Origin of the sequence: Micromonospora sp. WMMD714 (assembly GCF_029581315.1) — a bacterium.
Lineage (GTDB): Bacteria > Actinomycetota > Actinomycetes > Mycobacteriales > Micromonosporaceae > Micromonospora > Micromonospora rifamycinica.
The window spans coordinates 460,363-574,347 of sequence record NZ_CP120744.1 but is presented as its reverse complement, the minus strand read 5'-3'; the positions used below and the strand labels follow the sequence as shown (position 1 = coordinate 574,347).

105 protein-coding genes, 2 tRNA genes and 3 pseudogenes (2 of these 110 cut by a window edge) are annotated in these 113,985 nt (G+C 73.7%); 60 read left to right on the top strand and 50 right to left on the bottom strand.

Features of this window, described 5'->3' with window-relative positions; genetic code table 11:
• The 6 genes and pseudogenes from O7625_RS02590 to O7625_RS02565 form a co-directional block, all read right to left on the bottom strand.
• A pseudogene (locus tag O7625_RS02590) lies at positions 1–298 on the bottom strand (ABC transporter ATP-binding protein); its annotated part reaches 1,529 nt to the left of the window's first position; the annotation flags it as partial.
• 143 nt (positions 299–441) lie between these two features.
• Positions 442–2,247, bottom strand: coding sequence for an ABC transporter ATP-binding protein (locus tag O7625_RS02585; protein WP_282344034.1), 1,806 nt, complete (start codon positions 2,245–2,247; stop codon positions 442–444).
• Positions 2,248–2,284: 37 nt separating this feature from the next.
• Positions 2,285–2,797 carry a methylated-DNA--[protein]-cysteine S-methyltransferase gene (locus O7625_RS02580; RefSeq protein ID WP_282344032.1) on the bottom strand — a complete coding sequence of 171 codons (513 nt, stop codon included), beginning with the start codon at positions 2,795–2,797 and terminating at the stop codon, positions 2,285–2,287.
• On the bottom strand, positions 2,794–4,407 hold the full coding sequence (locus O7625_RS02575; RefSeq protein ID WP_282344031.1) for an AlkA N-terminal domain-containing protein: 1,614 nt from the start codon (positions 4,405–4,407) through the stop codon (positions 2,794–2,796). The genes O7625_RS02580 and O7625_RS02575 overlap by 4 nt, the downstream gene beginning before the upstream one ends.
• Before the next feature lie 112 nt (positions 4,408–4,519).
• Positions 4,520–5,107 (bottom strand): hypothetical protein, encoded by a 588-nt coding sequence (locus tag O7625_RS02570; protein WP_282344030.1) that lies wholly within the window; start codon positions 5,105–5,107, stop codon positions 4,520–4,522.
• Entirely contained in the window at positions 5,104–5,613 is a 510-nt protein-coding gene (locus tag O7625_RS02565) for a SigE family RNA polymerase sigma factor (protein WP_067313699.1), read from the bottom strand. Before O7625_RS02565 ends, O7625_RS02570 begins: the two co-directional genes overlap by 4 nt.
• A 227-nt stretch (positions 5,614–5,840) precedes the next feature.
• Between O7625_RS02565 and O7625_RS02560 the strand changes: the two genes are divergently transcribed.
• The 5 genes from O7625_RS02560 (at position 5,841) to O7625_RS02540 (ending at position 8,905) form a co-directional block, all read left to right on the top strand.
• Positions 5,841–6,308: a hypothetical protein gene (locus tag O7625_RS02560; protein WP_282346785.1), complete on the top strand. Its 468-nt coding sequence runs from the start codon at positions 5,841–5,843 to the stop codon at positions 6,306–6,308.
• Between the two features lie 59 nt (positions 6,309–6,367).
• Complete coding sequence (gene ychF / locus O7625_RS02555; protein ID WP_282344026.1) at positions 6,368–7,453, top strand: redox-regulated ATPase YchF; 1,086 nt, start codon at positions 6,368–6,370, stop codon at positions 7,451–7,453.
• A 70-nt stretch (positions 7,454–7,523) separates the two neighbouring features.
• Positions 7,524–7,808, top strand: a complete 285-nt coding sequence (locus O7625_RS02550; RefSeq protein WP_282344024.1) for a hypothetical protein — start codon at positions 7,524–7,526, stop codon at positions 7,806–7,808.
• Positions 7,790–8,203 carry a hypothetical protein gene (locus O7625_RS02545; RefSeq protein WP_282344022.1) on the top strand — a complete coding sequence of 138 codons (414 nt, stop codon included), beginning with the start codon at positions 7,790–7,792 and terminating at the stop codon, positions 8,201–8,203. The genes O7625_RS02550 and O7625_RS02545 overlap by 19 nt, the downstream gene beginning before the upstream one ends.
• A gap of 189 nt (positions 8,204–8,392) precedes the next feature.
• Positions 8,393–8,905 carry a GNAT family N-acetyltransferase gene (locus O7625_RS02540; protein ID WP_282344021.1) on the top strand — a complete coding sequence of 171 codons (513 nt, stop codon included), beginning with the start codon at positions 8,393–8,395 and terminating at the stop codon, positions 8,903–8,905.
• Between the two features lie 45 nt (positions 8,906–8,950).
• Here O7625_RS02540 and O7625_RS02535 read toward each other — a convergent pair whose 3' ends face one another.
• Complete coding sequence (locus O7625_RS02535) at positions 8,951–9,532, bottom strand: Uma2 family endonuclease (protein WP_282344019.1); 582 nt, start codon at positions 9,530–9,532, stop codon at positions 8,951–8,953.
• A gap of 125 nt (positions 9,533–9,657) precedes the next feature.
• Between O7625_RS02535 and O7625_RS02530 the strand changes: the two genes are divergently transcribed.
• Entirely contained in the window at positions 9,658–10,230 is a 573-nt protein-coding gene (locus O7625_RS02530) for a hypothetical protein (protein ID WP_282344018.1), read from the top strand.
• Positions 10,231–10,321: 91 nt separating this feature from the next.
• A complete protein-coding gene (locus tag O7625_RS02525) occupies positions 10,322–10,789 on the top strand; it encodes a GNAT family N-acetyltransferase (protein ID WP_282344017.1) in 468 nt (155 codons plus the stop codon).
• Positions 10,790–10,864: 75 nt separating this feature from the next.
• On the opposite strand, the gene O7625_RS02520 is transcribed toward O7625_RS02525, so the two are convergent.
• Positions 10,865–11,584 carry an ElyC/SanA/YdcF family protein gene (locus tag O7625_RS02520; protein ID WP_282344015.1) on the bottom strand — a complete coding sequence of 240 codons (720 nt, stop codon included), beginning with the start codon at positions 11,582–11,584 and terminating at the stop codon, positions 10,865–10,867.
• A gap of 81 nt (positions 11,585–11,665) precedes the next feature.
• A complete protein-coding gene (locus O7625_RS02515) occupies positions 11,666–12,559 on the bottom strand; it encodes an NAD(P)-binding domain-containing protein (protein ID WP_282344014.1) in 894 nt (297 codons plus the stop codon).
• Between the two features lie 59 nt (positions 12,560–12,618).
• On the opposite strand from O7625_RS02515, the gene O7625_RS02510 reads away from it, so the two are divergent.
• A complete protein-coding gene (locus O7625_RS02510) occupies positions 12,619–13,044 on the top strand; it encodes a MerR family transcriptional regulator (protein ID WP_282344012.1) in 426 nt (141 codons plus the stop codon).
• Here O7625_RS02510 and O7625_RS02505 read toward each other — a convergent pair.
• Entirely contained in the window at positions 13,032–13,394 is a 363-nt protein-coding gene (locus O7625_RS02505) for a PH domain-containing protein (protein ID WP_067313722.1), read from the bottom strand. The genes O7625_RS02510 and O7625_RS02505 overlap by 13 nt on opposite strands.
• A gap of 111 nt (positions 13,395–13,505) precedes the next feature.
• Between O7625_RS02505 and O7625_RS02500 the strand changes: the two genes are divergently transcribed.
• Positions 13,506–14,678, top strand: a complete 1,173-nt coding sequence (locus tag O7625_RS02500; RefSeq protein ID WP_282344011.1) for a DUF4190 domain-containing protein — start codon at positions 13,506–13,508, stop codon at positions 14,676–14,678.
• 106 nt (positions 14,679–14,784) lie between these two features.
• Here the strand turns inward: O7625_RS02500 and O7625_RS02495 are convergent, their stop codons facing one another.
• On the bottom strand, positions 14,785–15,093 hold the full coding sequence (locus O7625_RS02495; protein WP_282268061.1) for a 4a-hydroxytetrahydrobiopterin dehydratase: 309 nt from the start codon (positions 15,091–15,093) through the stop codon (positions 14,785–14,787).
• Between the two features lie 182 nt (positions 15,094–15,275).
• On the opposite strand from O7625_RS02495, the gene O7625_RS02490 reads away from it, so the two are divergent.
• On the top strand, positions 15,276–15,716 hold the full coding sequence (locus O7625_RS02490) for a (deoxy)nucleoside triphosphate pyrophosphohydrolase (protein ID WP_282344009.1): 441 nt from the start codon (positions 15,276–15,278) through the stop codon (positions 15,714–15,716).
• 144 nt (positions 15,717–15,860) lie between these two features.
• Here O7625_RS02490 and O7625_RS02485 read toward each other — a convergent pair whose 3' ends face one another.
• The 6 genes from O7625_RS02485 to O7625_RS02460 all read right to left on the bottom strand — a co-directional run bounded on the left by O7625_RS02485 (position 15,861) and on the right by O7625_RS02460 (position 23,397).
• On the bottom strand, positions 15,861–16,949 hold the full coding sequence (locus tag O7625_RS02485) for a succinate dehydrogenase/fumarate reductase iron-sulfur subunit (protein WP_282344008.1): 1,089 nt from the start codon (positions 16,947–16,949) through the stop codon (positions 15,861–15,863).
• Positions 16,949–18,862, bottom strand: coding sequence for a fumarate reductase/succinate dehydrogenase flavoprotein subunit (locus O7625_RS02480; protein ID WP_282344007.1), 1,914 nt, complete (start codon positions 18,860–18,862; stop codon positions 16,949–16,951). The genes O7625_RS02485 and O7625_RS02480 overlap by 1 nt, the downstream gene beginning before the upstream one ends.
• Before the next feature lie 12 nt (positions 18,863–18,874).
• On the bottom strand, positions 18,875–19,681 hold the full coding sequence (locus O7625_RS02475) for a hypothetical protein (RefSeq protein WP_282344006.1): 807 nt from the start codon (positions 19,679–19,681) through the stop codon (positions 18,875–18,877).
• A 286-nt stretch (positions 19,682–19,967) separates the two neighbouring features.
• On the bottom strand, positions 19,968–21,383 hold the full coding sequence (locus tag O7625_RS02470) for a metallopeptidase TldD-related protein (protein WP_282344005.1): 1,416 nt from the start codon (positions 21,381–21,383) through the stop codon (positions 19,968–19,970).
• Positions 21,380–22,816, bottom strand: coding sequence for a TldD/PmbA family protein (locus O7625_RS02465; RefSeq protein ID WP_282344003.1), 1,437 nt, complete (start codon positions 22,814–22,816; stop codon positions 21,380–21,382). The genes O7625_RS02470 and O7625_RS02465 overlap by 4 nt, the downstream gene beginning before the upstream one ends.
• 32 nt (positions 22,817–22,848) lie before the next feature.
• Positions 22,849–23,397: a Uma2 family endonuclease gene (locus tag O7625_RS02460; RefSeq protein WP_282344001.1), complete on the bottom strand. Its 549-nt coding sequence runs from the start codon at positions 23,395–23,397 to the stop codon at positions 22,849–22,851.
• 278 nt (positions 23,398–23,675) lie between these two features.
• Here O7625_RS02460 and O7625_RS02455 point away from each other — a divergent pair, with 278 nt between their 5' ends.
• The 5 genes from O7625_RS02455 to O7625_RS02435 all read left to right on the top strand — a co-directional run bounded on the left by O7625_RS02455 (position 23,676) and on the right by O7625_RS02435 (position 29,787).
• The gene (locus tag O7625_RS02455; protein WP_282346784.1) at positions 23,676–24,719 is read left to right on the top strand and encodes an ABC transporter ATP-binding protein; all 1,044 of its coding nucleotides are present in this window, start codon (positions 23,676–23,678) and stop codon (positions 24,717–24,719) included.
• Between the two features lie 114 nt (positions 24,720–24,833).
• The gene (locus O7625_RS02450; protein WP_282343999.1) at positions 24,834–25,892 is read left to right on the top strand and encodes a dipeptide ABC transporter ATP-binding protein; all 1,059 of its coding nucleotides are present in this window, start codon (positions 24,834–24,836) and stop codon (positions 25,890–25,892) included.
• Entirely contained in the window at positions 25,889–26,926 is a 1,038-nt protein-coding gene (locus O7625_RS02445) for an ABC transporter permease (protein WP_282343997.1), read from the top strand. Before O7625_RS02450 ends, O7625_RS02445 begins: the two co-directional genes overlap by 4 nt.
• 11 nt (positions 26,927–26,937) lie before the next feature.
• Positions 26,938–27,924, top strand: a complete 987-nt coding sequence (locus O7625_RS02440) for an ABC transporter permease (protein WP_282343995.1) — start codon at positions 26,938–26,940, stop codon at positions 27,922–27,924.
• A 120-nt stretch (positions 27,925–28,044) separates the two neighbouring features.
• On the top strand, positions 28,045–29,787 hold the full coding sequence (locus O7625_RS02435; RefSeq protein ID WP_282343991.1) for an ABC transporter substrate-binding protein: 1,743 nt from the start codon (positions 28,045–28,047) through the stop codon (positions 29,785–29,787).
• Positions 29,788–30,355: 568 nt separating this feature from the next.
• On the opposite strand, the gene O7625_RS02430 is transcribed toward O7625_RS02435, so the two are convergent.
• Positions 30,356–30,787: a DUF5980 family protein gene (locus O7625_RS02430; RefSeq protein ID WP_282343989.1), complete on the bottom strand. Its 432-nt coding sequence runs from the start codon at positions 30,785–30,787 to the stop codon at positions 30,356–30,358.
• Positions 30,788–30,998: 211 nt separating this feature from the next.
• Here O7625_RS02430 and O7625_RS02425 point away from each other — a divergent pair, with 211 nt between their 5' ends.
• Positions 30,999–31,763 carry a class I SAM-dependent methyltransferase gene (locus O7625_RS02425; RefSeq protein ID WP_282343987.1) on the top strand — a complete coding sequence of 255 codons (765 nt, stop codon included), beginning with the start codon at positions 30,999–31,001 and terminating at the stop codon, positions 31,761–31,763.
• 11 nt (positions 31,764–31,774) lie between these two features.
• Here the strand turns inward: O7625_RS02425 and O7625_RS02420 are convergent, their stop codons facing one another.
• A complete protein-coding gene (locus O7625_RS02420; protein ID WP_282343986.1) occupies positions 31,775–33,919 on the bottom strand; it encodes a prolyl oligopeptidase family serine peptidase in 2,145 nt (714 codons plus the stop codon).
• An 86-nt stretch (positions 33,920–34,005) separates the two neighbouring features.
• Between O7625_RS02420 and mshB the strand changes: the two genes are divergently transcribed.
• The 3 genes from mshB to O7625_RS02405 all read left to right on the top strand — a co-directional run bounded on the left by mshB (position 34,006) and on the right by O7625_RS02405 (position 36,005).
• Positions 34,006–34,998 (top strand): N-acetyl-1-D-myo-inositol-2-amino-2-deoxy-alpha-D-glucopyranoside deacetylase, encoded by a 993-nt coding sequence (gene mshB / locus O7625_RS02415; protein WP_282343984.1) that lies wholly within the window; start codon positions 34,006–34,008, stop codon positions 34,996–34,998.
• 17 nt (positions 34,999–35,015) lie between these two features.
• Positions 35,016–35,459, top strand: a complete 444-nt coding sequence (locus O7625_RS02410) for a hypothetical protein (protein WP_282346783.1) — start codon at positions 35,016–35,018, stop codon at positions 35,457–35,459.
• An 81-nt stretch (positions 35,460–35,540) separates the two neighbouring features.
• Positions 35,541–36,005, top strand: a complete 465-nt coding sequence (locus O7625_RS02405) for a hypothetical protein (protein ID WP_282343982.1) — start codon at positions 35,541–35,543, stop codon at positions 36,003–36,005.
• 25 nt (positions 36,006–36,030) lie between these two features.
• Here O7625_RS02405 and O7625_RS02400 read toward each other — a convergent pair whose 3' ends face one another.
• Positions 36,031–36,993 carry a GNAT family N-acetyltransferase gene (locus O7625_RS02400; protein ID WP_282343980.1) on the bottom strand — a complete coding sequence of 321 codons (963 nt, stop codon included), beginning with the start codon at positions 36,991–36,993 and terminating at the stop codon, positions 36,031–36,033.
• A gap of 79 nt (positions 36,994–37,072) precedes the next feature.
• Between O7625_RS02400 and fdxA the strand changes: the two genes are divergently transcribed.
• The 5 genes from fdxA (at position 37,073) to O7625_RS02375 (ending at position 40,915) form a co-directional block, all read left to right on the top strand.
• Positions 37,073–37,399: a ferredoxin gene (fdxA, locus tag O7625_RS02395; RefSeq protein ID WP_067310795.1), complete on the top strand. Its 327-nt coding sequence runs from the start codon at positions 37,073–37,075 to the stop codon at positions 37,397–37,399.
• 65 nt (positions 37,400–37,464) lie between these two features.
• Entirely contained in the window at positions 37,465–38,562 is a 1,098-nt protein-coding gene (gene dapC / locus O7625_RS02390; RefSeq protein WP_282343976.1) for a succinyldiaminopimelate transaminase, read from the top strand.
• Positions 38,563–38,571: 9 nt separating this feature from the next.
• Positions 38,572–39,588: a prephenate dehydrogenase/arogenate dehydrogenase family protein gene (locus O7625_RS02385; protein ID WP_282343974.1), complete on the top strand. Its 1,017-nt coding sequence runs from the start codon at positions 38,572–38,574 to the stop codon at positions 39,586–39,588.
• Between the two features lie 47 nt (positions 39,589–39,635).
• Positions 39,636–40,274 carry an SIMPL domain-containing protein gene (locus O7625_RS02380; RefSeq protein WP_282343972.1) on the top strand — a complete coding sequence of 213 codons (639 nt, stop codon included), beginning with the start codon at positions 39,636–39,638 and terminating at the stop codon, positions 40,272–40,274.
• Entirely contained in the window at positions 40,274–40,915 is a 642-nt protein-coding gene (locus O7625_RS02375) for a nucleoside/nucleotide kinase family protein (RefSeq protein ID WP_282343970.1), read from the top strand. The genes O7625_RS02380 and O7625_RS02375 overlap by 1 nt, the downstream gene beginning before the upstream one ends.
• On the opposite strand, the gene O7625_RS02370 is transcribed toward O7625_RS02375, so the two are convergent.
• Both O7625_RS02370 and O7625_RS02365 read right to left on the bottom strand, forming a co-directional pair.
• Positions 40,898–43,468 (bottom strand): hypothetical protein, encoded by a 2,571-nt coding sequence (locus O7625_RS02370; protein WP_282343967.1) that lies wholly within the window; start codon positions 43,466–43,468, stop codon positions 40,898–40,900. The two genes, O7625_RS02375 and O7625_RS02370, sit on opposite strands and share 18 nt — an antisense overlap.
• Before the next feature lie 92 nt (positions 43,469–43,560).
• Positions 43,561–44,118 carry a sugar O-acetyltransferase gene (locus tag O7625_RS02365; RefSeq protein ID WP_282343965.1) on the bottom strand — a complete coding sequence of 186 codons (558 nt, stop codon included), beginning with the start codon at positions 44,116–44,118 and terminating at the stop codon, positions 43,561–43,563.
• A gap of 166 nt (positions 44,119–44,284) precedes the next feature.
• Between O7625_RS02365 and O7625_RS02360 the strand changes: the two genes are divergently transcribed.
• Positions 44,285–47,626 (top strand): S8 family serine peptidase, encoded by a 3,342-nt coding sequence (locus O7625_RS02360; RefSeq protein WP_282343963.1) that lies wholly within the window; start codon positions 44,285–44,287, stop codon positions 47,624–47,626.
• Between the two features lie 119 nt (positions 47,627–47,745).
• On the opposite strand, the gene dapD is transcribed toward O7625_RS02360, so the two are convergent.
• Positions 47,746–48,702: a 2,3,4,5-tetrahydropyridine-2,6-dicarboxylate N-succinyltransferase gene (gene dapD, locus O7625_RS02355; RefSeq protein WP_282343961.1), complete on the bottom strand. Its 957-nt coding sequence runs from the start codon at positions 48,700–48,702 to the stop codon at positions 47,746–47,748.
• A 72-nt stretch (positions 48,703–48,774) separates the two neighbouring features.
• On the opposite strand from dapD, the gene dapE reads away from it, so the two are divergent.
• Positions 48,775–49,848: a succinyl-diaminopimelate desuccinylase gene (dapE, locus tag O7625_RS02350; protein ID WP_089004161.1), complete on the top strand. Its 1,074-nt coding sequence runs from the start codon at positions 48,775–48,777 to the stop codon at positions 49,846–49,848.
• A 183-nt stretch (positions 49,849–50,031) separates the two neighbouring features.
• Here the strand turns inward: dapE and O7625_RS02345 are convergent, their stop codons facing one another.
• Positions 50,032–50,202 carry a hypothetical protein gene (locus O7625_RS02345; protein ID WP_157517574.1) on the bottom strand — a complete coding sequence of 57 codons (171 nt, stop codon included), beginning with the start codon at positions 50,200–50,202 and terminating at the stop codon, positions 50,032–50,034.
• 155 nt (positions 50,203–50,357) lie between these two features.
• Between O7625_RS02345 and O7625_RS02340 the strand changes: the two are divergent.
• The 7 genes and pseudogenes from O7625_RS02340 to O7625_RS02310 all read left to right on the top strand — a co-directional run.
• A pseudogene (locus O7625_RS02340) lies at positions 50,358–51,173 on the top strand (TIGR00730 family Rossman fold protein); the annotation flags it as partial.
• Positions 51,174–51,318: 145 nt separating this feature from the next.
• Entirely contained in the window at positions 51,319–51,864 is a 546-nt protein-coding gene (locus O7625_RS02335) for a TIGR00730 family Rossman fold protein (protein ID WP_282343958.1), read from the top strand.
• 259 nt (positions 51,865–52,123) lie between these two features.
• Positions 52,124–55,699 (top strand): ATP-dependent DNA helicase, encoded by a 3,576-nt coding sequence (locus tag O7625_RS02330; RefSeq protein ID WP_282346782.1) that lies wholly within the window; start codon positions 52,124–52,126, stop codon positions 55,697–55,699.
• Between the two features lie 64 nt (positions 55,700–55,763).
• Positions 55,764–59,210, top strand: coding sequence for an ATP-dependent DNA helicase (locus tag O7625_RS02325; protein ID WP_282346781.1), 3,447 nt, complete (start codon positions 55,764–55,766; stop codon positions 59,208–59,210).
• A gap of 198 nt (positions 59,211–59,408) precedes the next feature.
• Positions 59,409–59,612: a cold-shock protein gene (locus O7625_RS02320; RefSeq protein ID WP_007464836.1), complete on the top strand. Its 204-nt coding sequence runs from the start codon at positions 59,409–59,411 to the stop codon at positions 59,610–59,612.
• A gap of 219 nt (positions 59,613–59,831) precedes the next feature.
• The gene (locus tag O7625_RS02315) at positions 59,832–61,142 is read left to right on the top strand and encodes a DEAD/DEAH box helicase (RefSeq protein WP_282343956.1); all 1,311 of its coding nucleotides are present in this window, start codon (positions 59,832–59,834) and stop codon (positions 61,140–61,142) included.
• A gap of 364 nt (positions 61,143–61,506) precedes the next feature.
• Positions 61,507–61,707, top strand: a complete 201-nt coding sequence (locus O7625_RS02310) for a hypothetical protein (RefSeq protein ID WP_067308522.1) — start codon at positions 61,507–61,509, stop codon at positions 61,705–61,707.
• 89 nt (positions 61,708–61,796) lie between these two features.
• Here O7625_RS02310 and O7625_RS02305 read toward each other — a convergent pair whose 3' ends face one another.
• The 4 genes from O7625_RS02305 to O7625_RS02290 are packed head-to-tail and all read right to left on the bottom strand — an operon-like array spanning position 61,797 to position 64,986.
• Positions 61,797–62,270, bottom strand: a complete 474-nt coding sequence (locus O7625_RS02305; protein ID WP_067308516.1) for an Rrf2 family transcriptional regulator — start codon at positions 62,268–62,270, stop codon at positions 61,797–61,799.
• A 1-nt stretch (position 62,271) separates the two neighbouring features.
• Positions 62,272–63,156: an ABC transporter permease gene (locus tag O7625_RS02300; RefSeq protein ID WP_067308513.1), complete on the bottom strand. Its 885-nt coding sequence runs from the start codon at positions 63,154–63,156 to the stop codon at positions 62,272–62,274.
• On the bottom strand, positions 63,146–63,925 hold the full coding sequence (locus O7625_RS02295; protein ID WP_282343953.1) for an ABC transporter ATP-binding protein: 780 nt from the start codon (positions 63,923–63,925) through the stop codon (positions 63,146–63,148). Before O7625_RS02295 ends, O7625_RS02300 begins: the two co-directional genes overlap by 11 nt.
• A complete protein-coding gene (locus O7625_RS02290; protein WP_282343951.1) occupies positions 63,922–64,986 on the bottom strand; it encodes an ABC transporter substrate-binding protein in 1,065 nt (354 codons plus the stop codon). The genes O7625_RS02295 and O7625_RS02290 overlap by 4 nt, the downstream gene beginning before the upstream one ends.
• Before the next feature lie 252 nt (positions 64,987–65,238).
• Between O7625_RS02290 and O7625_RS02285 the strand changes: the two genes are divergently transcribed.
• The 3 genes from O7625_RS02285 to nudC all read left to right on the top strand — a co-directional run bounded on the left by O7625_RS02285 (position 65,239) and on the right by nudC (position 68,978).
• The gene (locus O7625_RS02285) at positions 65,239–66,549 is read left to right on the top strand and encodes a pitrilysin family protein (protein WP_067308503.1); all 1,311 of its coding nucleotides are present in this window, start codon (positions 65,239–65,241) and stop codon (positions 66,547–66,549) included.
• Positions 66,550–66,663: 114 nt separating this feature from the next.
• Positions 66,664–67,998, top strand: coding sequence for a pitrilysin family protein (locus O7625_RS02280; RefSeq protein ID WP_282343948.1), 1,335 nt, complete (start codon positions 66,664–66,666; stop codon positions 67,996–67,998).
• Positions 67,995–68,978, top strand: a complete 984-nt coding sequence (gene nudC / locus O7625_RS02275; RefSeq protein WP_282343946.1) for an NAD(+) diphosphatase — start codon at positions 67,995–67,997, stop codon at positions 68,976–68,978. Before O7625_RS02280 ends, nudC begins: the two co-directional genes overlap by 4 nt.
• Positions 68,979–69,095: 117 nt before the next feature.
• On the opposite strand, the gene O7625_RS02270 is transcribed toward nudC, so the two are convergent.
• Together O7625_RS02270 and O7625_RS02265 are read right to left on the bottom strand one after the other, a co-directional pair.
• On the bottom strand, positions 69,096–69,317 hold the full coding sequence (locus O7625_RS02270; protein WP_282343944.1) for a DUF397 domain-containing protein: 222 nt from the start codon (positions 69,315–69,317) through the stop codon (positions 69,096–69,098).
• Between the two features lie 74 nt (positions 69,318–69,391).
• On the bottom strand, positions 69,392–70,369 hold the full coding sequence (locus tag O7625_RS02265) for a helix-turn-helix transcriptional regulator (protein ID WP_282343942.1): 978 nt from the start codon (positions 70,367–70,369) through the stop codon (positions 69,392–69,394).
• Positions 70,370–70,604: 235 nt separating this feature from the next.
• Between O7625_RS02265 and O7625_RS02260 the strand changes: the two genes are divergently transcribed.
• Entirely contained in the window at positions 70,605–71,921 is a 1,317-nt protein-coding gene (locus O7625_RS02260) for an MFS transporter (protein WP_282343941.1), read from the top strand.
• A gap of 63 nt (positions 71,922–71,984) precedes the next feature.
• Here the strand turns inward: O7625_RS02260 and O7625_RS02255 are convergent, their stop codons facing one another.
• Entirely contained in the window at positions 71,985–72,227 is a 243-nt protein-coding gene (locus O7625_RS02255) for a mycoredoxin (RefSeq protein ID WP_067308489.1), read from the bottom strand.
• Between the two features lie 87 nt (positions 72,228–72,314).
• On the opposite strand from O7625_RS02255, the gene O7625_RS02250 reads away from it, so the two are divergent.
• From O7625_RS02250 to O7625_RS02240, 3 genes are all read left to right on the top strand, one after another.
• On the top strand, positions 72,315–74,495 hold the full coding sequence (locus O7625_RS02250; protein WP_282343940.1) for an ATP-dependent DNA helicase UvrD2: 2,181 nt from the start codon (positions 72,315–72,317) through the stop codon (positions 74,493–74,495).
• Between the two features lie 123 nt (positions 74,496–74,618).
• Positions 74,619–74,876: a hypothetical protein gene (locus O7625_RS02245; protein ID WP_084261306.1), complete on the top strand. Its 258-nt coding sequence runs from the start codon at positions 74,619–74,621 to the stop codon at positions 74,874–74,876.
• A 130-nt stretch (positions 74,877–75,006) separates the two neighbouring features.
• Complete coding sequence (locus O7625_RS02240) at positions 75,007–75,372, top strand: WhiB family transcriptional regulator (RefSeq protein WP_067308483.1); 366 nt, start codon at positions 75,007–75,009, stop codon at positions 75,370–75,372.
• Between the two features lie 303 nt (positions 75,373–75,675).
• On the opposite strand, the gene O7625_RS02235 is transcribed toward O7625_RS02240, so the two are convergent.
• From O7625_RS02235 to O7625_RS02225, 3 genes are all read right to left on the bottom strand, one after another.
• Positions 75,676–77,007, bottom strand: coding sequence for an AarF/ABC1/UbiB kinase family protein (locus tag O7625_RS02235; protein ID WP_067308480.1), 1,332 nt, complete (start codon positions 77,005–77,007; stop codon positions 75,676–75,678).
• Between the two features lie 109 nt (positions 77,008–77,116).
• A complete protein-coding gene (locus O7625_RS02230; RefSeq protein WP_282343936.1) occupies positions 77,117–78,199 on the bottom strand; it encodes a hypothetical protein in 1,083 nt (360 codons plus the stop codon).
• A 378-nt stretch (positions 78,200–78,577) separates the two neighbouring features.
• Positions 78,578–78,745 (bottom strand): DUF5679 domain-containing protein, encoded by a 168-nt coding sequence (locus O7625_RS02225; RefSeq protein WP_007464795.1) that lies wholly within the window; start codon positions 78,743–78,745, stop codon positions 78,578–78,580.
• Positions 78,746–79,256: 511 nt separating this feature from the next.
• On the opposite strand from O7625_RS02225, the gene O7625_RS02220 reads away from it, so the two are divergent.
• The gene (locus tag O7625_RS02220; RefSeq protein WP_282343935.1) at positions 79,257–79,787 is read left to right on the top strand and encodes a M48 family metallopeptidase; all 531 of its coding nucleotides are present in this window, start codon (positions 79,257–79,259) and stop codon (positions 79,785–79,787) included.
• A gap of 137 nt (positions 79,788–79,924) precedes the next feature.
• The gene (locus O7625_RS02215; RefSeq protein ID WP_282343933.1) at positions 79,925–80,524 is read left to right on the top strand and encodes a hypothetical protein; all 600 of its coding nucleotides are present in this window, start codon (positions 79,925–79,927) and stop codon (positions 80,522–80,524) included.
• A gap of 182 nt (positions 80,525–80,706) precedes the next feature.
• Here O7625_RS02215 and O7625_RS02210 read toward each other — a convergent pair whose 3' ends face one another.
• On the bottom strand, positions 80,707–82,005 hold the full coding sequence (locus tag O7625_RS02210) for a zinc-dependent metalloprotease (RefSeq protein WP_282343932.1): 1,299 nt from the start codon (positions 82,003–82,005) through the stop codon (positions 80,707–80,709).
• 113 nt (positions 82,006–82,118) lie between these two features.
• Between O7625_RS02210 and O7625_RS02205 the strand changes: the two genes are divergently transcribed.
• From O7625_RS02205 to O7625_RS02185, 5 genes are all read left to right on the top strand, one after another.
• Positions 82,119–83,132 (top strand): PDZ domain-containing protein, encoded by a 1,014-nt coding sequence (locus O7625_RS02205; RefSeq protein ID WP_282343930.1) that lies wholly within the window; start codon positions 82,119–82,121, stop codon positions 83,130–83,132.
• A gap of 117 nt (positions 83,133–83,249) precedes the next feature.
• A complete protein-coding gene (locus O7625_RS02200) occupies positions 83,250–86,237 on the top strand; it encodes a UPF0182 family protein (protein WP_282343928.1) in 2,988 nt (995 codons plus the stop codon).
• A gap of 114 nt (positions 86,238–86,351) precedes the next feature.
• Positions 86,352–86,425, top strand: a tRNA-Met gene (locus O7625_RS02195).
• A 245-nt stretch (positions 86,426–86,670) separates the two neighbouring features.
• Positions 86,671–86,744: transfer RNA gene (locus tag O7625_RS02190), tRNA-Met, on the top strand.
• A gap of 159 nt (positions 86,745–86,903) precedes the next feature.
• Complete coding sequence (locus O7625_RS02185; RefSeq protein WP_067314130.1) at positions 86,904–87,155, top strand: hypothetical protein; 252 nt, start codon at positions 86,904–86,906, stop codon at positions 87,153–87,155.
• Positions 87,156–87,232: 77 nt separating this feature from the next.
• Here O7625_RS02185 and O7625_RS02180 read toward each other — a convergent pair whose 3' ends face one another.
• Positions 87,233–88,564 carry an extracellular solute-binding protein gene (locus O7625_RS02180; protein ID WP_282343927.1) on the bottom strand — a complete coding sequence of 444 codons (1,332 nt, stop codon included), beginning with the start codon at positions 88,562–88,564 and terminating at the stop codon, positions 87,233–87,235.
• Positions 88,565–88,709: 145 nt separating this feature from the next.
• Between O7625_RS02180 and O7625_RS02175 the strand changes: the two genes are divergently transcribed.
• Positions 88,710–89,543, top strand: a complete 834-nt coding sequence (locus O7625_RS02175; RefSeq protein WP_282343925.1) for a phosphoribosylaminoimidazolesuccinocarboxamide synthase — start codon at positions 88,710–88,712, stop codon at positions 89,541–89,543.
• A gap of 75 nt (positions 89,544–89,618) precedes the next feature.
• Positions 89,619–90,404 carry a hypothetical protein gene (locus tag O7625_RS02170; RefSeq protein ID WP_282343923.1) on the top strand — a complete coding sequence of 262 codons (786 nt, stop codon included), beginning with the start codon at positions 89,619–89,621 and terminating at the stop codon, positions 90,402–90,404.
• Here the strand turns inward: O7625_RS02170 and O7625_RS02165 are convergent.
• The 5 genes from O7625_RS02165 to glpK form a co-directional block, all read right to left on the bottom strand.
• Positions 90,353–91,351 (bottom strand): glycosyl hydrolase, encoded by a 999-nt coding sequence (locus tag O7625_RS02165; protein WP_282343920.1) that lies wholly within the window; start codon positions 91,349–91,351, stop codon positions 90,353–90,355. The genes O7625_RS02170 and O7625_RS02165 overlap by 52 nt on opposite strands.
• On the bottom strand, positions 91,348–92,916 hold the full coding sequence (locus tag O7625_RS02160; RefSeq protein ID WP_282343918.1) for a glycosyltransferase: 1,569 nt from the start codon (positions 92,914–92,916) through the stop codon (positions 91,348–91,350). Before O7625_RS02160 ends, O7625_RS02165 begins: the two co-directional genes overlap by 4 nt.
• 254 nt (positions 92,917–93,170) lie before the next feature.
• A complete protein-coding gene (locus tag O7625_RS02155) occupies positions 93,171–94,742 on the bottom strand; it encodes a glycosyltransferase family 39 protein (protein WP_282343916.1) in 1,572 nt (523 codons plus the stop codon).
• A gap of 207 nt (positions 94,743–94,949) precedes the next feature.
• Positions 94,950–96,347 carry a hypothetical protein gene (locus O7625_RS02150; RefSeq protein ID WP_282343914.1) on the bottom strand — a complete coding sequence of 466 codons (1,398 nt, stop codon included), beginning with the start codon at positions 96,345–96,347 and terminating at the stop codon, positions 94,950–94,952.
• Between the two features lie 70 nt (positions 96,348–96,417).
• On the bottom strand, positions 96,418–97,902 hold the full coding sequence (gene glpK, locus O7625_RS02145; protein WP_282343912.1) for a glycerol kinase GlpK: 1,485 nt from the start codon (positions 97,900–97,902) through the stop codon (positions 96,418–96,420).
• A 63-nt stretch (positions 97,903–97,965) separates the two neighbouring features.
• Between glpK and O7625_RS02140 the strand changes: the two genes are divergently transcribed.
• Positions 97,966–98,904: a ribose-phosphate pyrophosphokinase gene (locus O7625_RS02140; protein WP_067314118.1), complete on the top strand. Its 939-nt coding sequence runs from the start codon at positions 97,966–97,968 to the stop codon at positions 98,902–98,904.
• Positions 98,905–99,001: 97 nt separating this feature from the next.
• Here O7625_RS02140 and O7625_RS02135 read toward each other — a convergent pair whose 3' ends face one another.
• A complete protein-coding gene (locus O7625_RS02135) occupies positions 99,002–99,439 on the bottom strand; it encodes an ATP-binding protein (protein WP_067315119.1) in 438 nt (145 codons plus the stop codon).
• A 119-nt stretch (positions 99,440–99,558) separates the two neighbouring features.
• Between O7625_RS02135 and O7625_RS02130 the strand changes: the two genes are divergently transcribed.
• Both O7625_RS02130 and O7625_RS02125 read left to right on the top strand, forming a co-directional pair.
• Positions 99,559–100,689: a DUF5931 domain-containing protein gene (locus O7625_RS02130; protein WP_282343909.1), complete on the top strand. Its 1,131-nt coding sequence runs from the start codon at positions 99,559–99,561 to the stop codon at positions 100,687–100,689.
• Positions 100,686–101,369 carry a response regulator transcription factor gene (locus O7625_RS02125; protein WP_282343907.1) on the top strand — a complete coding sequence of 228 codons (684 nt, stop codon included), beginning with the start codon at positions 100,686–100,688 and terminating at the stop codon, positions 101,367–101,369. The genes O7625_RS02130 and O7625_RS02125 overlap by 4 nt, the downstream gene beginning before the upstream one ends.
• A 31-nt stretch (positions 101,370–101,400) precedes the next feature.
• Here the strand turns inward: O7625_RS02125 and O7625_RS02120 are convergent, their stop codons facing one another.
• Both O7625_RS02120 and O7625_RS02115 read right to left on the bottom strand, forming a co-directional pair.
• Positions 101,401–101,973, bottom strand: coding sequence for a DUF5709 domain-containing protein (locus tag O7625_RS02120; protein WP_067315111.1), 573 nt, complete (start codon positions 101,971–101,973; stop codon positions 101,401–101,403).
• Between the two features lie 73 nt (positions 101,974–102,046).
• Positions 102,047–102,841 carry an ATP-binding protein gene (locus O7625_RS02115; RefSeq protein WP_282343905.1) on the bottom strand — a complete coding sequence of 265 codons (795 nt, stop codon included), beginning with the start codon at positions 102,839–102,841 and terminating at the stop codon, positions 102,047–102,049.
• A gap of 330 nt (positions 102,842–103,171) precedes the next feature.
• Between O7625_RS02115 and O7625_RS02110 the strand changes: the two genes are divergently transcribed.
• Positions 103,172–104,449, top strand: a complete 1,278-nt coding sequence (locus O7625_RS02110; protein WP_282343903.1) for a glycosyltransferase — start codon at positions 103,172–103,174, stop codon at positions 104,447–104,449.
• A 110-nt stretch (positions 104,450–104,559) separates the two neighbouring features.
• Here O7625_RS02110 and O7625_RS02105 read toward each other — a convergent pair whose 3' ends face one another.
• From O7625_RS02105 to aroA, 4 genes are all read right to left on the bottom strand, one after another.
• On the bottom strand, positions 104,560–105,471 hold the full coding sequence (locus tag O7625_RS02105; protein ID WP_282346780.1) for a hypothetical protein: 912 nt from the start codon (positions 105,469–105,471) through the stop codon (positions 104,560–104,562).
• A gap of 60 nt (positions 105,472–105,531) precedes the next feature.
• A complete protein-coding gene (gene hisN / locus O7625_RS02100) occupies positions 105,532–106,350 on the bottom strand; it encodes a histidinol-phosphatase (RefSeq protein ID WP_282343901.1) in 819 nt (272 codons plus the stop codon).
• 355 nt (positions 106,351–106,705) lie between these two features.
• Positions 106,706–107,833, bottom strand: a complete 1,128-nt coding sequence (rsgA, locus tag O7625_RS02095; protein ID WP_282343899.1) for a ribosome small subunit-dependent GTPase A — start codon at positions 107,831–107,833, stop codon at positions 106,706–106,708.
• Entirely contained in the window at positions 107,803–109,104 is a 1,302-nt protein-coding gene (gene aroA, locus O7625_RS02090; protein ID WP_282343897.1) for a 3-phosphoshikimate 1-carboxyvinyltransferase, read from the bottom strand. Before aroA ends, rsgA begins: the two co-directional genes overlap by 31 nt.
• 101 nt (positions 109,105–109,205) lie before the next feature.
• Here aroA and O7625_RS02085 point away from each other — a divergent pair, with 101 nt between their 5' ends.
• The 5 genes from O7625_RS02085 (at position 109,206) to rsrA (ending at position 112,594) form a co-directional block, all read left to right on the top strand.
• The gene (locus O7625_RS02085) at positions 109,206–109,901 is read left to right on the top strand and encodes an SOS response-associated peptidase (protein WP_067312068.1); all 696 of its coding nucleotides are present in this window, start codon (positions 109,206–109,208) and stop codon (positions 109,899–109,901) included.
• 200 nt (positions 109,902–110,101) lie between these two features.
• The gene (locus O7625_RS02080; protein WP_067312072.1) at positions 110,102–110,494 is read left to right on the top strand and encodes a WhiB family transcriptional regulator; all 393 of its coding nucleotides are present in this window, start codon (positions 110,102–110,104) and stop codon (positions 110,492–110,494) included.
• A 32-nt stretch (positions 110,495–110,526) separates the two neighbouring features.
• Positions 110,527–111,138: an alpha/beta family hydrolase gene (locus O7625_RS02075; RefSeq protein ID WP_282343894.1), complete on the top strand. Its 612-nt coding sequence runs from the start codon at positions 110,527–110,529 to the stop codon at positions 111,136–111,138.
• Between the two features lie 348 nt (positions 111,139–111,486).
• Entirely contained in the window at positions 111,487–112,305 is an 819-nt protein-coding gene (locus O7625_RS02070) for a sigma-70 family RNA polymerase sigma factor (RefSeq protein ID WP_089004164.1), read from the top strand.
• 1 nt (position 112,306) lies between these two features.
• Positions 112,307–112,594 (top strand): mycothiol system anti-sigma-R factor, encoded by a 288-nt coding sequence (gene rsrA / locus O7625_RS02065; RefSeq protein ID WP_067312082.1) that lies wholly within the window; start codon positions 112,307–112,309, stop codon positions 112,592–112,594.
• A 99-nt stretch (positions 112,595–112,693) separates the two neighbouring features.
• On the opposite strand, the gene O7625_RS02060 is transcribed toward rsrA, so the two are convergent.
• Positions 112,694–112,930 carry a hypothetical protein gene (locus O7625_RS02060; protein WP_157517588.1) on the bottom strand — a complete coding sequence of 79 codons (237 nt, stop codon included), beginning with the start codon at positions 112,928–112,930 and terminating at the stop codon, positions 112,694–112,696.
• Between the two features lie 126 nt (positions 112,931–113,056).
• Between O7625_RS02060 and O7625_RS02055 the strand changes: the two genes are divergently transcribed.
• Together O7625_RS02055 and O7625_RS02050 are read left to right on the top strand one after the other, a co-directional pair.
• Entirely contained in the window at positions 113,057–113,272 is a 216-nt protein-coding gene (locus O7625_RS02055; protein ID WP_067312089.1) for a biotin/lipoyl-binding carrier protein, read from the top strand.
• Positions 113,272–113,802, top strand: a complete 531-nt coding sequence (locus tag O7625_RS02050) for a GNAT family N-acetyltransferase (RefSeq protein WP_282346779.1) — start codon at positions 113,272–113,274, stop codon at positions 113,800–113,802. The genes O7625_RS02055 and O7625_RS02050 overlap by 1 nt, the downstream gene beginning before the upstream one ends.
• Here O7625_RS02050 and O7625_RS02045 read toward each other — a convergent pair.
• A pseudogene (locus O7625_RS02045) lies at positions 113,756–113,985 on the bottom strand (TetR/AcrR family transcriptional regulator); its annotated part runs 420 nt beyond the window's last position; the annotation flags it as partial. The gene O7625_RS02050 and the pseudogene O7625_RS02045 overlap by 47 nt on opposite strands.

Genomic DNA, 113,985 nt, shown 5'->3' with positions numbered 1-113,985 from the left:
CGGTGACGGCCGCGACGGTGAACGCGCCGGCGACGGCGGCCAGCGGACCCGGGTCGCCGGCCCGCAGCGGCGGCACCGCCCGGTCGATACCGAGCATGACCAGGTACGGCCCGGCCATCGCGGCGGTGTTCTGGGCGAGCAGCAGGGCCACCGCCACCCCGAGCGGTCGGCGGTGCGGGCGGAGCAGGTCCCGCAGCAGCGCCCGACTGCGCCGACGCAGGCGGGCCACCGCCTCGGGCGAGTCGTCCTCGGCGTGGCTGCGGTCGGCGTCCGGATCGGTGGCCAGCCCCCGCCAGTGGGACAGCGCGGCAGCGGTCCGTTCGTCGCCCCCGGCGGTGCCGTGCTGCCAGGGCGTGCGGTCGCCGTCCCCGGCCGGGGGGTGCTGCCGGTGCGGGTGGTCGCCGCCTCCGGCCGGGAGGTGCCGCCGGGGCGGGTGGGGGCTCACGAGCGCACCAGGCCCGGCGTCGTCGACGGGTCGGCGGCGAGCACCGCCCGGTACGCCGGGACCGTGGCCAGCAGCTCGGAGTGCCGGCCGACGGCGGTGATCCGACCACCGTCGAGCAGCGCCACCCGGTCGGCCAGCGCCACGGTCGACGGCCGGTGCACCACCAGCAGCGCGGTGGTGTCCCGGAGCACCCGGCGCAGCGCCGCCTCGACCAGCGCCTCGGTCTGCACGTCCAGCGCGGAGAGCGGGTCGTCCAGGACCAGCAGCGCCGGTCGGCCGAGCACCGCCCGGGCCAGCGCCAGCCGCTGCCGCTGCCCGCCGGAGAGCGACAGGCCCTGCTCGCCCACCCGGGTCGCCAACCCCCACGGCAGGTCGTACGCGAAATCGGCCTGGGCCAGCGTCAACGCGGCCCGGACCTCGTCGGCGTCGGCGTCCGGCCGGCCCAGGGTGAGGTTCTCCCACACCGACATGGAGAACAGGGTGGGCTCCTCGAAGGCCACCCCGACCAGTCGGCGCAGCGAGTCCAGGCGTACCGCCCGCAGGTCGTGCCCGTCCAGGGTGATCCGGCCGTCGGTCACGTCGTGCAGCCGGGGCACCAGGGAGAGCAGGGTGCTCTTGCCGCAGCCGGTCGCCCCGACCAGGGCCAGCGTCTCGCCCGGCTCGACGGTCAGCTCGATCTCCCGCAGCACCGGCTCGACGCTGCCCGGGTAGCCGAAGGACACCCGCTCGAAGCGGAGCCGCCCGTGGACCTGCGTCCGGGCCAGCGGTACGGCGTCCGGAGCGTCCACAATCGACGGCGGGGTGTCCAGCACCTCCTGGATCCGGTCCGCCGCGGTCGCCGCCTCCTGCCCGTTGGCGATGATCCAGCCGAGCGACTGCACCGGCCAGATGAGCATGAGCTGGAGGCTGACGAAGGCGACCAGCTCGCCGATGGTGAGCGCGTCCCGGGCGACCAGCGTCGCACCGCCGACCAGCACCGCGCCCAGGGTCAGGTTGGGCACCAGGTCGAACAGCGCCGAGGCGCGCGACTGGAGGACGCCCTTGCCGACCCCGGTGTCGTGCAGCGTGCGGGTCCGCCGGGCGAACCGGTCGGCCAGCTCCGGCCCCCGCCCGTAGGCCTTCACGGTGCGCAACCCCTGCGCGGTCTCCTCGACCAGGGTGGCCACGTCGCCCTGCTGGTCCTGCATCCGCCGGGAGGCCGCGTGGTAGCGCCGCCCGAACCGGCGGCTGATCACGAACAGCGGCACCGCGCTGGCCGCCACCAGCAGGCCCAGCGGCCCGTGCAACCGGACCAGCAGGATCACCACGGCGACGTAGGTGACCAGGTTGAGCACCAGGAAGAGCAAGCCGAAGGAGAGGAACCGGCGGAGCACCGACAGGTCGCTGGTGGCCCGGGACAGCAGCTGCCCGGACTGCCAACGGTCGTGGAAACCGACCGGCAGCCGTTGCAGGTGGGCGTAGAGGTCGGCGCGGATGGTGGCCTCCATGCCGACCGAGGAGGAGGACTGGCTCCACCGGCGGATGAAGATCAGCACCGCCTCGACCAGCCCGAGCAGCAGGGCCAGCCCGCCGAGCCGCACCAGCCCGGCCGGGTCGTGCCGGGCGACCGGCCCGTCCACCACCCGCTGCACCACCAGCGGTACGGCGAGACCCGCGCCGGTGGCGGCCAACGCGGCCAGCAGGAGCAGGGCGTACGCGGGGACGTACGGGCGGAGGTAGCGGCGCAGCCGCCAGAGGTTGCGCAGCGGCCGGACCCGGCCGTCCGCCCTCGGGGCCGGGTCGCCGTCACGCTGCGCAGGCACTACCCGACGGTAGCGTCGATCCGCGTCGATGCGGCTGTCAGGTTGCCGTCAGCCGGCGCTCGTGACCGAGCAACCACGTCTTCACCGCCAGCCCGTACCGGTAGCCGCCCAGGGTGCCGTCGGTGCGCAGCACCCGGTGACAGGGGACGAAGAGGGCGGCGGCGTTGCGGGCGCAGGCCGCGGCGGCCGCCCGGACCGCGGCGGGTCGACCGGCCAGCGCGGCGTAGGCGGTGTAGGTGATCGGCTCGCCGGGGCCGACGTCGCGCAACACGTCCCAGGCGTGGGTCAGGAACACCCCACCGCTGTGCTGCGTCACCGGCATCTTGTCGATCGCGGTCAGCTCCCCGTCGAGATAGGCGTGCACGGCGGCGGTCACCGGGCCGAGGTCGGCGTGCGGTCGCAGCGGGCCGCGCAGGGTCGGGTGCACCAGCGGCAGCAGGCTCTCCGGCGCGGCGGTGAAACCGGCGGCCCGGACCGCGCCGTCCGGGTCGACCAGCACGCTGAGCGGGCCGGTCGGGGTGTCGATGGTGGTGGTGTCGATGGTCGTCATGCCGCTCTCCAGAGTCTGATCACCGCGTACGACCGCCAGGGTCGCCAGCGGTCCGCGTACGTGTCGAGGAGGGTGGGGGAGTCGGGCAGGCCGAGGGCGGCGGCACCCCGGCGTACCGCCAGGTCGGTGGGGAGCAGCACATCGGGGTCGCCGAGCGCCCGCATGGCCAGGTAGCCGGCCGTCCACGGGCCGATCCCGGGCAGCGCGGTCAACCGTCGTACGGTCTCCGCCCGGTCCCCGCCCGGATCCAGGTCCAGCTCACCGGCGGCGACCGCCCGGGCCAGCGTCCGGATCGTCTCCCGCCGCGCGACCGGCATCCCGAACGCCGCGTCCGGCAACCCCAGCACCTCCTCCGCCCCCGGGAACCCCCGCAACCCCCCGCCCGGCTCGCCCGCTCTGCCCGCCCCGCCCGCTTTGCCGGCCCCGCTCGGCTTGCCCGGCTCGCCCCGGTGATCAAGAGGTTTGCGTCGTGCGGGAGCGCTCTCCGTGACCGAATCCTCTTGATCACCGGGGTCAGCGGCGGGGCCGGGGGTGGGGGTGGAGGTGGAGGTGGGAGCAGGGAGGTGGGTGAGGAGGGTGGTGAGGGTGGTGGTGGCGGCGCGGAGGGAGATCTGTTGGCCGATGACGGCACGTAGGGCCATCTCGAAACCGTCCACCGCCCGGGGGAGCCGGATGCCGGGCTCGGCGGCGACGGCCCGGGCGAGGGTCGGATCGGCGGCCAGCGTCTGGTCGGCCGCCGAGGGGTCGGCGTCCAGGTCGAACAGGCGACGGCAGCGGGCCACCGCCGGAGCCAGGTCACGCAGGTCGGCCAGCCTCAGCGTCGCCGCGACGTACCCGGTGGTCGGGGTCAGCGCGACCTCCGCCGGGCCGTGCGGCAACCGCAACCCCCGGCGGTACGTCCCGTCGCGTACCTCCTCCACGCCGGGCAGCGCCCGGTCGCCCAGGAACTCCAGCAGCGCGGCGGCGTGCAGCGGCGGCCGGTACGCCAGCCGGAGCGTGATCGTGCCCGGCCCGCCCTGTCGGCCCGGCCCGCCCGGCGTCGGCCGGCTGCCCCGGGCGGCGCGCAGCTGCGACGGCACGGTGCCGTACACCTCGCGGACGGTCTCGTTGAACTGCCGCACGCTGCCGAACCCGGCCGCGAACGCCACCTCCGCCAGGCCCAGCCCGGTGGTCTCGATCAGCGTCCGGGCGGTCTGGGCGCGCTGCGCGCGGGCCAGCGCCAACGGCCCGGCACCCAACTCCGCCCGGAGCATCCGGTGCAGGTGCCGTTCGGTGTAGCCCAGCCGGGCGGCCAGCCCCGGCACGCCCTCCCGGTCGACCACCCCGTCGGCGATCAGCCGCATGGCCCGGCCCACCACGTCGGCCCGGACGTCCCACAGCGGTGAGCCGGGTGCGGCGTCCGGCCGGCACCGGCGGCAGGCCCGCAGCCCGGCCCCCTGCGCGGCGGCCGCCGACGGGAAGAACCGGACGTTGGGCCGCTTCGGCGTCATCGCCGGGCAGGACGGCCGGCAGTAGATCCCGGTCGAGGTGACGCCGGTGTAGAACCAGCCGTCGAAGCGCTGGTCGCGGCTGTCCACGGCGCGGTAGCACCGTTCGAAGTCCAACTCCACGCCACCGATCATGCCCGCAGCTCACCGGCGGTGGCTCGCGGGAATCGGACCTGAGCGTGCGGGTGGCGGGGCCTCCCCACCCCGGACGGTCCCGGGGTGGGGAGGCCGTGGGTCAGCGCGCGGGTACCGGGGCTGCCGCGGCCGTCCGGCCGGTCGCGGGGGCCTGGTCGACGGGCGATGCGGTGCGGCCGGGGGCCGGTGCGGTGACCGGGCCGGTCCGCGGCCCGTCGACGCGCGGCGCGGGCGAGGCGGGGATGGGCGATGCCGGGATGGGTGAGGCGGGGATGGGCGACGCCGGGATGGGCGAGGCGGGGATGGCGGTCGAGGCCGGCTTGCCCGGCGATCCGGGGACGGTGCTCCGGGCCGGTACGGGTGGCGGCGGGGCGCTGTGGCGGCCGGTCCGGGCGTCCTGGTCGACGGGGGGTGCGGTCACCCCTGCCGGGGCGGGTGCGGCGGGCGGCCCGCTCGGCGTCGAGGCCGGTGCGGCCGGCGGGGCGTCCCCGCTGCTGGTGGCGGCCATCGCGAGCGGGGTGGCGATCAGCATGGCGGCGAGGACCCCCGCCGCGCTCATCGTGATCGTGGCGCGGCGGCGGGACCGGGCCCGGCGTTCCGCACGGTTCAACTGGTCGTGCACTGTCGGTGCCTCCTCGGCGAGGTCGGAGAGGGTGGCGCGGATGAGGTTCTCGAGGGGCGTGGTCACCGCCGTACCTCCAGCAGTTCGATGTCCGGCAGGAGTTGCCGCAGCCGGGCCACGGCCCGGTGGGTGCGGCTGCGCACGGTCCCGACCGAGCAGCCGAGCGCGGCGGCCACCTGGGTCTCGGTCAGGTCCTCGTAGTAGCGCAGGACCACGACCGTGCGCTGGGCCGCCGGCAGGGCGCGCAGCGCGGCCCGCATCGCCAGCCGTACGTCGGTGCCGCCGAACAGGTCCGGCCCGGCCCGGTCGTCGCCGCCAGTGAGCAACGTCTCCCGGTACCGGCGCAGCCGCCGCCACCAGCTGACCTGCTCCCGGTACATGACCGTGCGCAGGTATCCTTCCGGATCGGTGTGGCGCAGATCACGCCAGCGCGGAATGGTCTTGGCCAGCGCCGACTGGAACAGGTCCTCGGCGGCGTGCCGGTCCCCGGTGAGCAGGTACGCGACCCGCATCAGGGCCGGTGCCCGGCTGGCCACGAACTCGGCCAGCCGGGCTCGATCGTCCTCGTCCACCCACCCTCCCCGTCGTTTGTCTGTCACCGATACAGACGCCCCGGGCCACCCCGCCTATCCCGGCAGCCGGGGACGTTTCCGGTTCGGAAAGTGTCGGTAGTGGTCGGTAGCGTCCCGGCACCAACTCCAGAAAGGGTGCGGCGATGGCGAGCATGACCGGGCGGGGTGACCCTCGGTCAGGGCGGGGGCAGCTGGACGACGCCGCCGCGCAGGGCCTCTACGACCGGATGCGGGTGGTCGCGCCGGCCGCCTTCGGCGCGATCGAGCGGGACCGGGCCGACGATCCGGCGCGGCCGTTCGCCGACACCGCCTGCGGCCGGCTGGCCGGCTCGCTCGACGGGGCCGGCCTGCGGGCGCTGGGCATGTGGGCGCACCACTGGTGCATGCGGTTCTACGACGACGACACCCGGGTCGGTCGACGGCTGGTCCGGGAGATCGCCGGCCGGCGCGGGCTGGGCTGGACGCCTGACGAGGTGCGGTGGATGCTCGGCGAGTCCGAGCGGGCCGGGCCGGCGGCGCGGGAACGACTCACCCTGCCGCTCGCGGCGGCCGGCGAGCTGCCCGGCGCGGTGGACGGCAGGGCGGCGGACACCGAAGCGCTCGACGGCGGCACGGTGGACGGCAGAGCGGCGGACGGCGCGGTGCCCGACGACGGCGCGGCGGACAGCGGGGCGGGCTGGCGGCTCGCCGGCTGAGCTGTCCCGACGGGGCTGCCTGCCGGGTGCCGGTGGCCGACGGCGTAAGCTGGCCCGTCGTGAGTCTCACCATCGGCATCGTCGGCCTGCCCAACGTCGGCAAGAGCACCCTGTTCAACGCGCTGACCAAGAACGACGTGCTCGCGGCGAACTACCCGTTCGCCACCATCGAGCCCAACGTCGGGGTGGTGGGGCTGCCGGACGCGCGGCTCGACAGGCTCGCCGAGATCTTCTCGTCGCAGAAGGTGCTGCCCGCGCCGGTGTCGTTCGTCGACATCGCCGGTCTGGTGCGGGGCGCGTCGAAGGGACAGGGCCGGGGCAATGCGTTCCTGGCGAACATCCGGGACGCCTCGGCCATCTGTCAGGTGGTGCGGGCCTTCTCCGACCCGAACGTGGTGCACGTCGACGGCAAGGTCTCGCCCGCCGACGACATCGAGACGATCAACACCGAGCTGATCCTGGCCGACCTGCAGACCCTGGAGAAGGCGCTGCCCCGGCTGGAGAAGGAGGCCAAGCTCCGCAAGGACCGGGCCGCCGCGGTGGCCGCCGCGAAGCAGGCCGTCGAGGTGCTCGACGGCGGCACCACCCTGTACGCCGGGGCCGCCGCCGCCAAGATCGAGCTGGAGCACCTGCGGGAGCTGCACCTGCTCACCACCAAGCCGTTCCTGTACGTCTTCAACGTCGACGAGGCCGAGCTGGGCAACGCCGGGTTCCTCGACGAGCTGCGCGCCCTGGTGGCTCCTGCCGAGGCCGTCTTCATGGACGCCAAGATCGAATCCGAGCTGGTCGACCTGCCCGAGGACGAGGCCCGTGAGCTGCTGGAGTCGATCGGGCAGTCCGAGCCGGGGCTGGACCAGCTCGTCCGGGTCGGCTTCCGCACGCTCGGGCTCCAGACGTACCTGACGGCGGGGCCGAAGGAGGCGCGGGCCTGGACCGTGCCGGTCGGCGCGACCGCCCCGGAGGCCGCCGGGGTGATCCACAGCGACTTCCAGCGCGGCTTCATCAAGGCCGAGGTGGTCTCCTACGACGACCTGGTCACGGCCGGTTCGATGGCGGCGGCGAAGGCCGCCGGCAAGGTCCGGATCGAGGGCAAGGAGTACGTCATGCAGGACGGCGACGTGGTGGAATTCAGGTTCAATGTCTGATTTCGGTCCACCGTCTGCCGTCCAGCTCGATCCCGTGGCGCTTTTCCTACTCGTTTGACACACTGGGTTGATGAGTGAAGCGGTGTACCGGATCGGTGAGGGGCCGGCGACGCGGGTGAGTCTGTCCCTGCCCGAGGGGACAGCGGAGGCGATCCGGGCGCGGGTCGGCAAGCGGGAGTTCTCCGCGTTCATTGCCGAGGCAGTCGAGCGTGAGCTGCGCGGGCAGGTGCTCGACGAGTACCTGGCCGACTATGAGGTTCGCAAGGGGCCGGTCTCCGAGGGGGCTCGTCAGCGAGCGCGGCAGGTCTTCGACGAGGCGTTCGCCGAGGAGGGCGAGTGGCCCGCCGCAAGCTGATCCACGAAGGAACGCTGGTCCTCGACAGCGAAGGACTCGCAAAGCTGCTCGCCGATGACGAGCAAGTGGTGGCGATGACGGCCGAGGCGCGCTCGCGCGGCATGGAGGCCGTGATCAGCGCACTCACCATCATCGAGGCCGTCCATGCCCGCACGCATAAGGCACGCCTGAACTGGGTGCTTTCTGGGCTGCGAGTGATTCCGGTTGGCGACGAGGAAGCGCGGGGGGCCTCGGAGCTGCTGATGAACGCTGGTCTGCACGGGCACAAGTACGCGATTGATGCGGCAGTCGCCGAGGCTGCGCTGCGCCAGCATCGCCCGGTGGTAATGCTGACTTCCGACATCGACGACATGGCCAAGCTCTGCGGCGATCGTGTCCGGCTTGTGGCGGTGTGAGTCCCGGCTTCGGCGTCGTCGACCGCGCGCCAGGTGATGTTGTTCGGCGGCGCAACCCGGTCGAGTTCCGCTTCAACGTCCGGGCGCGGTCCACCGTGTCGCGGACGGCTCCCGGCTGGGAGCCGCGTCGGGCGGCCCCGGCGCCCGAACCGCGTTGTCAGGTCGGTTGACCGGATCTACGGTGGTCCGATGCTGATCCGAGACGCCGAGGACGGCGACTGGCCCGCGATCTACCCCTTCTTCAGCGAGATCGTGGCGCAGGGGCGCACGTACGCGTTCCCCGAGAACCTGTCGCTGGAGCAGGGTCGCGGGTGGTGGATGGAGTCCCCGCCGGGGCGCACCGTCGTCGCGGTGGAGGGGTCGACCGTTCTCGGAAGCGCGAAGATGGGTCCGAACCGGCCCGGTCGGGGCGCGCACGTGGCGACGGCCAGTTTCATGGTCGATCCACGGTATGCCGGCCGTGGTGTCGGTCGTGCTCTCGCTGAGCACGTCGTCGACCGGGCGCGGGCCACCGGTTACCGGAGCATCCAGTTCAACGCGGTCGTCGAGACGAACGAGGTCGCGGTGCGGCTGTGGCGTTCGCTGGGCTTCGAGGTGCTCGCCACCGTCCCGGAGGCCTTCGACCACCCCGAGCACGGCCTGGTGGGGCTGCACGTGATGTTCCTGGATCTGGGGTCGACCGGCCGCGCCGTCGAGCGGTGACGGAACGCGGTGGGGTTCCGCGTCGACGTCTGGTGGCCGCCGGGCTCAGTTCCTGCGGCCCGGCACCAGCCCGTCCAGATCGAGCGTGATCGTGAACGGCGTCGTGGTGCGCAGCTCGCGTCGATGGATCGCGGTCGGCACGTACGACCGGGTGGGCTCGTCGAGTTCGTAGGCGTGGACCACGGGTGCCCCGGCCTCCTCCTCGATGCGCCAATAGTTGGCGATGCCGGCTTCCGCGTACTTCCGTAGCTTGACGGTGCGGTCACGGTGGGCCGACTCCGGCGACACCACCTCCACCACCAGGAGGGTCTCCTCGGGGACGTAGAAGGTCCGAGACGGATCGTACGGTGCTGCCGCTGCCACGAGGTCGGGCTCGGGACGGTTCCATCTGTCGAGCCGGACCGTGATCTCCCGGTCGACCTCGACGCCTGGCGGTGCCTGACTGGTCAGGACGTTCACCAGCGCGGTGACCATCCGTGTGTGCCAGACCCGCTGGGGGGACATCATGAAGACGAGTGCTCCGTCGATCAGTTCGGTATGACGGGGTGCCCCGGTCAGCGTGTCGAGGTCGTCTGCGTACCACCCCTCCGGGCGGGGCGGCCGCATCCAGTCGGGCACCGCAGTCATGCCGTCACCGTAGCATTCGGTAGTCGCGGTCCCGGCCTCCTGCGCTCGCCCGCCCTGGCTCTGCGCCGTGACGGAACGCGGTGGGGTTCCGCGTCGACGTCCGACCCTCCCGGTACGGTCGCGCCATGGTCACGACGTTGACGCCCGCGCTCCCGGACGGCCGCAGCGGCGGGCGGATCGGCGGCGCACCGCCGGTGGCGATCGAGTCCGATCCGGTGCTGGCGACGCACCGCTACCTCCTGACGCTCCCGGCGGACTGCGCGTCCTGGACGGGCGGTCGTGAGGTGTCGGTGCTGCTGCGCGAAGGGTTCGAGATCACCGACGACGACCTCGAATATCCGGGCATGGCGATGCGGGCCGTCCTGCACCGGCCGTCGCCACGGGGCTCGCGTACGGAGCTCGGCTGGCCCGGGCTGCGCTGTGCCGCGTTGACGGAGTGCGACGGCGACGTCGTTCCGTTCGTGCGCCTCGGCACCGAACCGGTGCTCATCCAGAACGAACCGGGTTACGCGGACGCGGTGCTCGCCGACGGGCACACCTTCCTCTTCCAGATCGACGAGGAAGGGTGGCCGGTGGCCGGCGAACTGGCGGACATGGTCGACTCGTACCTCTGGGGATACGGCTCGGTGTACTTCTACGGCACGCCGCGCGACGACGGCACGGTGGACGAGGTGGTAGCCGGGTTCATCGACTTCTGAGCACCACACCGGTGACCTGCCGGGCCGGGTGGACGGCGCACCGCCCGACCTCGGGCAGCGGGCCGGGGCGGTGCTGGCCTACCGTGGCGGCGTGACCCTGCGACTGGAACCGATGACCGACGAGCAGTACCTCCGTTACCGGGAGCGCGCCGAGGAAGAGTACGCGCGGAACATCGCGGCCTCCGGGGCGATGCCGCTGCCGGACGCGCAGGAGAAGGCCCGGCAGGACTACCGGAACCTGCTACCCGACGGGTTGGCCACCGAGGGCCACCGGCTGTGGACGGCGTACGCCGACGCCGACGAGGTCGGCATGCTCTGGCTGCACCTGGAGCAGAAGTCCGACGGCCTGCACGCCTTCGGCTACGACTTCGAGGTACGCGAGGAGCTGCGCCGCCGGGGCTACGGCCGGGCGATGATCGAGGCCGCCGAGCGGGTGTGCCGGGAGTTGGGCGTGGTCGCCATCGGGCTGAGCGTGTTCGGGTTCAACACCGGCGCGCGGGCGCTCTACGAGCAGATGGGGTTCGAGGTCACCGCCATCCGGATGACCAAGCGGTTGTAGCGCGGGCGGCCCGGGTCACGGCACCGCGCGGGGGCTCCGGCGCTCGCGGCACCGCGCTGGTCGGGGGCGGGCCGGTCAGCCGGCGCGCAGCGCGTCGTCCACGCCGGTCTCCCGGCGGCCGAGGTGCACCGGGTCACGCCCGGACAGCAGGTCGAGCGCGGCCTTGACGCACGCGCCGTACTCGCGGGTGGAGCTGATCCACCACGTCCGGTCGTCCGCGCGGGCGGTCTCGTCGCCCACCCCGCTGGCGTCGATGCCGAGCCGCCGGCACACCGCGACGGCGCGGGGCAGGTGGAAGGACTGGGTCACGACGGTGGCCCGGTCCACCCCGAAGATCCGCTTGGCCCGGGCGCAGGAGTCGTAGGTGTCGAAGCCGGCGTAGTCGAGCACCACCCGTTCCGCCGGCACGCCGTGGGCGACCAACCAGCGCCGCATCGCGGTCGGCTCGTCGTAGCCCGGGTGCATGTTGTCGCCGGAGAGCAGGATGGCGTGCACCCGGCCGGCGGCGAGCAGCCGGCGTGCGATCTCCAGCCGGGCGGTGAGGAACGGCGACGGTGTGCCGTCGGACTCCACCATGGTGCCCAGCACCAGGGCGACCGGTGTCTCGGGGACGTCCTGCTCGGCGAAGAGGTGCCCGTCGGCGTCGCTGCGGATCCAGGCCACGCTCGCCACGGTGGCACCGGTCAGCAGCACCGTGCCGACGAGGGCCGTCACGACGGCGCGGCGGAGCCAGCGGGCTCGCCGGCCGTCGGGACGGCGCAGTCGTCGGACCACAGTGGAGAGGCTGCTCCGCATGCGGACGAGTATCGCAGGGCCGCCGGTCGCCGGGGTCGGGCGGCCGTGCGGACGAGTGTCGCGGGCCGCCGGTCGCCGAGCTCAGCCGGAGCGGACCGGCGTGAGGAATCGGGCCAGTCGGGCGAGTCCGTCCTCGCCGTGGCCGGCGGTGACGGCCCGCGCGATGACCGACCGGGCGGCGCGCAGCACCGCGGAGTCGATCCCGTGGGTGTCGGCGGTCTCGATGACGTGGGTGATGCCCGAGTGGGCCGAGGCGACGGTGGACCGGTCGCCGGGGAACCGCTCCTCGGTGAGCTGGTCGGCGAAGCGGGTCGTCATCTCGCCGAGCATCGGGGCGATGCCGGCGGCGTACCGGGCGAACGACCGGGGGTCGATGCCCTCGGCCGAGGCCAGGGCGAAGGCGTGGGTGAGTCCGCTGACCGCGGTGCCGAACAGGTCGAGCAGCGCCATGTCGTACGCCGCCGCCGCGCCCGGGTCGGCGCCGAGGTGGGCGGGGGTGCCGCCGAAGGTCGCCAGGGCGGGCAGGGCGGCGTCGAAGGCGGGCCGGCTGCCGCACCACAGGGCGATGGCGGCCGGTGTGCCGATCGTCGGGGTCGGGGTCAGGATGGCGCCCTTCACCAGGTTGACGCGGTGGCCGTCGGCCCAGTCCGACAGCCTGCGGGCCTCGTCCGGCCGGCTGGTGGTGACGTCGACGACCGTCCGTCCGGCCCAGTCGTCGTGGCCGGCCAGCACGCTGTCGACGGCCGCCGGGTTCCGCAGGCAGGTGATCACGAGGGTGGCGGCCCGGACCGCCCCGGTGACGGTCGGCGCGGCCGTCGCGCCGCGCGCGACCAGGGCTTCGGCCCGGTCCGGGGTACGGTTCCAGACGGTCGTCGGAACCCCGGCGGAGATCAGGGTGGCGGCGAGCGCCCGGCCCATCGGACCCAGGCCGAGCACCGCCACCGGGTCACGGTACGTGAGTTGTGGATCGCTCATGCCGAGGACGCTAGACCTTCACGTTGACGTGAAAGTCAAGTCCGCGGTCTGCTGTCCGCATGCGAATCGGTGAACTGGCCCGGCGGGCCGGGGTGAGCACCCGCGCCCTGCGCTACTACGAGGAACAGGGACTGCTGCGGCCCGACCGGCGGCCGAGCGGCTACCGCGACTACGGCGAGCAGGCCGTGACCACCGTGCGGCACATCCGGTTGCTGCTCTCGGCCGGGCTCGGCACGGCGGTGATCGCCGAGATCCTGCCCTGCGTGCCGGACGACACCACGGTGCTCGCCCCGACCTGTCCCGAACTCCTCGACGGCCTGGCCGAGGAGCGGGCGCGGATCACCGCGTCGATGCAGCGGCTCGCCGCGGCCCGGGACATCCTCGACGCCCTGATCGCCACCGGGGCTCCTTCCGCCGACCGGGAGCCGGCCGCCACGGCCACCACGGCCGGTGCTGCCGGGCGGGGCGCGGGTCAGGAGATGTAGTGCAGGATCACGTTGTGCACGTGGTGGCTCTTCTGCGCGCCCCGGAACTCCACCTCGTAGGTGTGGGTGCCGACGTGCACCGCGATCGAGCCGGTGGAGAAGAACTCCCCGCCCCATGACTTGTTGCTCACCACGCTCACGCTGGTGATCTTCGAGTACGGGATGCTGGTGATCGCGTACCGCTTGCCCACGAAGGAGCGGTCCTGGATGATCACGCGCCGGTCGGTCAGGCCGATGAACCCGGTGCCGGTGCCGACGGCGTCGTAGACGGCGATGATCTGTTCCCCGTCGAGCAGTCCACTCTGGATCTGCTGGAACTGCTCCTTGCGGTCGTACGTCACATTTGCCATGGATCCCACGGTAGGAGGTGCCCGCCAGCCTCCGCCGTTCCCCGTCGGTTGGTCCGGTCGACTAGTCTCGCCATGCCTGGCCGGACGCGGGCGACGGGGGAGGGCGGCGGCGTGACCAGCGAACATTCCAAGACACAACCCGGCGACGAGCCGCAGGGGCAGTCGACGTCGACCGGTGCCGGAGCCGGAGAGGCGGCCCCGACCGGTGACGGGCAGGCGGCCCCGACCGGTGACGGGGAGGCGGCACCGACCCCTCCCGCACGCCCCGCCGCCGTCGGGGACTGGGAGCCGTGGCCGCAGCGGTCGGCCGACCGGGGCCGGCTGAACCGGCTGGCCGTCGTCACCCTCGTCCTCGGCCTGCTCGGCGGCGTGCTCGCCCTGGTCACCGCCGGGTTCGCGCTGCGCCGGATCCGGCGCGACGGCGAGCGGGGGAAGGGCCTGGTGGTCGCCGGGCTGGTGTTGTGCGGTGGGTGGCTGCTGGCCGGGCTGGTGGCGTGGGGCGTCACCTGGACGGGCTCCGCGCCGGACACCGGGCTGCGCGCCCTGCGGGTGGGCGACTGCTTCCGGGTTCCCACCGGGGCCACCGCCAGCCGGACCGCGCCCGAGCAGGTCACCCGGGTGCCGTGTGACACCCCGCACCAGGCCGAGTACGTCGACGACTTCCCCGCGTACGAACGGTCCGCCGACGAGCGGTACCCCGGTGCGGCGGTGCTCTCCCAGCGGGCGGAGGCGCTGTGCCGGCAGCGGCAGCGCAGCTACGTCGTGGATCCGCTGGGGCTGCCCGCCGAGGTGCGGTTGAGCTGGTACCTGCCGACCCGGGTCGACTGGTCCACCGATCCCACGATCACCTGTTACCTGACCGCGCCGGAGGCCCTGTCCCGGCCGCTGCGGATGGACGGCACGGTGCTCGACCCGGCCCAGCTCGGCTACCTGCTGGCCACCCGGGACTGGGTCGAGACCCGGGCCGCGCTGGTGGCACAGGCGCCGGCGGCTCCCCCGGCCACCCTGCGGGACGCGGTCCGGCGGGCCGAGACGACGCACACGGACATGTGGTTCCGGCTGCGCCGGGAGCCCTGGCCGGAGCCGGTGCGGCCGGCGATGGAACGGATGCTCACCGAGATGGAGCAGGCCGAGCCGGCCTGGCGGAACGCCGACGGGGAACCCGATCGGGGCAAGCTTCTCCAGATCGTGGCGCAGGCCGGGCAGCACCCCGACCCGGCCACCGAGCTGGCGGTACGCCAGGCGCTGGGACTGCCCACCGCGCAGGGCGAGCCGATGCGGTGACGAAGCCCGCTCAGCCGATACGGTGACCGGTGCGCTCAGCCGACGCGGTGACGAGCGCGCTCGGCGGGCACGGTGACCGGTGCGACAGCCGGCGCGACGACCGGGTTCAGTCCTCCGTCACCGCGCGGTACGCGTCCTCGATCCGGGCGGCGAGGAGCACCTCACCCTCGGTGAGCGGCTCGCCGTCGCCGTGGCCGACCCGGATGCGCGTCTCGGTGTCCCGCCGGCTGATGTCCGGCCGCAGCCGCAGCGCGTCGGCGACCACCTTGATCCGTTCGGTCAGCGCCGCGTGCTGGGAGTCGTCCATGACCAGGGTGCGGCGGATCTGCTCACCCTCGCGGGTCCACCCGTGCAGGAGCGTGAGGGCGTCAGTGAGATAATCGTGCTTGGCTCGGCTGGTGAACAGCACGCGCATCACCGCACCTCCCAGGCGCCGTTGCCGGCTTGTGGCCAAATCGTCGCCGTCCCGTGTCCTCGTGGTGCTAACAGTCTGTCGACCCGATGGCGGTGTGTCCACGCCCACACTTCCGTCTCTTATTGGCCTACCGGTCGGCCACGGTACCCAAACCGACGATTGATCTGGCACGCTGGATGCCCGTGCAGACCGAACGGCGTAGCGGTAACGGACAGACCGACCGGCGCGAGCCGCGGGTGGTCGTGGGCGCGGCGATCATCTCCGCCGGGCGGGTGCTGGCCTGTGCCCGCACCGCACCGCCCGAGGTCGCCGGCATGTTCGAGTTCCCCGGCGGCAAGGTCGAGCCCGGGGAGAGCGAGACGGCTGCGCTGATCCGCGAGTGCGCCGAGGAGCTGGCCGTCCGGGTCGAGATCGGCGAGCGGGTCGGCCGGGACGTCCGGATGGCCCACGGCCGATCGGTGCTCAAGGTGTACGCCGCCCGCCTGCTGCACGGTGACCAGCCCCGCGCGCTGGAGCACTCCGCGATGCGCTGGCTCACCGCCGGTGAGCTGCACAGCGTCACCTGGCTCCCGGCCGATGCCCCCATCGTCGCCGCCCTCGGCCCGCTGCTGGCCACCGACTGACCGGTATCGGACACCCGGCTGGGAAACGCCGACGGGGGCCGACGGCTCTCGCCGTGGCCCCCGTCGCGTGTCGTGCCGCCCGACGCCGGTCGCGCTGCGTCAGTGCCGTGCTACCTCGGTGCCCGACCCCCGTCGTGCTCTACCTCAGTGCCCGTCGCCGTGGATCGTGGGCTTGTCGTCCTGGCTCGGGTGGGCGAAGTTGAGGTGCTCCGGCGGCAACGGGAAGGTCACGTCGTCACCGAACGGCGACGGGGCCGCCGCCCGGTCGAAGGTCAACTCGGTCAGCGGGAGCCGCCCCCGGTCGTCGACCGCCGGCATGGTCGGGTGCGGGACCTCACGGTGCCAGTTCACACCCTGCTGCGCCTGGGCCTCCGCAGCCGGGTCGCCGGAGCCTCCGGCGTGCGAGTGGACTCCGGTCTGACGAGTTCCGCTGTGCACCACGGACCCCTTTCCCGCGCTGTTCGCGGTGCTCTGGGGCGTCTCACCCCGACGGAAGATCTTGCTACCGAGCCATACCAGGGGATCGTACCTGCGGTCGACGACCCGCTCCTTCATGGGGATGATCCCGTTGTCAGTGATCTTGATGTGCTCGGGGCAGACCTCGGTGCAGCACTTGGTGATGTTGCAGAAGCCGAGCCCCTGCTCCTGCTGCGCGTACTGCTTGCGGTCGGTCTTCGCGTCCAGCGGGTGCATGTCCAGCTCGGCGGCCCGGATGAAGAACCGGGGGCCGGAGAAGGCCGGCTTGTTCTCCTCGTGGTCGCGGATCACGTGGCAGACGTTCTGGCACAGGAAGCACTCGATGCACTTGCGGAACTCCTGCGAGCGCTCCACGTCGACCTGCTGCATCCGGTACTCGCCCGGGGCCAGGTCGGCCGGCGGGGCGAAGGCCGGCGTCTCCCGGGCCTTCTCGTAGTTGAACGAGACGTCCGTGACCAGGTCCCGGATCACCGGGAAGGTGCGCAACGGGGTGACCGTGACCGTCTCGGACTCCTCGAACGTCGACATCCGGGTCATGCAGCTCAGCCGGGGCTTTCCGTTGATCTCCATCGAGCAGGAGCCGCACTTGCCGGCCTTGCAGTTCCACCGGCAGGCCAGGTCCGGCGCGTCGGTGGCCTGGAGTCGGTGGATGACGTCGAGGACGACCTCACCCTCGTTCACCTCGACCGAGTAGTCCTGGAGGTCACCGCCGGTCTCGTCGCCCCGCCAGATGCGGAACTCCCTCTTGCTTCCCATCAGTTCGCCTCCTCGCCGACGACGTCGAGGTCGGCCAGCTCCTCGTCGGTCAGATACTTGGCCAGCTCGGTCCGGTCGAAGAGGCCGATCAGCTCGGCCCGCATCGTCGGCAGCGGCTTGTGCTCCAGCCGGACGGTGTCGCCGTCCAGGGAGCAGACCAGGTTGACCCGACGCCAGGCCGGGTCCATGGTCGGGAAGTCCTCCCGGGTGTGCCCGCCGCGCGACTCCTGGCGCTCCAGCGCCGCCTTCGCGGTGCACTCCGAGACGACCAGCATGTTGCGCAGGTCCAACGCCAGGTGCCAGCCCGGGTTGTAGCGCCGGCCACCGACCGCGCTCACCTTCGCCACCCGCTCCCGCAGCTCGGTCAGCCTGCGCAGGGCGTCGACCAGCTCGCCCTCCCGGCGGATGATCCCGACCAGATCCCCCATCACCGCCTGGAGGTCCTGCTGGAGGGTGTACGGGCTCTCCCCGGTGTCCCGCTGCAACGGCGCCAACGCCGTCTCCACGGCGGTCTCCACCGCACCCACCGGCACCTTCGGCCGCGCGGTCAGCTGATCGGTGTACGAGGCCGCGTGCCCGCCGGCCCGCTTGCCGAAGACCAGCAGGTCGGACAGCGAGTTGCCACCCAACCGGTTGGAGCCGTGCATGCCACCGGAGACCTCACCGGCGGCGAACAGCCCCTGCACGGTGCCGTACGCCGCGCCGGAGTCCGGGTCCACCTCGACGCCGCCCATCACGTAGTGACAGGTCGGCCCGACCTCCATCGGCTCGGCCGTGATGTCGACGTCGGCCAGCTCCTTGAACTGGTGGTACATCGACGGCAGTCGGCGACGGATCTCCTCGGCCGAACGCCGGGAGGCGATGTCCAGGTAGACGCCGCCGGCCGGCGTACCCCGACCGGCCTTGACCTCGCTGTTGATCGCGCGGGCGACCTCGTCGCGGGGGAGCAGCTCCGGCGGACGCCGGTTGTTGTCCGGGTCGGTGTACCAGCGGTCCGCCTCCTCCTCGGTCTCCGCGTACTGCTTGCGGAAGACGTCGGGGACGTAGTCGAACATGAACCGCTTGCCGTCGGAGTTCTTCAGCACGCCGCCGTCGCCGCGCACCGACTCGGTGACCAGGATGCCCTTCACCGAGGGCGGCCAGACCATGCCGGTCGGGTGGAACTGGAGGAACTCCATGTTGATCAGCGTGGCCCCGGCCCGCAGGGCCAGCGCGTGACCGTCCCCGGTGTACTCCCACGAGTTCGAGGTGACCTTGTAGGACCGGCCGACGCCACCGGTGGCCAGCACCACCGCCGGGGCCTCGAACAGGATGAACTCGCCGGACTCCCGGTAGTAGCCGAACGCCCCGGCCACCCGGTCGCCGTCGAGCAGCAGCTCGGTGACGGTGGTCTCGGAGAACACCTTGATCCGCGCCTCGTAGTCGCCGAGGTCGCGCTTGTCCTCCTGCTGGAGGGAGACGATCTTCTGCTGGAGGGTGCGGATCAGCTCCAGACCGGTGCGGTCACCGACGTGCGCCAGCCGGGGGTACTCGTGACCGCCGAAGTTGCGCTGGGAGATCTTCCCGTCCTTCGTCCGGTCGAAGAGCGCGCCGTACGTCTCCAGCTCCCAGATCCGCTGCGGCGACTCCTTCGCGTGCAGCTCGGCCATCCGGAAGTTGTTGAGGAACTTGCCGCCGCGCATGGTGTCGCGGAAGTGCACCTGCCAGTTGTCCCGGCTGTTCACGTTCCCCATCGCGGCCGCCGCGCCGCCCTCGGCCATCACGGTGTGCGCCTTGCCGAAGAGCGACTTGGAGATGATCGCGGTCTTCTTGCCGGCGAGCCGGGCCTCGATCGCCGCGCGCAGGCCGGCGCCGCCGGCCCCGATCACGACGACGTCGTAGTGGTGTCGCTCGATGCGAGTGGTAGTGGTCATGTCGCGCGCCCTCTAGTTGATGAACCGCAGGTCGTCGAACCATCCGGCGGCGACGGCCATCACGTAGAAGTCGGTGAGGGCCAGCGTGCCGAGGGTGATCCAGGCGAGCTGCATGTGCCGGGTGTTGAGCTTGGACACGAACGTCCAGGCCCGGTAACGCACCGGGTGCGCGGAGAAGTGCTTCAGCCGGCCGCCGATGATGTGCCGACAGGAGTGGCAGGAGATGGTGTACGCCCAGAGCATCACCACGTTGAGCAGCAGGATGACGTTGCCCAGCCCGAAGCCGAAGCCCTCCGGCGAGTGGAAGGCCAGCACCGCGTCCCAGGTGTTGATCAGCGAGATGATCGCGGCGGCGTAGAAGAAGTAGCGGTGGAGGTTCTGCCCGAGCAGCGGGAACCGGGTCTCCCCGGAGTAGGACTTGTGCCCGTCCGGCACCGCGCAGGCCGGCGGCGACAACCAGAACGACCGGTAGTACGCCTTGCGGTAGTAGTAGCAGGTGAGCCGGAACAGCAGCAGGAACGGCAGGGTCAGCGCCGCGTCCGGGATGATCCACCAGCCGGGCAGGAAGCTGCCGAAGTGCGACGATCCCTCGACGCACCGGTCGGTCACACAGGGGGAGTAGAACGGCGTCAGGTAGTGGTACTGCTCCACCCAGTACCACTTGTGCATGAACACCCGGACGGTCGCGTACGCCACCCAGGCGGTGAGCCCGACGACGGTGATCAGGGGGGCGAACCACCAGCGGTCGGTTCGCAACGTCTTCGCCGTGATGGCGGCGCGCGCCCGCGCCCCCCGCGGCTTCGTTGCCGTTGATGTCATTCGAGTTGTCTTCCTGACGGGACGGGCCCTCGCGGGCGGCGGTTCACGTTCCGTGCGGTCAGCGGACCGGCCGGACCGTGTCCACTGCCACGTCTTGCGGCACGCAGGCGACCGCGCCGGGGCATCGGCGCAGCTAAGTGACACACGTTACGCCGATCTCCACGGTCGGGCCGCGCAACGCAGTGTCCCGTGTGTCCCGCACCTTGGAAAGCCCCGCGCCACGATCGGTTCCGGCCGGCACCCCGGGGCGGCCGGACCGGCGCCCCGACGGACCGGCGGCGACCGCTCAGCCCGAGGCGCCGCCGGTGAAGTTCCACGAGGCCAGCCGCAGCGGCGGCGCCTCCCACCAGCCGCCGTCGGTCCGGTCCGGCTGGCGGACCGGCGACCGGCCGAGCCCCAGCACCGCGCCCGGCCCCAACGCCCGCGGGTACGCCTCGGTGAACCGCAGGTTCCGCACCGCCCGGGTCGGCACGCCGTCCTCCACCAGCCACACCCCGTTACGGGTCAACCCGGTGATCACCAGACTCTTCGGGTCGAGCACCCGGGTGTACCAGAAGTCGCTGACCAGCAGCCCCCGGGCCATCGGCGCGACCAGCGCGGCGGTGTCCGCATCGGCCACCGCCCCGGTGCCGTCGCCGGTCGGGGCGGGACCGGGGTCGCCGTCGCCGGCCCGGCCGAGCAGGCGCACGGTACGCGGGACCGGGCCGAAGGTGGACCCGCCCGGGGCCCCGTGGCCGGTCGACGTGGCGCCCGCCCCGGCGGCGCTGCGCCGGTCGTGGGCCACCGCCAGGGTGGTGCCCGCCTCGACCAGGGTGAGCGCCCGGCAGGGGGTGCCCTCCAGGTCGAACGGCATCGCGCCGCCGTACGTCGGGTCGTCGACCAGGGTCACCGCCGGATCGAACTGGGCGGTGCCGGGGCGGGCGAACGACTGGCCTTCGGCGTGCCGCTTGCCGTTGAAGCCGTACCAGGCGAGGTTCTGCAACAGGTCGGCCACGGCGGCCGGTTCGAGGACCACCTCGTACCGGCCCGGTGGCAGCTCGACCGGGTCGGCGGCGGCCCGCGCCTTGGCCGCCGCCCGCCGGCCGAGGGCCGCGCCGTCGAGCCCGTCGAGGCGGCCGGCGCAGATCCGGGCCACCCCGTCCGCGCCGTCCGCCCGGGCGATGCCGTCCATCGCGGCCTCGGTGGTCCGCCCCTGCGCCGACTGTCCGAGCGAGTTGGCGAACGCCCCCGACCGGTACGAGGTGCGGCAGTAGCCGGCCGCCTCCAGCCCGCCCACCGCGTCGACGAAGGCCCGGACCCGCTCGGCGCGGGCCGCCGGCTCGGCGGTGGCGGTGGCCTCGTCGAGCAGGCCGTTGGAGTGCACCGCCGACGGTGGGGTCAACCCCGGCCAGGCCGGGTCGGGTGGGCAGAGCCGGGCCGCGGCGAGGGTGCGCCCGACCAGGGCGCGCAGCCCGTCCGCGTCGACCAGGCTGCCGCCCCCGGCGGCCGTCCGGCCGTCGACGTGCACCCGCAGCCGGACCCGCACCCCGGACTCGGCGACGTTCTGGTGGATGAACGAGTTGGCGAACCGGGTCAGCGCCAGCTCGTGCCGGACGACGGTCACCTCGGCCTGGGCCGACGGACCGGCGACCTGGTGGACCAGCTCCACCACCCGGGCGGCGACGTCCAGCTCGGTCGCGCCGGTGTCCCCCGGGCCGGTCATGCGCGTACCCCCACCCGGACGCCCCGGAAGCGGGCCGGCGCGGCCGGATGGCCGGTGTGCCCGATCTGGCCGGGCTGGCCCTTTCCGCAGTTCGGGGTGCCCCACGGAACGATCTCGGAGGAGAGCATGTCCATCGACCGCCAGAACAGCGGCCCGATGCCGGTGTAGGTGGGGTTGCGCAGCATCCGGCCCCGCCGGCCGTTGCGCACCTCCCAGGCGATCTCACAGCCGAACTGGAAGTTGAGCCGCCGGTCGTCGATCGACCAGGACCGGTTGACGTCCATCAGCACCCCGTCGTCGGTGGCCGCGATGATCTCGTCGAGGGTGTGCGGGCCGGGCTCCAGGCCCACGTTGGTCATCCGCACCATCGGCAGCCGGGCCCACCCGTCGGCCCGGACGCTGCCGCCGTGGTCCAGGCCGGCGACGGCGGCCGAGTCCCGGCCGGCGAGCACCCCGACCCAGCGGCCCTCGCGTACCGCGTCGCGTTTGACCGCCGGGGAGCCCTCGTCGTCGAAGCCGAAGCTGCCCAGCGCGCCGGGGATCGTCGGGTCGATGGTGACGTTCATCAGCTCGGAGCCGTACCGCAGCGACCCGAGCCGGGCCAGGTCGAGCCAGGAGGTGCCGGCGAACGCCGCCTCCCAGCCGAGGATCCGGTCCAGCTCGATGGCGTGCCCGACCGACTCGTGGATCTGCAACGCGAGCTGCTCGTCGCCGAGGATCAGGTCGGTCTCGCCGGCCGGGCACTCGGGCGCGGTGAGCAGCGCCCGGGACTCGTCGGCGATCCGGGCGGCGTGCCCGGTCAGGTCCAGCGACTCGACCAGCTCCCAGCCGGTGGTGCCGTACTGGCCCCGGTAGCTCGGCCAGGAACGGCGCTGCGTCTCGTGCTCGCCGATCGAGGTGGCCGAGATGCCGCCGCCGCACTCACGGATGTGCTGGTCGATGCGGTGCCCCTCGCTGGAGACGAACCACTTGCGGGTGTCCCAGATCTGGTAGAGCCCCTCGGCCAGGTCGGCCCCCTGCCCACGGGCCGTCGCGGTGGCCCGGACCAGCAGGTCGCCCTTGTCGGACAGCGCCACCCCCAGCGGATCGACCGCGCAGCCGGACGCCCAGCTCGCGACCGTCGGCTCGGCCGGGGTCAGCGTGATCGGTGGACCGGGTACCCGGGCGCTCGCGGCGGCGACCTCCGCGGCCCGCCGGCCGGCCGCCCGCGCCGCCGCGTCGGACAACTCGGGTACGGCGTGGAAGCCCCACCCGGACCCGACCAGCGCGCGTACCCCCAGGCCGAGGCTCTCGTCCTGGGTCAGCTCCTCGATCTCGCCGTTGCGCGCGGACATCGACTCGTAGCGCAGGTGCATCACCCGGGCGTCGGCGTACCGGGCGCCCGCGTCGAGGGCGGCCTGCACCGCGGCGGACGCCGCATCGAACTCGGTCATGGACCGACCCTAGGCCAGTCGACCGACATCCGTCAGGGCACCAGATCCTCGGGCCGGATCGTGGCCCGCACCGGCTCGATCAGGCGCAGGGTCTCGCCGCGTTTGGTGGCGGAGTGTTCCGTGTAGTGGCGGCCCCGCCGACGGTGGAGGCGTAGCGCGCCGGTCTTCTGCTCCACCAGCAGGTACCACTCGATGCCGGCCGCCGCGTAGTAGTGCATCTTGAGGACCTTGTCGGTGGACGCGTTGCTCGGCGAGACGATCTCGCAGACGAGGTGCACCTCGGCCGCGTCGATCATGAGTTCGTCCAGATTCACGGGGTCGGTGACGATGAGGTCGGGGATGGGGATGCGGCCGGGCCGAAGCCGGACGTTCACCGCCTCCAGTAGTTCCAGACCGGCCTGCTCGGCCGCCGGTTCGAGTATGTTGCCCAGTTTGCGCGAGATGCGCTGGTGGCGGGGGGTGGGGGCTGGGGTCACGTGGAGGCTCCCGTCGAAGAGTTCGACGCGTTGCGGGGTCTCGTCGAGGGAGAGGTACTCCTCTTCGGTCCACGGCCCGTCGTGGCCGAACACCGCTGCGGTCATGGTCGGTCACCTCCACCTCGTGTCGCCGGGCATCCTCCACCGGGCACTCCGCCCATGGTCGCACCCCGGGTGCGACGGGCCGGCGAGGACACCGCGTGGCGATTACGCTGTGGTCCGGCGACGGCTCCCGCCCCGTAGCTTATTTTCAGCTCCGTCTCTTTGTTGTAGGTTCCCTGCAACCCGAGGAGGCGGTCGTGGACAGTCCGCACGCAGCGCCGTCCGGTCCGCCGGACGCCCGCCCGGACGCGCCCGGGACACCCAACGACCGCCGTCCCCCCGTGCCGGAGCCGCGCGGCGGTGACGACCCGTACCTGCGGGTGGACGACCTACGGGTACGGTTCGACACCACCGACGGCGTGGTGCGCGCGGTCGACGGGGTGTCCTTCGCCGTGCCGCGCGGCCGGACGCTCGGCATCGTCGGTGAGTCGGGCTCCGGCAAGAGCGCCACCGCCCTGGCCGTGCTCGGCCTGCACGACCCCCGGCGGAGCACCGTCACCGGCGGGATCGCCGTCGGCGGCCGGCAACTCGTCGGCCTGGCCGAGGAGCAGGTACGCCGGCTGCGCGGCCGGGACCTGGCGATGATCTTCCAGGACCCGCTCTCCGCGCTGCACCCGTACTACCCGGTGGGGCGGCAGGTCGCCGAGGCGTACCGGGTGCACCATCCCCGGGTCGGCCGGCGGGCGGCCCGGACCCGGGCGGTGGAGATGCTCGACCGGGTGGGCATCCCGCAGCCGGCCCGCCGCTACGACCAGTACCCGCACGAGTTCTCCGGCGGCATGCGGCAACGGGCGATGATCGCGATGGCGCTGGTCAACGATCCGGCGCTGGTCATCGCCGACGAGCCGACCACCGCGTTGGACGTGACGGTGCAGGCCCAGATCCTCGACCTGCTCGCCGACCTCCAGGCCGAGTTCCGCACCGCGATCGTGCTGATCACCCACGACCTGGGGGTGGTCGCCCAGGTCGCCGACGACGTGCTGGTCATGTACGCCGGGCGGGTGGTCGAGCAGGGCAGCGCGGCGCAGGTGCTCCGCCGGCCGCAGCACCCGTACACCTGGGGGTTGCTCTCCAGCGTGCCGTCGCTGCACGGCGACGCGGACGCGGACCTGGTGCCCATCCCGGGCAACCCGCCCTCGCTGATCCACCTGCCGCCCGGCTGCGCGTTCCACCCCCGATGCCGGTACGCCGACGACCGCTCCCGCACCGAGCTGCCGCGACTCGCCCCGGCCGGCGCGGACGACCACCTGGTCGCCTGCCACCTGCCCACCGACGACCGCGCCCGCCTGGCGACCGCGGCCCTGAGCGGGAGGCCGCTGCCATGAGCGCGAGGAACGTAGCGCAGCGGAGTCCCGCAGTCGCGGGCCAGAGGCGGCTGCCATGAGCGCGAGGAACGTAGCGCAGCGGAGTCCCGCAGTCGCGGGCCAGAGGCGGCTGCCATGAGCGCGGTCGAGCCGTTGTTGCGGGTGCGGGGGTTGACCAAGCACTTCCCGGTGCGGACCGGCCTGCGGGCCAGCGGGCTGGTGCGGGCGGTCGACGGGCTCGACTTCGAGGTGCGGCCCGGTGAGACGCTGGGGCTGGTGGGGGAGTCCGGCTGCGGCAAGACCACCACCGGACGGCTGCTGGTGCGCCTGCTGGAGCCGACCGCCGGGACGATCGAGTTCGCCGGGCGGGACATCACCCACGCCCGCCGCCGTGAGCTGCGCCCGCTGCGGCAGGACCTCCAGATCATCTTCCAGGACCCGTACGCCTCGCTGAACCCCCGGCACACCGTCGGGCGGATCGTGGCGATGCCGTTGCAGGTCAACGGGATCGACCCGCCCGGCGGGGTGAAGCAGCGGGTCCGCGAGCTGCTGGAGCTGGTCGGGCTCAACCCGGAGCACTACAACCGCTATCCGCACGAGTTCTCCGGTGGGCAGCGGCAGCGGGTCGGGATCGCCCGCGCGCTGGCCCTGCGGCCGAAGCTGATCGTCGCCGACGAGCCGGTCTCCGCGCTGGACGTCTCGATCCAGGCGCAGGTGGTGAACCTGCTGCGGGACCTGCAGCGCGACCTCGGGCTGGCGTTCGTGTTCATCGCGCACGACCTGGCCGTGGTGCGGCACTTCTGCCAGCGGGTGGCGGTGATGTACCTGGGTCGGATCGTGGAGATCGGCGACCGGGAGGACGTCTACCGGCGGCCCCGGCACCCGTACACCCGGGCGTTGTTGTCGGCGGTCCCGGAGGTGGCGGCGTCGGGTCGGGCCGGGCGGATCCGGCTGACCGGGGACGTGCCGACGCCGCTGGACCCGCCCTCGGGCTGCCGGTTCCGTACCCGGTGTGTGAAGGCGCAGGACGTCTGCGCCCGCGAGGAACCGGCGTTGGTGGTCGACGCCGGGGGCCGGCACGCCACCGCCTGCCACTTCCCGGAGATCGGACCGCCGACGGCCGGGCCGGGCGGTGCCGTGACGGCTGCCGGCGCGGGCGGGGTCGGCGACGACGACGGAGAGGTGGCGGGATGAGCGTGTCCCCGGTCGACCCGACGACGCTGGCCGGAGCCGGAGCCGGAGCCGGAGTCGGAGCGGCAGGCGGCGGGCCGGAGAGCGGCGGGCCGGCGGCTGGTGGGGGTGTCGTCGGGCGGTCGCCCGGCCGGCTCGCCTGGGCCCGGCTGCGGCGCGACCGGACCGGGCTGGTCAGCGGCGGCATGCTGGTCTTCTTCGTGCTGGTGGCGCTCGCCGTCCCGCTGATCGAGTGGGCGTACGGAACCGGCCCCCGGGAGCAGTTCCAGTCCCGGCTGGACGGCTTCGGCATGCCGCTCGGCTATGCCGGCGGGGTGACCGGGGAGCACTGGTTCGGGCTGGAGCCGGGGCTGGGGCGGGACATCTTCATCCGGATGGTGCACGGGCTGCGTACCTCGCTCTTCATCGCCTTCGTGGCGGCGGTGGTCACGGCGACGATCGGTGTCGTGCTGGGCACCGTCGCCGGCTACCTGGGCGGCTGGGTGGATGCGGTGGTCAACTGGGTCACCGACCTGACCCTGGCGATGCCGTTCCTGATCATCGCGTTGGCGTTGACCCCGACCGTCGCGCTGCGCTTCTACGGCCAGCGGGAGGAGGTGCCGGCGGCGTTCCAGGTCGGGGTGCTGATCGCCGTCTTCGCGCTGTTCGGCTGGACGAGCACCGCCCGGCTGGTGCGGGGGCAGGTGATCGCGTTGCGCGAGCGGGAGTTCGTGGACGCGGCGCGGGCCAGCGGCGCGGGGCTGGGGCACATGCTGTTCCGGCAGCTGCTGCCGAACCTCTGGGCGCCGATCCTGGTGTCCTTCTCGCTGGCGGTGCCGGCCTACATCACCGGCGAGGCGGCGCTGTCGTTCATCGGGGTCGGGCTGACCGACGCCACCCCGAGCTTCGGCCGGATGATCTACCGCAGCCTGGACTACCTCCAGACCGACCCGGCGTACGTCTTCTTCCCCGGCGTCACGATCTTCGCGCTCGTGTTCGCCTTCAACCTCTTCGGTGACGCGCTACGCGACGCGCTCGACCCGAAGTCGTCCCGGTAGGAGGTGCGGCGGTGGCGCGGTTCCTGCTCAAACGGCTCTTCTCCGCGACGTTGACGCTCTTCGCGGTCAGTGTGCTGAGCTTCCTGATGTTCTTCGCCCTGCCCCGGGATCCGGTCAGCGGCATGTGCCCCAAGAACTGCAACCCGGAACGGCTGGAGCGGGTCCGCCAGGAGCTGGGCCTGAGCGATCCGCTGCTCAGCCAGTACGCCGGCTACATGAAGGGCATCGTGACCGGCCGGGACCTCGGCAGCGCCCAGGGCGGCCGGTGCGACGCGCCCTGCCTGGGCTGGTCGTACGTCGCCAACGAGGCGGTCAGCGACACCATCGCCCGGGTGCTGCCGGTGACGGTGAGCATCGTCGTCCCGGCGGCGGTGCTCTGGCTGCTGCTCGGGGTCGGCCTGGGCATGGTCTCGGCGCTGCGCCGGGGCACCTGGCTGGACCGGGCGGCGATCGGCTTCTCGCTGGCCGGTGCGTCGTTGCAGCTCTACTTCGTCGGGGCGGTGCTGCTGCTGGTGTTCGTCTACACGCTGCGCTGGCTGCCGGTGCCGAGCTACACACCGCTGCTGGACGACCCGGTGCGCTGGGCCAGCGGGCTGGTGCTGGCCTGGCTGTCGCTGGCGTTCCTGTTCTCGGCGATCTACGCCCGGCTGTCCCGGGCGCAGATGCTGGAGACGCTGTCGGAGGACTTCGTCCGGACCGCGCGGGCCAAGGGTCTGGCCAGACGCACGGTGTACGGCCGGCACGCGCTGCGCGCGGCGATCACCCCGGTGGTCACCATCGCCGGGCTGGACGTCGGCGGCGCGCTCGGCGGCACGGTGATCACCGAGACGACCTTCGGCCTCAACGGCCTGGGGCGTACGGCGGTCGACGCGGTCCGCGCCGGTGACCTGCCCACCATCATGGCCACCGTGCTGATCGCGGCGGTCTTCGTGGTGCTGGCGAACGTGCTGGTGGATCTGCTGTACGCGGCCATCGACCCCCGGGTGCGGCTGCGCTGACCGACCACCAGGGGACAGAAGTTGTCGAAATCTGTTAGACAGTCCGAAGGTTTTCTTCTTGACGGTCCCCGGGGCGTCGGCGGTCACCGCCCGACGCCGACGGGATGGAGGAGGTAGGGGATGCGACCACGCGCAGCAGTCGCCGCAGGCGGCGCGATCGCCCTGGTGGTGGCGTTGGCCGCCTGTTCGGAGAACACGGGCGAGGGCACCACCGTGGACACCGGCCGGCAGCAGACCGGGGTGATCGCCACCGACCCGAAGGACTCCCAGGGGCCCGCCGCCGAGGTGGCCGGCGCGGCGAAGGGCGGCACCTTCACCGTCATCCGGGAGACGCCGATCTCGCATCTGGACCCGCAGCGGACGTACTCGTTCGCCGGTCTGATGGCCAACCCGCTCTTCGCCCGCTACCTGACCACCTGGAAGGACGACGGCAAGGGCGGCCTGGTGCTGGTCGGTGACCTGGCGCAGACCCCCGGCAACAACGTGAACAGCGACTGCCGGGTCTGGGAGTTCACCATCAAGGACGGGGTGAAGTTCGAGGACGGCAGCCCGATCACGTCCCGGGAGATCGCGTACGGCATCGCCCGCTCCTTCGACCCCGACCTGACCGGCGGCCCCACCTACCTCCAGGAGTGGCTCGCCGACACCCCGCAGTTCGACACGAAGTGGGACTTCCGGAAGAACAAGGGGTCGCTGCCGCCGGGGCTGACCATCCCGGACCTGAAGACGCTGCGGTTCGAGTTCGCCAGGCCCCGCTGTGACCTGCCGTTCGCGGTCTCGTTGCCGACCACCGCCCCGCTGCGGCCGGACCGGGACACCGGGGTCAACCTGGACCAGAAGCCGTTCTCCTCCGGGCCGTACAAGATCGCCAAGAATCAGGCGGGCGTGCAGCTCACCCTGGACCGCAACCCGCACTGGGACGCCGCCACCGACCCGGTCCGCCACCAGTACCCGGACCGGTTCGTCTGGACCTTCGGGCCGACCGCCGACGCGGCCGTCAACCGGGTGATCGCCGACAATGGCGCCGACCAGAGCGCGCTGGCCTGGAACTACGTGCCGGCCTCGCTGGTTGCCCGGGTCGCCCAGGACCAGGCGCTCAAGGCGCGCAGCGTGCTGTCCCCGACACCGAGCGCCAACCAGCTCGTCATCAACAACCAGCGGGTCACCGACCTCGCCGTGCGCCGGGCACTCAACTACGCCATCGACCGCGACGGCCTGGTCAAGGCGCTGGGTGGGCAGACCGTCGCCCAGCCGATGACCACCCTGATGCCGCCGTCCACCATCGGCTACCAGGCGTACGACGCCTATCCGGCCGGCGCCAACGGCGACGTCGACAAGGCCAAGGAGCTGCTCGCCGGCAAGACCCCGGAGCTGGTCCTCGGAGTGGCCGACAACACCACCGAACAGCAGATCGGCACCCAGCTCAAGGCCAACCTGGAACGCGCCGGCTTCAAGATCACTGTGCGCAACGTCCCGGACGACGCGAAGCTCGACGAGATCAAGAAGAAGAACAACCCGTGGGACCTCTACATCGGCAACTGGGCCGCCGACTGGCCCAGCGGCGCGTCGATCCTGCCGGTGCTCTACGACGGCCGCACCATCAGGGCCGAGGGCAACAGCAACCAGGCGTACTTCAACGACCCGGCGGTCAACGCCGAGATCGACCGGATCCAGGCCATGCCCCCGGCCGACCAGGGGCCGGAGTGGGGCAAGCTCGACCAGCGGATCATGACGGAGTACGCCCCCGTGGTGCCGCTCTTCGTCGACGTGGCCTACACGGTGCACGGTTCGAAGGCCGGCGGCGTCTTCATCTCCAGCGTCGTCGGCTACCCCTCCTTCGTCAACGCCCACGTCAAGCAGTGACGTCACCCTGAGCTGGAACGGGACTCCCTCCCGGCCCGTGTCGGGAGGGAGCCCGTCAGCTCGTGGGCGCGCGGCGCGGTACCGGCCGCGCCCGTAGCCGCTGGTACGACTCGTACGAGTGGTGCGATCGGCGTCGCTGCCGCCCGGGAGGCTCTGGCCCGCATCGACGAGGGCGACACCGACACCGGTGCAGACGCCCCGTCCCCGTCCCCGCCCCCGCCCCCGTCCGAGATCGTGCTGGATCCAGGATGTAGTGGGCTTCCGGCGACTCCGAGGCCACTACATCCTGGATCCGGTATGACCTTGGGGGACTCGGGTGACGACTCCGGTGTACGGGTGGGCTCCATTGGCGGGCTGGGCTCTACCGCCCGGGAGCCTTCGCGCTCGTCCCCGGCCTCTGTCGGTGCTTCGGCCGCCCGTTCGGCAACTGGCTGGCCTGATCCACCCCGTGGGGCCGATGGTGCGGTGTCCGCGTGCCGGGACACCGCACCATCGGCGATATCGCCTCGATCAGGCCGGCGGTGTCCGATCAGGCCGGCAGGCGTCGATCAGGCCGGCGGTGTCGCCCTCAACAGGAGGACTTGATGTCGAGGGTTACCGGGACGCTCTGGGTGGTGGTGCCGTCGGTGACCTGGAGCAGTGGGACGTAGTGGCCGAGGGGGGCGCCGTGCAGGCGGAACGCGGCCAGGATCTGCACGACGTGGCCGTCGCCGGACCCGGGCGGGGTGCTCTGCGGGCTGTAGACCTCGGTGCCGGCGGGCATCCCGGTGTAGCCGGCGGTGATCGTCGTCGTCCACGTCCCGTCCAGGACGACGAAGAAGTACAGAGCGCGCGGGTCGTCGGGGATGGCGCAGATGCGCTGCGGCAGGTCCTCCAGGGTCCAGGTCGACGAGCTGACCGGGGCGGGCGACGCAGCGACCGGGGTGCCGCCGACGAGGGCGAGCGACAACGCCGCCAGTACGGGGGCGGTGATCCGGCGGGTGGTGCGGGCGAACTTCATGATCGGCTCCTTACCTCTCCGGCATGAAACGGTCACCGACCAGAGTGGCAGGGGGATTTCAGAGGGTTCTGAGAAGAACGTCGGAAAAGGTGATCACCGAGGCCCGTCGCCCCGCGTCCGGAGGCCGGTCGGCAGCGCCCTCAGCGCCGACCCCTTAGACAGAGGCGCAAATCGATTGACCGTGGATCGGCCGGTCGGGAGAGTGCAGGGCATGGACCCCACGTCACGCGCCAACCGGACCGCCTGGGAACTGGCCCACCAGGAGCGGGTCTGGGCCGACGACGAGATGCTGGCCGAGGCGGCGGCCGGCGGCACCCTCGTCGCCAGCGAACGCGCGCTGCTCCGGGACATCCTGGCGACCCGACCCCTGGTGGTGCACCCGCAGAGCGGCAACGGCCAGGACGACATCGCCCTGGTCCGGGCCGGTGCCCGGATGGTGGTCGGGGTCGACTACAGCGAGAACGCGATCACCGGCGCGCGGGGCCGCGCCGACGCCCTCGGTGCCGCCTGCCACTACCTGGTCGGGACGGTCCCCGGGGTGCCGCTGCGCGACGGCTGCGTCGATCTCGTCTACACCGGCAAGGGCGCGCTGATCTGGATGCCCGACATCGACGCCTGGGCCGCGGAGCTGGCCCGGCTGCTGCGCCCCGGTGGCCACCTGTTCGTCCACGACGGGCATCCGGCCACCGACCTGTGGACCTGGGACCTGGACGAGCCGCGCATCCGCCCCGACCGCAGCTACTTCGGCCGCTCGTTCGTCTGCGCCGACGACAGTTTCCCGGCCCACGGGGCGGTGATGTTCCAGTGGACGCTCGGCCGGATCGTCACCGCCGTGGTCGACGCCGGCCTGGAGGTCCGACAGCTCGCCGAGTACGCGGAGCCGTTCTGGCGGATGGGTGACGTCGACGCGGCGGCCTTCCGTGGCCGCCTGCCGAACGCGTTCGCCCTACTGGCCCGCCGCCCCACCGCCCGCTGACCCGCCTCGACTCAGCCCAGGTGGGTACGGAGGAAGTCGAGTTCCAGGCGGAGCAGGCGCTCGGACAGCCCCCCGGCCGCCAGGTGGGTGGCCCCGGTCAGCGGCAGCACCGCGTGCGGCCGACCGGTGGACAGCAGCGCCGCCGACAGCCGCAGCGTGTGCGCGGCCACCACGTTGTCGTCGACCATCCCGTGCACCAGCAGCAGCGGCCGGGCCGGCTCACCGGGGCAGAGCGGCTCCGCCGCCAGCTCCACCAGCGAGTGGTGGCCGTACACGTCGATGCCGTCGTCGGGCAGGCCCAGGTAACGCTCGGTGTACGCGGTGTCGTACAGCGTCCAGTCGGTGACCGGGGCGCCGGCGATACCGCACCGGAACAGCTCCGGATGCCGCAGCACCGCCAGACCGGCCAGCCAGCCGCCGAACGACCAGCCCCGGACCGCCACCCGGTCCAGGTCCAGGTCGGGATGTTTGCCGGCGAGCGCGGTCAGCGCGTCCACCTGGTCGGTCAGGATCACGTCGGCCACCCGCCGGTGGATCGCCTTCTCGAACGACGGCGCCACGCCCGGCGTACCCCGGTTGTCGATGGTGACCACGGCGAACCCGTTGTCGGCCCACCACTGCCGCTCCAGCCAGGCCGACCGGGCGGCCACCACCTCCTGGTGACCCGGACCGCCGTAGACGTCGAGCAGCACCGGCAACCGGGTGCCCTTGACGTGCTCGGTCGGGTAGAGCACCGCCGTCGGTAACCGCCGGTCGGTCACCCGGACCAGCATCGGCCGGGGCGCGGACGACGGGGTGGCCGCCAGCGACCGCAGCCGGGCCACCTCACGGTCACCGCGCCACACCGACCAGGCCGTCCCCGCCTCGTCCAGCGACGCCGTGCCGACCACCAGCGTGTCCCCGCCGACGATCGCCGTGTGCCAGCCCGGGGCGCTGCTCATCCGGCGGGTGTCCACCCCGCCGCCGATCACCGTGCGGACCCGGTAGAGGTGCCGCTGGCTCGGTTCGCCCTCGCTCGCCTCGACCAGCAGGTCGGCCGGGCCGGAACCGGTGGGCAGCCGGCCCACCACCCGCCGCACGTACAGCGAGGGCGGGGTGAGCAGGGTGCCGTCGGCGAAGAGGCAGCGGGCGTCGTACCCGTCGTGGGCCAGCTCGCCGCCGACCAGCACCCGGCCGTCCGGCAGGTGGGCCGGGGTGCCCGGGATCGGCTCCACCCAGCGCGGGTCGGCCAGCTCGGCGTGCACCTGGGTCTCGCCGGTGCGCGGGTCCACCGCGAGCACCAGGCCGTGCTGCTGCGACCGGCGCAGGACGGTGATCAGCGGGTTGCCGTCGGCCCAGTCGGCCGAGGCCAGGTAGGGGTAGGTCTCCCGGTCCCAGTGCACGTCGACCCAGCCGTCGTCCAGGTCGAGCAGGTGCAGGCTGACCTCGGCGTTCGGGCCGCCCGCCCGGGGGTACGCGACGACGGTCGGCGGGGTCGCCGGGTCCGCCGGGTCGTGCAGGTGCCACTGGGGCAGCCGCGACTCGTCGACCCGGGCGGCGAGCACCATCCGCCCGTCCGGCGCCCACCAGTAGCCCCGGAACCGGCCGAACTCCTCCGCCGCGACGTGCTCGGCGAGGCCCCAGCTGACCCGGCCGTCCTCGCCGGCCAGCAGGGTGTCGGTGCCGTCCGGGTCGATCACCCGCAGCTCGCCCCGGCGTACCCCTTCGGCGGCGTCGGTGACGTACGCCAGCCGCTGCCCGGTGGGGTCGGGGCGCGGGTCGACCACCGGGCCGACGGTGGTCACCTCGATCACGTCGCCGTGCACCAGGTCGGCCCGGAACAACCGCCCGGCCAGCGCGAACACGGCCACCCGGCCCGCGCCGTCCAGGGCGTACGAGCCGATGCCGGCGGCGCTGAGCCGGCGTCGTTCGCGTAGCGTCCGCTCGCCCGGGGCCAGCGCCACCGGCTCGGCGTCCTCGCCGAGCAGCACGGCCGGGTCGGCGATCAGCCGCTCCTCGCCGGAGGCGGTCTCCAGCGCCCAGAGCGCGTCGGCCGGGTCCTCCGGGCCGCCGGAGCGCAGGAAGACCACCCGGGAACCGTCGTCGGCCACGGAAACGGCACGCGGCGCCCCGTGGCTGAACCGACGGGTACGGGCGGCCAGCTCGGGAAAGTCCACAACCCGGATCGTAGAGCGGTGTCGGGCGTGATGTGGCCGACCTGCCTGGACGCGTACGCCCCGGGGCACCCGGACCGCCGGTTAGAGTGACCGTCGTGACGACGCTGCCCGACCGACGCCTGCTGCTGGTCCACGCGCACCCCGACGACGAGTCCATCGGCACCGGGTCGACGATGGCGCACTACGCCGCCGCCGGTGCCCACGTCACGCTGGTGACCTGCACTCTCGGCGAGGAGGGCGAGATCCACGTGCCGGCGCTGGCGCAGCTCGCCGCCGCCGAGGCCGACCAGCTCGGCGGGTTCCGGATCGGGGAGCTGACCGCCGCCTGTGCCGCGCTCGGCGTCACCGACCACCGCTTCCTCGGCGGCGCGGGGCGCTACCGGGACTCGGGCATGATGGGCATGCCCACCAACGGGCACCCGCGGGCGTTCTGGGCCGCCGACCTCGACGAGGCCGCCGGGCAGCTGCTGGACGTGATCCGGGAGGTCCGTCCGCAGGTCATGGTCACGTACGACCCGAACGGCTTCTACGGGCACCCGGACCACATCCAGGCGCACCGGGTGGCGATGCGGGCGTACGAGCTGGCCGCCGCGGAGGGCGTCGCCCCGGCCAAGGTCTACTGGACGGCGCTGCCGCGTACCGTCCTGGAGGCCGGGATGAGCCACTTGACCGCCTCGTCGGACAACCCGTTCGACGGTGTCGACAGCATCGACGACCTGCCCTTCGGCACCCCGGACGACCAGATCGCGGCCCGGATCGACGCCACCGGGCAGCACGCCGCCAAGGAGGCGGCGATGCGGGCGCACGCCACCCAGATCCCGGCCAACTCGTGGCTCTACGCGATCGCCGGGAACTTCGGTGCGGAGTTCATGGGGGTGGAGTACTTCACCCTGGCGGTGGGGGAGCGGGGGCCGGGCGGCGGGCCGAACGGCTGGGAGGACGACCTCTTCGCCGGCATCGACGTCACCGCCCCGCAGTGGGCCGTCCGGCTGCCGGAACAGCCCGGCCACGACCTGGCCGACCCGGCGTCGGCCGGGGACGGGCCGCAGCGGGCCGCCGCGACGGCCGGGCTCCGGTGACCCTGCCCGCCACGCCGGTGCCGGTCGTCGAGGAGGAGCCCGCCGCCGAGGCCCCGCCACCTGGCCTGCTCCGCCGGCTGCTCGACGTCGTGCTGCGGGTCGTCGGTGGGCTGGTGGCGGTGGCCGGTGGGGTGCTCACCGCGCTGATCGCCCTGCTGCTGTCCACCGTCCGGGTCGGCGGTCAGTTGATCGGGGTGTCGGTGGTGGTCACCATCGCCGGGGCGGTCGCGGTGAGCTGGTTCGCGTACGCCACGGTCGGCCGCCGGTGGGCGGTGGCGTTGCCGGCGCTGCCGTGGTTCGTGCTGATGGCGGTGGCGGCGGTCCGCACCGACGAGGGTGACCTGCTGGTCGCCGGGGAGAACTGGGTCGGGCTGGCGATGATCACCACCGGGGCGATGACCTTCGCGGTGATGGCGTTCCGGCAGATCCTCAGCCCGCAGCCGCGCCGGCACGACGGGTGATGACGACACTCGGTCGGCGGTGGTAGATATTCCTGCCAGGAGACCCGCCGACCGGGCGGGCGGTACGGCGGGAGGCGTGTGATGACGCAGCGGTGGCGGGCGGTCGGGGTACTCGCGGCGGCCCTGTTCGCGGTCAACGTGGTGGCCCGGCTGATCATCAAACTCGGCTTCGACGGCAACGACACCGCCGCCGACCGGGTCTCGCTGGGGATGTTCGTCGTGGTCGGGCTGATCCTGGCCGGGGTGGTGTTCACCTGGGGTAAGGCTGTTCCTGCGGCGCGGTGGGGTGCCGACGTGTCCGCCGCGGTGGCCGTGGCGCTGCTGCTGACGGTGCTCGTCGGCCCGTTGCTGGTCGGGAACAACCCGTTCGGCGGGGGCGCGGGGCTGTTCTTCGCTCAGATCTGGCTCTACCTCGTCGCCGCGGCGGCCGGCGTGGCGCTCGGCTACCTGGTGCTGATCACACTCGGCCGGGACCACCGCTCGCAGCAGCTGCGGCGGTACGCCGAGCGCAACGTGGGCAAGCCGCGCCGGGTGGTCCGGCGCTGACCACCGCTCACCGCGACGGGCCGGGTCAGGCCGACGGGGCGACCCGGGTCAGGTAGGTGTGGTGGGTGGTGAAACCGAGCTTGCGGTAGAGCGACACCGCCTCGGTGTTGCGCTGCTCCACCTGCAGGAAGGCGTGGGTGGCGCCCTCGGCCGCACCCCAGCCGGCCAGCTCCCGGACCACCCGGGCGGCCAGCCCCTGCCGGCGTGCCGACGGGGCGACCTCGATCAGGCTGAGCCCCAGCCAGCGGCCCTGCCCGGTGACCGTGCCCCGGGCCGTGGCGACCAGCGCGCCGTCGGCGTACACCTGGGCGAAGCGGAGCCGGTCCACGGCGGTGAGGATGTGCCGGGCGGAGGCCGGCAGGCCGCCCTTGCGGCCGGCGGCGACCGCGAGCCACTCCTCGGACGGCGCGTCGGCCAGGGTGACCGGCGGACCGTCGGCCGGGGCGGGTTCCGGCGGTAGCAGGGTGGTCAGCGGGACGGTCTGGACCAGGGTCAGCGGCCGGGCCGTCCAGCCCCGGGCGTCGAGTTCGGCGCCGACCGGCACGGCCAGCGGCAACGGCGTGTTGACGAGGGCGGGCTGGCCGCGCTCGGCGTACCAGCGTTCGATCGCGTCCACGGCCGCCGGCAGCGGGCGGTCCGGGTCGCCGACCGGCAGCGCCGAGTTGGCCCGCCCGGTCCAGCCGTCGGCGGAGCGCAGCAGCCAGTCGCCGAGCCGGCCGCGGACCGGCGCGGGCCACGCCTCGTCGGCCGCCAGTTCCAGCTCGACCACGGCGGTCGCGGTGGGCCGCCGGGTGGGGGGCACCCGTTTGGCCCGGTGCACCTCGGCCACCGGCACCCGGACCCGGCCCTGGGCGGTGGCGATGGTGAGATGGGTCTCGCTCAGCTCCACCAGCTCGCCGAGGGCGTCCGAGAAGAGGGGCCGGCCCTCACGAATCCCCACAATGCGGCGAACCACGATCCGGTGTCCCACATCCTGCTGTCTGAGCACGATCGACCTCCTCCCCGGCGAGATACTAGGCTCTTAGCGTCGCGGGTGATCGCGACGAGTCTTGCGGAGGAGAAGACCGGTGACCTACATCATCGCCGAGCCGTGCGTGGATGTGCTCGACAAGGCATGCATCGAGGAATGCCCGGTCGACTGCATTTACGAGGGCAACCGGATGCTCTACATCCACCCCGACGAGTGCGTCGACTGTGGTGCCTGTGAGCCGGTCTGCCCGGTGGAGGCCATCTTCTACGAGGACGACGTCCCGGAGCAGTGGAAGGACTACACCGGGGCCAACTACGAGTTCTTCGAGGACCTGGGCTCGCCGGGCGGCGCATCGAAGATCGGCAAGGTGGACAAGGACGCCACCTTCGTCGTCGGCCAACCGCCGCGCGGCGAGGACAGCTGAACCGGCCGGTGGCGCCGGGGCCGACGGTCGGGTCCGCGCCGGAGCCGCCGGTCGGCTCCGCCGCGGTGTCGGCCCGGTTGCCCGAGTTCACCTGGGACGCCCTGGACGCCGCGGCCACCCTGGCCGCGGCGCACCCGGACGGCCTGATCAACCTGTCCATGGGTACGCCGGTCGATCCGGTGCCCCCGGTGATCCGGCAGGCGCTGGCGGACGCTTCCGACGCGCCGGGCTACCCGCTGACGGCGGGCAGCCCGGCGCTGCGGGCCGCCATCGCCGGCTGGGTGGGCCGGGCCTGCGGTGCCGGCGTCGACGGGCTCGGGGTGCTGCCGACGATCGGCTCCAAGGAGCTGGTCGCCTGGCTGCCCACCCTGCTCGGGATCGGTCCCGGTGACGTGGTCGTGGTGCCCTCGATCGCCTATCCGACCTATTCCGACGGGGCCGCGCTGGCCGGCGCGACCGTCGTCCGCGCCGACTCGCTGACCGCGGTCGGCCCCACCTCCCGGGTACGCCTGGTCTGGGTCAACTCGCCCGGCAACCCGACCGGTCGGGTGCTGCCCGCGGCCCACCTGCGCAAGGTGGTCGACTGGGCGCGGGAACGCGGCGCCGTGGTGGCCAGTGACGAGTGCTACCTGCCGCTGGGTTGGACGGCCGACGCGACGCCGGTGTCGGTGCTCGCGCCGCAGGTGTGCGGCGGGTCGTACGACTCGGTGCTGGCGGTCCACTCGCTGTCCAAGCGGTCCAACCTGGCCGGCTACCGGGCCGGGTTCGTCGCCGGGGATCCGGCGCTCGTCGCCGAGCTGCTCAAGATCCGCAAACACGCCGGCATGATCGTCCCGGCCCCGGTGCAGGCCGCGATGGTGGCCGCGCTCGGTGACCAGACGCACGCCGACGAGCAGCGGGAACGCTACCGGGCGCGGCGGGCGACGCTGCTCGCCGCGTTCACCGGGGCGGGGTTCCGGCTGGACCACTCCGAGGCGGGCCTCTACCTCTGGCTCACCCGCGACGAGGACTGCTGGCGCACCGTCGACTGGCTGGCCCGGCGGGGCGTCCTGGTCGCCGCCGGGGCTTTCTACGGTCCGGCCGGGCAGCGGCACGTCCGGGTGGCGCTGACCGGCTCCGACGCCCACGTCGCCGCGGTCGCCCAGCGGCTCGCCCAGCCGTAGGGCGAAGCGGTGGGGGGCGACGTGGGCCGGCTCCGGGCCGCCGTGGTGGGCACCGGCCTGATCGGCGGTTCGATCCTGCTGCGGCTGCACGAGGCCGGCCTGCGGGTGGTCGGCTGGGATCCGGATCCGGCGACCCGGGCCGCCGGCAGCCGGCGGGGGCTGACCTTCCCCGACGACCTCGCCGACGCCGTCCGGGACCGGGACGTGGTGTTCCTCGGCGGCCCGCTGCCGAGTCTGCCGGAAACCCTGCTCACCGTGGCCGGGCTGACCGACGACCGGTGTGTCGTCACCGACGTGGGCAGCACCAAGGCGGCGGTCGCCGAGTTCGCCGGGGCGCACGGGTTGACCGGCCGGTTCGTCCCCGGTCATCCGATGGCCGGCGCGGAGCGGGCCGGGCTCACCGCCGCGCTGGCCGGGCTCTTCGTCGACGCGGCCTGGGTGCTCTGCCCGAGCGTCGACGGGCTGGGGCCGTTCCGGTCGCTGGTGGGGCTCGTCGTCGACGTCTTCCAGGCCCATGCCGTACCGATGTCGCCGGGGGTGCACGACTCCGTCGTCGCGCTCTCCTCGCACGTGCCGCACCTGCTGGCCGGCAGCCTGGCCGGGGCCGCCGCCGACTCGGCGGTGCGCGACGCGGTGGTCCGGCTGGCGGCGGGCAGTTTCCGCGACGGCACCCGGGTCGCCACCACCCCGGCCCGGCGCACCGCCGACATGCTGCTGGCCAACCGGGAGCAGGTGCTCCGGCAACTGGCCGAGGTGCGGGCCGCGCTCGACGGGCTGGCCGAGGCGGTCCGCGCCGACGACCTGCCCACGCTGGTGGACCGCTACGAGCGGGCGGCGGCGGTACGCCGGCCCCGGCCGGAAAGCGCGCCACCCGTGCGCCGGGAGTTCGCGCTCGACGGCGACCCGGCCGACGAGCTGGCGTTCGTGCGGTCGATCGGCGAGTCGGGCGGGCACCTCACCGGGTGCACGGTGGCGGGAGGGCGGGTGACGTACACCGGTGTGCGCCCCGCCGACGCCCCGGCCTGACCGCGCGGAAACCGGCGGCGGCCCGGTCGCGCCGTTAGGGTGGGTGCGTGGCGGACGGACCGGTGGTGGCGGTACGCGGCGAGGCGTACCGGGAGGTGGCACCCGAGCTGGCCCGGTTCGAGGTGACCGCGACGGCCCGGGAACGGGACCGTCAGGTCGCCCTGACCCGGCTCGCCGAGCGGGCCGCCGCCGTCCGGGTGCTGCTCGACGAGCACGAGCCGGCGGTGGACCGCCGGGAGGCCGGTGAGCTGCGGGTACGCCCCGAGACCAACAGGTCCGGCGAGCGGGTCGTCGGCTACCTGGGCAGCGTCTCGACCACGGTCACCGTCACCGACTTCGGCTCTCTCGCCGAGCTGATGCTGCGGCTGGCCGAGCTGGACCAGGTCGAGGTCGCCGGCCCCTGGTGGTCGCTGCGTCCGGACAGCCCGGTGCACCGCGACGCCCGGCACGCGGCGATCACCGACGCGCTGCGCCGTGCCCGGGAGTACGCCGAGGCGCTCGGTGCCCGGGTGACCGCGCTGGTGGAGCTGGCCGACACCGACGAGGGCTTCGGCGGGGGCGGGGCGATGTACGCCCGCCAGGACCGGATGGGCGGCTCGCCGGAGCTGGAACTCGACCCCCGTCCGCAGCCGGTGCACGCGGTGGTGCGGGCACGGTTCACCATCAGCGAGCCGGACCTGGCCTGATGCCCGGGGCGCGTCAGTTCTCCGTCGACGACCTGGTGGCCCGGGCCCGGTCGCTGGCCGACGCCGGCCCCCGGCAGCTGCTGGGGATCGCCGGGGCGCCCGGCGCGGGCAAGTCCACCCTGGCCGAGCGGGTCGTCGCGGCGGTCGGCCCGACCGCCCGGCTGGTGCCGATGGACGGCTTCCACCTCGCCCAGGCGGAGCTGGTCCGGCTGGGCCGGGCCGACCGCAAGGGCGCGGTGGACACCTTCGACGCCAACGGGTACGTGTCGTTGCTGCGCCGGTTGCACCGGTTGGAGCCGACCGCCGTGTACGCGCCGCTGTTCCGCCGTGACCTGGAGGAGCCGGTGGCCGGGGCGGTGGAGGTGCCGCCCTCGGTCCGGCTGGTGGTGACCGAGGGCAACTACCTGCTGCTCGACGATCCGCCCTGGGACGAGGTGCGGTCGCTGTTGCACGAGGCGTGGTTCCTCGACCTGGACGTCGAGCTGCGGCTGCGCCGGTTGGTGGCGCGGCACGTCGCGTACGGGCGGTCGCCGGAGGCGGCGCAGGCCTGGGCGTACGGCAGCGACGAGGCGAACGCCGCCCTGGTGGCGGGCACCGCCGACCGGGCCGACCTGGTGATCCGGTCAACCGACCCGGGGTGACGGGATGCCACGCCGCAGCAGCCGGGCCACCAGGGTCCGTTCCCGGTGGAACTCCAGCGCCTCCGGGTAGCCGCTGTGGTTGCGGATCGGCGGGTCGGCGACCTCGCCCCCGCTGGGGTGCAGGGCCTCCGGGTCGCTCACCGGCACGTCCCGTTCCCCGGCGTCGACCTGCCAGCCGAGCGGGTCGGTGCCGCGCCAGAAGTTGGTCCACGCGACGTAGCCGGAGGGCCAGGTCAGGGCGTCGGCGAGCACCCGGAGCCGGTCCGGCCCGAAGTAGGCCGGGAAGATCCGTCCGTAGAGCCGGGTGAGCTGGCAGCCGTAGGACAGGAACCAGATCCGCCGCCGCCACCGGGTGGGCAGTTGGAGCAGCATCGCCGCGCAGAGCACGGTGCCCTGGCTGTGACCGGAGAGGATCACCCCGTCCATCCTGCGCGGGTCGGGCTCGGCGAGCGCGAGGATGCCGGCGACCCGGGTCTGCAGCTCGGGGACGGCCCGCTCGGCGTAGCTGGGCGGGGCGAGCGGATGGGCGGCGCGGGGCCAGAACGTGCCGATGTCCCAGAGCACCCCGACGCTGCGCCGGACGGTGTCGTTGCGGTAGACCAGCATGCCCAGGCCGGCGACCACCAGGGGGAGCCAGCCCAGCATGGTGTCGCCGAGGTCGGCGGCGGCGTGCACCAGGCCCGCCCAGCCCGACGCCCCGGCCGGCGCGGGCCGGGTACGGCTGAGCATGGCCACGCAGGAGAGGGCGACCAGCACCGTCGCGACCGTGGCGTAGCAGCCGATCAGCCGTACCGCGTGTTCGCCGACCAGGCGGTGCAGCGCGCGGTAGGTGCTGACGTCCCGACAGCGCCGCAGGTCGTGTGCGGAGACGGCCTGACCGTCGGCGACGAGGCGGGCGTACTCGACGCGGCGCAGCCGGTGCAGGATCACTCCGGCGTGGATCAGCGTGCCGATCAGGGCGGCCGTGGCGACGGTGCAGGCCAGCCCGGCCCAGAGCGCCGGCAGTGGCGGCACGATCGGCGAGAAGCCGCTGGGCGAGGAGGGGCCGTTGAGCCGGTCGGTGATCCAGTAGTGCAGGCCGGCGCAGTAGGCGATGGCCATCATCCACCCGAAGCCGGCGATCACCGCGGCCCCCCGGCCGCCCCAGGCCACGGTGGTGTGCCCGGCGGCCGGTCGCCGGTCGACGTCGGCGCGGGGCAGCAGCAGGCCGGTCGCGGCGAGCGCGATGGTCGCCGTGGCGAGCAGCCAGATCCGCGGCCCGTCGGGGGCGGCGGGGAGGCCGGGCAGCCGGCCGTCGAGCCAGGCCGTCCCGAGGGGGAGCAGCACACCGGCGGCGGCGGGGGCGAGCAGGGCGCGGCGGCCCGACCTGGCGACCGCGCCGATGGCGATCAGCAGCAGCACCTGGTAGGTGGCGAGCCAGGCGACGATGCCGTCGTAGCCGGGCAGGGAGCGGTCGGCGAGGCAACCGGCGGTGGTCGGGTCCAGGGTGCAGCCGGCCGGTGGGCGGAACTGTGCCAGCGGGGGGCCGGCGGGGCCGTCCGGCAGCAGCAGGAGGGTGAAGGTGCCGGCCAGGGCGAGGCCGGTGAGCACCCCGACGGCGAGGCTCCACCGGCCGAGCGGGGTGGCGCCGCTGCGCCGGGTCAGCCAGGGGCGGCCCACCGCCACCACCGCTATCGCCACGACCGCGACCAGGGCCGCGACGGTGGGGGCGGCGACCATGGCCCGGACCCCCCGGGGCGGGTCCATCACCAGCACCGCGCCGACGGGCACCGCGGCGGCGAGGACCACGCCGACACACAGGTGCAGGACGGCGGCGCGGCGCAGCTGGCCCTCCCCGCACCAGAAGGTGGGGTCCTGGAGGGGGTTGGCCAGCGGCGTCGCCCCGGCTGCGGTGCCCCCGTCGTCCGGCACCGGGTGGCGCGGGCGGGGCTCGGCGGGCATCTCGGCCTCGTACTGGTAGGTGCGCCAGGCGACGACCCCGAGCACCAGCAGGACGGCCAGCGGCAGCAGCAGGCCGACGGCGAGCGCACGGGCGTCGGTGTGCCACCAGCCCTGGCCGAGGAACTCCCACGGGCCGGGCAGTTGCCGCAGGCACGCCTGGTCGACGCACTGCCAGGCGATCAGGTCGACGCCGATGCCGGTGGCGGCGATCACCAGCGTGCCGGTGAGGCTGAGGCAGAACAGCCGGATCAGCCAGGCGGTGATGCCGGAGCGGCTGCCCCAGCGTTCGGTGTCCGGGTCGGACGGGATGCCGGGGCGGGCGTGCAGGGCGACGTTGGCCAGGGTGAACGGCAGCAGGAACGTCCACAGCGCCCGTTCGACGTCGCGCGCGGTCCGCGCCCCCGAGGTCAACTGCCCCCAGCTGTACGCCTCCACCACGACCGGGTCGTCCGGGGTGGAGGTGGCGGCGCGGTAGAAGCCGGTGACGTCACCGCCGGAGACCCGTCGGGGCGGCGGGCCGGCACCGGTGGTGTCGGGGGGCAGCCCGAGGATCTGGTCGGGCGGGGTGTTGGACACGCCATGCACCCGAAGTTCGAGTACCCGCTCGGCCATCGGTGCTCCCTGGTGACGTATTCACTACCCAGAGTGCATCGATTTTCTCGGTTCGCCCACCGATTTCGGTATCGTTTTCGCAGCTCAAGGCATTATTCCAGGGTGCGGATCACCCGGGCGGGGTTACCCACGGCGACCACGTTGGGCGGTAGGTCGCGGGTGACCACCGCGCCCGCGCCGACCACGGTGTTCTCGCCGACGGTCACCCCGGCGAGGACGATCACCCCACCGCCGAGCCAGACGTTGTCGCCGATGGTGATCGGTCGGGCGGCCTCCCAGCCGGCCCGGCGGGGTTCCGGCTCGACGGGATGGGTGGCGGTGAGCAGTTGCACGTTCGGTCCGATCTGGACGTCGACGCCGATGGTGATCCGCGCGACGTCGAGCAGGACGGCGTTGAAGTTCACGAAGCTGCGGGCGCCGAGATGGACCTGCCAGCCGTAGTCGCAGTACAGCGGCGGACGGACCCGGGCGTCCTCGCCGACGGTGCCGAGCAGCTCGCGCAGGGCGGCGAGTCGGCCGTCGGGATCGTCGGCGCTGCTGCGGTTGAACCGCTCGGTGAGCCGGGCGGCGCGGTCCAGGTCGGCGGTGATCTCGGGATCGTCGGCGCGGTACGGCTCGCCGGCGAGCATGCGTTCCCTCATGGACGTCACCGGCTGATCGTCGCCGATCGGCAGGTCGGATGCGGTGACGACGGGGTGGTGTCTCGACAATGTGGTCGGAAGGTCATCATCCGGACTTCTTTTTGCATACCGAGTATGCAATTCTAGGGCGTCGATATGACTCCTGTCATGGAGACGTCCCAGAAGGAGGGATCCGTTGCACAGAACCAGAAGAACCGCCATCGGCGGCCTCGTGCTAGCCCTGGCCCTCGGCCTACCGGCGACGAGCGCGACCGCCGCGCCCGGCACGCCGGCCACGCCCCGGTCGGCCGCGCCGGCCGTGGGCTCCACCACGGTCACCCTGATCACCGGTGACCAGGTCACCGTCACCCGCGCCGGAGGGACCGCCGTCCGCCCCGGCGCCGGCCGGGAACACCAGCAGTTCCTGGTCCGCCGGGAACGCGGCCACCTCTCCGTGGTGCCCCGCGACGCGGTGCCACTGGTGCGCTCGGGGCAGGTCGACCGGCGACTGTTCGACGTCACCGGCCTGATCGCCGCCCGCTACGACGACGCCCACCGCGACAACCTGCCGCTGCTGGTGTCGTACCACGAGGGGCAGGCCCGGCGCGGCGCGGCCGTGCTACCGGGCACCCGGGTGACCCGCGACCTGCCGGCGATCCGGGGCGCGGCCCTGACCGCCGGCAAGTCCTCGGCCGGCACGGTCTGGTCGACGCTCACCGACCGTGCCGGCGGTGCCCGGCTCGACGCGGCAGGGGGCGTCGAGCGGATCTGGCTGGACGGCCGCCGCGCGGTCTCCCTCGACCACAGCGTGCCCCAGATCGGCGCACCCACCGCCTGGGCGGCCGGCTGGACCGGTAAGGGGGTGAGCGTCGCGGTGCTCGACACCGGTGTCGACGCCACCCACCCCGACCTGGCCGGCAAGGTGGCCGAGGCGCGCAACTTCAGCGACACGCCGGACCAGAAGGACACCGTCGGGCACGGCACCCACGTCGCGTCCACCATCGCCGGCAGCGGTGCCGCCTCCGGCGGGAAGTACAAGGGCGTCGCACCGGACGCGACGCTGCTCGACGGCAAGGTCTGCGAGGAGTCCGGCTGTGCCGAGTCGGCGATCCTGGCCGGCATGCAGTGGGCCACCGTCGACAAGAAGGCCGCCGTGGTCAACATGAGCCTCGGCGGCGGGGACACCCCCGAGGTCGACCCGCTGGAGGAGGCCGTCCAGACGCTGACCGCCCAGACCGGCAGCCTCTTCGTCATCGCCGCCGGCAACGACGGCCGGGACGGCTCGGTCGGCTCACCGGGCAGCGCCGACGCCGCACTCACCGTCGGCGCGGTCGACCGGGACGACGAACTCGCCGACTTCTCCAGCCGGGGGCCCCGCGTCGGCGACGACGCGCTCAAGCCCGACATCACCGCCCCCGGCGTCGACATCGTGGCCGCCCGCTCCGCCGACGGCCAGATCGGCGACCCGGTGGGGACGCAGTACGTCGCGCTCTCCGGCACCTCGATGGCCACCCCGCACGTCGCCGGCTCGGTGGCGTTGCTGGCCCAGCAGCACCCCGGCTGGAAGGCCGGGCAGCTCAAGGCGACCCTGATGGCCGCCGCCAAGCCGCACCCCACGCAGACCGCCTACGAGCAGGGCGCCGGTCGGGTGGACCTGACCCGGGCCATCACCGAGCAGGTCACCACCGACCCGGTCAGCGTCTCGTTCGGCCGGACCCTGTGGCCGCACGGCGACGACGCCCCGGTCACCCGGACGGTCGCCTGGCGCAACGGCGGCGCCACGCCGCTCACCCTCGACCTGACCGTGGAGGTCAAGGGGCCGGGCGGGGCCGCCGCGCCGGCCGGCATGTTCACCCTCGGCGTCGACCGGATCACCGTCCCGGCGGGCGGACAGGCCGAGACCACTGTCACCGCGGACACCCGGCTCGGCGTTGACGGCTACTGGACCGGCCGGGTGGTGGCCCGCTCCGGCGGCACCGTCGCGGTGACCCCGCTGGCCGTGCACCGGGAGGTGGAGAGCTACCCCGTGACGCTCACCCACCTCGACCGGGGCGGCAAGCCGGGCGGCGACTACGTGACCACCCTGGTCGACCTCGCCGACGGCGACCTGCACGAGGTGTCCGAGGCCGACGGCGTCGCCGAACTCCGGCTCCCCAAGGGCCGGTACGGCCTGAGCAGCGTCTTCTTCGAGCCGGGACCGGACGAGGAGTCGGGTGGGCTGGGCATGCTCGCCCAACCGGAGCTGGTGGTCGACGGCGACACGGCGGTCACCGTCGACCTGCGGAAGGCCAAGCCGGTACGGATGACCGTCCCGCAGGCCGACGCCACCGTCTCCCTGGTCGACATCAGCGCCAACTACCTGCTGCCCGACGACGGCAGTTACGGGTTCGGCATCGTCTCCTTCGGCACCTTCGACGGACTGTCCACCGGCCAACTCGGCCCGGCGGTGTCGGGCGACGAGTTCGTCGCCACCTTCAACAGCCAGTGGGCCGACCAGGAGGCCGAGTTCAGCCCCTACCTGTACGCGCTGGGCGAGGTCGTGCCGGGCAAGCTGCCCAGCGGGCTGGTGCGCGACTACCGGCGGGGCGACCTGGCCACCGTGGTGCACACGTTCCGTGACCCGTACCCGAAGATGGCGGCCGAACGGCTGGTCTTCCCGGACAGCGGCCACAACCTCGGCGGCTGGGCGGTCGTCCTGCCGACCGACCTGCCCGGCCAGCGCACCGAGCACTACAGCACCAGGGGCGTGCGCTGGGAGTCCGAGCTGGACTTCGGCGTCCGCGACCCGGAGGCGGGTTGGATCGACGTCCAGGCGGTCCTGGTGGGCCTGCCCACGAAGTACCCGGCCGGCCGCCGGACCACCGAGACCTGGGGGGCCGCGCCGCTCGGGCCGTCGCTGCCCGCCCCACGCTGGCCGGGGGACGGTGTCACCCGGCTCGGGGACACCATCATGGTGAGCGTGCCGCTGCACAGCGACGCGGCCGGACACCCCGGCGGGTCGCTGACCGACAGCGCCCGTACCGCCCTGTGGCGCAACGGCAAGCTGGTGGCGGAGCTCGACAACCCGGGGTACGGCGAGTTCACCGTGCCGGCCGGGGCCGCCGACTACCAACTGACCGTCGGGGCCAGGCGGGACCTCACCGACCTCGGCACCGAGGTGGAGGCGAGCTGGACCTTCCGCTCCGGGCACGTGGCCGGTGACACGCCGAAGCGGCTGCCGCTGTCGGAGATCCGCTTCACCCCGCGGCTGAGGGCCGACAACACCGCCCCGACCGGTCGGGTCTTCGCCGTCCCGGTGCAGGTGCGGCGGCAGCCGGACACCGGCACCGCCAAGCTGGTGAAGCTCGGCGTGGACGTGTCGTACGACGGCGGGAAGACCTGGCGGCGGGCGACCGTGGTGAAGGTGCCGGGCCAGGGCACGGTGGCGCTGGTCGACCACCCGGCCGGTGCCGGGTACGTGTCCCTGCGGGCGACCGCCCGGGACGCCGACGGCAACACCGCGAGCACCCGGATCATCCAGGCCTACCGCCTGAGGTGAACCGACGTCCGGGCCCGCGACGGTCTCGTCGCGGGCCCGGACCCGTGCGCCCACCGACGGCGCGACCCGGCCCCGCGGTCGGTGGGCGGGGCGGCTCAGTCGGCGGGGGCCGGGGCGGCTCAGTCGTTGGCGTGCAGGGCGGCGTTCAGGGTGATGCCCCGACCGGTGCGCGGCTTCGCCTCCAGCGCGCCGGTGACCGAGTTGCGCCAGAACAGCAGCCCGTCGACACCGGACAGTTCCCGGGCCTTGACCACCCGGCCGTCCGGCAGGGTGATCTTCGAGGCGGCGGTCAGGTAGCAGCCGGCCTCCACCACGCAGTCATCGCCGAGCGAGATGCCGACCCCGGCGTTCGCGCCGACCAGGCTCCGCTCGCCGATCCGGACCCGGTCGGTGCCGCCGCCGGAGAGGGTGCCCATGATCGACGCGCCGCCGCCGATGTCGGACCCGTCGCCGACCACCACGCCCTGCACGATCCGGCCCTCGACCATCGAGGTGCCCAGCGTGCCGGCGTTGAAGTTGACGAAGCCCTCGTGCATCACGGTGGTGCCGGTGGCCAGGTGGGCGCCGAGCCGGACCCGGTCGGCGTCGGCGATCCGCACCCCGGCGGGCACCACGTAGTCGGTCATCCGGGGGAACTTGTCCACCCCGTACACCGCCAGGTGGCGGCCGGCGGCCCGCTCGATCACCCGTAGCTCGTCCACCCGCTCCGGCGGGCACGGGCCGGCCGAGGTCCAGGCCACGTTCGCCAGTTTGCCGAAGATGCCGTCGAGGTTCAGCTCGTTGGGCCGCACCAGGCGGTGGGAGAGCAGGTGCAGCCGCAGGTACGCGTCGGTGGCGTCCTTGATCGGCTCGTCCAGCGCGCCGATCACGGTGACCACCTGCACCGTACGCAGGCCGGGCAGGGACCGTTCGCCGACCGCGCCCGGCGGCAGGTCGAGCACGTCGGCCTGGTCCTCGCCGGGCACCAGCGGCAACTCGCCCAGCCCCAGCTTGCCGGTCGGGTACCAGGTGTCGAGCACCTGCTCGGCGGCGGTCACGGTGGCCAGGCCGATACCCCAGGCGGATTGGGACGTCACTGTTCTACCCTCTCGTTCGCGGCTGCGGGCTCACCCCTCGTGCCCACCGTTCAGGACGGTACCGTGCGAACCATGGAGAACCCGCTGACCCCCGAGGTCCTGGCCGACCCGGTGGCGCTCACCCGTGCCCTGGTCGACATCGAGTCCGTGTCCCTCGACGAGAAGGCCATCGCCGACTGCGTCGAGGAGGTCCTGCGCCGGGTACCGCACCTGAGCACCTTCCGGCACGGCAACACGGTGATGGCGCGTACGGACCTCGGTCGGGGCTCCCGGGTGGTGCTCGCCGGGCACCTGGACACGGTGCCGCACAACGACAACTTCCCGTCGACCATGCGCGGGGACCTGATGTACGGCTGCGGCACCTCCGACATGAAGTCCGGGGTGGCCTTCGCGCTGCACCTGGCGGTGACCCTGCCCGACCCCCGGTACGACGTGACGTACTTCTTCTACGAGGCCGAGGAGATCGAGTCGCGGTACAACGGGCTCACCCTGGTCGCCGAGGCGCATCCGGAATGGCTCCAGGCCGACTTCGCGGTGCTGCTGGAGCCGACGTACGGCATCGTCGAGGCCGGTTGCCAGGGCACCATGCGGGCGGTCGTCAGCACCCACGGGGAACGCGCCCACGCGGCCCGGTCCTGGCACGGGGTCAACGCCATCCACGGTGCGGGCGAGGTGCTGCGTCGGCTCGCGACCTACCAGGCGCGGCGGGTCACCATCGACGGTTGCGACTACCGCGAGGGCCTGAACGCGGTACGGATCCAGGGCGGGGTGGCCGGCAACGTGGTGCCCGACCGCTGCGACATCGAGGTCAACTACCGGTACGCCCCGGACCGTGACCCGGCGGCGGCCGAGGCGCACCTGCGGGAGGTGCTGGACGGTTTCGAGCTGACGGTCACCGACGCGGCGGCCGGTGCGCGCCCCGGGCTCGACGCGCCGGTGGCGCAGGAGTTCCTGGCGGCGGTGGGCGCGGCCCCGATCGGCAAGCTGGGCTGGACCGATGTGGCCCGCTTCGCGGCGATGGGCATCCCGGCGCTGAACTTCGGCCCGGGCGACCCCAACCTGGCCCACCACCGCGACGAGCACGTCGAGCTGACCAAGATCCGCGACGGCGCCGCCACCCTCCACCGCTGGCTCACCCCGGCCTGACCCAACCCCACCCCCGGCCCCCCACCCCCCACCCCAACCTCCCCGCGCCGCCGCACCCCGCGCCGAGCCCGGTGATCAAGAGGTTCAGGTCACCCGGGGGCTCGCGGATGACGTAAAGCTCTTGATCACCGACCGGTGCGGCGGATGGCGGGGCGGGAGAGGGGTCGGGGTTGGGGTTGGGGGTCAGGCGGGGGTGAGGTGGGAGGTGTCGGGTTCGGCGGCGGGGTCGAGGGGCTGGGCGGCGGGCTCCGCCGGCACCTCGAGCTGCCGGGCACGCCGACGCTCGGCCACCACCTCGTTGATCCGTCGCTGCATCTGCCGGCGGATCCGCATCCGCTCGTTGTTGCTGATCACGCTTGCTCCTCCCCCGAAGGCGCGCGCCGGGCCATACCCGGTATGTGAATAGTAAGACGTACGGGCGACAGAATTAGTTGCCCAAGATCGCGAACTTTTTCCTCGGCCCGCCGGCCGCCACCGGCGTGACGTGCGCCTCCACTACGGTGGCTGTCATGAGTCAGAGCAACGGGCGGCAGTCGGGCCGCGATCCGGAGCGGCACCGGGGAGCGGTCACGCTGCGCCGGGGCGCGATCCCCACCAGCACCGCTGACCAGCGGTTGTTGGACTCCCGGGGGCGTGGCGACTGGAAGACCAAGGACGCCTGGCGGGCGCTGCGGATCCTCTCCGAGTTCGTCGAGGGGTTCGACACGCTGGCCGATCTGCCCTCCGCGGTGAGCGTCTTCGGCTCCGCGCGTAGTAAACCCGACAGTCCGGAGTGCCGGTTGGCCGAGGAGTTGGGTGCCGCCCTCGCCCGGGCCGGTTACGCCGTCATCACCGGTGGTGGTCCCGGCGTGATGGAGGCGGCCAACCGGGGTGCCCGTGAGGCCGGTGGCCTCTCCGTCGGGTTGGGCATCGAACTCCCCTTCGAGCAGGGGCTCAACGACTGGGTCGACCTGGCCATCGACTTCCGCTACTTCTTCGCCCGCAAGACCATGTTCGTCAAGTACGCCCAGGCGTTCGTCGTGCTGCCGGGCGGCTTCGGGACCATGGACGAGCTGTTCGAGGCGCTCACCCTGGTGCAGACCGGCAAGGTGACCCGCTTCCCGGTGGTGCTCATGGGCACCGACTACTGGCGCGGGCTGCTCGACTGGCTGCGGGACAGCATGGTCGCCGAGGGCAAGATCGGCCCGGTGGACCTGGAGCTGATCTGCCTCACCGACGACGTCGACGCGGCGGTGCGGCACATCGTCGCCGCCGAGGCGGCGCTCGCCACCGACCAGGAGGAGGTCCGCGAGGAGGCGGTGGCTCGGACCGCCGCCGACCAGCAGGCCGCCCGCCGGGCCGCCGACGCCGCCGCGCCTGCCGGCGGTCCGGGCCGGTCCGCCGGCGTGGGTGCCGGCGACCCGGGACCGGACGACACCGGGGCCGGCGGCCCGGGTCGGGGCGACGCCGACGGACGGGAGGGCTGAGGCGATGGCGGCGATCTGTGTCTTCTGCGCGTCCTCCCGTACCCTCGACCAGCGCTGGCTGGACCTGGCGGCCGAGACCGGGGCGGAGCTGGCCCGGCGCGGGCACACGCTGGTCAGCGGTGGTGGCTGCGTCGGGATGATGGGCGCGCTCGCGGACGGGGCGCGGGCGGCCGGCGGGCGCACCGTCGGGGTGATCCCGCAGGCGCTGATCGACCTGGAGGTCTCCGACCGGGACGCCGACGAACTGCTGGTCACCGACAGTATGGCCAGCCGCAAGACCCTCATGATCGACAAGTCGGACGCGTTCCTCACCCTGCCCGGCGGCCTCGGCACCCTGGACGAGCTGTTCGAGGTCTGGACCACCGCCACGCTGGCCATGCACGCCAAGCCGATGGTGCTGGTCGACACCGACGGCTTCTACCGGCCGCTGCTCGACTGGCTCGCCACGATCACCGACCAGACCTTCCTCAAGCCCGCCGGTCTGGAGCTGCTCACGGTCGCCCCGACCGTCGCCACCGCGCTGGACGCGCTGGAGTCGCGGCTGCCCTGATCCCCGGGGACCGGTCCGGGGGTGTGTCGTACCGACATGGTGGGATGTGGGGGTGCAGGGGTACCGGCTGGTGCGCCGACCTGCCGGACCTGGCCCCGACGACGGGCGGTCCGCCGCGGACGTCCGGGGGGACGGCCGGCACGGCGGGGCGACCGGGGGGCCGGGCCGGGCCGGGCCGGACGTCGAGGGGGAGCCGCGGCCCGGGGGGTCGACGGATGACGCCGCGCGCCCCGACGCGACCCGTACCCCGAGCCACCGGGTGCCCGGCCGGGCGGGTCCGGGTCGGACGCGCGGCGGCGGGCGTGACGACCAGGCGTCAGCCGGAGCCGTCGGACGGGCCGGTGGCCGGCGGCGCGATCCGCTCCAGGACGAAGTGGTGGCGCACACCGACGGGCCGATGCTGGTCCTCGGCGGGCCGGGCACCGGCAAGACCGGCACCCTGGTCGAGGCGGTCGCCGCCCGGGTCGCCGAGGGGGTCGACCCGGAACGCCTGCTGGTGCTCACCTTCGGCCGTCGGCAGGCCACCGGGCTGCGGCACCGGATCGAGGCCCGGATCGCCGCCGACGGCCACCGGGTGCTGCGGGAACCGCTGGTACGCACCTTCCCGGCGTACGCCTTCGGGCTGCTGCGCCGGGCCGCCGCCGAGCGGGGTGAACCGTCCCCCCGGCTGCTCACCGGCCCCGAACAGGATCTGATCATCCGCGAGCTGCTGGACGTCGTGGGCACCGCACCCGACGACGACCCGGTCGGCTGGCCGGACGACCTGCTCCCCGCCCTGCGTACCCGGGCGTTCGCCGCCCAGCTCCGCGACCTGCTGATGCGGGCCGCCGAGCGGGGGGTCGGCCCGGTCGAGCTGGCCCGGCTGGGGGAGAAGCTGGGCCGCGCCGACTGGCCGGCCGCCGCCCGGTTCCTCCGCGAGTACGTCGCCGTCCTCGCCCTGCGCGACGTCGGCAACCGGGGTTCCGTGGCGTACGACCCGGCCGAGCTGGTGCGCGCCGCCACCGGGATGCTCCTCGACGATCCGGAGCTGCTGGCGGCCGAGCGCCGCCGACTGGCCCACGTCTACGTCGACGAGCTGGCCGACACCGACCCGGCCCAGCAGGACCTGCTGGCCGTCCTGGCCGACGGCGGCCGGCCCCTGGTCGCCTTCGCCGACCCGGACTCCTCCACGTACGCCTTCCGGGGCGCCGACCCGGCCGTGGTGGCCGCCTTCCCGCACCGGTTCCGGACGGCCTCCGGGGCACCGGCGGCGCAGGTCACCCTCACCACCTCCTACCGGGCCGGCGCGGTGCTGCTGGGCGCGACCGGCCGGCTGGCCCGACGGCTGCGCGGCCCGGCCGGACACCGGCGGCTGCGCCCACTGCCCGACGCAGCGCCCGGCAGCGTCGAGGTGCGTACCTTCCGCTCGGCCACCAGCGAGGCCGCCTGGCTGGCCCACGCGCTGCGCTCCGCCCACCTGCTCGACGGGGTGCCCTGGTCGGCGATGGCGGTGCTGGTCCGCTCGACGCACCTGCACCTGCCCTCGTTGCGCCGGGCGTTGCACACCGCCGGGGTGCCCACCGTCGTGCACGGCGAGGACCTGCCCCTGCACCTGCAACCGGCGGTGGCCCCGCTGCTGCTCCTGCTGCGCTGCGCGCTCGAACCGGCCCGGCTGGACGAGGAGTCCGCGATCGCCCTGCTGCACTCCCCGCTGGGCGGGGCCGATCCGCTCGCCGAGCGGCGGTTGCGGCAGGGGCTGCGGGCGCTCGCGCTGGCCCGCGGCGACCGGCGGCCCTCCGGCGAGCTGATCGTCGAGGCGCTGGCCGACCCGGCGGAGCTGGCCGGCATCGAACGGCGCTGGGTCGCACCGGCCCGTACCGTGGCGGAGCTGCTGGCCACCGCGCGGACGGCCGCGGCGGTGCCCGGCGCGACCGCCGAGGACGTGCTCTGGGCGGTGTGGAGCGCCAGCGGCCTGGCCGAGCGGTGGGCCGGGGCGATCATCCGTGGGCAGGAGGCCACCGGCGAGCACGAGACCGCCCAGCGCTGGCGGGCCGAGGCCGCCGACCGGGACCTCGACGCGGTGCTGGTGCTCTTCGACGCGGCGGCCCGGTTCGTCGACCGGTTACCCGGCGCCCGGACGGAGGTCTTCCTCGACCACGTGCTCGGCCAGGACCTGCCGGCGGACACCCTGGCCGCCAGCGCCGACCGGGGCGAGGCGGTCCGCCTGCTCACCGCACACGCCGCCAAGGGGCTGGAATGGGACCTGGTCGCGGTGGCCGGCGTGCAGGAGGGCGTCTGGCCCGACCTGCGGCTGCGCGGCAGCCTGCTCGGCTCGGAGCGGCTCGTCGACGTGCTGGTCGGCCGGGCGGACGGCACCGGTGTCCGGGCCGGTCTGGTCGGGCAGACCTCCGCGCTGCTCGACGAGGAACGTCGGCTCTTCCACGTCGCGGTGACCCGGGCCCGGCGCCGGCTGCTGGTCACCGCCGTCGCGTCGGCGGCCGTCGGCGGCGACGACCACGAGGAGCAGCCCAGCCGTTTCCTGCACGAACTCGGCGTCCCCGACCAGGACAACAACGCCCCCACCGGCAACGACCCCACCCCACCCACCCCCACCACCCCGCCCGGTGCCGTCGGTGTGGACGACCAGAGATCTTGGCGGGAAACGGCCCCCGGAGGGGCACTTTCCCGCCAAGATCCGCTGGCTGCCCACAGTGGCGGGGTCGGTGGGGGCGACGGGCCGGCTGAGGAGCTGCCCGGAGGGCCGGGGGAGCACCCGTCCGGAGGGCCGGCTGAGGAGCTGTCCGGAGGGCCGGGGGAGGAGTCGTCCCGGGAGCTGCCGGTCGGGCGGGTGCCCCGGGCACTGACCCTGTCCGCGCTGGTGGCGGAGCTGCGTACTGCGATCGTCCAACCGGGGGCGTCGGTGGCCCGGCGGCGCGCGGCGGCGGCCGAGCTGGCCCGGCTGGCCGCCGCCGGCATCCCGGGCGCGCACCCCGACGACTGGTGGGGGTTGCGCGGCCTCTCCGACGACCGGCCCCTGGTCGACGAGGGCGAGGCCGTCCGGGTCACCCCGTCGGGGATGGAGAGCGCCCTGCGGTGCAGCCTGCGCTGGCTGCTCGAACGGCACGGCGGCAGTGGACCGGCCAGCGCCGCCCAGGGGGTCGGCAACCTGGTGCACGCCGCCGCGATGCTGGCCGAGGACGCCAGCGCTGACCGGACCGCCCTGCTGGAGTACGTGGCCGCCCGGTTCGACGCGATCGAGCTGGCCGCCCGCTGGATGGTCGGCCCGGAACGGGAACGCGCCGAGGCCATGGTGGACAAGCTCCTGCGCTGGCTGGCCGGCAACCCGCGCCGGCTGCTCGCCATCGAGCACGAGTTCGCGGTCCGCCTCGACGACCCGACCCGCCCGGTCGAGCTGACCGGACGGGTGGACCGGTTGGAGGTCGACGCCGACGGTCGGCTCGTGGTGATCGACCTCAAGACGGGCAAGTCGACGACGGTCACCGAGCGGGAGGTGGCCGAGCATCCGCAGCTCGGGGCGTACCAGGCGGCGGTGGAGGCGGGCGGGTTCGCCGAGTTCGGCGACGAGGCCGGGGGCGCGGCGCTGGTGCAGCTCGGCACCGGCGCGCGGGACGCCCGCGAGCAGACCCAGGCCGCCGCCGGGCAGGGCCCCGAGGCCGGCTGGGCCACCGCCCTGGTCCGGCGCACCGCCGATACGATGGCCGCCTCGACCTTCGCCGCCGTCGCCAACGCCAAGTGCCGGGTCTGCCCGGTGCGGACCAGCTGCCCCGTCTCCGGTCAGGGCCGGCAGGTCGTCGAGCCGCCGGCCGCCGGCGACCAGCGGGCGGGTGAGCAGTGAACGTGCCGGTCGTGCCACCGACGGCCGGGCGGCCGGCGCCACGGTGCGGGACGAGGGGGCAGCGGTGACCCAGCCGACCCTGTTCGGCACCGGCACCCCCGCGCCGCGTGCCGCCGACGCCGGCCCGCGCTACACGCCGGTGGAGCTGGCCCGGCTGCTCCGGCTGCCCGCCCCGACCACCGAACAGGCCGCGATCATCTCGGCACCGGTCGCCCCGCTGCTGGTGGTGGCGGGCGCCGGGTCGGGCAAGACCGAGACGATGGCCGCCCGGGTGGTGTGGCTGGTCGCCAACTCGTACGTCCGCCCGGAGCAGATCCTCGGGCTGACCTTCACCCGGAAGGCGGCCGGCGAACTGGCGCACCGGGTGCGTACCCGGCTCGACCAGCTCGTCCGGCGGCTCGGCCGGCGCTCCCGCAACCCGCTGGACGATCCGCTGGCCGGGGAGCCCACCGTCGCCACCTACCACTCGTACGCCGGGCGGATCGTCGCCGAACACGGGCTGCGGGCCGGCTACGAACCGACCACCCGGCTGCTCACCGAGGCGTCCCGCTGGCAGCTCGTCGACCTGCTGGTGCGCAACTACGACGGCGACATGTCCGAGGTCGACCGGATGCCCAGCACCGTCACCGACGCGGTGCTGGCCCTGGCCGGCGAGCTGGACGAGCACCTGGTCGACCCGGACGAGCTGGCCGCCTGGACGGGGCGGTTCTTCGCCGAGGTGCAGGCCCATCCCGGCCGGGTCTACGCCGACGTCCGCAAGGCGCTCCAGCTCCAGCGGACCCGGCTGAAGCTGCTGCCCCTGGTGCGGGCGTACACCCGGCGCAAGGACGACTTCGAGGCGATGGACTTCGCCGACCAGCTCGCCCGCGCCGCCCGGGTGGCCCGGGACCACCCGGCGGTCGGCGCGGTCGAGCGGGACCGCTACCGGGTGGTGCTGCTCGACGAGTACCAGGACACCAGCCACGCCCAGGTGGTGCTGCTCAACCACCTGTTCGGCGGCGGCCATCCGGTCACCGCGGTCGGCGACCCCTGCCAGTCGATCTACGGTTGGCGCGGGGCCAGCGCCGGCACGCTGGACCGGTTCCCCACCGACTTCGCCCGCGCCGACGGCACCCCCGCCGGGGCGGTGACCCTCACCACCAGCTGGCGTAACCGGCCGGAGATCCTCGGCGTGGCCAACGCGCTGTCGGTGCCGTTGCGGGCCGCCGGCGCCCGGGTGCCGGAGCTGCACGCCGCGCTGAGCGTCCGGGATCCGATCCCGCACCGCAGCCCGCGCGGGCGGGCCGCCGGCACGGTGCACTGCGCGCTGCTGCCCAGCTACGTCGACGAGGCGGACTGGATCGCCGACAGCGTGCTCGCCGCCTGGCGGGGGGCGGCCCGGATGCCGGGCGCGCTGCCCGAGCACATCCCGGTGCCGCAGCGCCCCGCCACCGCCGTGCTGGTCCGGCTGCGCAGCCAGATCCCGGCGATCGAGGCGGCGCTGCGGGCGCGGGGGCTGCCGGTCGAGGTGGTCGGTCTGGGCGGGCTGCTGGACACCCCCGAGGTACGGGACGTGGTCTGCACCCTGCGGGTGCTCGCCGACCCGACCGACGGCGCGTCGCTGCTGCGCCTGCTGACCGGGGCGCGCTGGCGGATCGGGCCGCGTGACCTGGTGGCCCTGCACCGGCGGGCCCGGGTCATCGCCCGGTCCCGCCGGGAGCTGACCGGCGACGACGGGCCGGAGATCGTGGTGGACACCCTCGACGAGGCGACCCTGGTGGAGGCGCTGGCCGACCTGGGGCCGGCGCAGGCGTACTCGGCGGAGGGGTATGCGCGGCTGCGGTCGTACGGGATGGAACTGGCCCTGCTGCGGTACCGGCTGGACCAGACGCTGCCGGAGCTGATCGCGGACGTCGAACGCACCATCGGCCTGGACGTCGAGGTGGCGGTCCGGGCCGGCCGGGACGGCACCGGGGACGCCGGGCTGGCCCGGGGGCACCTGGACGCGCTCGGTGACGTGGCGGCCCGGTTCAGCGGCGAGACCCCGGCGGCGACGCTGGCCGGTTTCCTGGCCTACCTGGCCGCCGCCGAGGACGAGGAGCGCGGGCTCTCCCCGGGGGAGGTCGAGGTGGTGGCGGGTGCGGTGCAGGTGCTCACCGCGCACGCGGCCAAGGGCCTGGAATGGGACGTCGTCGCGGTCGCCGGGCTGACCCGGGGCGGCTGGCCCGGCCAGGTCCGCAACTCCGACCACTGGCTGGGCGGGCTCGGGGTGCTGCCCTTCCCGCTGCGCGGCGACGCCGACGGGCTGCCGGTGCTCGACCTCACCGAGGTGGCCGACCAGCGCGGGGTGGCCCGGTCGATGGCCGACTTCACCGACGCCTGGCGGGCGCACGACGAGCGTGAGGAGCGCCGGCTGGCGTACGTGGCGGTGACCCGGCCCCGCCGGCTGCTGCTCTGCTCCGGCTACTGGTGGGGCGAGGGGACCAAGCGGTTCCGGGGGCCGTCGGTGCTGCTCCGCGAGGTGTACGACGCCTGTCTGGCGGGTGGGGACGGGCTGCTGGTCGACGAGTGGGCGCCCGAGCCGGCCGGTGACGCGGTCAACCCGACCACCGAGCTGGTGCTGCGGGCCGACTGGCCGGCCGACCCGCTCGGGCCGCGACGGCCGGCCCTGACCGAGGCGGCGGCGCTGGTCCGCCGCTACCTCGCCGACCCCGACGCGGCCCGCCGCGAGGCCGACCCCGACGCGGCCCGCCGGGAGGCCGCCGCCGACCCCGAGGCGGTCGGGGGTGAGGCCGGGCCGGAGATGGCGGATCCGGAGCTGCTGCGGTGGCGGCGGGAGGCGGACCTGCTCCTGGCCGAGCGGGCGGAGCTGCTGCGGCGGGCCGAGGCGGTCGAGGTGCTGCTGCCCGACCACCTGTCGGTGACCCAACTGGTGGCGCTGCGCCGGGATCCGGCCACGCTGGCCCGTACGCTGCGCCGACCGATGCCCGGCCCACCCAGCCCGTACGCCCGGCGGGGCACCGCGTTCCACGCCTGGCTGGAGACCCGGTTCGGGGCCGACCGGCTGCTCGACCTGGACGAGTTGCCGGGTGCCGCCGACGCGGACGCCGCACCCGACGCGGCGCTGGCCGAGCTGCAGGAGCGCTTCCTGGCCAGCGAGTGGGCCGACCGGGTGCCGGTGGAGGTGGAGGTGCCGTTCGCCACGGTGCTGGGCGGTGTGGTGGTCCGGGGCCGGATGGACGCCGTCTTCGCCCGTCCCGGCGGGCGGTACGACGTGGTCGACTGGAAGACCGGGCGTCAGCCCACCGCCGGGGAGGCCGAGGTGGCCGCGGTGCAGCTGGCCGTGTACCGGCTGGCCTGGGCGGAGCTGGCCGGGGTGCCGGTGGACCGGGTGGGGGCCGCCTTCCACTACGTCCGGGACGGGGTGACGGTGCGGCCGGCCGACCTGCTGGACGCCGACGGGCTGACCGCGATCATCGCCGGGTTGCCGGAAAATCCGGTGGGGGGTGGCGTGGCGGAAGATCCGTGGTAGGTTGTTCTTGTTGCAGTTTTGGTTTCCAGAGACTCTGTGTGCGCCTGGCGGATTGTGGCCCCAGGCGCTCTTTGTTGTGTCCGGAGTTCTCCGGGCGGGGCGACCAAAAACAACAGGCGATTCGCGCATCCCGCGCGGAGCGCTCCTCTTCGGGTCCGCGAGGTGCGGGCTCGACGTTCCGTCAAGGAGACGAAACAGATGGCAATTGGCACCGTCAAGTGGTTCAACGCTGACAAGGGCTTCGGCTTCATCACCCCGGACGGCGGCGGCGCTGACGTCTTCGCCCACTTCTCGGCGATCCAGTCCTCCGGCTACCGGAGCCTGGACGAGAACCAGCGGGTCGAGTTCGAGGTGACCCAGGGCCAGAAGGGCCCGCAGGCGGAGAACATCCGCCCGCTCTGATCTTCGGATCGTCCGGTAACACCCACCGGGTCCACCGGACCCGGTGACGGACCGGTCCGCCGCGCCGCCCCCCGCTCCGGCGGGACGCGGCGTGCTGCGGCGGACCGGCCCGTAACCCATCGGTTCGTGCTTGTGAGTCCCGACGGCCAGTCCGTCGGAGACCGCGCCGGCTCTCGGCGCCCTCCCTCGACACGTGCCGCGTCGAGGAAGGCATTCCGCATGACCATGACCATTCCCACCTTCGCCGCGACCGGCCTCGCGCCGGCGCTGCTCGCCGAGCTGACCGCGCAGGGCATCACCGAGCCGTTCCCGATTCAGACGGCCACCCTGCCCGACTCGTTGGCCGGTCGGGACGTGCTCGGCCGGGGGCGCACCGGCTCGGGCAAGACCCTCGCCTTCGGGCTCCCGCTGCTGCACCGCACCGCCGGCCAGCGGGCCCGCCCCGGCCGCCCGCTCGCCCTGGTGCTGGTCCCCACCCGGGAGTTGGCCGCCCAGGTCACCACGGCCCTGACCCCGTACGCCCGGGCGCTGGGGTTGCGCTGCGCCACCGTGGTCGGTGGCCTCTCCCTCCAGCGGCAGGCGGACGCGCTGCGCGTCGGCGCCGAGGTGCTGGTCGCCACCCCCGGCCGGCTGCACGACCTGATCAACCGGGGTGACGCCCGGCTCGACCAGGTCGCCATCACCGTGCTCGACGAGGCCGACCAGATGGCCGACATGGGCTTCCTGCCGCAGGTGACCAAGCTGCTGGAGCAGGTCGCCCCGAACGGCCAGCGGATGCTCTTCTCGGCGACCCTGGACGGCGGGGTGGACCGGTTGGTCCGCCGGTTCCTCAGCAACCCGGTGTCGCACTCGGTGGACCCGGGCACCGCCACGGTGACCGCGATGACCCACCACGTGCTGCACGTCGACGCGGCGGACAAGCCCACCGCGCTCACCCAGATCGCCGCCCGCGAGGGCCGCACCATCCTGTTCATGGCGACCAAGCACCGCGCCGACCGGATGGCCCGGCAACTGCTCGCCAAGGGCGTACGCGCGGCGGCGCTGCACGGCGGGAAGTCCCAGCCGCAGCGCACCCGGATCCTGGAGCAGTTCCGGACCGGGCAGGTCACCGCGCTGGTCGCCACGGACGTGGCGGCCCGGGGCATCCACGTCGACGGGTTGGACATGGTGGTCAACGTGGACCCGCCCACCGAGGCGAAGGACTACCTGCACCGTGGTGGCCGGACCGCCCGCGCCGGGGAGGCCGGCCAGGTGGTCACCCTGGTCCTGCCCGAGCAGCGCCGGGACGTCTCCCGGCTGATGAGCGTGGCCGGCATCAAGCCGCAGTCCACCCAGGTACGCCTCGGCGACGGGGCGCTGGCCCGGGTGACCGGCGCGCGTGAGCCGTCCGGCGTGCCGGTGACCATCGTCGCCCCGGCCCCCGCTCCGGCCGCCCGGCCGCGGGCCGCTGCCGGTAACGGTGGCGAGGGCGGCCGGTCGCACCGGGCGTCGGGCCGCTCCCGTCGGCCGCGTCGCCCCCGTACCGCCTGACCGAGCACCGTCCCCCCGGCGGCCGACACCGAACGCCTGGACCGACCCGACGGGACCGCTGGTGTGGTGTCGGCGTGCTGCCGGTGCCGCACCGTCGTCCGGTCGGGTCGGTCCCGTTGCGGGGTCGTCACGTCGTGTCGACCGGGAGTGGGCGGTGACGCACACCGTCGGTCGGGACCGGATTCCGGCCGTCGGATGGACGCTGCGGGGTCGCCGGAAGACCGTCGGTGATCATGCTGGCTGATGGGTCGGTTTGCCGGCTCGATTGCGTCCGATCGGTGACTGTTCCACCGGGTGCGGCTGGTCGAAGCTAGCTGCCGGGGGAAAGAACCGGCCGGCACGGCCGGGCACGGGAGGGGTGACCATGGCGGGGGACGCCGATTCGGGGGCCGGGCGCGAGCTGCTGGTGGTGTTCGCCGTGGCGGGTGCCGGGCTCCTGCTCGCCATGGTCGCGGCGTTCGCGCCCTGGCACCCGAGGCCGGGACGGGCCGCCCCGGCCGGGTTGGTCGAGCTGCACACCCCCGACGAGGTACGCCCGTCCACGGTCGAGCTGACCGTGGGTTGAGTCGGGCCGGCGGTCCGGGCGGCCGTCCGAGCGTCGGATCCTGGGGGGTCGACGGTCGGACGGCCACCCGGGTGGCCGCCGTCCACGGGTCAACGGGCCGCGGTCTGCTCCCGGTGGACCAGCAGGTCGGTCAGCGTGGTCCGGTCGACCACCACGGCGATCGCGCCGTCCACCGCGAGCCACACGTCGCGTAGGCCGGCAGCCACCCCGTGATAGCCGGCGTCCTCGGCGGGCAGTCCGCGGACGGTGGTCAGTGAGCCGCCGACGGCGCGCAGCACGTCCCCGACGCTGATCTGCGCGGCGGGGCGGGTCAGCGCGTAGCCGCCCTCGGTGCCCCGGTGGCTGAGCAGCAGACCGGCCCGGCGCAGGTCGAGCAGGATGCCCTGGAGGAAGCTCAGCGGGATGCCCTGCGCCTGCGCCAGGCTCGCCGCCTTCACCAGGTCCCCACCGACCCCACCGTCGGGGCGGCCGGTCCCGTCGTCGGGGCCGGCGTGCCCGCCGCCGGAGGCGGCGACGGCGAGCATGGCCCGGAGCGCATAGTCGCTGCGCGCGGAGATGTACACGTCACTGACCAGCCTGGTCCAGGACGCCCCAGCGGCGGCGGATCGCCCGGTCCGCCGCCCCGAACGCGGCGTCGACCACCAGCCCGACCACCAGGATGACGATCATCGTGGCGAGCAGCCAGGGTGCGTCGGACAGCTCCCGGGAGTAGGTGAGCTGGGCGCCCAGCGACGTCTGGGAGATGCCGACCACCAGCAGCTCGCCGGCCATCAGGCTGCGCCAGGAGAAGGCCCAGCCCTGCTTGAGCCCGGCGACGATGGCGGGCAGCGCGGCCGGCGCGATGACGTACCGGTAGAGGTTCAGCCCCCGGGCGCCGAGGTTGCGGCCGGCCCGGACCAGCAGCGGCGGCACGTAGTCGACCCCGCTGATCACCCCGTTGGCGATGGACGGCGCGGCACCGAGCACCACCACGAAGAAGATCGCCTTCTCGCTCAGCTCGAACAGCAGGATGGCCAGCGGGAACCAGGCGATCGACGGCATCGTCTGCAATGCGGTGATCATCGAGCCGATCGCCGCCCGGAGCACCGTGAACCGGGCCACCGCCAGGCCGACCAGCAGGCCGACCGCGACGGAGAAGAGATAGCCGAGCGCCGCCCGTTGCAGCGTGGTGGCGAGCCCGTCCCAGAGCTGCCGGCCGCTGGCCTGCCGGACCAGCTCCTCGGCGACGGTGACCGGGCCGGGCAGCGAGTACGGCGGCTTCCACCCGCTCCAGACCACCAGCTGCCACAGGCCGATGGCGATGCCGAGCGCGGCGAGCTTGGGCCAGGTGGACGCCCAGAGCCGGGCACCCCGGGAGACCTCCTTCTCCTGGCCGGCGATCTCCAGCGCGTCCAGCCCGGAGATCTCCGCGTCGGTGCGGGCCGCGCCGGTCAGGGTGTCATTTGCCATGGCGGCCCACCTCGGTACGGAGTCGGTCGGTGACCTCGGAGGCGATCGCGGCCACCTCGGGGGAGTCGATGCGCCGGGGACGGGCCACGTTCACCTCCGTGGACCAGATGATCCGGCCGGGTCGGCTGCTGAGCAGGATGATCCGGTCGGCGAGCCGGGCCGCCTCCCGGACGTTGTGGGTCACGAACAGCACGGTGAGCTGCCGCTCGGTCCAGATCCGTTCCAGCTCGTCGTGCAGGATGTCCCGGGTCATCGCGTCGAGCGCGCCGAACGGCTCGTCCATCAGCAGCACCGGGGTGTCCAGGGCGAGGGTGCGGGCCAGGGCGACCCGCTGCCGCATGCCGCCGGAGAGCTGGTGCGGCCGTTTGCGGCCGAAGTCGGACAGGTGGACGGTGCTCAGCAGCTCCGCCACCCGTTCCCGACGCTCGGCCCGGGGCAGCCCGCGCAGCTTCAACGGGACCTCGACGTTGGCCTCGACGGTCAGCCACGGGAAGAGCGCCGGCTCCTGGAACATCAGGCCGGGGTTCGCGTCGTCGGCCACCGTGATGGTGCCGCCCTGGGCCCGGTCCAGCCCGGCGACCAGGTTGAGCAGCGTGCTCTTGCCGCAGCCGGACGCGCCGACGAGGCAGACGAACTCGCCCGGACGGACGTTCAGGCTCACCCCGTCCAGGGCGAGGACGGCGTTCGTCCCGCGCCCGTACACCTTGGTCACCCCGGAGAGCGCGACCGCGGCGGTCGCGCTCTGCGGGGTCGTCGTGGTCGACGTCACGGCTGGGTGACCTCGGCCTGGCCCTGGGTCCTGAGCACCTCGTTGAGGTACTTCAGGTCGTACAGCCCGTCGAGGTCGACCGGCTGGGTCAGCTGCACCGCGACGGCGTGGTCCAGCCCGGTCTTGAGCGAGGACGCGATCGGGTCGTTGGTGAACAGCAGGGTCGGCCACGCCTGCTTGATCAGCTTGAGGTCCAGCGGCTTACCGGTGATCTTGCCGATGTGGTCGGAGATCGCCTGCTGGGCCTCGTCCGGCTTGGCGTTGACGAAGTCGTTCGCCGCGACCTGCGCCTCGACCAGCTTCTTCACCGTCTCGGGGTGGGCCTTGAGGAACTTGGTGGAGACGATCAGGTTGGTGATGACGAACTTCTTGTCGGGCCAGAGGTCCCGCTCGTCGACGAGGACCTTGCCGCCGGCGTTGACCAGCCGGGAGACGAACGGCTCGGGCACCCACGCGCCGTCGATCGTGCCGCTGGAGAAGGTCTCCACCGTCTGGGCGTTCTCCTGCGGGACGATCTTGACGTCGCCGCCGCCCTCCTTGGTGGTCTTCAGGCCCTTCTCCTTGAGCCAGTAGCGGATGGCCACGTCCTGGGTGTTGCCGAGCTGCGGGGTGGCGATCTTCTTGCCGCGCAGCTGCTCGACCGAGGTGATCTCCGGCTTGACCACCAGGGCGACCCCGCCGGAGGCGGCGCCGGAGATGACCCGGACGGCCTCGCCCTTGGACTTGGAGAAGGCGTTCACCGTCGGGTTCGGGCCGATGTACGTGGCGTCGAGCGCGCCGGAGAAGATCGCCTCGATGGCGGCCGGGCCGGCGTTGAAGGTCTTGGGGTCGAGCTTGACGTCGCTGCCGAGCTTCTCGGCGAAGATGCCCTTCTCGACACCGACCACGGCCGGCGCGTGGGTGATGTTGGGGAAGTAGCCCAGCCGCAGGGTGACCGGGCCGGAATCGCCGCCACCGGCGCTGTCGTCGTCACCGCACGCCGCGGTGGTCCCCATCGTGGCCGCGCCGATGACGGCGAGGGTGGCGAGGGAGACCAACCGACGGAAGGGGAGCCGTCTCATCGTCCATCCAATCCGCAGTATTCCTATTTAGTTGGTAGGAAGAGTGGGGCAGGGGTCCGGCAGCGTCAAGAACAGTCCATATCGTGGGATCAACAGTCCCGGATATTGCCGGCTTACCCCTCCTCTTACGGGGTTTTCGGGCTCATCGCCGCACACCCGTCGACACCCGGAGCGGTCGCCGCACACCCCCCGACACCCGGGGCGACCCGAGGACGGCCGTGTCGCCGGTGACGACACGCTAGGGTCGATCACGTGCCGACCCGGAGAGCGAAGATTCCCACGACGAAGTACCCGGTCGAGCGGTTCACCCTCGACAACGGCCTACGGGTGGTCCTCACCCCGGACCGCAGCGCCCCGGTGATCGGGGTGGCGGTCGTCTACGACGTCGGCATCCGCTCCGAGCCGCAGGGCCGCACCGGCTTCGCCCACCTCTTCGAGCACCTGATGTTCCAGGGCTCGGAGAACCTGGAGAAGCTGGCCCACTTCCGGCACGTCCAGGGTGCCGGCGGCACCTTCAACGGCTCCACCCACCTGGACTACACCGACTACTACGAGACGCTGCCCGCCAACGCCCTGGAACGGGCGCTGTTCCTGGAGGCTGACCGGATGCGCGGCCCCCGGCTGACCGAGGAGAACCTGCGTAACCAGGTCGACGTGGTCAAGGAGGAGATCCGGGTCAACGTGCTCAACCGGCCGTACGGCGGGTTCCCCTGGCTGACCCTGCCGCCGGTCATGTTCGACACCTTCCCCAACGCGCACGACGGCTACGGATCCTTCGACGACCTGGAGTCCGCCACCGTCGCCGACGCCGCCGACTTCTTCCGCCGCTACTACGCCAGCGGCAACGCCGTGCTCGCGGTCAGCGGGGACGTCGACGTCGCGGAGGCGACCGCCCTGGTCGAACGGCACTTCGGTGACGTGCCGGCCCGGCCGGCCCCGGAACGCCCCGACTTCACCGAGCCCGACCTGACCGCCGAGCGGCGCACCTCGTACACCGATCGGCTGGCGCCGCTGCCGGCGGTGGCCTCGGCGTGGCGGGTGCCCGATCCGGTCGGCGACTTCACCGGCTACCTCGCCTACGCGGTCCTCGCCGAGGTGCTGACCGACGGGGAGGCGTCCCGGCTGGTCGAGCGGCTGGTCCAGCGGGACCGCAGCGTCACCGGCCTCGGCGGCTACCTCGGTTTCATGGGTGACCCGTTCGACGTCCGCGATCCCACCGCGCTGCTGTTCCAGGCGCACCTGCCGCCCGGCGGCGACGTGGACAAGGTGCTGCGCACGGTCGACGAGGAGCTGGACCGGCTGGCCACCGACGGGCTGACCGACGGCGAATTGGCCCGCACCCAGGCGCGGATGGCCACCCACCTGCTGCGGGACACCGACGCGGTGCTCGGCCGGGCGCTGCGGATGGCGGTGCTGGAACAGCAGCGCGGCGAGCCGGGCCTGCTCAACGAGCTGCCCCGGCTGGTCGGTGAGGTCACCGAGGCACAGGTCCGCGCCGCCGCCGCCACGCTGCGCCCGGACCGCCGCGCCTCCATCGAGATCATCCCCGGAGGTGCCCGGTGAGTGCGAGGAGTGAGCCGGGTTTGCGAGCCCCGCAGTCGCGAACGGAGACGGCCCGGTGAGTGCGAGGAGTGAGCCGGGTTTGCGAGCCCCGCAGTCGCGAACGGAGACGGCCCGATGAGTGCGTTGACCCCTACCGTCCGGGCGCTGCCGGCGCTCGGGCCGACCCGGCGGCTCAAGCTGCCCAGGCAGGCCGAACGGCGGCTCGGTAACGGGCTGACCGTGATCGCGGTACGCCGGCCCGCGGTGCCCCTGGTCGAGCTGCGGCTGTGGCTGCCGTTCGGCCGGACCCACCTGGCCCGCAGCGCGATCCTCGCCGAGACGCTGCTCGCCGGCACCGCCACCCTCACCGCCACCCGGATCGCCGCCGAGCTGCAGAAGGTCGGCGGCGGGCTCTCCGCCGGGGTCGACCCGGACCGGCTGATGGTCTCCGGCGCGGGGCTGGTCACCGGGCTGGACCGGATGCTGGAGATCCTGGCCGACGTGCTGACCGGGGCCAGCTACCCGGCCGACTGGGTGCAGACCGAACGGGACCGGCTGGTGGACCGGATCCAGGTGGCGCAGAGCCAGCCGGCCCAGGTGGTGCGTACCGCGCTGCTCCGGCGGATCTACGGCCGGCACCCGTACGCGGTGCAGACGCCGGAGCCGGAGCAGGTCCGCGCGGTCCGTCCGGCGGCGCTGCGCCGGTTGCACGCCGACCGGGTGCACCCGGCCGAGGCGGTGCTGGTGCTGGTCGGCGACGTCCAGCCGGAGCGCGCGTTGGACGCCGCGGAGAAGGCCCTGGCCGGCTGGACCGGGGACAGCCGGGGGGCCGACCTGCCGCCCGCGCCGCCGCTGGAACCGGGGCCGCTGCTGCTGGTGGACCGGCCGGGTTCGGTGCAGTCGTCGCTGCGGATCGCGTTGCCGGCGGTGCCGCGCACCCATCCGGACCACGCCGCGCTGCAACTGGCGAACCTGATCTTCGGGGGCTACTTCTCGTCCCGCTGGACGGAGAACATCCGGGAGGACAAGGGCTACACCTACGGCCCGCACTCGTCGGTCGAGCACTCGGTGGCCGGGTCGGTGCTGGTCGCCGGGGCCGAGGTGGCCACCGAGGCGACCGGCCCGGCGCTGCTGGAGACGACGTACGAGCTGGGTCGGCTGGCGTCGCTGCCGCCCGGCCCGGAGGAGCTGGAGCAGGCCCGCCAGTACGCCCTGGGCACCCTCCAGCTCGGCATCTCCACCCAGGCCGGGCTGGCCGCGTTGACCAGTGCGTACGCCGGCAACGGGTTGCGGCTGGACTTCATCGCCGAGCATGCGGCCCGACTGGCGAAGGCCACCGTGGACGACGTCGCCGAGGCGGCGGCCCGGTACCTCGCCCCGGCAGGGGCGGTCGTGGTGGTGCTCGGGGACGCCGAGCGGGTCGCCGGTCCGTTGGCCGCCCTCACCGCGGTGCGTACGGAGTCGGCGTGAGCGGTGAGACCGCTCCGCCGCTGGCCCGTTCCACGCTGGACCGGGCCGCGCACCGACGTACCGACCCGCAGTGGTTGGCGCAGGCCTGGCAGCGGGCCCGGGTGCTGGTCCTGGACTCGACCAGGGAGGGGCGGGCGCTGGTCCGGGCCGACGTGAACCCGCCGGTGCTGGTCTTCCGCGACGCCGCCCAGGTCGAGGCGCCGGGGCAGGTCGGGGCGCCGGGACAGGTCGGGTCGCCCGGGGAGGCGTACCCGCTCTTTCTCGGGGTGGAGCCCGACGGTGTGCCGGTGTTCGCGGTGGACGCCCCGCTGCCCGATCTGCCGGACACCCGGGCGGCCCACCTGCGGGAGATCGGCCATCTGCTCGGTGACCGGGACGCCGGGATCTTCACCACCGCGCTCGCCCTGGTCAACTGGCATCTGGGGCACGGTTGGTCACCGCGGACCGGGAAGCGGACCGAGGTCGACGAGGGCGGCTGGTCGCGGGTGGACGCGGACGGCCACCGGGCGTGGCCGCGTACCGACCCGGCGATGATCGTCCTGGTGCACGACGGGGTGGACGGTCCGGAGGGTCGCTGCCTGCTGGGCAACAACGCCACCTGGCCGCGTACCCCGGGGCAGCGGCGTTTCTCGTGCCTCGCCGGCTATGTCGAACCGGGGGAGTCGGCGGAGGCGGCCGTCCTGCGTGAGGTCCGCGAGGAGGTCGGCGTCGGGGTCGAGCGGATCCGGTACGCGGGCAGCCAGGCCTGGCCGTTCCCCGGTTCGCTGATGCTGGGCTACCTGGCCGAGGCGGACCCGGGGGAGCCGGTACGGCTCGATCCGACGGAGATCGCGTACGCCCGCTGGTTCACCCGGCGGGAGATCGGCGCGGTGCTGGCCGGACGGGCGGTGGACGCGGGGGACGGTGACCGGGTGCTCCTGCCGCCGCCGTCGTCGATCGCCCTGTTCCTGGTCCACCGCTGGCTCGACGGTCACTGCTGACCCCGCCCGACCCGGGGGTGTCCTCCGGTCGGGCCTGACCAAGGTTGTGCTCCGGGCCTGACCGGGACGGTGCGGGACCGCCGGCGGTCCCGCCGACGGCCCCGCCCGGTCGCCGGATCAGTCCAGTGCGAACTGTCCGTTCTTCGTGCCCTCGATGAAGCCGAGCCAGCCGGCCCGGGGGAAGAGCAGGATCGGGCCGCCCGGGTCCTTGCTGTCCCGCAGCGCCACCGCCGCCGTCGCGGTGCGCAGCTGGGCGACCTCGACGCAGTTGGAGGTCTGGCTGCGGGTGCTCTTGTGCCAGCGGGCGTCGGCGGGCACGGTCTCCTGGATCTCGTTCATGACTCTGCTCCTGGTTTCTGGAACTGCTTCGACGAAACGAGCGGCGGTCGCCCGGCCCTGACGGCAGGTGGGTGTCACCGTTCTGTCAGACGCCCGGTTTGTCGGCGGCGCTGGGCCGGCGCTGCTGTCGGACCCGGGGCCGCTGTGGACGAGGTCGCCGTCTCGGTCAGCCGTCCCGTCGCCGTGAAGAGCCAGGTAAGGGTGTCCGATGCGGAGAGCGCCGCCGAGCACAACCACTCAAATGCCACTTTATATCGATTTACCGTGGTTGCCTCGGTCGACATGACGTCGATGAAGCCTCCTTCGATCGCCAGCGTCTCCGGATCCTGGGCGTCGGCGAACCGGTAGAGCGAGAACGCCGTCGGCGGCAGGTAGAACTCCCCGATCCGGGTGTCGCGGAGCAGCAGGTGCAGCGTCACGTTCGGCAGGATGGCCAGCTCACAGAGGTGGGCGAGCTGGTCCCGCAGCACGTCGGGCGGGCAGGCCCGCCGACCCAGCGCGGCCTCCTCCAGCACCGCCGTGTACTCCGGACCGTCCGCGCGGTCGAGCAGGGACTGTCGGGCGCGGCGGGCCTTGACCTCGGTCTCCGGGTCGTGTCCGGTGGACGGCCCGGCCGACTCCGTGGCGGTGGCGTTGGCCGAGACGATCCGCAACCGGGCGTACCCCTCGGTCTGCAACAACCCCGGCACCAGCACCGGGTTGTACTCCCGGATCTGGGCGCAGCCGGCCTCCAGCTCGGTCCAGCCCAACTGCTGCTGGGTCATCACCGGATACGACCTGCGCCAGGCGCGCATGTCGCCGGCCTCCTCGGTGATGACGAGCAGCTCGTCCCGCAGGGCGGCACCGGCCCCGTAGAGGTCGAGCAGGATGCCGACGTCCTCCGGGTCGGGGCGGCTGCGGCCGTTCTCCAGGCGGGAGAGCTTCGACGCCGACGCCCAGCCGATCCGCTCGATCACCTGGTCACCGGTGAGTTCCGCCGCCTCGCGCAGCCGGCGCAGTTCATTGCCGAGCCTGCGTCGCCGCAGGATCGGGCTCGGTACGGCAGGAGGCACGATGTCCTCGATTCCGTCGACCGCCGCAGGACGCGACGGTAACTGTATGAAATTCGCCCCCCACGGTCAGTATGGACGGCGCGACCGGAGTCGGAGGTCCCGACGAGGGCGTGTCTTGCGACAAAAAGAGGACTGTGGAACCTGCCCACCGGACCCGGGGACGATGCCGTCCCACCCGGCGGCAGTTCCCCCGTACGCGCCCCACCCGGGCGCCACTCCCGCCGGAGGGAACCCCATGCACACCGTCCTGCGCCGCCCCGACTTCCGTCTGCTCTTCGTCGCGCTGCTGGCCAGCATGGCGGCCGAGTCGATGCTGCTGCTCGCCCTCGCCATCTGGGTCAAGGATCTGACCGGCTCCGACGGGCTGGCCGGCGCGACCATCTTCGCGATCATCGCGCCGATGGTCCTTGCCCCGCTGGTCGGCTGGGTCGTCGACCGGTACCGTCGTCGACCGTTCTTCGTGGTCGCCAACCTCGGCACGGCACTGCTGCTCAGTCCGCTGTTCGCGGTCCGCGACCGGGATGACGTCTGGATCGTCTACCTGGTGGCGGCCTGCTACGGGTTGTCCTACCTGACCCTGCACGCCACCCTGAACGGGCTGCTCCGCCAGCTCGTGCCGAGCGAGCTGCTGGCGGACGCGAACGGGGCGTTGCAGACCGTGCGGCAGGGCCTGCGCCTCGGTGGTCCGCTGGCCGGCGCGGCCCTGTACGCGGCGGTCGGCGGCTGGCTGCTCACCAGCCTGGCGATGACCGGGTTCGTGGTCGCCGCCGCCGTGGTGGGCCTGCTCCGGGTGACCGAGCACCCGCCCGCCGCCGCCACCCTGCGCTGGCCCGCCGAGCTGGCCGCCGGGCTGCGTCACCTGACCCGCGAGGCGGCCCTGCGCCGGGCGCTGCTCGGGTACGGGCTGGGCTCGCTCGTGATGGGCTTCACCGAATCGCTGATCTTCGCGTACGTCGACCAGGGGCTGGACCGCGACGCCGCCTTCGTCGGGGTGCTGATCACCGTGCAGGGGGTCGGCGGCCTGGCCGGCGGTCTGCTCTCGCCGACGGTCGTCCGCCGGGTGGGTGAGCTGGGGGCGCTCGCCGCCGGGGTGACCCTCTTCGGCCCGGCCGCCCTGGCCCTGGCCTGGCCGGATCTGCGGCTCGGCGTGCTGGCGCTGCTGCTGGCCGGGCTGTCCCTGCCGTTGACCATGGTCGGGCTGAGCACGCTGGTCCAGCGGCGTACCCCGCCGGGGCTGCTCGGCCGGGTCACCGCGGCGTCCGAGGCGCTGGTCAGCGGCCCGCAGGCGGTCTCCATCGGCACCGGGGCGCTGCTCGTCGGTGCGATCGACTACCGGCTGCTCTTCGTCCTCGTCGGGGTGGTCACCACACTCGCCGGTCTGTGGCTCTGGCAGGGCCGTCGGCTGACCCCGCCGACGGCCGTCCCGCCCGTCCCGCCGAACGCCGTGCCGCCGACTGCGGCGACCGCCGTCCCGCCCACCCCGGCGGTCCACATCCCGACCCCCCGCCGGCCGCTGTCCGACCCCGCGGTCGACCGGATCCCCGGCCGGTGACCCCGACGCCGCGCGGGCGGCCCGACCGGTGGGTCGGACCGCCCGCGCGGTGGGCCGGTCGGGTCAGCCGGTGAGTGCGGCCAGGTGCTGCTTGACCTGGACGATGGACGGGTTGGTCAGCGCGCTGCCGTCGGCGAAGCGCAGGGTCGGGACGGTCTGGTTGCCGCCGTTGACGCTCATCACGAAGTCCGCCGCCTGCGGGTCCTGCTCGATGTCGACCACCTCGTATCCGATGCCTTCCCGGTCCAGCTGTGACCTCAGCCGGTGGCAGTAGCCGCACCACGGGGTCGAATACATGGTCAACATCGTCGGTCCTCCAGGGGTCGCCGCATCGGCCCGGTCAGGCCAGGCTAACCGCTACAACATCAGCCGGAGCTGAGATGATTCCTGGCTGTGGGGGATCACTCGGGGGTGGAGGCGGTGCTCAGCGGGCTGGATCCGGACCAACGGTCGGCGGTCACCGCGCCGGCCGGCCCGGTCTGCGTGCTGGCCGGCGCCGGCACCGGCAAGACCCGCGCGGTGACCTCCCGGATCGCCCACCGGGTGCTGACCGGCGAGATCGTCGGCCGGCACGTGCTGGCGGTCACCTTCACCGCGCGGGCCGCCGCCGAGATGCGGGCCCGGCTCACCGGGCTCGGGGTGCCGGGGGTGCAGGCGCGGACCTTCCATGCGGCGGCCCTGCGCCAGGTGCGGTACTTCGCCCCCCGGCTGCTGTCCGGGCGGGCCATGCCGGAGCTGCTGGACAGCAAGGTCCGAATGGTCACCCTAGCGGCCGCCAAGGTGGGCCTGCGGGCCGACCGGGCCGCCGCCCGGGATCTGGCCGGCGAGATCGAGTGGGCCAAGTCGTCACTGGTCGAGCCGGGGGAGTACCCGGTCGCCGCCGCCAAGGCGCTGCGCGAGACGCCCCACGACCCGGCCCGGGTGGCCGAGGTCTTCACCGCGTACGAACGGCTGAAGCGGTCCTCCGGGGTGATCGACTTCGAGGACCTGCTGCGGGCCGCGGTCTGGGGCATCGAGGAGCACCGGGACGTGGCCGAGCAGGTACGCAGCCAGTACCGGCACTTCGTCGTCGACGAGTACCAGGACGTCAACCCGCTCCAGCAACGGCTGCTCGACGTCTGGCTGGGGGGCCGGGACGACGTGACGGTGGTCGGTGACGCCAGCCAGACCATCTACTCGTTCACCGGGGCCACCTCGGCGTACCTGATCGACTTCCCGCGCCGGCACCGGGACGCGACAGTCGTCCGGCTGGTCCGTGACTACCGGTCCACCCCGCAGGTGGTCGGGCTGGCCAACGCGGTGATCGGCCAGGCCCGGGGCACCGAGGCGCGGCTGCGGCTGGAACTGCACGGCCAGCGCCCGCCCGGCCCCGAACCGGACCTGCGGATCTTCACCGACGAGCCGGCCGAGGCGAACGCGGTGGCGGCCCGCTGCCGGACCCTGGTCGAGGGGGGCACCCCGGCGCGGGAGATCGCCGTGCTGTTCCGCACCAACGCCCAGTCCGAGGCGTACGAGAAGGCGCTGACCGAGGTCGGCGTGCCGTACGTGGTGCAGGGGGCGGAGCGGTTCTTCGAGCGGGCCGAGGTGCGCCAGGCGATGGTGGCGTTGCGGGCCGCCACCCGGTCGATCCCGGGCGAGACCCCGGTGCCGGTCGCGGCCCGGGAGGCGCTGACCGCCATCGGGTGGGCGCCCGACACGCCCCCGCCGGGTGGCGCGGCCCGGGAGCGTTGGGAGGCGCTCGCCGCCCTGGTCCAGCTCGCCGAGGAGTACGCGGCCACCCCCGAGGTGCTGCCGATCGGCGAGGCGGCGGCGGTGGAGCGCCCGGCGACCCTCACGGGCTTCACCGACGAGCTGGCCCGGCGGGCCGCCCAGCAGCACGTGCCGACCGTGGACGGGGTGACCCTGGCCTCGCTGCACGCGGCCAAGGGGCTGGAGTGGGACGCGGTGTTCCTGGTCGGCCTGGCCGAGGGCACCCTGCCCATCTCGTACGCCCGGACCCCGGAGCAGGTGGAGGAGGAGCGGCGGCTGCTCTACGTCGGGATCACCCGGGCCCGGCAGTGGCTCTGGCTGTCGTACGCCTCGGCCCGCTCGCCGGGTGGCCGGTCCCGTCGCCCGTCGCGGTTCCTGCCCCAGCTGGACCGGACCGGGGGCGGCGAACGGGCCGGCGCGGCCCGGGCGGGTGGTGCGGCCGGGGTGAAACGGGCGGTGGAGCGCCGCCGCAGCCAGGTGGTCTCCTGTCGGATCTGCGGCGCGACCCTGCTCGCCGGGGCGGACCGCAAGCTGGGGCGCTGCCCGAGCTGCCCCTCCGACATCGACGAGAACCTGTACGAGCGGCTCTGCGACTGGCGGGCCCGGGTGGCCGGGACGCAACGGGTGCCGGCGTACGTGGTGTTCACCGACGCCACCCTGGTCGCGCTGGCCGAACGGCGTCCGGCGCGGATGGAGGAGCTGATCGCGATCGCCGGCATCGGCCCCCGCAAACTCGGCCTGTACGGCGAGGCGGTGCTGGCGTTGGTGGCCGGTGCCGCGGTGGACGACATCGGTCCGGAAAAAACTTCCCCAATCTCGTCGTAAATTCGTTTGCTCTCGCCCCGGGGCGAGGAATAGCCTCAGAACGCACCTCGGGAGCAGCGCCGTTTCGGCTGCTCACGGGGTTGGTCCCAGTCGGCACGAGGAACGTTGAGGGAGGTGGCACCCGTGGAGATCTTCACCTATGAGCGTCCGGCGGCGATGCCAGCTGCCCACGCTCCGCTGTCGGCTGTTCGGGTGGCCCCGGCTGCTCCGCGACCGTCGGCTCCGCAGGTGCACCAGGTCTCGGTTCAGGCCGAGCTGAACCTGACTGTTGTGCCCACTGCGGGGGTCGAGGGGACCAGTGGCTTCACGGGTCTGGGCATTGATGTCGCTACGAAGCGCATGGATGTCCGCGGCGTTCCACCTCGAGGGAGACCGGTCTGATCTTCAGACCACCGGCTCACCTCGAGGCCGCGGAACCCGCTCACCGGGATCCGCGGCCTCAGTTTTTTGCCCGTCGAAGTACGTCGGAATGCGATCCATGAGATCGAAGTGAGAGAGAGGTGACCGGGAGATGAGTCTGGCGTTGGCCCCCCTCGATGTGAGCGTCGAGCTGGAGGCGAACCTTCCCTGCCGGAAGTTCGACCCCGACCTGTGGTTCTCCGACTCGCCCACCGACCTGGAGCTGGCCAAGTCGCTCTGCGGGGACTGCCCGCTGCGCGTCGAGTGCCTGGCCGGTGCGGTCGAGCGGGCCGAGCCCTGGGGCGTCTGGGGCGGCGAGATCTTCGAGCGTGGCGCGGTCGTCCCGCGCAAGCGGCCCCGTGGCCGTCCGCGCAAGGAGGACCTCGCCCGGGACGCGGCCCTTCAGGTCGAGGCCGAGGCGCGACTGGCGGCCAGTGGTGTGGCCACCTCGCGTAACGCCGTCCGGTTGGCAGCCTGACACCTACCCGATCCGTTCCATCCACCCGCCGACGGTCGTCGGCCACGAGAAAGTTGACGTTGATGCTGCACCTGCCGAATGTGACCGAGATGCAACTAATCCACGAAGCGTTGTCCCGGGCTCGAATGCGCCGGCCTCAGGCCGGTCGTACCACCACGAGCACTGAGGCGCACCGCTCCGCCCGTACCGTCGCGATGGAGAGCCGCAGCCAGTCGGCTCGCGACCTGGGCGTTCTCTAGACCACCACCGACAGACGGGGGCGGTGACCGGAAATCCGGTCACCGCCCCCGCGTGCGTCAGTGGTCAGGCCACCGGTGCGAAACCGGGCAGCCACCGTTCCAGGATGCCCCGGTACGGCGCCTTCGCCTCCAGCTGGCAGAGCACCCCGATCGAGCCCAGCGTCACCCGGTGGATGAGCAGGTAGGACGGGGGCAGGTTGAGCTGCCGGCTGAGCTGGAAGGCGGGTGACTTCGGGCTGGCCAGTCGGGTCGCCTCGGCGCGGAGCCAGGCCCGGGTGAACCGGAACTCCTCCTGGGCCACCGGGTCGAGCATGGGACGGATGTAGTCCAGCAGCGCCGTGGCGTCGATCGGCTCGGTCGGCTTGACGAAACCCTCCTCGCGCAACCCGGCGACGACCGCGTCGGCGTCACCGCGCAACGACAGCCCGAGCAGCCGGCCGATCGGCTCCGGGGTGCCCTCGGGCATCCGGGCGACCGCCCCGAAGTCGATGACGCCGAGCCGGCCGTCCGGCAGCAACCGGAAGTTCCCCGGGTGCGGGTCGGCGTGCAGCAGACCGGCCCGTGGCGGGGCGGACAGGTGCAGGGTCGCCATCAACCGGCCGGCGGTGTTGCGCTGCTCCTCGGTACCCTCCCGGATGATGTCCGCCAGCGGTGTCCCCTCGATCCACTCGGTGACCAGCACCCGGGGCGACGCGGAGAGCACCGCCGGGATGAAGATCTCCGGGTCGTCGACGTACGCGGCGGCGAAGGCGCGCTGCGACTCGGCCTCCAGCTCGTAGTCCAGCTCCTCGGTGATCCGTTCCCGCAACTCGGCCAGGAGCGGCTTGACGTCCAGGCCCGGTTGGATGGCCCGGAACATCCCGCCGAGCCGGGAGAGCTGCTTGAGGTCGGCGAGCAGGGCGTCCCCGGCACCCGGATACTGGATCTTGACGGCCGCCGTCCGGGACACCCCGGTCTCCGGGTCGCGCCACACCGCCCGGTGCACCTGCCCGATGCTGGCCGCCGCGGCCGGGGTGTCGTCGAACTCCACGAACCGGTCCCGCCAGTCCGGCCCGAGCTGCTCCGCGAGCACCTTGTGCACGCTGGCCACCGGCAGCGGCGGGGCGGCCTCCTGGAGCTTCGTCAGGGCCTGCCGGTAGGGGGCGGCGATCTCGTCCGGCAACGCCGCCTCGAACACCGACAGCGCCTGGCCGAACTTCATCGCCCCGCCCTTGAGCTGCCCGAGGACGCTGAAGAGCTGCTCGGCGGTGCGTTGTTGGATCTCGGCGGAGATGACGTCGGAGGCGATGCCGGTGACGCGCTTTCCCATTCCGAGGACGGTCCGACCGGCGAAGCCGAGCGGCAGAGCGGCGAGCTTGGCGGTCCGGGACACGGCGCGGCGCGGGATGTCGGTCACCCGGCCATTGTTACCGACTTCGAGCCCTTGTTGCTGCTCGGCGGCCGGGCTGGTGGCCGCATCCCGCCTTCCGCGCCCTCCGGGCCGGCTCTCCGGTGCTGTCCGGCGGTCACCGGCGGCGGCCGGGGTCGGCGCAGGAGCACCCGGGGTGCGGGGCCCAGGCCCGGCGGCGGAACCGGCCGGCGGGCCCGATCTCCACGGCGCAACCCACCGTCTCCGGGTTGCCGCCGTCGAGCTGGGCCAGCACCTCGGCGACGGCGTAACCCACGGCGGTGAGCAGGGTGGCCGTGCCGCAGGACTGGTCGGCCGTGCCGGTGGCGAGCTGGGCGGCCAGGCCGGGCCAGCCCGGATCCCGCTCGGTGCGGTGCAGGTCCAGACAGTTCAGGCAGGGGCCGACCGGCGGCCGGACCAGCGGGCCGACCACCGGCATCCCTTCCCGGAGGGTGAGCAGCAGGTGCGGTTGGCGACGCCGGGCGTACCCGCTGGCGAGCAGGCCCGCCGGCCGGTCCGCGCCGACCTGCACCACCAGGTCGACCCGGCGTCGGTCGACCGGGCCGGTCCGGGTGCCGGGGGCGACCCGGTCGACGGCGGCCCGGATCGCGGCGGCCAGCGGTCGCCCCACCTCGGCCGCGGCCAGCCCGGTCCCCACCAGGTCGCCGGGGTGGACCGGGCCGGTCAGCTCGGCCGCCACGTGACCGACGCCGGCCTGGGCCAGGGCCACGGCGACGGGCGCGCCGAGCCGGCCCGCCCCGGCCACCACCACCCGGGCGCCGCGTCGTCGGCGGAGCACCTGGGCCGGGGTGCCGGGCCGGGCGGCCGGCGCGGTCAGGGCGAGTGCCCCGGCCTCCGCGGCGAGCCGGACGCGGTCCGGGCCGGTGAGGTCACGGGGAAGCAGGGTGTGCGCCGGTACGACGAGCCCGGCGGCGTGCAGCGTGTCGATCAGCCCGCGCGCCTGGCCGGGGTCGACCCGGGCTGCTGCCGCGTCCGCCAGGACGACGCGTTCGCTACGGGTGCCGTCGAGCAGGTCGAGCAGCCGGGTGATGCCGGTGCCGGTCACCTCCAGCAGCACGGCCCGGCCCGGGGTGAGCCCCAGTTGCAGGGTGTGCCGGTCACGCCAGAGCCGGGTCAGCCCGGGCAACAGGGCCGGGCGGAGCAACGTCGACCGGGCGGGTGCGGGGTGGGGCGGGCTCATGACAACGAATCGTGACCGAATCCCTGCGGCCCGTCGATCGTTGTCCACAGGTGTGCAGCGCTAGATCCAGCGTTGTCCACAAGAACCGGCGAGTTATCCACAGACTACCGCCAGTGATGTCGCCTAGCTGACAGGCGGGTGGTCGCCCGCGAGCGGACCGGCGCTGTGGTCCCTCAGCGGGCAGGTGCTGGGTCACCCACGGCGGGCAGGTGGGTGGTCACCCGCGGTTGGGCGGGCGCTCTGGTCGGCTGCGGCAGGTCGGTGTGCGAGTCACCCACGGTGGGTCGGCGCGGGCGGGTCGACGCCCGGCGTCGCCGAGCCGGACGCGCGGGAGGGGCGGCCGCGCCGGCCGCCCCTCCCGAGTCGCACCCGGACGGGTCAGACCTTGGCCTTGCCCAGGATGCGGTTCACTGTTGTGCCGCACACCGGACACTTGCCCTTGGCCATGTTCATCCCGGTCTTCGAGACCTCCACGTGCCCCTCGAAGTCCCGCTTCTCCTTGCACTTGACGCAGTAACCGTTGTAGGTCTGGGCCTGGTCGGCCACGGTAGCCTCCTCGTCTCGTCCGCCGGGCACGTCGGCCCGACGGTTCTCCCGACGGCGGGCCACGCGGGGCGCCGGCGTCGGGTCCTTCTCCGCGGCCACGCACGTGACCGCCGGTTGGCGGACCCTACCCAGCTCTGGGCGGTTCCATGTCAGCTGTACATCGACACTGTGAGCAAGTCGACGTCGAGAGTGTGCATCCCGAAATAGGCGGGATAAGTGAGTTTGCCGGGGACACGCCGTGTGGAACCCTGCCCGGGGTCACCCGGACGGGGTGCGGAGGCCCCGTCCGGGCCGCTCACCCACGGTGGAGATCACGTCCGGTGGACGCGGCGACGGTCGCCACGAAGGGTGACGACTGTCGAAGCTCATGGTCATCACCAGTTTTTTTCGGACTCCTCACCACCAAACACCATTTTCCGGGCGCGAGTCGGGGTGTTGACTCTTGCGGACCCCTGGTCAGTACGCATTAGCTTTCCCTCGTGGCAGGAAACCACGGCTGCGCGGCCCACTGATGGTGGCGGCGCGGAAGCCGGTCGTCGAGGTACGGCGCAGTCAGCGCCGGCGACGCACGGTGTCCGCCTACCGGGACGGCGAGCGGGTCGTGGTCCTCATCCCGGACCAGTTCTCCCGGGCCGAGGAGAGCGAGTGGGTCGACCGCATGCTGGCCCGGCTCGCCGCCCGCGAGGGCCGGTTGAGCCGCAGCGACACCGAGCTGCTCGACCGGGCGCTCCGGCTGATCGGCCTGTACCTGTCCGACCAGGGCGGCGACGCCCTGCCGGCCAGCGTCCGCTGGGTCACCAACCAGAACGGCCGCTGGGGTTCCTGCACCCCTGCCGACCGGACCATCCGGATCTCGCACCGGCTCCAGGACATGCCCGACTGGGTGCTCGACTACGTGCTGCTGCACGAGTTGGCGCACCTCATCGTGCCGAGCCACAACGCCCGCTTCTGGGCGCTGGTCGGCCGGTACGCCAAGACCGAGCGGGCCCGGGGCTACCTGGAGGGGGTCGCCGCCGCCTCCGCCGTCCCGGTCGCCGGCTGACCGCTGCTTCCGTCGACCGGCCGGCCAGGGGTTGATCCACTCATCGGGCCGCAGGTAGCGGGGTCCGTCGGGCGTCGATGGCACCACTTCGGCCCACAGGAGTCGATCATCTGCACCAGGCGCACTACAGTCGGAGAATGGTCCGACGGGTGGTGGTGGCGTTGCTCGCGCCGGTGGCCTGGTCGCCGCCCGGCGTCGAGCTGACGCGCTGGCGTACCGCGCTGGCCGAGGACGTGGTGGACCTGCTCGCCACCCTCGCCGAGGTGGAGACCGCGCTCGCGGTGACCCCGGCCGACCGCTGGCTGGCCGACGCGGTGCGTTGGCCCGACACCCCCGTGTACGAGGTGCCCGAGCCCACCGTCAACGCCGCGCTGGCCGCCCTCGACGGGTACGACCAGGCCGCCGTGGTCGCCGCCGACGCCCCCGACCTGCCGGGACTCACCCTCGGCAAGCTGCTCCGGCCGCTGACCAGTCGACCCGTCGCCGTCGCCCCCGTCGAGGGCGGCCCGGGGCTGCTCGGCGTGGCGTGCCGGTTACCCGTACCCGCGTGGTTGCCGGCGCTGGACCTGGACGTCGCCGGGCCGGCGGAGCTGCGTCGCGCGGCGTCCGCCCCGGCCGACGTGGCGGTCACCCCCGGCTGGCACCGGCTGCGCGGCCCGGCCGACCTGGCCGCCCTGGACCCGGCCGTCGAGGGCTGGGAGGCGACCCGCGCCCTGCTCTCCGGACAGCGCACCTGACCGGCCAGCGGCCCTGGCCGGTCACCACACCTGGCCGGCCCGCGCGGCCAGCGGGCCTGAGCGGCTACCGGGTCTGCGTGGTCCCGGGCTGGGCCGGACGGCGGGGCCGAGCCGGCCAACGGCGACCGGCCGGCCCCCGGGAGTCGGGTGGGCCGGCCGGTGTGCCGGATGGTCCGCAGCGGTCAGGGCCGGTCGGGGTCGCCGTCGGTGTCGTCGGGACGGGGGCGGCTGCCCGGTGCCTGCTCCTCGGGACCGCCGGGGGCGGTGAAGTCGAAGGTGGCCAGCTCGTCGTCGAGATCCGCCGAGGTGGTCGCGAACGCCACCGGGTCGGCGAAGTCGGCGTCCGAGGGGAGCAGGTCGGGGTGTCCCCAGACCGCGTCCCGCCCGGCGATGCCCCGGTGCTCGGTCAGCGCGGCCCACAGCGCCGCCGCCTCCCGCAGCCGGCGCGGGCGCAGCTCCAGGCCGACCAGGGCGGCGAAGGTCTGTTCGGCGGGCCCGCCGGCCGCCCGACGGCGCCGGAACGCCTCACCGAGCCGGACCACGTTGGGCAGTCGGTCGGCGGCGGCGCTGTCGACCACGTGGCAGACCCAGCCCTCGACCAGCGCCAGTGCCGTCTCCAGCCGGGCCAGGGAGGCCTTCTGCGCCGGGGTGTCCTCCGGGGTGAAGATCCCCTCCAGGGCGATCGCCTGCATCGACTCCGGGTCGGTCGGGTCGACCCGGCCCATCGCCTCCTCGATCGCCTCCCGGTTGACCCGGATGCCGGCCGCGTAGTTCTCGACCGCGGTCAGCACGTGCCCGCGCAGCCACGGGACGTGCTCGAAGAGCCGCTGGTGGGCCGCCTCGCGCAGGGCGACGTAGAGGCGTACCTCGTCCTCGGGCAGCTCCAGACCCTCGCCGTACACCCGGATGTTGGCCGGGATCAGCGCGGCGGTGCCGGCCGGGCCGAGCGGCAGGCCGATGTCACCGGCGGAGAGCACCTCGGCGGCGAGCTGGCCGAGGGCCTGGCCGAGCTGGCCGCCGAAGAGCGCCCCGCCCAGGGTGGCGACCATCGACTGCATCGGGCCGAGCTGGGCGCGGGCCTCCGGCGGGACGAGGTCGCCCATCGCGCCGACCATCCGGCTGGCCACCGGGTCGCAGAGCTTGCGCCAGACGTCCAGCGTCTTGAAGATCCACTCGTTGCGGTTCCACGCCAGGGAGGTGCGGATGCCGGTCGGCCAGGCCGACGCCGGCTCCAGCCAGAGGTCGGCCAGCCGCAGCGCCTCCTCCACGGCGTGCCGCTCGTACGGCGAGGCCATCGGGTCGCCCGTGGCGGCGAGCTGGCTGGCGGCCACCTGGCGGGCCAGGTCCCAGTTGACCGGCCCGCTGCCCGGCGCGGAGAGCAGGTGCTGCAACTGCGACATGAACTGCTGCATCTGCGCGGGATCGTTGGGGTCTGGTGGTTGCCCACCCGGGAGCGCGAAACCGAACGGAATATCAGGCACGACGTCTACGGTACGCGCGCCGCGCCCCTGGTAGCCGCCACTGGCGTTGCGCTGAGGGCGAAGTCCGCCGCAGCGCGCCGACCCCGCCGCCACCGGTCGGTACGCTCTGCCGCATGCGACGTCGTGGCGTGACCGTACTCCTCGGTGCTGTGCTCACCACCCTGCTGAGCATCGGCGTGCTCGGCGCACCCATCCCGTACGTGGTGCTCGGCCCGGGGCCGACGGTGAACACCCTCGGCACCTCCGACGGCCGGGAGGTGATCCAGGTCAGCGGCCGGGAGACGTCCACCTCCGCCGGTCAGCTCCGGATGACCACGGTCGGCGTGCAGCCGACGGTGAAGCTGCGCGCCGCGATCGCCGGCTGGCTGTCGAAGGACGAGGCGGTGGTGCCCCGGGAGCTGGTCTACCCGCCGGGGGAGTCGCAGGAGGAGGTCGAGAAGCGCAACGCCGAGGACTTCCAGAACTCGCAGAGCAGCGCCGAGACCGCCGCGCTGGTCAAGCTCGGCTACCCGGTCGAGGTGGTGGCGAAGGAGGTGGCCGCGGACGGGCCGGCGGCCGGTGTGCTGAAGGCCGGCGACGTGGTCACCACCGTCGACGGCGCGCAGGTAACCTCCGCGACCCGGCTGGTCGAGCTGGTCCGGGGCAAGCCCGCCGGCACCCGGCTGACCATCGGGTACGTCCGCGACGGCACCCCCGGCACCGCCACCGTGACCAGCCGGGAGGCCGACGGCCGCCCCCGGATCGGGGTGGTCCCGGACCAGCGGCAGCCGCACCCGTTCACCCTGAAGATCGACCTGAACGACATCGGCGGTCCGAGCGCCGGGCTGATGTTCGCCCTCGGCATCATCGACAAACTCAAGCCGGAGGACCTCACCGGTGGAAAGGTCATCGCCGGTACCGGCACCATCGACGACGAGGGGCGGGTCGGCCCGATCGGCGGCATCGCGCAGAAGCTGGTCGGCGCGAAGAAGGCCGGCGCCAAGGCGTTCCTGGTCCCCGCCGACAACTGCGCCGAGGCGGTCCGCAACCCGCAACCCGGCCTGCCCATGCTCAGGGTCGCTTCGCTGGACGACGCATTGACCGCGTTGGACACGTTGCGCGCCGGTGGCGAGCCGACCCGCTGCTGAGGGCGGGCACGCCGGACCGACCGGACGCGACCTGACCCGACACCTTCAGGAACACCCCGTACTCTGGGTGCCTGTCCGGAGCCGATCACATCGAGCGTGCGGAGCCAAACAGTGGTCATGCGTAGCAGCCCCCTGCCGAGGATGAGTCGGCGCGGACGCGTCACCATCGGGGTCCTGGTCGGGGTGTTCCTCTTGTTCACCCTGCTCGGCTGGGGGGTGCAGGCGTGGACCGACTGGCTCTGGTTCGACGAGGTCCGCTACACCCAGGTCTTCACCGGTGTGCTGCTGACCCGGGTGCTGCTCTTCCTCACCGTCGGGCTGGGCCTGGCCGCCTTCGTGGGCGGCAACCTCTGGCTGGCGTACCGGCTGCGGCCGAAGCTGCGCCCGCACTCGCTGGAGCAGGCCACCCTGGAGCGGTACCGGGTGCTGATCACGCCCCGGATCGGCACCTGGATCAGCCTGACCGCCCTGGTGCTCGGCCTGTTCGCCGGGCTCTCCGCGCAGGGCCGCTGGACCCAGTGGCTGCTGTTCCGCAACGGCGGTGACTTCGGCGTCAAGGACCCGGAGTTCGGCATCGACGTCGGCTTCTACGTCTTCCAGTTGCCGTTCTGGCGCTACCTGCTCGGGGTCGGCTTCACCGCGGTGGTGCTGGCGCTGATCGGCGCGCTGGCCGTGCACTACATCTTCGGCGGGGTGCGCCTGCAGGGCGTCGGCGACCGGATGACCGGCGCCGCGCGGGCCCACCTGAGCACGCTGGTCGCGGTCTTCGTCCTGCTCAAGGCCGTCGCGTACGTGCTGGACCGGCGGGCCATGCTGCTGGAGTACAACGAGGGCGCCAAGCTGTACGGCGCGGGCTACGCCGACGTCAACGCGTTGCTGCCGGCGAAGGAGATCCTGGCGTACATCTCGGTGGTGGTGGCCATCGCCATCATCGTGTTCTCCAACGCGGTGATGCGGAACCTGGTCTGGCCGGGCATCTCGCTGGCCCTGCTCGGGGTCTCCGCCGTCGCGATCGGCGGCATCTACCCCTGGGCGGTGCAGACCTTCGAGGTCAAGCCGAGCGCCCGGGACAAGGAGGCGCCGTACATCCAGCGCAGCATCGACGCCACCCGCGCCGCGTTCGACATATCCGAGGTGCAGACCAAGGGGTACGCGGCGAGTAACCTGGTGCCACCGGCCAGCCTGGCCACCGACACCTCGGTGGTGCCGAACGTCCGGCTGCTCGACCCGCAGCTCGTCTCCGAGACGTACACCCAGCTCCAGCAGGTCCGCGGGTTCTACGACTTCGGCCCCAAGCTGGACATCGACCGGTACTCGGTGGAGAACAAGACCTCCGACTACGTGGTCGGGGTCCGCGAGATCAACTATGGCGAGCTGACCGACCAGCAGAACAACTGGATCAACCGGCACACCGTCTACACCCACGGCTACGGCCTGGTCGCGGCCCCGGCCAACCAGGTGGTCTGCGGCGGGCAGCCGTACTTCGTCTCCGGCTTCCTCGGCGAGAAGGCGCAGGAGGCCTGCTCCTCGCAGGCCGAGCAGATCCCGGCCAGCCAGCCACGGATCTACTACGGCGAGCGGATGCAGCCCGACGACTACGCCATCGTCGGTCAGACCAGCGCCGACAAGGACGTGGAGTTCGACCGGCCCACCCCGACCACCGGCGGCGAGCAGTACTACACCTACACCGGTGAGGGCGGCGTCGAGATCGGCTCGTTCACCCGGCGGCTGCTCTACTCGATCAAGGAGCAGGAGACGAACTTCCTGCTCTCCGAGGCGGTCAACGACAACTCCAAGCTGCTCTACGTGCGTAACCCCCGGGACCGGGTGGAGAAGGTCGCCCCGTTCCTCACCCTGGACGGCGACCCGTACCCGGCGGTGGTGGGCGGCAAGGTCCAGTGGATCATCGACGGCTACACCACGGCGGCGACCTACCCGTACGCCGAACGGATCAACCTCCAGCAGGAGACCACCGACGAGCTGACCAACCGGGGCACCTTCCAGCTCGCCCGGGAGAACGTCAACTACATGCGCAACTCGGTGAAGGCCACCGTCGACGCGTACGACGGCACGGTCCGGCTGTACGAGTTCGACGACGGCGACCCGGTGCTCAAGGCGTGGAACAAGGCGTTCGGCGGCGACCTGGTGCTGCCGAAGAGCGCGATCCCGGCCGACCTGGCGGCGCACTTCCGCTACCCGGCCGACATGTTCAAGGTGCAGCGCAACCTGCTCACCAAGTTCCACGTCACCAACCCCGGCGACTTCTACTCCGGCCAGGACTTCTGGCAGGTGCCCAACGTGCCGGACGCGCCGGACAGCGGCCAGAAGCAGCCGCCGTACTACCTGTTCACCCAGTTTCCCAACCAGGACGCCCCCCGGTTCCAGCTCACCTCGGCGGTCACCCCGAACGGCCGGCAGAACCTCGCCGCGCTGATCTCCGGGTCGTACGTCGACGGACAGCCGAAACTGGAGGTGCTGGAGCTGCCGGACCAGACCCGGATCTCCGGCCCGGTGCAGGTGCACCAGCAGATGACCAACAACGCCACCATCCGGACCGAGCTGAACCTGCTCTCCTCCAACCAGGCGCAGGTGCAGTACGGCAACCTGCTCTCGCTGCCGTTCGCCGACGGGATGCTGTACGTCGAGCCGGTCTACGTCAAGAGCAACCAGCAGGACGCGTACCCGCTGTTGCAGAAGGTGCTCCTGTCGTACGGCGACGGCGGCTCGTACGTGGTGCTGGCCAACAACGTCACCGACGGCATCAAGCAGCTCGTCGAACAGGGCAAGCGGGCCGGACAGGGGAGCACCCCGCCACCGTCGAGCGGCGGCACCCCGCCCACCCCGCCCCCGTCGGCGTCGCCCTCACCCTCGGCCTCGCCCGGGGCGAGCAGCCCGCCGCCCAGCGGCGACCTGGCCGCCGCCGCCCAGCGGGTCCAGGCGGCGATCGCCGAGGTCAAGGCCGCCCAGGCGTCCGGTGACTTCGAGCGGTACGGCCGGGCGCTGAAGGCGCTGGACGACGCGATCAACGCCTTCCAGCAGGCCCAGCAGGGCAACCCGCCCAGCGGCAACCCACCCGCCGCGCCGTCACCGTCCGCTGGCGGCTGACCCGCCCGTTGCGCTGTCGACGGAGCCACGATCCGGACCCCGGGTCGTGGCTCCGCGCCGTTCCGGCCCCGTTTTGCGGCTCGGGGGGGCGGTAGGCTACGGTTAACCAGTCGACGCGGGGTGGAGCAGCTCGGTAGCTCGCTGGGCTCATAACCCAGAGGTCGCAGGTTCAAATCCTGTCCCCGCTACTATGGAGAAGGCCCCGGAGTTCATCTCCGGGGCCTTTTCTCGTTTCCGGGCTTTTCTCGTTTCTCCCGCCGGTTTCCTGTCCCCGGCCGGCGCTCGGGTGCTCCGGTCCTCCGGTGCCTCCGCCGGTCGCCGGTGACCGGCCGGTCGGCACGGGACCGTCGTGCACCGCGCTGAGCTGGGCGGACGCCGGATCGAGGACCCCGCTGATCTCCGCCGCGGCGATGGGTTAGGCTTATCTAGCCGACGCGGGGTGGAGCAGCTCGGTAGCTCGCTGGGCTCATAACCCAGAGGTCGCAGGTTCAAATCCTGTCCCCGCTACTACCCGAGAGGTCCCGGAGTTCATATCCGGGGCCTCTCGTCGTTCGTGCGCCGCCGGCCCCGCCTCCGGGCACCCGGGTGCGGGTGGGGCAGTCGGTGCTTCGGGGTGCCGGACTTGCGCTCCTCGGTCAGGATGAGGGCATGTCTACTGGGATCAACATGTCAACTCCGACCAAGTGGTGGGGCCGGCTGGCCGCGGTGTTCGGCGCGGTGGTTCTCTCGGTCTTCGTTCCGGTGGCCGCCTGGGCGTCCACCGGCACCGGTGAGCTGGTGGTGGAGGCCGCCCGGCGTCGGTCGAGGGGTGGCGGGTTCGGGGTCTTCGGGCTGCTCTGCTGCCTGGTGGTGGTCGGCGGGATCGTCCTCCTGGTGGTCCTGCTGACCCGGAACCGCCGTAACCGCCCGCCGCGCTGATCCGTCACCTGCGGCCGGGGACACGGTGACCGTCACCCGGCCCGACGGCACGGCTCGTCCGCCCCGGCAGCTGCCCGTCACCGGGCCAGGGCCGCCTGGGCGCGGGCCATGAACTGCGCCGTCGCCGCTCGCGCCCCGGAGCGTCCCGCGCGGATGCTCCGGGCCGCGTCGGCGAGCAGGGTGCGTACCTCGCCGTGCCCCTTCGGGGGTGGCGCGGGGGCCGGGCCGACCTGCTGGTGCAGCGCCTCGCCGAGGGCGGCGACCCGCTTGGCCAGCGGATCGTCGAGGGTCTGGACGACCGCCTGGCGGACCGTCAGGCTGGCCGGCAGGCCCCGCTCGGTGCCGAGGAGCCGGCCCGCCTCGATGCTGCCGGTGAGGAAGTTGACCACGTTGGCCACCACCCCGGCGTGCCGGGTGCCGCGGAACCCGGCCCAGTACATCGACGCCCGGTCCCACTGGGCCGCCCGGGGGCCGGGAAAGCCGACCATCGCCAGCTCGTCGTCGGAGTAGCGCTGGAGTTCGGGAAACTGGTGCGACCAGGCGAACGACGCGGCGGTGTGCCCGGTGACCACCAACTGCCGGGCCGGCTCACCGCTGTCGGCCCGGTCGACCAGGGCGGCGGCCGGAGTGGCCTGCTGGCTGCGCGCCCGCTCCCAGAACTCGAACCAGTCCAGCAGCGCCGCCGAGCCGAACCCCAGCTGACGGCCCTGGTAGAACCGGGTGCCCAACCCGCGTAGCCAGAGCCACAGTGCCCCGTGGTCCCCGGACGGGTCCATCGAGCCGGCCACCCGGCCGCTGCCGGCCCGGGTCACCCCGGCCGCCCAGCTCAGATAGTCGGCCCAGGTCATCGAGGTGGTCGGTTCGGGGGCGCCGAGCCGGCGGAGCAGGTCCCGGTTGAACACCACGGCGGGGTGGGTCTGCCCGGCCGGCACCCCGTAGACCCGGCCGTCGATCGTGCCGTAGTCCGTCAGGCCGGGGGGCAGCGTGTCCAGGTCGATCCGGCCGTCGTCGACGTAGCCGCCGAGATCCAGGACGATGCCGCGCTGGGCGTACTCGCCGAGCATCGAGTCGTCGATCTGGAACAGGTCGGGCACGTTGCCGCCGCCGGCCTGGGTGGCGAGCCGGTCGTAGTAGCCGCCCTGGCCCTGCCAGGTCACCCGGAAGGTGACCAGCGGGTTCCGGGCCGAGTACAGCCGCAGGGCCTGCTCGGTGGCCTCCGCCCGCCGGGTGCCGCCGTACCAGAAGACCGACAGCTCCACCGGGCCGTCCCGGGCCGGCGTCTCCTCCCCGCCGCCGCACCCGCTGAGCCCGCCGGTCGCCAGCACCGGCAGCCCGAGCAGCCCGCCGAGCAGTCGCCGCCGGGCCGGGTCGGCACCGCGCCGGGGGAGCGGGGAACGCGCAACGGACAACGGGTGCTCCTGGGGACGGGTGGGCCGGTGGCCGGATCATTCACGCAGGTGGCGCGGGCGGGTGTCAACGGCTGGCCGGGCCGTCGCGCGCCGGCCGCCGGGTGGGCGCACCGGACGACCCGGTACCCGTGGTGTACTAGGGCGCGTGGAACTTCTGCACTCGGGCAAGGTCCGGGACGTCTACGCCGACGGTGACGACCTGATCCTGGTCGCCTCGGACCGGATCTCCGTCTACGACGTGGTCCTGCCCACCCCGATCCCGGACAAGGGCCGGCTGCTCACCGCCCTGTCGCTGTGGTGGTTCGGGCAGCTCGCCGACCTGGTGCCGCACCACGTCGTCTCGGCCACCGACGTGCCCGCCGAGTTCGCCGGGCGGGCGATCCGCTGCCGCCGGCTGGACATGGTGCCCGTCGAGTGCGTGGCCCGTGGCTACCTCACCGGAGGCGGCCTCAAGGAGTACGAGCGCACCGGCGCGGTCTCCGGCGTGCCGCTGCCGCGCGGCCTGGTCGAGGCGTCGATCCTGCCGGAGCCGATCTTCACCCCGTCGACCAAGGCCCCGGCGGGGCAGCACGACGAGCCGATGACCTTCGCCGAGGTGGTGGACAAGGTGGGGGCGGAGACCGCCGAACGGCTGCGCCAGATCACCCTGGACGTCTACCGCCGGGGCGCGGAGCTCGCCGCCGACCGGGGGATCCTGGTCGCCGACACCAAGATCGAGCTGGGCTGGACGCCGGACGGCACCCTGATGCTCGGCGACGAGGTGCTCACCTCCGACTCGTCGCGGTACTGGCCCGCCGAGTCCTACCAGCCGGGCCGCACCCAGTTCTCCTACGACAAGCAGTACGTCCGGGACTGGGCGACCAACAGCGGCTGGGACAAGCGCTCCCCCGCCCCCGAGGTCCCGGCCGAGGTGGTCGAGGCGACCCGGGCCCGCTACGTCGACGTCTACGAGCGGCTGACCGGCGAACGCTGGTCCTGACCCGTCGCCGGCCGGACCACCCCACGGTGGCGCAGAGTGGCCGTCGGCCGGCGGCGGGCGGGTTACGCTGCGACGGTGAGCCGTCGTGAGCGGTACCGGGACGAGCTGCGGGCGGCCGGTCCGGCGCGCTGGCCGGCGTTCCTGCGGGACCACTCGGGGCTGCCCGGACCCCGGGCCGACCTCGAACTCGCCCAGGCCGTCGCCGACGAGGGCGAGCCGGCCACGTTCGATCGGCTGATCGGCACCGACGACGAGTACCTGGTGCTGTGCGGGGTGCTCGGCCTCGGCCGGCTGCTGGCCGGGGAGACCCGGGCGCGGGCCCGCACCGGCATCGAGGCACGGCTGCGCGGTCACGCCACCGACCCCCGCTGGCGGGTACGCGAGGCGGTGGCCATGGCGCTGCAGCGGCTCGGTGACGCGGACCTGCCCCGCCTGCTCGACCTCGGCACGGCCTGGGCCGCGGACCCGCACCCGCTGGTCCGGCGGGCCGCCGTCGCGGCGGTGTGCGAACCACGCCTGCTGACCGCCCCGGCGGCCGCCGCCCGTGCCGTCACACTCTGCGAACGGGCGACGGCGGGCCTGGCCGCGCTGCCGGCCGACCGGCGTCGCGGCGACGACGTCCGGGCGTTGCGCCAGGCGTTGGGCTACTGCTGGAGCGTCGCGGTGGCCGCCGACCCGACGGTCGGCCTGCCGGCGTTCCGGGCCCTGGCCGCCGTCGATGACGCCGACGTGGCCTGGATCGTCCGCGAGAACAGCCGGAAGAAGCGCCTCGCCACGCTGCTCACCGGTGCCGGGGCGGGCACCCGGGCTCAGCCGACCCGGAAACCGGTCCGCGGGTCGGCCGCCGCGCCCGCGCGGTAGGCGGCGAGCGCCGGCCGGTCCGAGTCGATGACCCAGTCCCCGGAGCCCTTCTGGTTGAAGTAGACGAAACCGAGCAGGTCAGAACGTTTTCGGATGGCGGTGAAGAGTTCGTCGACCGCCCGGCGGCGCATCGCGCCCGGCTCGGACCCGGTCTCCACGATCAGCAGCGGCCGGTCGGTGAACCTGCGGACCTGCGTGATGGTGGGGCCGAACAGACCGTCGAAGGTCTGCTCCCCGCGCCGGGTGAAGTACCCGTCGATGCCGACCCAGTCGACGTACGCGTCGCCGGGATACAGCGGGGCGAGCTTCACCGACGGGACCGGGTTGACCACGTTCGGGGTCCAGGCCCAGATCACGTTCGTGGCGTCGGCCTGGGCGAAGACGGCGTGGATGTGCCGCCAGGCGGCGACGAAGTCCCTGGCCCGGTTGTCGTGCGCGCCCCAGGAGTACCAGTGGCCGTTCATCTCGTGCGCGACGGTGAGCGCCACCGGCAGGTTGAGCCGGCGCACCGCGACGGCGAACTCCACCAGGTACGGATCGTGCCGCCCGGCGGCGATGTCCTTCAGCTTCACGGTGAACGGTTCCCAGCGGACGATCGGCAGTGCGCCGTACCGGTGGACCTTGCGGACCTCGGCGGCGGCGAACTCGTCGTCGAAGCTCTCGTAGATGGTGACGATGTTGGGTTTCCGGCCGACCAGGTCGGCGAACCGGTCGACCCGGCTCATGTCCTGCGGCGCCCCGTTCAACGCCACCCCGAGGTAGCGCCCCGCCGGCCGGGTCAGCGGGCGGACGTCGTACGCCGGGGGCGGGCCGGTGGGCGGGGCCGCGACGCTGGGGGCGGTGGCGAGCCGGGCCGGGCGGCTGACCGGGCCGGGGGCGAGCGCGGCGTAGCCGAACACCCCGATCACGAAGATCGTCATGACGGTGAACAGCTGGCGGGAGGTCACCGGGAACGCTCCGGGCGGACGTCCCGCGTCGGCCGCACCAGCAGCGCCTGCAACGCGACGGTCAGGTAGAAGGTGCCCCCGAGGAAGGCCGGGGCGAACGTCGGCAGGTCGTCGGTGATCATCCGGTGGGCGGCCAGCCCGGTCCACAGCGCGCCGCTGCCCGCCGTGCAGACGGCCATCCCCCACCACAGCCGGGCCGTCCTGTTCTTGGGTGCCGTGCCGCCGGTGGGTTGCCAGCCCATGCTCTGCCCGCGCAGCAGGTCCCAGATCGCGAAGGCGTGCGACCAGCCGTAGATCATCTTGACGGTCCACGCCTCCACCCGGTAGGCGCACCGGTGCCAGAGCGGGAAGACCACCAGGTTGTAGACCAGGCTGGGCACGATCCACAGGTAGTTCGCCGGGACCACCGACTCCGGGAACCGGGCCAGCAGCACGATCGGCACCAGCGGACCGACGAAGGTGAACAGCGCCGTGTGCAGGTAGTAGCAGAACCCGGAGAGGTACGACAGCCGGGTGCGCAGCCGCATCCGGGTGTTCCAGAACTTCGTCGACCCGAGCAGGCTCATCGAGCCGGCGCACCAGCGGTACTGCTGGGTGAAGAACGAGTTGACGTCGGCCGGGCACAGCCCGGTGGCCAGCGGCACCGGCAGATAGCGCAGCCGCCAGCCGCGCCGCCGCATGTCGAACCCGGTGTGGACGTCCTCCGAGTGCTCGATCAGGGTGGAACCGCCGATCGCGTCGAGCGCCTCCCGGCGGTAGAGCGCGCAGCTCCCCACGCAGATCGCCGCCTCGTGCCGCTGCCGGGACACCTGCACCACCCGGTAGAACAGCTCCTGCACCGCACCGGCCCCACGCTCCAGCCACCCCTGCCCGGCGTGCACCCGGAAGTACTGCGGGGACTGCACGATCCCGAGGTCCGGCTCGGTGGCCAGATAGGGCACCAACTCGTCGAGGATGTCGTGCCGGGGGGTGAAGTCGGCGTCCAGCACCAGGATGTACTCGCCCAGTGTGCGCTGGTACGCGTACCGCATGTTGCCGGCCTTCTTGTACCAGCCCCGGTTGGGGCGGCGCTGGTAGACGAAGCCGAAGGCGAGCGCCATCGCCTCCCGCTCGTCGGTCGCCGAGTCGTCGAGCACGTAGACGTGCACCCGGCCCGGGTAGTGGTCGACCATCCGGCTGACGTGCTCCCAGGTGTTGCGGAGCACCCCGGTCGCCTCGCCGCACACCGGCAGGAAGACGTCGACCGACGGGTGGACGGGCGGCCGGAAGTCCCGGACCAGCCGCCGGTGCCGGTCCAGGTCGAACCCGGGCGTGCCGAGGTTCACCAAGGTCGAGATCAGGTAGTAGAGCACGGTGAAGCCGAACAGCGGCAGCAGCAGGAGCAGCCAGGGAGCCATCCGGACGAACAGCACCTGGCTGACGAGCAGCCCGCCGAAGCTGACGGACGAGGCGATCATCAACACCGGCAACCGGCGGTGGCGGTAGGCGGCCTTCTCGTCGTCGTCCGGCGGCAGTGGCAGCGACGGATCGACGGTCGCCGGGCGGCCCGGCGTCGCCGGTGCCACCGCCCGCCGCGCCGCCACTTCCCGTGGGGCCGCTACCGCGGCGGCTTCCCGTGGGGCCGGTACCGCCACCACTTCCCTAGGGGCCGGTACCGTCACCACTTCCCGTGGGGCCGGTACCGCGACGCCCTCGCGTCGCGGCGGTGTCGCGACCGTCTCCCGTCGCGGTGGTGCCGCCGCCGGCCCACGGGGGGCGGGTACCGCCGGACGGAGGAACTCCGTGGTCTCGTCGGTGCGGCCGGCGCCGGCCCGGGTGCTCACTTCGTCCCCTCGGGCCTACGCACCAGCAGGGCGATGCTGAAGCCCCGGACCCGCCAGGTGCGCGCGACGGCGTACGGCTTGAGCGCGGCCTCCTTGGCCGGCCCGATCCGCTGCACCGGATCGTCGAGCGCTCCCTTGCGGACGATCCACACCCGCTCCGGGCGGCCCAGGCACACCGGGACGTCCCGGTCGGCGCACTCCTGCGCGCCCAGGGTGCCCTGCCGGCGGGCCGGCACGGTCATCAGCGCGTCCCGGGGCCGCCAGCTCTCGTCGACGTACCGGTTCACCGCGTCCCGGCTGGTGCGCTGGTCACCGGCGTCGAACGGGCCGTACACCAGGGCGTCGCCGGGGGCCGCGTGCGCCCGCAGCACGGCGGCGATCTCGCTGGTGCCCTGGCCGTGGCCGGTGACACCGCGGATCTCCACCTGCGTGGGGACGCCGAGCAGCCCGATCGCCAGCACCGCGGCGGTGCCCCGCAGCAGCGTACTGCGGCGCAGCGCCAGTGAGCCGACCAGCACCCAGGCGGGCACCGTGAACAGCAGGTAGCGCGGCAACCAGAGCGGGACGAACCGGGCGGCGACCAGCAGGCCGAGGGTGGGCAGCACCAGCCAGGCGGTGGCCACCGCCGACCGCTGCCGCATCGACATGCCGAGGAAGGCCAGGGCGAGCACCGCGCCCGCGAGCAGCGGCCCGCCGAACAGCGCCTCCGGCGTGTCGGCCAGCCGGTCCAGGGTGACCGGTGGAATCCAGGTGATCTGGGTACCGGTCTGTCGACCGCCGAGCCAGAGCACCGGCAGGGCGGGCAGCACACCGGCCGTCGCCGCGCCGAGCCAGCCGAAGAAGGTCCGCCGCCGGTCCGCCGCCCGCCAGGCGATCAGCGCGTGCGCGGCGAGCAGCAGCAACCCGACCAGGTGCAGCAGCCCGAGCAACGCCACCGCGGCGGCGTAGCCCAGGTAGCGGACGAACCGGGGACGTTCCAGCAGCCGGAGCAGCAGCAGGGTGGCCAGCGCGGCGGCACACACCGCGAACGCGTACGGGCGGGCCTCCTGCGCGTACCGGGAGGTGGTCGGCAGCACCGCGAACAGCACCCCGGCGACCAGCCCGACCCGCAGCCCACCGATCCGCAGGCCGATCGCGGCGACCAGCCCGGCCGCCGCCGCCATGGCCAGCACCGAGGGCGTCCGCAGCGCGACGTCGGAGCTGCCGGCCAGCGCCACCCAGCCGCGCAGCAGGAGGTAGTACGCGCCGAGTGAGGCGTCGACGTTGCGCAGCACCGCCACGAAGTCGTCGGTCCCGACGGTGACCATGCCCCAGGTGGCCAGCTCGTCCTCCCACAGGCCGGGCCGGTTGATCCCGAGCCCGCCGAGGACGCCGACGACCGCCACCGGCAGCAGCCGGGCGAGCTGCCGCAGCCAGGGCGCGTCCAGTGGCTCCGGTGGGGCCGGCCGGTCGGCCTCGGTGGGCTGCCAGGGGGCGGCCGGCTCGGGCGGCGCGTCGCGGACCCGGACGATCAGGGCGGTCGGCGCATCGCTCTTCGCGCCGCCCCCGGGAGGTGGGTTCCCGGTCACCGGGCGGCGACGACCGCGTCGTCCGGAGCGGTCTCCGGCGCACCCGCGAGGGTCGGACAGGGGGAGACGGTCAGCATGCGTACGTGGCCCCGCTCGGTCGTGGAAGGGACGGACCGGGACGTCGTCGGCGTCCGGCCGAAGGGTACCGGTGGGCCGCCGTCGACCCGGCCCCCGCGCGAGGGGGTGCGGGCCGGCTCGGGGGCCGGGTCAGATGGTGAAGGTGGCCTCGCGGACGGAGGCGGCCACCTTGCGCACCTCGTCCGCGCGGTCCAGGGGAGCGGTCATCCGGAGCACCAGCTGCCGGTCGATCGCGTCCTCCGGCACGCTGCGCCAGTAGGAGAGGTAGACCAGGCCGTACCGGGGCGCACCGTCCACCCGGGAGGTCTCCGCCCAGGTGGTGAACTCGCCACTGCGTACCCACTGCAACCCCCATGCCTCTTCCTGCCGGCGCAGCGCGGTGCGCCGCTCGTCGGTGCAGAGCCGGGGGCACTGCCGCACGACCAGGTCGCCCCCGATGATCGACCCGTCGGCGGCCGGGACGCCGCACCGGTAGTGCGCCGAACCGCTGGTGCGGCCGGCCTCGGTGCAGCTCCACCCGGTGGGCACCCGGAAGCTGAAGTCCACTCCGGCCAGGCCGCTGATCTCCCGGGTCGGGTCGGTGCCGGCGAAGGTGGGCGCGGCGGTCGGCCAGCCCCCGCCGACCGGTGGTTCCACGCCCGGCCGGCGCGGCGGTGTCTCCGGCAGGCCCAGGTCGGCGCTCGGGGTCGGCGCGGCGGTGCCGGCGACGCCGCCGCCGTCCGACCAGCGCGCGACGCCGAACCCCCCGGCCGCGCCGACCACCGCCGCGACCAGCACGACCAGTGCGACCAGCGCCGACCAGACGCCGGTACGACCCCGGCCACGCGCCCCGGACGGCGGATACCCGGCAGGCGGTCCGGCCGGCGTGAGGCGCGCCCCGGCCGGCGGGTGCGGATAGGGCGCCGCCTGGTGCGGGCCGGCCCGCTGCGCAAGCGGCACCGCGCGGGGCGGTGCGGGTGGTTGCGGGACGGGCTGCGGCGGGGTCGGGGGCGTGCCGGCCGGTGTTGCGGTGGCCGGTGCGGCGGTGCCGGCGGTGGCCGGGCCGGCGGCGGGGGTGGCAGCCGCCACACCCGGGCCGTCGGTCGGGGGAGGGGACGCGCCGCCGCCGGGACGCCCGGTCGGCGGGTCGGCCGCCGGCCCCGCGCCGCCCGTCGGGCGCACCGGGGCGGTCACGCCGGGCGCACCGACCGGCTGCTGCCCGGCCCCGACCGGCGGCGACTGCCCGGCCGGGGTGAGCCGCTGGCCGAGGGCGAGGAAGACGTGTGCGGCACCGGCACCCTGGTCGGCGGCGCAGGCCACCCAGGGCACCGGGCCGGTGTGGTTGGCCCCGGTGATCGGCAGGCCGTCCGAACGGGCCAGCGTGTTCGCCGCCGCGGCGAACGCCTCCCGCCAGCCGCCCTCGGCGGCGGCCGGCGCGAGCACGGCCACGGTGAACGGCCGCTCGGCGGTGTCCCGCGCGGCCCAGACCTCACCCAGCTCGCAGAAGCTCAGCTTCCGGTGCAGCGCGTACGGACCGACTGTCTGCATGTGGCATCCCCCCGACCGATCGTATCGGTCGCAGCGGTGTGGACCGATCGACCGGCGGGTCGCCTGGCGGTCAGTCGACCCAGTCGAGCGTGCGGGCGACCGCCTTGCGCCACCGGCCCAGTTCCCGCTCCCGGTGGGCCGGGTCCATCCGGGACTCCCACTGCGCGTCGGAGCGCCACTGGGCGCGCAGGGTGGCCAGGTCCGGCCAGAAACCGACCGCCAGACCGGCCGCGTACGCCGCGCCGAGGCAGGTGGTCTCGGTGATCCGGGAGCGGACCACCGGCACCGCCAAGACGTCAGCGAGGAACTGCATCAGCAGCCCGTTCGCGGTCATCCCACCGTCCACCCGCAACCGGCGCAGCGCCACGTCGGAGTCGGCGTTCATCGCGTCGACCACCTCCCGGGTCTGCCAGGCGGACGCCTCCAGCGCCGCCCGTGCCAGGTGCCCCTTGGTGATGTAGCCGGTCAGCCCGGCGATCACCCCCCGGGCGTCCTGCCGCCAGTGCGGCGCGAACAGCCCGGAGAAGGCGGGCACCACGTAGCAGCCGCCGTTGTCGTCCACGGTGGCCGCCAGCTCCTCGATCTCGGCGGCCGAGGAGATCAGCCCGAGGTTGTCCCGCAGCCACTGCACCAGCGAACCGGTCACCGCGATCGCCCCCTCCAGGGCGTACGCGGCCGGCTGGCCGTCGATCCGGTAGGCCACCGTGGTCAGCAGGCCGTGGCTGGACGGCACCGGGCTGGCACCGGTGTTGAGCAGCAGGAAGCTGCCGGTGCCGTAGGTGCACTTCGCCTCGCCGGGCTGGAAGCAGGTCTGCCCGAACAGGGCGGCCTGCTGGTCGCCGAGCGCGCTGGCCACCGGCACCCCGGCGAGCACCCCGTGGGCCGTCCCGTAGACCTCCGACGAGCTGCGGATCTGCGGCAGCATCGCGGCCGGGATGCCGAGCGCGTCGAGCAGCTCCCGGTCCCAGTCGAGGGTCTCCAGGCTCATCAGCATGGTCCGGCTGGCGTTGGTCACGTCGGTGACGTGCCGGCCGGTCAGGTTCCAGATCAGCCAGCTGTCCATGGTGCCGAAGAGCACCTCGCCCCGCTCGGCGCGTCCGCGCAGCCCGTCGACGTCGTCCAGCAGCCAGCGCAGCTTCGGGCCGGCGAAGTAGGTGGCCAGGGTGAGGCCGGTGCGCTCGCGCAGCCTCTCCTCGCCGTACGACGCGGCCAGCTCGCGCAGCAGCGGACCGGTGCGGGTGTCCTGCCAGACGACGGCGTTGGCGACCGGGCGGCCGGTGACCCGGTCCCAGACCACGGTGGTCTCCCGCTGGTTGGTGATGCCGACGGCGGCCAGCCCCTCCGGGCCGGTGCCGGCCTCGGCCAGCGCGTCGCGGACCACCTGCTCGACGTTGGTCCAGATCTCTGCGGCGTCGTGCTCCACCCAGCCGGGCCGGGGGAAGATCTGCCGGTGCTCGCGTTGGGCGACGGCGACGATCTCACCGGCCCGGTCGAAGACGATGCACCGCGACGAGGTGGTGCCCTGGTCGATGGCGGCGACGTACTCTCCGGTCATCCCGGCACCGTACCCGGCGGGTACGCCCCGGAGCACCGCCGCGGCTCCGTACGATCTCCAGACGTGCGCGACATCGCCGTGTTCAGTGGAACCGCCCACCCCGACCTCGCCGCCGAGATCTGCTCCCACCTCGGGGTGCCGCTGCACCCGGTGCGGGTGTCCCGGTTCGCCAACGACTGCCTTGAGGTGCAGTTGCAGGCGAACTGCCGGGAGCGGGACGTCTTCCTGATCCAGCCGCTGGTGCCGCCGGTGCAGGAGCACCTGGTCGAGCTGCTGCTCATGATCGACGCGGCCCGGGGCGCGTCGGCCGGGCGGATCACCGTGGTGCTGCCGCACTACGCGTACGCCCGGTCGGACAAGAAGGACGCCCCGCGCATCTCCATCGGCGCGCGGCTGGTGGCCGACCTGCTCACCTCGGCCGGCGCGCAGCGGGTGCTGGCGATGACCCTGCACTCGCCGCAGGTGCACGGCTTCTTCAGCGTCCCGGTCGACCACCTGCACGCGCTGCGGGAGCTGGCCGCCCACTTCCGGGGACGTGACCTGGGTAACACGGTGGTGGTCTCGCCGGACCTGGGCAACGCCAAGGAGGCGGCGGCGTTCGCCCGGATGCTCGGCACCCCGGTCGCGGCCGGGGCCAAGCAGCGGTTCAGCGACGACCGGGTCACCATCAGCACGGTGATCGGCGAGGTGGACGACCGGGACGTGATCGTGCTGGACGACGAGATCGCCAAGGGCAGCACGGTGATCGAGCTGATCGCCCACCTGCGGGAGCGCAACGTCCGGTCGATCCGGCTGGCCTGTACCCACGGCCTGTTCTCCAGCGGCGCGTTGGCCCGGCTCAGCGCCACCGACGGGGTGTGCGAGATCGTCTGCACCAACACGGTGCCGATCCCGCAGGACAAGCGGGTGCCCAAGCTGGAGGTGCTCTCGGTGGCCCCGGCGCTGGCCGAGGCGATGCGTCGGATCCACAACGGCGAGTCGGTCAGCGCCCTGTTCGGCTGACCGGACGCCCGCCCGGCGGCCTGCCCCTTGCCGCCGGCCCGGTCGCCGCCTGATCAGTCGCCCCGGCCCGGTCGGTGTCGGCTTGGCCGGTGGCGGATCAGTCGGTGGCGGTGGCGCTGATCCGGACCGTGGTGCCGGCGGCGCCGCTCTCGACCTCCATCGCGTCGCTGAGCTCCCGGGCCAGCCAGAGGCCCCAGCCGCCGGCGGTGTCCGGGGCGGGCCGGCTGCGGTCGTGGAGCTGGCGCTCGCTCAGGCCGTGGCCGTGGTCGGACACCTCGCAGACCAGCTCGCCGGGGCGTCGCCAGAGTCGCAGCCAGCCCCGGCCGCCGCCGTGCCGGACGGCGTTGGTGATCAGCTCGTTGACCGCGAGCACGAAGTCGTCGAGCCGCTGCCCCACCAGCCCGGCGGCGTGCGCGCAGGAGCTGACCGAGTGTCTCAGCTCGGTCACCTGTGCCTGGTCGAACGCCTCGGCGATGAGAAGGGAAGGTTCGATGGGCACCACCGTACGCGGTGTGGGAAGCTCTGCGTTCGTCATGGGCCCTGTCCCGACAGCGATCTCGGAGTTTCGCGGTATTTCTACCGTACGTCAGGGTTGTTGCCGCGGCAGCGGGCGGTCCGGCAGCCGACCGGCGCCGTTGTGGCATCGTGACGGCCATGCCATCGTCCCCGCCGGGTGGTTTCGAGGTCCCGCTCTGGCGCTCCGTCGCGGTCTTCCGCTTCGCCTCGCTGGTCTACGTCGGCCTGCTGGTGCTGCGGGACGCCGACCGGTACGCCCACCCGATCGCCGCCGGGGGTGTGCTGCTGGTGATGCTGGCCTGGTCCGGGGTGACCGCGGTCGGCTACGCCCGGCCGGCGAACCGGGGCTGGCCGCTGCTCTCGGCCGACCTCGGCGTGGTGCTGCTGATCCTGGCCGTCACCCCGTGGGTGGTGGGCCGCCCCGCGCTGGCGGCCGGGGTGCCGGCCCTGGCCGTGGCCTGGCTGGCCGGGCCGGTGCTGGCCTGGGCGGTCTCCGGCGGGCGGCGACGCGGCACGGTGGCCGCCCTGTTGGTCGGCGGCACCGACCTGGTCACCCGGGGCCGGTTCGCCCCGTCCTCGCTGACCGGGGTGATCCTGCTGCTGCTCGCCGGGGCGGTGGTGGGGCACGTGGCCCGGTTGGCGGCGAGCACCGAGGACCGGTTGCAGCGGGCGGTGGAGCTGGAGGCGGCCACCCGGGAACGGGAGCGGCTGGCCCGGGACATCCACGACTCGGTGCTCCAGGTGCTGGCGCTGGTCCAGCGGCGCGGCGCACACCTGGACGGCGAGGCCGGTGAGCTGGCCCGGCTCGCCGGCCAGCAGGAGGCCGCGTTGCGCGCGTTGATCTCCGGGGTGCCACCGGCCTCCGCCGCCGACCCGGTCGGCGAGCTGGACCTGCGCTCCCTGCTCGCCGGCTACGCCTCGACGGAGGTGCAGGTCTCCGCGCCGGCCACTCCGGTGCCGCTGCCCCTGCCGGTGGCCCGGGAGGTGGCCGCCGCGACGGCGGCGGCGCTGGACAACGTGCGGCGGCACGCCGACGGGCGGGCCTGGGTGCTGGTCGAGGACGAGGGGGAGGCGGTGACCGTGTCGGTGCGCGACGCCGGTCCGGGTATTCCGGCCGGTCGGCTGGTCGAGGCGGCCCGGCAGGGCCGGTTGGGGGTGGCCCAGGCCATCCGGGGTCGGATGACCGACCTGGGCGGCGAGGCCCGGATCGTCTCGGCGCCGGGGGAGGGCACCGAGATCGAGCTGGTGGTGCCGAGGAGGGGCCGATGAGCGGGGAACCGACGACCGGGGTACGGGTGATGGTGGTCGACGACCACCCGATGTGGCGGGAGGGGGTGGCCCGCGACCTCACCGAGGCCGGGCATCTGGTGGTGGCGACCAGCGGTGAGGGCCGCCAGGCGGTCCGGGTGGCCGCCGCGGCCCGGCCCGACCTGGTGGTGCTCGACCTCCAGTTGCCGGACGTCTCCGGGGTGGCGGTGATCCACGGACTGCGGGCCGCGCTGCCCCGGGTGCGGGTGCTGATGCTGTCGGCCAGCGGCGAGCAGCAGGGCGTGCTGGACGCGGTGAAGGCCGGGGCCACCGGCTACCTGCTGAAGTCGGCGGCCCCGGCGGAGTTCCTGGACGCGGTGCGCCGGACCGCCGCCGGGGAGCCGGTGTTCACCCCCGGCCTGGCCGGTCTGGTGCTGGGCGAGTACCGGCGGCTCGCCGCCGGCCCCCCGGCCGGCGGCCCCGGCGACGGCGGGGCCGGCACGGCACCCCGGCTCACCGAACGGGAGACCGAGGTGCTGCGGCTGGTGGCCAAGGGGCTGTCCTACAAGCAGATCGCCGGCCGGCTCGGGTTGTCCCACCGCACCGTGCAGAACCACGTGCAGAACACGCTGGGCAAGCTCCAGCTGCACAACCGGGTCGAGCTGACCCGCTACGCGATCGAGCAGGGCCTCGACGGCTGAGGTCGGTGCGCCTCGGGCGGCCGGGGTGGGGTCAGTGCGCCCCGGGCGGGCGGGTCTCGTGGATGGCCAGCTCCTCGGCGCTCGCGCCGCCGCCGGCCGCGCCCGCGTCGTACGCGATGCTGTCGGTCTCCTGGTCGGTGCGGGCGCCCTCGTCCGGTTCGACCAGGCGGCCCACCTGCGCGTCGGCGACCGTGCCGAGCTGACCGTGGTCGTAGATCGAGACCGGGGAGTTCGGGTCCGAGGTCGGCCCCGGGTCCAGCACGTCGGCGTCGAGCTGGGCCTGGGCGGCGGCCTCCTCGTTCTCCGCCTCGGCGGCGATGTCCGGGTCGACCGGTCCGGCCAGCGGGTCGTCGGCCCGCCGCTCGTACTGCTCGCGGTCGAGCTTGTAGTCCAGCGACTCCCCGTCGAGCTGCTCCTCGGCGGTGGTGCCGAAGTCGTCGACCGCCACCGGGGTACGGTCGCCGGGCAGCTGCGCCGGGTCCGGACCGTCCGCCTCGCGGCCGGTCAGGACGTCGTCGTGGGCGGTGGAGTCGTCGTCGGCGGTGTCGGGCAGGCCGAGCGCCTCGGGGTCGGACACGGGGGTCGGGAACTCGTCGTCGCGCATGGCAGAGCACTACCCACTGCCACGGCCCGGGTAACCGGGTCCAGCCTCCCGGATCGGGACGAAGGCACCGAAATCAGTCGCGGTACCAGGGTGACTCGTCCTCGGCGTGCAGCACACACCAGATCACCTTGCCGTCCGGGAGCGGGGTGCTGCCCCAGCGCCGCGCCACCGTGTCGATCAGCACCAGGCCCCGGCCGCCGGTCGAGGTGAGCGGTGCCGGCCCGGCGTACCGGGGCCGCCGCGGGCAGTAGTCCCGGACGGCCAGGTGCAGGGCGCCGTCCGCCGGGGCCAGCCGCAGCGTCATCGGGGTGCCGGCGTGCGCCACCACGTTGTTGACCAGCTCGGTGACCGCGATGCAGGCCGGCTCGGTCAGCTCCGGCACCCCCCACCGGTCGCAGCCTTCGGTGACCAGTTGCCGGGCCCGTCGTGCCGCCCCGACCGTCGGCGTGAACTCCTCGGTCAGCACCGCCGCCATCGGCTTGCGGGCCAACGCGGCCAGCGCCTCGTCCGCGGTGCGGAAGACCGCCAGGTCACCGGCGGCCACCCCGGTGACCGCCCCGGCCGGGTCGACCACCAGCAGCTCGGCGGCGGGCCAGTCGACCACCTCCCGCCGTACCCCGGCCAACAGCCGGCCGATGGTCGGTCCAGCGCCCCGCAGCCCGGCCAGGTCGACCACGATCGGACCGGGCCGGTCGACGAGGCGGGCGAGCAGCGCGGCGCGCACCCCGTCGAGATCCGTCGGGGTCAGCTCCCCGCTGAGCCGGACCAGCGCCGAGGAGTCGTCGGCCACCACCCGGCAGCCCGCCCCGGCCGGGCGGACCGTCGCGGCGGAGCCGGGCCGGGCCGGCGGCCGGTCAGCGACGCTCACCGTCGTTCCCTTCGTCGCGGCCGCGGGCGGACGGCCGTGGGGCACCGGGCGACGCCGGGCCGGGCGAGGGGGTACGCCGTCGTGGTGTCGGTCCCGCCGGCCACCGTGGCGGCCCCGGCGGGGATGCGGGTCATCGGCATCTCTGCCCGGTACCCCCGAGCGGGCCGGGTCATACCGGGGCGGGACCACGGATCGCGGTGGAGCGTCACCGCCCACACCCGGCCCGACCAGCGCTGACCGGTTCCGATCTGCGAGGTTTCGGCGCGTAGGCCCGAGGTTAATGGGACGCTCTGACCGGACCATCCCTCGCAGATCGCATGGAGGTGCACCATGCGCGTCGGCCTCGTCTGCGCGCACGCCGGGCCGTCCCGGCCCGCGGAAGGACCACCCGTCGGCACCCACGAGCACGTCGCGCGGGTCGCCGGGGAACTGGCCGTGCGTGGCCACGACGTCCGGGTGTACGAGCGCCGCGACGACCCGGCCCTGCCGGCGAGCGCGGAGATCGACGGCTACCGGGTGGAACGGGTGCCCGTCGGCCCGGCCCGGCCCGCCGGCACCGCCGAGCTGGTCGGGTACGTCTCCGAGTTCGGCCGCTGGCTGGCCGACCGCTGGGTCGGGGAGTGGACGCCGGAGGTGGTGCACGGGCACTACTGGGTCGGTGGCCTGGCCGCCGCGCACGCGGTCCGCGAGACGGACATCCCGGTGGTGCAGACCTTCCACTCGCTCGGCATCGAGCAACGACGCCACCTCGGCCGGGAGTACGACGGCCCCGGTGAGCGGATACCGCTGGAACGGGCGCTCACCCGGGCGGTGGACATGGCCGTCGCCCAGTGCAGCGACGAGGTCGACGAGCTGACCCGGATGGGGCTGCGACGCGCCTCGGTGACGATGGTGCCGACCGGGGTGGACATCGAGCGGTTCCACCCCGACGGCGAGGCGGCCCCCCGGGACCAGCGGGCCCGGATCCTCTCCGTCGGCGGGCTCTCCGCCGGGCACGGCCAGGACGACCTGATCCGGGCGATGCGGCTGGTCGGCGACGCGGAGCTGGTGATCGCCGGTGGACCGCCACCGGACCAGTTGGCCACCCACGCCGAGGCCCGGCGGCTGCGGGAGCTGGCCGAGCGCGCCGGGGTCGGCGACCAGGTCACCCTGGTCGGTGCTGTGCCGCACGACCAGTTGGCGACCTGGTACCGCTCCGCCGACGTGGTGGCCTGCACCCCGCACTACGCGTCCGCCGGTCGGGTCTCCCTGGAGGCGATGGCCTGCGGGATACCGGTGGTCGGCTACGCCATGGGCGGGATCGCCGACGCGGTGGTCGACGAGGTCACCGGCCGGCTGGTCCCGCCGGGCGACATCCGGACGCTCGGGATGACGCTGCGGCGGCTGCTCGCCGACAACGCCGGACGGTTCGCGTACGGGCACGCGGCGGTCGACCGGGTCCGGTGCAGCTACACCTGGGAACGGACGGCGGGTGCGCTGGAGCGGCTCTACGAGCGGGTGGTGGGCCGGCGTGCCCCGGCCGAGGTGCCCGTCGAGGTGCCCGACACGGTGCCGGTCGACACCGACACCCCGGTCGAGGGGACGACCGCCGGCCCGGTCGGCGTCTGAGCGGTCCGCCTGGCCTGCGCTGCCCGGCCTGCGGAGTGCGGGCCTGCGGCCTGCGGTGCCCGGCCTACGGTGTTCGGCCGGGCGGGGTGGCCGCTGGGCGCGGGGCCGGCCTACGACTGGCGGTTGGCTGCGGCGGTGCGAGGGCCGGTCAGGTGCGCCGGTCGGTCGGGTGCGGGGACGACACCCACCATGACGCGTTCCGGCGCCCGGGTCACCGCCTGGTGGTGGTGCTGGGGCGCGGCGTACCGGGTGAGCCCGATCACCGAGGCGAGGGTGATCAGGAAGCCGACGGCGGCCAGCCATTCCCGGCCCGGCCAGATCTTGTCGTCCAGCAGGAGCAGCCCGACGATCGCGGCGGGCACCGCCCCGGCGGCGTCCATCGCGGCGACGGCCGCCGTGGTCGAACCGCGCTGCATCGCCAGGCCGAGCAGCAGCTGACCCACCAGCGAGTGGACGATCAGCAGGTAGAGCAGCGGATCACGGACGAACGCCTCGGCCGACGGGGCGGAGGCGAGCGGTCGGGCGGCCACCGCGGCGGCGGAGAACGCCAATCCGGCCAGTGAGCCGAGGGCCACCGAACCGGGTGCCCCGTGCAGCCGTACCGCGAAGAAGCCGAGCAGCCCGATCCCGCCGAGGGCCGCCGTCAGGGCGATCAGGCCGGCGGTGCCGAGCCCCTTGGAGGGGGCCGGTTGAGCGGAGAGCACCAGCGCGGTGATTCCGGCGAAGAGCAGCACCAGCAGCGCCACCTCGGCGGCGGGCAGCCGCCACTTGAGCACCACCACCCCGAGCAGCGCGGTCACCCCCAGCCCGGCCGCCACGCTCGCCTGGACCAGGAACAACGGCAGGTCCCGGCGGGCCAGGAAGGCCAGCACGAAGCCGATGACCTGGCAGAGCAGCCCGACCAGGTACGTCCGGTGCCCGGCCAGCCGCAGCAGCAGACCCGGGTCGAAGGTGTGGTGCACCGTCGTCCGGGCGGCGGCGACCGACTGGAGCATGTTGGCGAAGCCGTACGCGACGATCATCGCCGCGAGGAAGCACCAACCGGAGGACACCACCTGGCGAGGATAAGGGGTTGCGTGGGTTCAGCGCGCGGTTGGCCGACCCAGCCGGGACAGGACGTCGGTGTGCAGCAGCCCGTTGGTGGCGATCGCGCTGATCTCACCGGATGCCGTCCCACCAGGGGCGGGAACCCCCTCGCGGGTGGTCACGGTACCCCCGGCGGCGGTGACGATCGGCACCAACGCGGCGACGTCCCAGAGCGAGAGTTCCGGCTCCACCATCACGTCCAGTGCCCCCTCGGCCAGCAACATGTAGCCGTAGAAGTCGCCGTACGCGCGGCTGCGCCAGGTGTCTCGCATCAACTGGAGCACCGCGTCCAGCCGGCCGGCCGCCTCCCAGCCGGTCAGCGAGGAGTAGCAGAGGCTGGCGTCGGCGAGGTCGCCCACCCCGGAGACCCGGATCGGCTCGCCGGAGGAGGCGTCCGGGCCGGCGTACGCGCCCATGCCGGAGGCGCCCCACCAGCGCCGGCCCAGGGCGGGGGCGGAGACCAGGCCGGCCACCGGCCGGTCCCCTTCCAGCAGGGCGATCAGGGTCGCCCAGACGGGTACCCCCCGGACGAAGTTCTTGGTGCCGTCGATGGGGTCGATCACCCAGCGCCGGTCGTCCGGGCCGGTCGCCGGCTGTTCGCCGTACTCCTCGCCGAGCAGCCCGTCGCCGGGCCGGTGGGTGGCCAGCAACGCCCGGATCGCCCGCTCCACCGAGGTGTCCGCGTCGGAGACGGGAGTGAGGTCCGGTTTGGCGGTCACCCGCAGATCCAGCGCCCGGAACCGGGCCATGGAGATGGCGTCGGCAGCATCCGCGAGCCGATGAGCAAGATCGATGTCCGCCGCATACCCCGTCACCCCGAAACCCTAACCCCCCACCCCTCCCACACCCCCGCCCCTCCCCTCCCACCCCCGTCTTTGCCGCCCACCCCCACCTCTCGCCCCTCTCCCGCCACTCCGCCCCTCCGCCCCTCCTGTCTCCGCCCCTCCCCGGTGATCAAGAGGTTCAAGTCACGGGCAAGCGCGCCCCCACCCCAAACCTCTTGATCACCGACCGCCAACGTGGTCTCGCCCGTCTGCCCGGCTGGTGGGTCCGGTGATCAAGAGGTTTGGGGCATCGGGTGGCCGGTGGGGTGACGCGAACCTCTTGATCACCGGGGTGGGTCGACTACGTGCGGGGGGTGGGGGTGCGGGGAAGGGGGCGGGGGCGGGGTCAGGAGCCGGCGAGGGGGTCGCCGGGGTTGCGCTCGGGCTCGCGGGGGTCGCCGTCGCCGGACCGGGAGGCCAGCAGCCGACGGTACGAGGCCAGCCGGCGCTGGTCCGCCTTGCCGGTGGCCACCCACGCGTCCAGCGCGCAGTCCGCCTCGTCCGGGGTGTGCGGGCAGTTCGGTGGGCAGTCCACCGTCCCCTCCACCAGATCGGGGAAGCCGTGCAGCAGGCTCTCGGCCGAGACGTGGGCCAGCCCGAAGCTGCGGACCCCTGGGGTGTCCACGATCCAGCCGGGGTCGCCGTCGGCGTCCGGGGTCCGGGGCAGCCGCAACGCCACCGCGCTGGTCGAGGTGTGCCGGCCCCGGCCGATCGCGCTGACCACGCCGACCGCCCGCAGCGCGTCCGGCACCAGCCGGTTGACCAGCGTCGACTTGCCGACCCCGGAGTGTCCCACCAGCACCGACACCCGGCCGGCGAGCAGGGTGCGCAGCGCGTCCAGGTCGGAGTCCGGCCGGACCAGCACGTACGGCAGCTCCAGCTCGGCGTAGTAGCCGACCACCTGGTCCGGGCCGGCCAGGTCGGCCTTGGTCAGGCAGAGCAGCGGCTCGATACCGGCGTCGTACGCGGCGACCAGGCAGCGGTCGATGAATCCGGTCCGGGGCGGCGGGTCGGCCAGCGCACTGACGATCACGAGCTGGTCGGCGTTGGCCACCACCACCCGTTCGTGCCGCCCCTCGGCGGTGTTCTCGTCGTCGTCGGCGGTGCGCCGCAGCGCCGAGCGCCGTTCGACGATCCGGACGATCCGGGCCAGCGCTCCGTCCGCGCCGGACACGTCGCCGACCAGGCTCACCCGGTCGCCGACCACCACCGACTTGCGGCCCAGCTCGCGCGCCCGCATGGCGGTGACCGCGCCGTCGTCGGGGGTGTCCGGGAGCACGCAGGTGTACCGGCCCCGGTCGACGGCGATCACGAACCCGTCCACCGCGTCGTCGTGCCGGGGGCGGGTCCGGGTACGCGGACGCGAGGACCGGCCGGGCCGGATCCGTACGTCGTCCTCGTCGTACTCCCGTCGTTTGGTCGTCAGGACCTGCCCCCTCCGCGTCAGCTCTCGCCGGTCACCATCGCCGACCATAGTGCCGGGAACTCCGGCATGGTCTTCGAGGTGCACGCCACGTCGTCCACCTCGATGCCGCCGACGACGAGCCCGGCGACCGCGGCGGCGTGCGCCATCCGGTGGTCGGCGTAGGTGCGGAAGGCACCCCCGCGCAGGGGCCGGGGCCGGATCTCCAGCCCGTCGGCGGTCTCGGTGAGGTCGGCCCCGAGGGCGGTGAACCCACTGGCCAGGGCGGCCAGCCGGTCGGTCTCGTGCCCCCGGATGTGCCCGACCCCGGTGAAGGTGGACGGCGAGTCGGCCAGCAGGGCCAGGGCGGTCAGCACCGGGGTCAGCTCGCTGACGTCGGACAGGTCGGCGGACAGGCCGTGCACGGTGCCGGTGCCGCGGACGGTCAGCCCGGCGGTGGTCATGGTCACCTCGCCGCCCATCCGGTGCAGCAGGGAGCGGAGCTGCTCGATCGGCTGGACGCTGCTGTGCGGCCACCCCTGCAACGTCACCTCACCGCCGGTGAGCAGGGCGGCGGCGAAGAACGGCACCGCGCCGGAGAGGTCGGGCTCGATCTCCCAGCTGCGGCCGGCGAGCGGTCCCGGCTCGACCACCCAGAGGTCGGGAACGCTGTCGTCGACGGCCGCCCCGGCGGCCCGCAGCATCTGCACCGTCATCCGCAGGTGCGGTGCGGACGGCACCGGCGGCCCCTCGTGCCGGACCACCACGCCCCGGTCGAAGCGTGCCCCGGCGAGCAGCAGGCCGGAGACGAGCTGACTGGAGGCGGAGGCGTCGATCACCACCTCGCCGCCGGTGACCCGGCCGCCGCCCTGCACCACCAGGGGCAGGCTGCCGGTGGCCGGCGTGTCGATCCGGACGCCGAGGGAACGCAGCGCGCCGATCAGCGGGCCGAGCGGCCGGACCCGGGCCTGCGGGTCGCCGTCGAAGGTGACCCGGCCCTCGGTGAGGCCGGCGACCGGCGGGACGAACCGCATCACCGTGCCGGCGAGCCCCACGTCGACGTGGGCCGGGCCGACCAGCCGGTGCGGCCGGACCAGCCAGCGCTCGTCGTCGGAGACCGACACGTGCGCGCCCATCGCGCGCAGCCCGCCCGCCATCAACTCGGTGTCCCGGGCACGCAGCGGCCCGTGCAGCGTCGACGGGCCGCCGGCCAGCGCGCTGAGCACCAGGGCGCGGGCGGTCATCGACTTGGAGCCGGGCAGGCGGAGCGTCGCCGTCACCGGGTCGCTGGCGGTCGGTGCGGTCCAGGGCTGTTGCGCACGGGTGGCGGTCAGGTTTCCCACGGTCACATTCTGCCAACCCGGCGGGGGCGTCGGGTCGGCCGTCGGTCGACTCCCGGCTGTCGGGACAGCCGCCGGTGGCGCGGCGGGTTACCGTGGGCGCCATGTGCGGCAGGTACGCGACGACCCGGAGCGCCGGGGACCTGAGCGCCGTCTTCGAGGCGTCGGACGACACCGACGGCGGGCTCCGGCCCGACCACAACGTCGCGCCGACCGACCCGGTGCCGGTGGTCCGGGTCGACCCGGACCGGGGGCGGGTGCTCTCGGTGGGCCGCTGGGGGCTGGTGCCGCACTGGGCGACGTCCGCCGCCGGAGCCGCCCGCATGATCAACGCGCGGGTCGAGACGGTCGCCACCAGCCGGGCGTACGCCGTGCCGTTCGCCCGCCGCCGCTGCCTGGTCCCGGCCGACGGCTGGTACGAGTGGGTGCGCCGGCGCGACGGTGGCAAGCAGCCGTACTTCATGACCCCGCGCGACGGGTCGGTGCTGGCGCTGGCCGGTATCTGGTCGGGCCGGGAGTCGCTGACCTTCAGCGTGCTCACCACGGCGGCGGTGGGCGAGCTGGCCGAGGTGCACGACCGGATGCCGCTGCTGCTGCCCGCCGACCGGTGGGCGGACTGGCTGGCGCCGGCCGACGATCCGGCGGCGCTGCTCGTCCCCCCGTCGCCGGGGTGGCTGGCCGGGCTGGAGATCCGGCCGGTCGGTCGGGCGGTGGGCGACGTCCGTAACGACGGTCCCGGGCTGACCGAGCGGGTGGCGGTGGACCGGGAACGCTCCCACGGGGAGAGCGCCCTGTTCTGATCGCAATAGGTGACATTGGCGCGTACGAATTAGCCGAGTTGTAGATGAAAAGTCGCTCGGACCTTTCGTCATCTTTCCGGCACACCTCTTGTCCCGGTAGCCGACAGTGCGATAGAACACAGCGCTGGCACTGAGAGCGTCTTCGCGCGGTGCGAACGACGCCGGTCGATCTTGCCGGTCCCACGGGGGAGGTGGGTGTCATGACCCGGGCGCGTATGCCCCGACCACACGAGGTGGCCGCCGCACGACGAGATCCGCGACTGCTGCGGGCACTGCGGGACCGCCGTTCCGACGAAGCCTGGCGTACCAGGGGAACCTGCCAGAGCGTGGATCCGGAGACGTTCTTTCCGGCACCCAACGAACCGGCCGACGCGGCGGTCGAGCTGTGCCGAAGCTGTGACGTCCAGGGATCCTGCCTGGCCTGGGCACTGGAGGTGGGCGACACCCACGGGGTGTGGGGCGGCACCACGCCCCGCGAGCGCCGGGCGATGCTGGTCGCCTGGCGCGGCGAGGTCGAGTCCGACCCCGACGCCGCCGACGCCGCCGGTCCACCGGTAAGGGACCGCCTGCTCACCCTGGTGCCGTTGAGCTGAGCGCTGCGCCGGGGACGGCGCAGAATGACCGGGTGCCGCACCTCGCGCAGTTCGACACCCCCCGTGGCCCGGCCCGGATCGACACCGACCTGCCGGTGGGGCCACCGGTGTCCCTGCTCGTGCTCGGTCACGGGGCGGGCGGGTCGGTGGACGCGCCCGACCTGCTGGCCCTGCGGGACACCGCCTGCGCCGCCGGGGTGCTGGTGGCCCGGATGACCCAGCCCTACCGGGTGGCCGGTCGCCGGGCGCCGGCCCCCGCGCCGCACCTGGACGAGGCGTGGACGGCGGTCCTGACCGTGCTGCGCAACCGGCATCCGGACGTACCGCTGCTGGTCGGTGGGCGGTCCAGCGGTGCCCGGGTGGCCTGCCGGACGGCACGTACGGTGGGCGCGGTCGGGGTGGTCGCGCTGGCCTTCCCGCTGCACCCGCCCGGCCGCCCGGAGCGGTCCCGGGCCGACGAGTTGGCCACCGGGCTGCCGACGCTGGTCGTCAACGGCGACCGGGATCCGTTCGGGGTGCCCACCGCCGGTGGCCCGGTCGAGGTGGTGGTCCGCCGTGGCGAACGTCACGACCTGCGCCAGGATCCGAGCGGGGTGGCCGGCGCGGTGCTCGCCTGGCTGCGCGCCCGCCGGTGGGCGCGCTGACCGGTTCCGACCCCTGGGCGGGCCGGCCGGCCTCCGCACGCCGGGCGGCCGCGGCCAGCGCTGGGCCAGGGTCGGCCAGCGCTAAGCCAGGGTCGGCCGGTGCTGCGCCAGGGGTCGGCTGGCGCGCTGGCCACCCGTTTCCGCCCCGGCGGAGCCGTCGTTGCATCCGATGGTGTCGGCCTTCCGGTTCGGGGGGTCGGGACCGTCCCTCCCAGGCCCTTCCTGGTCCCAGCTCCCCGGTAGCCGACCGGTCGGGCCGGGACCAGGAGCGGGGGCCGGTGGAATGCCCGGCCCACGGACGGGCGTTACGACTCCCGGACGAGCAATCTGGCGAGGGGGGTGTGACCGGTGCCGACCGAGACACGGAGCCGGGAGCGTGACGAGCGGGGCGCGCGGCGGCTCAGACGGCTACTGGACGGCCCGGACTGGCCGGCGGTGGGGGACGGCGCCGCGGCGGTGAGCACCGGCACACCCGGCGGAACCGAAGCTGCGGACCGGTTCGTCCGCGTATCCTCGGCGGGACAGCATCCGACGCGAGGGGATGTGCGGTTGACCACCGAGAAGACGGACGAGCGCAGGGCCCGCTTCGAGCGGGACGCAATGCCCTTCGTCGATCAGCTCTACGCTGCCGGGCTGCGGATGACGCGGAACCCGGCCGACGCCGAGGATCTGGTCCAGGAGACGTACCTGAAGGCGTACGCCGCCTTCCACCAGTTCGAGCAGGGCACGAACCTGAAGGCCTGGCTCTACCGGATCCTGACCAACACCTACATCAACTCCTACCGCAAGCGGCAGCGCCAGCCCATCCAGGCGCCCACCGAGGAGATCACCGACTGGCAGCTCGCCGAGGCCGAGTCGCACACCTCCAGCGGGTTGCGGTCGGCGGAGACCGAGGCGCTGGACCGGCTGCCGGACAGCGACGTCAAGGACGCGCTCCAGCAGTTGCCGGAGGAGTTCCGCCTGGCGGTCTACCTCACCGACGTCGAGGGCTTCTCGTACAAGGAGGTCGCCGACATCATGGGCACGCCGATCGGCACCGTGATGTCGCGGCTGCACCGCGGACGTCGTAATCTGCGCAAGCTGCTTGAGCGGTACGCCGCCGAGCGCGGGTTCAGCGCCGCCCAGCCCGCGAAGGGCTCCACCGCCGCTGCCAGCCGGGAGGTGTGACGTGAGCTGTGGGAAGCCGCACGAGACGGACTGCCGGGAAGTGCTCGCCGAGGTCTACCTCTACCTGGACCTGGAGTGTGCCGAGGAGCGGCGCTCGCTGATCCGCTACCACCTGGACGAGTGCGGGCCGTGCCTGCGGGAGTACGGCATCGAGCAGGAGGTGCGGGCGTTGGTGGCGCGGTGCTGCGGCAACGAGACCGCCCCCGACCAGCTGCGGGAGCGGCTGCGGGTGCGCCTCACCGAGCTGGTGGTCTTCGAGGCCAGCGAGTCGCGCGAGCTCGCCGAGTAGGACACGTGACGACGGTGGCCCGGGTCGGTTCGACCCGGGCCACCGGCCTGTCCGGCTCCGGGCCGGACCTGGTGTCGCGACGGATGCCCGTCGGGAGACTCAGGAGTTGGGGCGCTTGCCGTGGTTCGCGCTGCTCTTCTTGCGGGCCTTCTTCTTGCGGGCCTTCTTCGCCATGCTGACCTCCTCGTGATCGGTCCGACCCCTGCCGCGGCGACCCTCGGCACCGGTGCCGCCGCCGGTCCGCCCGGCGTCGGGGTCCGACCCGATGATGCTAGTGCGACCGCCCCCTGCCACCGCGCCGGGGCGGCGACGGTACCCCGGTCGGTGCGCGGACACCGGTGGATCCGGTGCCGCGCTCACCGCGCCCGGGGCCGCACTCCGCTGTCGCGCTCCCTGCCCGTGCGGGGCCGGCACGTGATTGGATACCGACGCAGACACACCCGGTGGAGAGGGAGGGCCGTGATGGCCGAGGAGATCCGCGCCGAGATGGTGGCCAACGTGTGGAAGGTCGTGGCGTCGACCGGGGACAGCGTGTCGGAGGGGGACACGCTGGTGATCCTGGAGTCGATGAAGATGGAGATCCCGGTCCTCGCCGAGTCCGACGGCGTGGTCGAGCAGCTCGCGGTCAACGAGGGCGACGTGGTGCAGGACGGTGACCTGATCGCGGTGATCGGTTGATCCCCGGCGACCGGTCGGCCGGGTTGCTGGTCCGGCGGGCGGTGCCGGCCGAGTTCGCGGCGGTGGCCCGGCTGACCGTCGCCGCGTACGAGGCCGACGGCCAGCTCAAGGGCGAGAACGGCTACGGGGTGACGCTGGCCGACGTGGCGACCCGGGCGGCGGAGGGCGAGGTCCTGGTCGCCGTCGACCGGGCGACCGGGGTGGTGCTCGGCTCGGTCACCTTCGTGCTGCCCGGCAGCCCGTACGCGGAGTTGTCCGCGCCGGGCGAGGCGGAGTTCCGGATGCTGGCGGTGGACCCGGCCGCCCAGGGGCGGGGTGCGGGTGTGGCGCTGGTCCGGGCCTGCCTGTCCCGGGCCGCCGCACAGGGCTGCTCGGCGGTGGTCATCTGCGTCCGCAGCGGGCTCGCCGAGGCCGCCCACCGGTTGTACGCGGGGCTCGGCTTCGTCCGCACCCCGGCCCGGGACTGGTCGCCGCTGCCGGGCGTCGACCTGCTCGCCCTGCGCTACGACCTGACCGGCGGGTCGGCCTGACCGGCGGGCCGGGGCGCGCCGGCCGGTGCCGGTCTAGTCGTCGAAGCCGGCCAGCAGCTCGTCGGCCACCTCAAGGGCGATCGCCTTGCGTTCGTCGTCGGAGATGTCCGGATTCCGGACGGCGAACCAGCTGCTGTGCACGGCGAACAGGAGCAGGGCGGCCCGGATCTGGGCGCGGGGCGA

Excerpts from the sequence above, each read along its gene's own strand:
- O7625_RS02550 (WP_282344024.1), top strand. The coding sequence starts at position 7,524 with ATGAGTGAAGCGGTGTACCGGATCGGTGAGGGGCCGGCGACGCGGGTG.
- O7625_RS02535 (WP_282344019.1), bottom strand. The coding sequence starts at position 9,532 with ATGACTGCGGTGCCCGACTGGATGCGGCCGCCCCGCCCGGAGGGGTGG.
- O7625_RS02475 (WP_282344006.1), bottom strand. The coding sequence starts at position 19,681 with ATGACATCAACGGCAACGAAGCCGCGGGGGGCGCGGGCGCGCGCCGCC.
- O7625_RS02465 (WP_282344003.1), bottom strand. The coding sequence starts at position 22,816 with ATGACCGAGTTCGATGCGGCGTCCGCCGCGGTGCAGGCCGCCCTCGAC.
- O7625_RS02230 (WP_282343936.1), bottom strand. The coding sequence starts at position 78,199 with ATGAGCCCGCCCCACCCCGCACCCGCCCGGTCGACGTTGCTCCGCCCG.
- O7625_RS02220 (WP_282343935.1), top strand. The coding sequence starts at position 79,257 with ATGGTGGCGGCGCGGAAGCCGGTCGTCGAGGTACGGCGCAGTCAGCGC.
- O7625_RS02450 (WP_282343999.1), top strand. The coding sequence starts at position 24,834 with ATGAGCGCGGTCGAGCCGTTGTTGCGGGTGCGGGGGTTGACCAAGCAC.
- O7625_RS02080 (WP_067312072.1), top strand. The coding sequence starts at position 110,102 with ATGACCCGGGCGCGTATGCCCCGACCACACGAGGTGGCCGCCGCACGA.
- O7625_RS02125 (WP_282343907.1), top strand. The coding sequence starts at position 100,686 with ATGAGCGGGGAACCGACGACCGGGGTACGGGTGATGGTGGTCGACGAC.
- O7625_RS02255 (WP_067308489.1), bottom strand. The coding sequence starts at position 72,227 with ATGTTGACCATGTATTCGACCCCGTGGTGCGGCTACTGCCACCGGCTG.
- O7625_RS02530 (WP_282344018.1), top strand. The coding sequence starts at position 9,658 with ATGGTCACGACGTTGACGCCCGCGCTCCCGGACGGCCGCAGCGGCGGG.
- O7625_RS02205 (WP_282343930.1), top strand. The coding sequence starts at position 82,119 with ATGCGACGTCGTGGCGTGACCGTACTCCTCGGTGCTGTGCTCACCACC.
- O7625_RS02520 (WP_282344015.1), bottom strand. The coding sequence starts at position 11,584 with ATGCGGAGCAGCCTCTCCACTGTGGTCCGACGACTGCGCCGTCCCGAC.
- O7625_RS02470 (WP_282344005.1), bottom strand. The coding sequence starts at position 21,383 with ATGACCGGCCCGGGGGACACCGGCGCGACCGAGCTGGACGTCGCCGCC.
- O7625_RS02320 (WP_007464836.1), top strand. The coding sequence starts at position 59,409 with ATGGCAATTGGCACCGTCAAGTGGTTCAACGCTGACAAGGGCTTCGGC.
- O7625_RS02240 (WP_067308483.1), top strand. The coding sequence starts at position 75,007 with ATGAGTCTGGCGTTGGCCCCCCTCGATGTGAGCGTCGAGCTGGAGGCG.
- O7625_RS02110 (WP_282343903.1), top strand. The coding sequence starts at position 103,172 with ATGCGCGTCGGCCTCGTCTGCGCGCACGCCGGGCCGTCCCGGCCCGCG.
- O7625_RS02105 (WP_282346780.1), bottom strand. The coding sequence starts at position 105,471 with ATGATCGTCGCGTACGGCTTCGCCAACATGCTCCAGTCGGTCGCCGCC.
- O7625_RS02135 (WP_067315119.1), bottom strand. The coding sequence starts at position 99,439 with ATGACGAACGCAGAGCTTCCCACACCGCGTACGGTGGTGCCCATCGAA.
- O7625_RS02300 (WP_067308513.1), bottom strand. The coding sequence starts at position 63,156 with ATGGCAAATGACACCCTGACCGGCGCGGCCCGCACCGACGCGGAGATC.
- O7625_RS02185 (WP_067314130.1), top strand. The coding sequence starts at position 86,904 with ATGTCAACTCCGACCAAGTGGTGGGGCCGGCTGGCCGCGGTGTTCGGC.
- O7625_RS02505 (WP_067313722.1), bottom strand. The coding sequence starts at position 13,394 with ATGGCAAATGTGACGTACGACCGCAAGGAGCAGTTCCAGCAGATCCAG.
- O7625_RS02280 (WP_282343948.1), top strand. The coding sequence starts at position 66,664 with ATGAGTGCGTTGACCCCTACCGTCCGGGCGCTGCCGGCGCTCGGGCCG.
- O7625_RS02405 (WP_282343982.1), top strand. The coding sequence starts at position 35,541 with ATGACGCAGCGGTGGCGGGCGGTCGGGGTACTCGCGGCGGCCCTGTTC.
- O7625_RS02485 (WP_282344008.1), bottom strand. The coding sequence starts at position 16,949 with ATGGGAAGCAAGAGGGAGTTCCGCATCTGGCGGGGCGACGAGACCGGC.
- O7625_RS02460 (WP_282344001.1), bottom strand. The coding sequence starts at position 23,397 with ATGACCGCAGCGGTGTTCGGCCACGACGGGCCGTGGACCGAAGAGGAG.
- dapE (WP_089004161.1), top strand. The coding sequence starts at position 48,775 with ATGGAGAACCCGCTGACCCCCGAGGTCCTGGCCGACCCGGTGGCGCTC.
- O7625_RS02445 (WP_282343997.1), top strand. The coding sequence starts at position 25,889 with ATGAGCGTGTCCCCGGTCGACCCGACGACGCTGGCCGGAGCCGGAGCC.
- O7625_RS02260 (WP_282343941.1), top strand. The coding sequence starts at position 70,605 with ATGCACACCGTCCTGCGCCGCCCCGACTTCCGTCTGCTCTTCGTCGCG.
- O7625_RS02290 (WP_282343951.1), bottom strand. The coding sequence starts at position 64,986 with ATGAGACGGCTCCCCTTCCGTCGGTTGGTCTCCCTCGCCACCCTCGCC.
- O7625_RS02270 (WP_282343944.1), bottom strand. The coding sequence starts at position 69,317 with ATGAACGAGATCCAGGAGACCGTGCCCGCCGACGCCCGCTGGCACAAG.
- O7625_RS02120 (WP_067315111.1), bottom strand. The coding sequence starts at position 101,973 with ATGCGCGACGACGAGTTCCCGACCCCCGTGTCCGACCCCGAGGCGCTC.
- O7625_RS02425 (WP_282343987.1), top strand. The coding sequence starts at position 30,999 with ATGGACCCCACGTCACGCGCCAACCGGACCGCCTGGGAACTGGCCCAC.
- O7625_RS02540 (WP_282344021.1), top strand. The coding sequence starts at position 8,393 with ATGCTGATCCGAGACGCCGAGGACGGCGACTGGCCCGCGATCTACCCC.
- O7625_RS02200 (WP_282343928.1), top strand. The coding sequence starts at position 83,250 with ATGCGTAGCAGCCCCCTGCCGAGGATGAGTCGGCGCGGACGCGTCACC.
- O7625_RS02510 (WP_282344012.1), top strand. The coding sequence starts at position 12,619 with ATGCGAATCGGTGAACTGGCCCGGCGGGCCGGGGTGAGCACCCGCGCC.
- glpK (WP_282343912.1), bottom strand. The coding sequence starts at position 97,902 with ATGACCGGAGAGTACGTCGCCGCCATCGACCAGGGCACCACCTCGTCG.
- O7625_RS02150 (WP_282343914.1), bottom strand. The coding sequence starts at position 96,347 with ATGCAGACAGTCGGTCCGTACGCGCTGCACCGGAAGCTGAGCTTCTGC.
- O7625_RS02310 (WP_067308522.1), top strand. The coding sequence starts at position 61,507 with ATGGCGGGGGACGCCGATTCGGGGGCCGGGCGCGAGCTGCTGGTGGTG.
- O7625_RS02215 (WP_282343933.1), top strand. The coding sequence starts at position 79,925 with ATGGTCCGACGGGTGGTGGTGGCGTTGCTCGCGCCGGTGGCCTGGTCG.
- O7625_RS02085 (WP_067312068.1), top strand. The coding sequence starts at position 109,206 with ATGTGCGGCAGGTACGCGACGACCCGGAGCGCCGGGGACCTGAGCGCC.
- O7625_RS02580 (WP_282344032.1), bottom strand. The coding sequence starts at position 2,797 with ATGACGACCATCGACACCACCACCATCGACACCCCGACCGGCCCGCTC.
- O7625_RS02335 (WP_282343958.1), top strand. The coding sequence starts at position 51,319 with ATGGCGGCGATCTGTGTCTTCTGCGCGTCCTCCCGTACCCTCGACCAG.
- O7625_RS02315 (WP_282343956.1), top strand. The coding sequence starts at position 59,832 with ATGACCATGACCATTCCCACCTTCGCCGCGACCGGCCTCGCGCCGGCG.
- O7625_RS02435 (WP_282343991.1), top strand. The coding sequence starts at position 28,045 with ATGCGACCACGCGCAGCAGTCGCCGCAGGCGGCGCGATCGCCCTGGTG.
- O7625_RS02430 (WP_282343989.1), bottom strand. The coding sequence starts at position 30,787 with ATGAAGTTCGCCCGCACCACCCGCCGGATCACCGCCCCCGTACTGGCG.
- O7625_RS02375 (WP_282343970.1), top strand. The coding sequence starts at position 40,274 with ATGCCCGGGGCGCGTCAGTTCTCCGTCGACGACCTGGTGGCCCGGGCC.
- O7625_RS02560 (WP_282346785.1), top strand. The coding sequence starts at position 5,841 with ATGCGGGTGGTCGCGCCGGCCGCCTTCGGCGCGATCGAGCGGGACCGG.
- O7625_RS02495 (WP_282268061.1), bottom strand. The coding sequence starts at position 15,093 with ATGCGCGTGCTGTTCACCAGCCGAGCCAAGCACGATTATCTCACTGAC.
- O7625_RS02515 (WP_282344014.1), bottom strand. The coding sequence starts at position 12,559 with ATGAGCGATCCACAACTCACGTACCGTGACCCGGTGGCGGTGCTCGGC.
- O7625_RS02130 (WP_282343909.1), top strand. The coding sequence starts at position 99,559 with ATGCCATCGTCCCCGCCGGGTGGTTTCGAGGTCCCGCTCTGGCGCTCC.
- O7625_RS02480 (WP_282344007.1), bottom strand. The coding sequence starts at position 18,862 with ATGACCACTACCACTCGCATCGAGCGACACCACTACGACGTCGTCGTG.
- O7625_RS02370 (WP_282343967.1), bottom strand. The coding sequence starts at position 43,468 with ATGGCCGAGCGGGTACTCGAACTTCGGGTGCATGGCGTGTCCAACACC.
- O7625_RS02055 (WP_067312089.1), top strand. The coding sequence starts at position 113,057 with ATGGCCGAGGAGATCCGCGCCGAGATGGTGGCCAACGTGTGGAAGGTC.
- rsgA (WP_282343899.1), bottom strand. The coding sequence starts at position 107,833 with ATGGTCGGCGATGGTGACCGGCGAGAGCTGACGCGGAGGGGGCAGGTC.